The 113924-nt window shown below is 71.8% G+C and carries 104 protein-coding genes and 1 pseudogene (1 of these 105 cut by a window edge); 59 read left to right on the top strand and 46 right to left on the bottom strand.

The window, feature by feature from the left end; genetic code table 11:
* Positions 1-3: 3 nt before the first annotated feature.
* The 4 genes from biuH to CHC05_RS01595 all read right to left on the bottom strand — a co-directional run bounded on the left by biuH (position 4) and on the right by CHC05_RS01595 (position 3134).
* Positions 4-693: a biuret amidohydrolase gene (biuH, locus tag CHC05_RS01610; RefSeq protein WP_089243847.1), complete on the bottom strand. Its 690-nt coding sequence runs from the start codon at positions 691-693 to the stop codon at positions 4-6.
* Positions 694-709: 16 nt separating this feature from the next.
* Positions 710-2029 carry an allophanate hydrolase gene (gene atzF / locus CHC05_RS01605; RefSeq protein WP_089243845.1) on the bottom strand — a complete coding sequence of 440 codons (1320 nt, stop codon included), beginning with the start codon at positions 2027-2029 and terminating at the stop codon, positions 710-712.
* A gap of 66 nt (positions 2030-2095) precedes the next feature.
* Positions 2096-2737, bottom strand: a complete 642-nt coding sequence (locus tag CHC05_RS01600; protein WP_089243843.1) for a GntR family transcriptional regulator — start codon at positions 2735-2737, stop codon at positions 2096-2098.
* A gap of 28 nt (positions 2738-2765) precedes the next feature.
* Positions 2766-3134, bottom strand: coding sequence for a hypothetical protein (locus tag CHC05_RS01595; protein ID WP_218824383.1), 369 nt, complete (start codon positions 3132-3134; stop codon positions 2766-2768).
* Between the two features lie 107 nt (positions 3135-3241).
* Between CHC05_RS01595 and CHC05_RS01590 the strand changes: the two genes are divergently transcribed.
* Complete coding sequence (locus CHC05_RS01590) at positions 3242-4726, top strand: arylsulfotransferase family protein (RefSeq protein ID WP_089243841.1); 1485 nt, start codon at positions 3242-3244, stop codon at positions 4724-4726.
* 223 nt (positions 4727-4949) lie between these two features.
* Here CHC05_RS01590 and CHC05_RS01585 read toward each other — a convergent pair whose 3' ends face one another.
* The 7 genes from CHC05_RS01585 to CHC05_RS01555 all read right to left on the bottom strand — a co-directional run bounded on the left by CHC05_RS01585 (position 4950) and on the right by CHC05_RS01555 (position 13481).
* Complete coding sequence (locus CHC05_RS01585) at positions 4950-6794, bottom strand: GH39 family glycosyl hydrolase (protein WP_089243839.1); 1845 nt, start codon at positions 6792-6794, stop codon at positions 4950-4952.
* Entirely contained in the window at positions 6791-8329 is a 1539-nt protein-coding gene (locus CHC05_RS01580) for a glucoamylase family protein (protein WP_089243837.1), read from the bottom strand. Before CHC05_RS01580 ends, CHC05_RS01585 begins: the two co-directional genes overlap by 4 nt.
* An 8-nt stretch (positions 8330-8337) precedes the next feature.
* Positions 8338-9177, bottom strand: coding sequence for a carbohydrate ABC transporter permease (locus CHC05_RS01575; protein ID WP_089243835.1), 840 nt, complete (start codon positions 9175-9177; stop codon positions 8338-8340).
* Positions 9174-10133 (bottom strand): carbohydrate ABC transporter permease, encoded by a 960-nt coding sequence (locus tag CHC05_RS01570; protein ID WP_089243833.1) that lies wholly within the window; start codon positions 10131-10133, stop codon positions 9174-9176. Before CHC05_RS01570 ends, CHC05_RS01575 begins: the two co-directional genes overlap by 4 nt.
* Before the next feature lies 1 nt (position 10134).
* On the bottom strand, positions 10135-11400 hold the full coding sequence (locus tag CHC05_RS01565) for a sugar ABC transporter substrate-binding protein (RefSeq protein ID WP_089243831.1): 1266 nt from the start codon (positions 11398-11400) through the stop codon (positions 10135-10137).
* The gene (locus tag CHC05_RS01560) at positions 11397-12443 is read right to left on the bottom strand and encodes a LacI family DNA-binding transcriptional regulator (protein WP_089243829.1); all 1047 of its coding nucleotides are present in this window, start codon (positions 12441-12443) and stop codon (positions 11397-11399) included. The genes CHC05_RS01565 and CHC05_RS01560 overlap by 4 nt, the downstream gene beginning before the upstream one ends.
* Positions 12444-12560: 117 nt before the next feature.
* On the bottom strand, positions 12561-13481 hold the full coding sequence (locus CHC05_RS01555; RefSeq protein ID WP_245870610.1) for an endonuclease/exonuclease/phosphatase family protein: 921 nt from the start codon (positions 13479-13481) through the stop codon (positions 12561-12563).
* Between the two features lie 118 nt (positions 13482-13599).
* Here CHC05_RS01555 and CHC05_RS01550 point away from each other — a divergent pair, with 118 nt between their 5' ends.
* From CHC05_RS01550 to CHC05_RS01535, 4 genes are read left to right on the top strand one after another with little or no spacing between them, the layout of a single operon-like run.
* A complete protein-coding gene (locus tag CHC05_RS01550) occupies positions 13600-14424 on the top strand; it encodes an ABC transporter ATP-binding protein (protein WP_089243827.1) in 825 nt (274 codons plus the stop codon).
* On the top strand, positions 14421-15404 hold the full coding sequence (locus tag CHC05_RS01545; protein WP_179266008.1) for an ABC transporter substrate-binding protein: 984 nt from the start codon (positions 14421-14423) through the stop codon (positions 15402-15404). Before CHC05_RS01550 ends, CHC05_RS01545 begins: the two co-directional genes overlap by 4 nt.
* Positions 15404-17500, top strand: a complete 2097-nt coding sequence (locus CHC05_RS01540) for an iron ABC transporter permease (RefSeq protein ID WP_089243823.1) — start codon at positions 15404-15406, stop codon at positions 17498-17500. The genes CHC05_RS01545 and CHC05_RS01540 overlap by 1 nt, the downstream gene beginning before the upstream one ends.
* Positions 17497-18384: a siderophore-interacting protein gene (locus CHC05_RS01535; RefSeq protein ID WP_089244672.1), complete on the top strand. Its 888-nt coding sequence runs from the start codon at positions 17497-17499 to the stop codon at positions 18382-18384. The genes CHC05_RS01540 and CHC05_RS01535 overlap by 4 nt, the downstream gene beginning before the upstream one ends.
* A 50-nt stretch (positions 18385-18434) precedes the next feature.
* Here CHC05_RS01535 and CHC05_RS01530 read toward each other — a convergent pair whose 3' ends face one another.
* Together CHC05_RS01530 and CHC05_RS01525 are read right to left on the bottom strand one after the other, a co-directional pair.
* Complete coding sequence (locus CHC05_RS01530) at positions 18435-19565, bottom strand: epoxide hydrolase family protein (protein ID WP_089243821.1); 1131 nt, start codon at positions 19563-19565, stop codon at positions 18435-18437.
* A 65-nt stretch (positions 19566-19630) separates the two neighbouring features.
* On the bottom strand, positions 19631-20623 hold the full coding sequence (locus CHC05_RS01525; protein WP_179266007.1) for an ArsR/SmtB family transcription factor: 993 nt from the start codon (positions 20621-20623) through the stop codon (positions 19631-19633).
* A 143-nt stretch (positions 20624-20766) separates the two neighbouring features.
* Between CHC05_RS01525 and CHC05_RS01520 the strand changes: the two genes are divergently transcribed.
* From CHC05_RS01520 to CHC05_RS01510, 3 genes are all read left to right on the top strand, one after another.
* Positions 20767-21318 (top strand): hypothetical protein, encoded by a 552-nt coding sequence (locus CHC05_RS01520; RefSeq protein ID WP_144022443.1) that lies wholly within the window; start codon positions 20767-20769, stop codon positions 21316-21318.
* Between the two features lie 55 nt (positions 21319-21373).
* A complete protein-coding gene (locus CHC05_RS01515; protein WP_245870609.1) occupies positions 21374-22213 on the top strand; it encodes an AraC family transcriptional regulator in 840 nt (279 codons plus the stop codon).
* A 66-nt stretch (positions 22214-22279) separates the two neighbouring features.
* Entirely contained in the window at positions 22280-22861 is a 582-nt protein-coding gene (locus CHC05_RS01510) for a dihydrofolate reductase family protein (RefSeq protein WP_089243813.1), read from the top strand.
* A 7-nt stretch (positions 22862-22868) separates the two neighbouring features.
* Here the strand turns inward: CHC05_RS01510 and CHC05_RS01505 are convergent, their stop codons facing one another.
* From CHC05_RS01505 to CHC05_RS01490, 4 genes are all read right to left on the bottom strand, one after another.
* Complete coding sequence (locus CHC05_RS01505) at positions 22869-23195, bottom strand: MTH938/NDUFAF3 family protein (RefSeq protein WP_245870608.1); 327 nt, start codon at positions 23193-23195, stop codon at positions 22869-22871.
* Positions 23196-23474: 279 nt separating this feature from the next.
* On the bottom strand, positions 23475-24980 hold the full coding sequence (locus CHC05_RS01500) for a tripartite tricarboxylate transporter permease (protein ID WP_089243810.1): 1506 nt from the start codon (positions 24978-24980) through the stop codon (positions 23475-23477).
* Positions 24981-25000: 20 nt separating this feature from the next.
* Positions 25001-25462 (bottom strand): tripartite tricarboxylate transporter TctB family protein, encoded by a 462-nt coding sequence (locus CHC05_RS01495; protein ID WP_089243808.1) that lies wholly within the window; start codon positions 25460-25462, stop codon positions 25001-25003.
* Positions 25463-25464: 2 nt separating this feature from the next.
* Complete coding sequence (locus CHC05_RS01490; protein WP_089243806.1) at positions 25465-26490, bottom strand: tripartite tricarboxylate transporter substrate-binding protein; 1026 nt, start codon at positions 26488-26490, stop codon at positions 25465-25467.
* Positions 26491-26629: 139 nt separating this feature from the next.
* On the opposite strand from CHC05_RS01490, the gene CHC05_RS01485 reads away from it, so the two are divergent.
* Both CHC05_RS01485 and CHC05_RS01480 read left to right on the top strand, forming a co-directional pair.
* Entirely contained in the window at positions 26630-27313 is a 684-nt protein-coding gene (locus tag CHC05_RS01485; protein ID WP_089243804.1) for a response regulator transcription factor, read from the top strand.
* A gap of 6 nt (positions 27314-27319) precedes the next feature.
* Positions 27320-28714, top strand: a complete 1395-nt coding sequence (locus CHC05_RS01480; protein WP_089243802.1) for a sensor histidine kinase — start codon at positions 27320-27322, stop codon at positions 28712-28714.
* Between the two features lie 41 nt (positions 28715-28755).
* Here CHC05_RS01480 and CHC05_RS01475 read toward each other — a convergent pair whose 3' ends face one another.
* Positions 28756-29703 carry a TAXI family TRAP transporter solute-binding subunit gene (locus CHC05_RS01475; protein WP_089243800.1) on the bottom strand — a complete coding sequence of 316 codons (948 nt, stop codon included), beginning with the start codon at positions 29701-29703 and terminating at the stop codon, positions 28756-28758.
* A gap of 141 nt (positions 29704-29844) precedes the next feature.
* On the opposite strand from CHC05_RS01475, the gene CHC05_RS01470 reads away from it, so the two are divergent.
* The 3 genes from CHC05_RS01470 to CHC05_RS01460 are packed head-to-tail and all read left to right on the top strand — an operon-like array spanning position 29845 to position 31647.
* Positions 29845-30777, top strand: a complete 933-nt coding sequence (locus CHC05_RS01470; protein WP_089244668.1) for an NAD-dependent epimerase/dehydratase family protein — start codon at positions 29845-29847, stop codon at positions 30775-30777.
* A 37-nt stretch (positions 30778-30814) separates the two neighbouring features.
* Positions 30815-31132 carry an ArsR/SmtB family transcription factor gene (locus CHC05_RS01465; RefSeq protein ID WP_089243798.1) on the top strand — a complete coding sequence of 106 codons (318 nt, stop codon included), beginning with the start codon at positions 30815-30817 and terminating at the stop codon, positions 31130-31132.
* Complete coding sequence (locus tag CHC05_RS01460; RefSeq protein ID WP_144022442.1) at positions 31129-31647, top strand: SRPBCC family protein; 519 nt, start codon at positions 31129-31131, stop codon at positions 31645-31647. The genes CHC05_RS01465 and CHC05_RS01460 overlap by 4 nt, the downstream gene beginning before the upstream one ends.
* On the opposite strand, the gene CHC05_RS01455 is transcribed toward CHC05_RS01460, so the two are convergent.
* Positions 31638-32267: an HAD family hydrolase gene (locus CHC05_RS01455; RefSeq protein ID WP_281257630.1), complete on the bottom strand. Its 630-nt coding sequence runs from the start codon at positions 32265-32267 to the stop codon at positions 31638-31640. The two genes, CHC05_RS01460 and CHC05_RS01455, sit on opposite strands and share 10 nt — an antisense overlap.
* A gap of 65 nt (positions 32268-32332) precedes the next feature.
* On the opposite strand from CHC05_RS01455, the gene CHC05_RS01450 reads away from it, so the two are divergent.
* The 3 genes from CHC05_RS01450 (at position 32333) to CHC05_RS01440 (ending at position 34400) form a co-directional block, all read left to right on the top strand.
* Positions 32333-32698 (top strand): Mth938-like domain-containing protein, encoded by a 366-nt coding sequence (locus CHC05_RS01450; protein ID WP_089243794.1) that lies wholly within the window; start codon positions 32333-32335, stop codon positions 32696-32698.
* Between the two features lie 977 nt (positions 32699-33675).
* Positions 33676-34194 (top strand): DUF6883 domain-containing protein, encoded by a 519-nt coding sequence (locus CHC05_RS01445; RefSeq protein ID WP_144022441.1) that lies wholly within the window; start codon positions 33676-33678, stop codon positions 34192-34194.
* Positions 34191-34400, top strand: a complete 210-nt coding sequence (locus CHC05_RS01440) for a DUF4926 domain-containing protein (RefSeq protein WP_089243790.1) — start codon at positions 34191-34193, stop codon at positions 34398-34400. The genes CHC05_RS01445 and CHC05_RS01440 overlap by 4 nt, the downstream gene beginning before the upstream one ends.
* A gap of 6 nt (positions 34401-34406) precedes the next feature.
* Here CHC05_RS01440 and CHC05_RS01435 read toward each other — a convergent pair whose 3' ends face one another.
* A complete protein-coding gene (locus CHC05_RS01435; protein ID WP_089243787.1) occupies positions 34407-34877 on the bottom strand; it encodes a macro domain-containing protein in 471 nt (156 codons plus the stop codon).
* A gap of 81 nt (positions 34878-34958) precedes the next feature.
* Here CHC05_RS01435 and CHC05_RS01430 point away from each other — a divergent pair, with 81 nt between their 5' ends.
* Positions 34959-35918, top strand: coding sequence for a DUF4034 domain-containing protein (locus tag CHC05_RS01430; RefSeq protein ID WP_089243785.1), 960 nt, complete (start codon positions 34959-34961; stop codon positions 35916-35918).
* A 3-nt stretch (positions 35919-35921) separates the two neighbouring features.
* Here the strand turns inward: CHC05_RS01430 and CHC05_RS01425 are convergent, their stop codons facing one another.
* Together CHC05_RS01425 and CHC05_RS01420 are read right to left on the bottom strand one after the other, a co-directional pair.
* Positions 35922-38015, bottom strand: a complete 2094-nt coding sequence (locus CHC05_RS01425; RefSeq protein ID WP_245870606.1) for a protein kinase domain-containing protein — start codon at positions 38013-38015, stop codon at positions 35922-35924.
* A gap of 72 nt (positions 38016-38087) precedes the next feature.
* The gene (locus tag CHC05_RS01420) at positions 38088-39089 is read right to left on the bottom strand and encodes a Gfo/Idh/MocA family protein (RefSeq protein WP_089243783.1); all 1002 of its coding nucleotides are present in this window, start codon (positions 39087-39089) and stop codon (positions 38088-38090) included.
* A 151-nt stretch (positions 39090-39240) separates the two neighbouring features.
* On the opposite strand from CHC05_RS01420, the gene CHC05_RS01415 reads away from it, so the two are divergent.
* On the top strand, positions 39241-40599 hold the full coding sequence (locus CHC05_RS01415; protein WP_089243781.1) for an FAD-binding oxidoreductase: 1359 nt from the start codon (positions 39241-39243) through the stop codon (positions 40597-40599).
* A gap of 6 nt (positions 40600-40605) precedes the next feature.
* On the opposite strand, the gene CHC05_RS01410 is transcribed toward CHC05_RS01415, so the two are convergent.
* Both CHC05_RS01410 and CHC05_RS01405 read right to left on the bottom strand, forming a co-directional pair.
* A complete protein-coding gene (locus tag CHC05_RS01410; RefSeq protein ID WP_089243779.1) occupies positions 40606-41256 on the bottom strand; it encodes an MSMEG_1061 family FMN-dependent PPOX-type flavoprotein in 651 nt (216 codons plus the stop codon).
* 82 nt (positions 41257-41338) lie between these two features.
* Positions 41339-41740, bottom strand: coding sequence for a YbaB/EbfC family nucleoid-associated protein (locus CHC05_RS01405; protein ID WP_179266006.1), 402 nt, complete (start codon positions 41738-41740; stop codon positions 41339-41341).
* Between the two features lie 130 nt (positions 41741-41870).
* Between CHC05_RS01405 and CHC05_RS01400 the strand changes: the two genes are divergently transcribed.
* From CHC05_RS01400 to CHC05_RS01380, 6 genes are read left to right on the top strand one after another with little or no spacing between them, the layout of a single operon-like run.
* Positions 41871-42185, top strand: a complete 315-nt coding sequence (locus CHC05_RS01400) for a WXG100 family type VII secretion target (RefSeq protein ID WP_089243775.1) — start codon at positions 41871-41873, stop codon at positions 42183-42185.
* A gap of 3 nt (positions 42186-42188) precedes the next feature.
* Positions 42189-42683, top strand: a complete 495-nt coding sequence (locus tag CHC05_RS01395; RefSeq protein WP_089243773.1) for a WXG100-like domain-containing protein — start codon at positions 42189-42191, stop codon at positions 42681-42683.
* Positions 42676-43299 (top strand): hypothetical protein, encoded by a 624-nt coding sequence (locus tag CHC05_RS41250; RefSeq protein WP_179266005.1) that lies wholly within the window; start codon positions 42676-42678, stop codon positions 43297-43299. The genes CHC05_RS01395 and CHC05_RS41250 overlap by 8 nt, the downstream gene beginning before the upstream one ends.
* Entirely contained in the window at positions 43299-43844 is a 546-nt protein-coding gene (locus CHC05_RS01390) for an SMI1/KNR4 family protein (RefSeq protein WP_179266004.1), read from the top strand. The genes CHC05_RS41250 and CHC05_RS01390 overlap by 1 nt, the downstream gene beginning before the upstream one ends.
* 53 nt (positions 43845-43897) lie before the next feature.
* Positions 43898-46876 carry an NACHT N-terminal helical domain 7-containing protein gene (locus CHC05_RS01385; protein WP_089243769.1) on the top strand — a complete coding sequence of 993 codons (2979 nt, stop codon included), beginning with the start codon at positions 43898-43900 and terminating at the stop codon, positions 46874-46876.
* Between the two features lie 5 nt (positions 46877-46881).
* On the top strand, positions 46882-50091 hold the full coding sequence (locus CHC05_RS01380; protein WP_089243767.1) for an NACHT domain-containing protein: 3210 nt from the start codon (positions 46882-46884) through the stop codon (positions 50089-50091).
* A 7-nt stretch (positions 50092-50098) separates the two neighbouring features.
* Here CHC05_RS01380 and CHC05_RS01375 read toward each other — a convergent pair whose 3' ends face one another.
* Positions 50099-50692, bottom strand: a complete 594-nt coding sequence (locus tag CHC05_RS01375; protein WP_245870605.1) for a TetR/AcrR family transcriptional regulator — start codon at positions 50690-50692, stop codon at positions 50099-50101.
* 165 nt (positions 50693-50857) lie between these two features.
* Between CHC05_RS01375 and CHC05_RS01370 the strand changes: the two genes are divergently transcribed.
* A complete protein-coding gene (locus CHC05_RS01370; protein ID WP_089243765.1) occupies positions 50858-51358 on the top strand; it encodes a universal stress protein in 501 nt (166 codons plus the stop codon).
* 4 nt (positions 51359-51362) lie between these two features.
* Here CHC05_RS01370 and CHC05_RS01365 read toward each other — a convergent pair whose 3' ends face one another.
* Complete coding sequence (locus CHC05_RS01365; protein WP_089243763.1) at positions 51363-51737, bottom strand: winged helix-turn-helix transcriptional regulator; 375 nt, start codon at positions 51735-51737, stop codon at positions 51363-51365.
* Positions 51738-51838: 101 nt separating this feature from the next.
* Here CHC05_RS01365 and CHC05_RS01360 point away from each other — a divergent pair, with 101 nt between their 5' ends.
* Entirely contained in the window at positions 51839-52696 is an 858-nt protein-coding gene (locus tag CHC05_RS01360) for an SDR family oxidoreductase (protein ID WP_089243761.1), read from the top strand.
* Between the two features lie 198 nt (positions 52697-52894).
* On the opposite strand, the gene CHC05_RS01355 is transcribed toward CHC05_RS01360, so the two are convergent.
* Positions 52895-55858, bottom strand: coding sequence for an alpha-mannosidase (locus CHC05_RS01355; protein ID WP_089243759.1), 2964 nt, complete (start codon positions 55856-55858; stop codon positions 52895-52897).
* Positions 55859-55932: 74 nt separating this feature from the next.
* Between CHC05_RS01355 and CHC05_RS01350 the strand changes: the two genes are divergently transcribed.
* The 3 genes from CHC05_RS01350 to CHC05_RS01340 all read left to right on the top strand — a co-directional run bounded on the left by CHC05_RS01350 (position 55933) and on the right by CHC05_RS01340 (position 58282).
* Entirely contained in the window at positions 55933-56133 is a 201-nt protein-coding gene (locus CHC05_RS01350; RefSeq protein WP_089243757.1) for a hypothetical protein, read from the top strand.
* Positions 56134-56235: 102 nt separating this feature from the next.
* Entirely contained in the window at positions 56236-57906 is a 1671-nt protein-coding gene (locus CHC05_RS01345; RefSeq protein ID WP_218824381.1) for an MDR family MFS transporter, read from the top strand.
* A gap of 85 nt (positions 57907-57991) precedes the next feature.
* Entirely contained in the window at positions 57992-58282 is a 291-nt protein-coding gene (locus tag CHC05_RS01340; protein WP_089243755.1) for a GlsB/YeaQ/YmgE family stress response membrane protein, read from the top strand.
* Positions 58283-58286: 4 nt separating this feature from the next.
* Here CHC05_RS01340 and CHC05_RS01335 read toward each other — a convergent pair whose 3' ends face one another.
* On the bottom strand, positions 58287-59633 hold the full coding sequence (locus tag CHC05_RS01335; protein ID WP_089243753.1) for an alpha/beta hydrolase family protein: 1347 nt from the start codon (positions 59631-59633) through the stop codon (positions 58287-58289).
* A 146-nt stretch (positions 59634-59779) separates the two neighbouring features.
* Between CHC05_RS01335 and CHC05_RS01330 the strand changes: the two genes are divergently transcribed.
* The 4 genes from CHC05_RS01330 (at position 59780) to CHC05_RS01315 (ending at position 64856) form a co-directional block, all read left to right on the top strand.
* The gene (locus tag CHC05_RS01330; protein WP_089243751.1) at positions 59780-62467 is read left to right on the top strand and encodes an AAA family ATPase; all 2688 of its coding nucleotides are present in this window, start codon (positions 59780-59782) and stop codon (positions 62465-62467) included.
* A 36-nt stretch (positions 62468-62503) separates the two neighbouring features.
* The gene (locus CHC05_RS42260; RefSeq protein ID WP_245870604.1) at positions 62504-62941 is read left to right on the top strand and encodes a hypothetical protein; all 438 of its coding nucleotides are present in this window, start codon (positions 62504-62506) and stop codon (positions 62939-62941) included.
* 71 nt (positions 62942-63012) lie between these two features.
* Positions 63013-63840 carry a class I SAM-dependent methyltransferase gene (locus tag CHC05_RS42255; RefSeq protein ID WP_089243747.1) on the top strand — a complete coding sequence of 276 codons (828 nt, stop codon included), beginning with the start codon at positions 63013-63015 and terminating at the stop codon, positions 63838-63840.
* Positions 63837-64856 (top strand): zinc-dependent alcohol dehydrogenase family protein, encoded by a 1020-nt coding sequence (locus CHC05_RS01315; RefSeq protein ID WP_218824379.1) that lies wholly within the window; start codon positions 63837-63839, stop codon positions 64854-64856. The genes CHC05_RS42255 and CHC05_RS01315 overlap by 4 nt, the downstream gene beginning before the upstream one ends.
* On the opposite strand, the gene glgA is transcribed toward CHC05_RS01315, so the two are convergent.
* Positions 64853-66046: a glycogen synthase gene (glgA, locus tag CHC05_RS01310; protein ID WP_089243745.1), complete on the bottom strand. Its 1194-nt coding sequence runs from the start codon at positions 66044-66046 to the stop codon at positions 64853-64855. The genes CHC05_RS01315 and glgA overlap by 4 nt on opposite strands.
* Before the next feature lie 80 nt (positions 66047-66126).
* Here glgA and glgC point away from each other — a divergent pair, with 80 nt between their 5' ends.
* The 3 genes from glgC to glgB all read left to right on the top strand — a co-directional run bounded on the left by glgC (position 66127) and on the right by glgB (position 72127).
* Positions 66127-67359, top strand: coding sequence for a glucose-1-phosphate adenylyltransferase (gene glgC / locus CHC05_RS01305; RefSeq protein WP_089243743.1), 1233 nt, complete (start codon positions 66127-66129; stop codon positions 67357-67359).
* Between the two features lie 664 nt (positions 67360-68023).
* Positions 68024-69973 (top strand): alpha-1,4-glucan--maltose-1-phosphate maltosyltransferase, encoded by a 1950-nt coding sequence (locus tag CHC05_RS01300; RefSeq protein WP_245870642.1) that lies wholly within the window; start codon positions 68024-68026, stop codon positions 69971-69973.
* 48 nt (positions 69974-70021) lie between these two features.
* Positions 70022-72127: a 1,4-alpha-glucan branching protein GlgB gene (gene glgB, locus CHC05_RS01295; protein ID WP_089243741.1), complete on the top strand. Its 2106-nt coding sequence runs from the start codon at positions 70022-70024 to the stop codon at positions 72125-72127.
* A 62-nt stretch (positions 72128-72189) separates the two neighbouring features.
* On the opposite strand, the gene CHC05_RS01290 is transcribed toward glgB, so the two are convergent.
* From CHC05_RS01290 to CHC05_RS01280, 3 genes are all read right to left on the bottom strand, one after another.
* Positions 72190-73038 carry an SGNH/GDSL hydrolase family protein gene (locus CHC05_RS01290; protein ID WP_245870603.1) on the bottom strand — a complete coding sequence of 283 codons (849 nt, stop codon included), beginning with the start codon at positions 73036-73038 and terminating at the stop codon, positions 72190-72192.
* Between the two features lie 432 nt (positions 73039-73470).
* Positions 73471-73914, bottom strand: a complete 444-nt coding sequence (locus CHC05_RS01285) for a hypothetical protein (RefSeq protein WP_144022439.1) — start codon at positions 73912-73914, stop codon at positions 73471-73473.
* Between the two features lie 840 nt (positions 73915-74754).
* Positions 74755-76824: a putative bifunctional diguanylate cyclase/phosphodiesterase gene (locus tag CHC05_RS01280; RefSeq protein ID WP_218824378.1), complete on the bottom strand. Its 2070-nt coding sequence runs from the start codon at positions 76822-76824 to the stop codon at positions 74755-74757.
* 278 nt (positions 76825-77102) lie between these two features.
* Here CHC05_RS01280 and CHC05_RS01275 point away from each other — a divergent pair, with 278 nt between their 5' ends.
* The 6 genes and pseudogenes from CHC05_RS01275 to CHC05_RS01250 all read left to right on the top strand — a co-directional run bounded on the left by CHC05_RS01275 (position 77103) and on the right by CHC05_RS01250 (position 87274).
* Positions 77103-78833 carry a glycoside hydrolase family 10 protein gene (locus CHC05_RS01275; protein WP_089243735.1) on the top strand — a complete coding sequence of 577 codons (1731 nt, stop codon included), beginning with the start codon at positions 77103-77105 and terminating at the stop codon, positions 78831-78833.
* Between the two features lie 847 nt (positions 78834-79680).
* Entirely contained in the window at positions 79681-81135 is a 1455-nt protein-coding gene (locus CHC05_RS01270) for a hypothetical protein (RefSeq protein WP_089243733.1), read from the top strand.
* Positions 81136-81164: 29 nt separating this feature from the next.
* Complete coding sequence (locus CHC05_RS01265) at positions 81165-81740, top strand: hypothetical protein (protein WP_089244656.1); 576 nt, start codon at positions 81165-81167, stop codon at positions 81738-81740.
* 565 nt (positions 81741-82305) lie between these two features.
* Positions 82306-82833: a 2'-5' RNA ligase family protein gene (locus CHC05_RS01260; protein WP_089244654.1), complete on the top strand. Its 528-nt coding sequence runs from the start codon at positions 82306-82308 to the stop codon at positions 82831-82833.
* Positions 82834-83138: 305 nt separating this feature from the next.
* Positions 83139-85667: pseudogene (locus CHC05_RS01255) on the top strand (sensor histidine kinase); the annotation flags it as partial.
* Positions 85668-86590: 923 nt separating this feature from the next.
* Positions 86591-87274 carry a response regulator gene (locus tag CHC05_RS01250; protein ID WP_089243731.1) on the top strand — a complete coding sequence of 228 codons (684 nt, stop codon included), beginning with the start codon at positions 86591-86593 and terminating at the stop codon, positions 87272-87274.
* On the opposite strand, the gene CHC05_RS01245 is transcribed toward CHC05_RS01250, so the two are convergent.
* Together CHC05_RS01245 and CHC05_RS01240 are read right to left on the bottom strand one after the other, a co-directional pair.
* On the bottom strand, positions 87237-87758 hold the full coding sequence (locus CHC05_RS01245; protein WP_089243729.1) for a GNAT family N-acetyltransferase: 522 nt from the start codon (positions 87756-87758) through the stop codon (positions 87237-87239). The genes CHC05_RS01250 and CHC05_RS01245 overlap by 38 nt on opposite strands.
* The gene (locus tag CHC05_RS01240; RefSeq protein ID WP_089243725.1) at positions 87759-88403 is read right to left on the bottom strand and encodes a DUF899 domain-containing protein; all 645 of its coding nucleotides are present in this window, start codon (positions 88401-88403) and stop codon (positions 87759-87761) included.
* A 33-nt stretch (positions 88404-88436) separates the two neighbouring features.
* Between CHC05_RS01240 and CHC05_RS01235 the strand changes: the two genes are divergently transcribed.
* From CHC05_RS01235 to CHC05_RS01225, 3 genes are read left to right on the top strand one after another with little or no spacing between them, the layout of a single operon-like run.
* Positions 88437-89438 carry a DUF4037 domain-containing protein gene (locus tag CHC05_RS01235; protein ID WP_089243723.1) on the top strand — a complete coding sequence of 334 codons (1002 nt, stop codon included), beginning with the start codon at positions 88437-88439 and terminating at the stop codon, positions 89436-89438.
* A gap of 9 nt (positions 89439-89447) precedes the next feature.
* Complete coding sequence (locus CHC05_RS01230; protein ID WP_089243721.1) at positions 89448-90551, top strand: M24 family metallopeptidase; 1104 nt, start codon at positions 89448-89450, stop codon at positions 90549-90551.
* Positions 90548-91690: an acyl-CoA dehydrogenase family protein gene (locus tag CHC05_RS01225; RefSeq protein ID WP_089243719.1), complete on the top strand. Its 1143-nt coding sequence runs from the start codon at positions 90548-90550 to the stop codon at positions 91688-91690. Before CHC05_RS01230 ends, CHC05_RS01225 begins: the two co-directional genes overlap by 4 nt.
* Here the strand turns inward: CHC05_RS01225 and CHC05_RS01220 are convergent.
* The gene (locus CHC05_RS01220; protein ID WP_089243717.1) at positions 91673-92791 is read right to left on the bottom strand and encodes an epoxide hydrolase family protein; all 1119 of its coding nucleotides are present in this window, start codon (positions 92789-92791) and stop codon (positions 91673-91675) included. The genes CHC05_RS01225 and CHC05_RS01220 overlap by 18 nt on opposite strands.
* Before the next feature lie 63 nt (positions 92792-92854).
* On the opposite strand from CHC05_RS01220, the gene CHC05_RS01215 reads away from it, so the two are divergent.
* Positions 92855-93799, top strand: a complete 945-nt coding sequence (locus CHC05_RS01215; protein WP_179266003.1) for a helix-turn-helix transcriptional regulator — start codon at positions 92855-92857, stop codon at positions 93797-93799.
* The gene (locus tag CHC05_RS01210; protein ID WP_425426694.1) at positions 93792-94970 is read left to right on the top strand and encodes an RNA polymerase sigma factor; all 1179 of its coding nucleotides are present in this window, start codon (positions 93792-93794) and stop codon (positions 94968-94970) included. The genes CHC05_RS01215 and CHC05_RS01210 overlap by 8 nt, the downstream gene beginning before the upstream one ends.
* Here CHC05_RS01210 and CHC05_RS01205 read toward each other — a convergent pair.
* The gene (locus CHC05_RS01205; RefSeq protein ID WP_089243715.1) at positions 94967-95317 is read right to left on the bottom strand and encodes a YciI family protein; all 351 of its coding nucleotides are present in this window, start codon (positions 95315-95317) and stop codon (positions 94967-94969) included. The two genes, CHC05_RS01210 and CHC05_RS01205, sit on opposite strands and share 4 nt — an antisense overlap.
* Before the next feature lie 105 nt (positions 95318-95422).
* Between CHC05_RS01205 and CHC05_RS01200 the strand changes: the two genes are divergently transcribed.
* Complete coding sequence (locus CHC05_RS01200) at positions 95423-95893, top strand: Lrp/AsnC family transcriptional regulator (RefSeq protein ID WP_089243713.1); 471 nt, start codon at positions 95423-95425, stop codon at positions 95891-95893.
* Here CHC05_RS01200 and CHC05_RS01195 read toward each other — a convergent pair.
* The gene (locus CHC05_RS01195; protein WP_089244646.1) at positions 95865-96437 is read right to left on the bottom strand and encodes a histidine phosphatase family protein; all 573 of its coding nucleotides are present in this window, start codon (positions 96435-96437) and stop codon (positions 95865-95867) included. The two genes, CHC05_RS01200 and CHC05_RS01195, sit on opposite strands and share 29 nt — an antisense overlap.
* Positions 96438-96559: 122 nt before the next feature.
* Between CHC05_RS01195 and def the strand changes: the two genes are divergently transcribed.
* The 4 genes from def (at position 96560) to CHC05_RS01175 (ending at position 100462) form a co-directional block, all read left to right on the top strand.
* Positions 96560-97063 carry a peptide deformylase gene (gene def / locus CHC05_RS01190; RefSeq protein WP_089243711.1) on the top strand — a complete coding sequence of 168 codons (504 nt, stop codon included), beginning with the start codon at positions 96560-96562 and terminating at the stop codon, positions 97061-97063.
* 11 nt (positions 97064-97074) lie between these two features.
* Positions 97075-97365 (top strand): hypothetical protein, encoded by a 291-nt coding sequence (locus CHC05_RS01185; protein ID WP_089243709.1) that lies wholly within the window; start codon positions 97075-97077, stop codon positions 97363-97365.
* 10 nt (positions 97366-97375) lie between these two features.
* Positions 97376-98224, top strand: coding sequence for an arginase family protein (locus CHC05_RS01180; protein WP_089243707.1), 849 nt, complete (start codon positions 97376-97378; stop codon positions 98222-98224).
* A gap of 159 nt (positions 98225-98383) precedes the next feature.
* Positions 98384-100462 carry a sigma-70 family RNA polymerase sigma factor gene (locus CHC05_RS01175; protein WP_089243705.1) on the top strand — a complete coding sequence of 693 codons (2079 nt, stop codon included), beginning with the start codon at positions 98384-98386 and terminating at the stop codon, positions 100460-100462.
* Between the two features lie 16 nt (positions 100463-100478).
* Here the strand turns inward: CHC05_RS01175 and CHC05_RS01170 are convergent, their stop codons facing one another.
* Genes CHC05_RS01170 through CHC05_RS01155 form a run of 4 tightly spaced genes read right to left on the bottom strand, consistent with a single transcriptional unit; the run spans position 100479 to position 105425 of the window.
* Complete coding sequence (locus tag CHC05_RS01170; protein ID WP_089243703.1) at positions 100479-101276, bottom strand: hypothetical protein; 798 nt, start codon at positions 101274-101276, stop codon at positions 100479-100481.
* Between the two features lie 9 nt (positions 101277-101285).
* Positions 101286-102422 carry an alanine racemase gene (locus CHC05_RS01165; protein WP_089243701.1) on the bottom strand — a complete coding sequence of 379 codons (1137 nt, stop codon included), beginning with the start codon at positions 102420-102422 and terminating at the stop codon, positions 101286-101288.
* Positions 102412-104004, bottom strand: a complete 1593-nt coding sequence (locus tag CHC05_RS01160) for an IucA/IucC family protein (protein ID WP_089243699.1) — start codon at positions 104002-104004, stop codon at positions 102412-102414. The genes CHC05_RS01165 and CHC05_RS01160 overlap by 11 nt, the downstream gene beginning before the upstream one ends.
* Positions 104001-105425: an IucA/IucC family protein gene (locus tag CHC05_RS01155; protein WP_245870602.1), complete on the bottom strand. Its 1425-nt coding sequence runs from the start codon at positions 105423-105425 to the stop codon at positions 104001-104003. The genes CHC05_RS01160 and CHC05_RS01155 overlap by 4 nt, the downstream gene beginning before the upstream one ends.
* A 197-nt stretch (positions 105426-105622) precedes the next feature.
* On the opposite strand from CHC05_RS01155, the gene CHC05_RS01150 reads away from it, so the two are divergent.
* The gene (locus CHC05_RS01150) at positions 105623-106420 is read left to right on the top strand and encodes an endonuclease/exonuclease/phosphatase family protein (RefSeq protein ID WP_089243697.1); all 798 of its coding nucleotides are present in this window, start codon (positions 105623-105625) and stop codon (positions 106418-106420) included.
* Here CHC05_RS01150 and CHC05_RS01145 read toward each other — a convergent pair.
* Complete coding sequence (locus CHC05_RS01145) at positions 106415-106987, bottom strand: DUF4240 domain-containing protein (RefSeq protein ID WP_089243695.1); 573 nt, start codon at positions 106985-106987, stop codon at positions 106415-106417. The genes CHC05_RS01150 and CHC05_RS01145 overlap by 6 nt on opposite strands.
* A 98-nt stretch (positions 106988-107085) precedes the next feature.
* On the opposite strand from CHC05_RS01145, the gene CHC05_RS01140 reads away from it, so the two are divergent.
* On the top strand, positions 107086-107529 hold the full coding sequence (locus CHC05_RS01140; RefSeq protein WP_089243693.1) for a GNAT family N-acetyltransferase: 444 nt from the start codon (positions 107086-107088) through the stop codon (positions 107527-107529).
* Here CHC05_RS01140 and CHC05_RS01135 read toward each other — a convergent pair.
* On the bottom strand, positions 107510-107992 hold the full coding sequence (locus CHC05_RS01135) for a glycosyltransferase family protein (RefSeq protein ID WP_089243691.1): 483 nt from the start codon (positions 107990-107992) through the stop codon (positions 107510-107512). The two genes, CHC05_RS01140 and CHC05_RS01135, sit on opposite strands and share 20 nt — an antisense overlap.
* Positions 107993-108049: 57 nt before the next feature.
* On the opposite strand from CHC05_RS01135, the gene CHC05_RS01130 reads away from it, so the two are divergent.
* From CHC05_RS01130 to CHC05_RS01110, 5 genes are all read left to right on the top strand, one after another.
* A complete protein-coding gene (locus CHC05_RS01130; RefSeq protein WP_089243689.1) occupies positions 108050-108709 on the top strand; it encodes a maleylpyruvate isomerase N-terminal domain-containing protein in 660 nt (219 codons plus the stop codon).
* A gap of 239 nt (positions 108710-108948) precedes the next feature.
* Positions 108949-109788: a patatin-like phospholipase family protein gene (locus tag CHC05_RS01125; protein ID WP_089243687.1), complete on the top strand. Its 840-nt coding sequence runs from the start codon at positions 108949-108951 to the stop codon at positions 109786-109788.
* Positions 109789-109878: 90 nt separating this feature from the next.
* The gene (locus CHC05_RS01120; RefSeq protein ID WP_089243685.1) at positions 109879-110619 is read left to right on the top strand and encodes a hypothetical protein; all 741 of its coding nucleotides are present in this window, start codon (positions 109879-109881) and stop codon (positions 110617-110619) included.
* Between the two features lies 1 nt (position 110620).
* Positions 110621-111097, top strand: a complete 477-nt coding sequence (locus CHC05_RS01115) for a pyridoxamine 5'-phosphate oxidase family protein (protein ID WP_089243683.1) — start codon at positions 110621-110623, stop codon at positions 111095-111097.
* Positions 111098-111133: 36 nt separating this feature from the next.
* Positions 111134-111931: a lysophospholipid acyltransferase family protein gene (locus CHC05_RS01110; RefSeq protein ID WP_089243681.1), complete on the top strand. Its 798-nt coding sequence runs from the start codon at positions 111134-111136 to the stop codon at positions 111929-111931.
* A gap of 203 nt (positions 111932-112134) precedes the next feature.
* Here the strand turns inward: CHC05_RS01110 and CHC05_RS01105 are convergent, their stop codons facing one another.
* The 3 genes from CHC05_RS01105 to CHC05_RS01095 form a co-directional block, all read right to left on the bottom strand.
* A complete protein-coding gene (locus tag CHC05_RS01105) occupies positions 112135-112659 on the bottom strand; it encodes a hypothetical protein (RefSeq protein ID WP_089243679.1) in 525 nt (174 codons plus the stop codon).
* Positions 112660-112988: 329 nt separating this feature from the next.
* The gene (locus CHC05_RS01100) at positions 112989-113516 is read right to left on the bottom strand and encodes a LuxR family transcriptional regulator (RefSeq protein WP_089243677.1); all 528 of its coding nucleotides are present in this window, start codon (positions 113514-113516) and stop codon (positions 112989-112991) included.
* Between the two features lie 13 nt (positions 113517-113529).
* A protein-coding gene (locus CHC05_RS01095; protein ID WP_245870601.1) for a helix-turn-helix transcriptional regulator crosses the window boundary here: on the bottom strand, positions 113530-113924 show its end. 2758 nt of this gene lie beyond the right edge of the window; only the last 395 of its 3153 coding nucleotides appear in the window; its start codon lies beyond the right edge, outside the window; the stop codon is at positions 113530-113532.

The raw sequence follows: 113924 nt of genomic DNA, 5'->3' as shown, positions 1-113924 counted from the left end.
TCCTTAGTGGATGGTCGCGGCGATGACGTCGGTGCTGGCGGCCACGCACCCGAACACGCCGCCCTGCATGGTGACCATGTGCAGCGCCGCGGCGTGGTTGCCGGCGTCGGTGGCGCCCGTGCAGTCCGACAGGATCAGGCACTCGTAACCACGGTCGTTGGCCTCGCGCATGGTGGTGTGCACGCACACGTCGGTGGTGATGCCGGTCAGGATCAAATGCGTGATGCCGTGCGTACGCAGGACGAGGTCGAGGTTGGTGGCATAGAACGCGCCCTTGCCAGGCTTGTCGACCACGACCTCGCCGGCGACCGGCGCGACCTCGGGCACGATCTCCCAACCGGGCTCGCCGCGCACGAGGATCCGGCCGCACGGCCCAGCGGCACCGATCTCGGCGCCGATCTGCCGCGACCGCCAGCGTTTGTTGGCGGGCAGGTCGGTCAGGGCGGGGTCGTGCCCCTCCCGGGTGTGCACCACGAGCATGCCGAGCGCGCGCACGTGGGCGAGCAGCGCGGCGGTGGCCGGCAGCCCGGCGCGGGTGAGCGAGATGTCGTAGCCCATGCTGTCGACGTAGCCGCCCGGCCCGCAGAAGTCGGTCTGCCAGTCGATGCAGAGCAGGGCCGTGCGGTCGACGGGCACGTCACCGTCGTACGGCCAGGGGTAGGGCTCGGCCTTGACCGGCCCGATGCGTGCCATGGGTCCTCCCGGTGGATCAGGCGAGCGCGGCGGCGAACCGCAGCAGGGTGACGTCACTGCCGGCCGGGCCGATCAGCGACAGGCTGGCCGGGCGGCCGTCGGGGGTGAACCCGTTGGGCACCGCCACGACCGCGAGGTCCAGCAGGTTGGCGAAATGGGTGTAGCGGCCGAGCGCGGCGTTGCGCCCGATCGGGTCGGCGGCGACCTCGGCGTGCGTGACGGTGGTGCCGACGGTCGGCAGGACGAGCAGGTCGATCTCGCGCCAGCCCTGCTCCACGACGGCGGCGAGCTCCCGCAGCCGGTGCTGCGCGCGGAACGCGTCGACGGCCGAGTGCCTCCGCCCGGTCTCCAGCACGGTGCGGGTGACCGGCAGCACGCTGTCGGGCTTGGCATCCAGGAAGTCGCCGACCGCGGTCAGCCGCTCCGCGACCCAGGGACCCTCGTAGAGCAGGTCACCGGCGGCGAGGAACGGGCGCACGTCGACCGGCCGCGTCCGCGCGGCCAGCGCGGTCGCCCGCTGGCGGCCGCGGGCGAACGCCTCGGCCTGTCCCGGGTCGGCGTCGTCGAGCGGCGCGGCCGGCACACCCAGCCGCAGCGTCCCGGGCGCGCGGCGGGGCAGCGCCACCGACCTGCTCCACGGGTCGGTGAGCGACCGCGCGAGCGCCACCTCGAACACGGCGGCGGCACCGGCGACGTCGCCCGCGAAGACGGAGACGCAGTCGAGCGACCGGCACGCCGGCACGACGCCGGCCGCGCTGAGCAGCCCCCGCGTCGGCTTGAGGCCGACGATCCCGTTGAGCGCGGCCGGCACCCGGCCGGAGCCCGCCGTGTCCGTGCCCAGCGCGAACGAGACCGTGCGGGTCGCCACCGCGAGGGCCGACCCGGAGCTCGACCCGCCCGAGACCAGGCCGCCGCCGAAGACGCTCGAGCAGGCACCGTACGGGGATCGGGTCCCGGTCAGGCCGGTCGCGAACTGGTCCAGGTTGGTCTTGCCGACCAGCATCGCACCGGCGTCGAGCAGCCGGGTGACCACCTCGGCCGTCCGGTCGGGCCGGTAGGCGAAGTCCGGACAGCCGGCGGTGGTCGGCAGCCCGGCCACGTCGATGTTGTCCTTGACCGCGAACGGGACACCGTAGAGCTTTGGCCGGTCGCTCTTGGCTTCGAGCTCGGCCGCCCGTGCGCGGAAGTCGTCGGCCGGCACCAGGGTGATCCAACTGTGGTCGTCGGCGATCCGGCCGAGCACCTCGTCGACGACGTCCGCCGGCCGCAGCCCGCCGCTGTCGTACGCGGCGCGCAGCGCGGTGACGCGGAGATCGGGGACGGGCCGCCGAGGCATGCTGTCTATTGTCGACAGAATGATTTTCAGGTACTTCGCCGTGCCGTAACAGCGATGTTTCGGCGGCTACCCGAGGTAGGACCGGGCGCCGTGGCCGTCGAGGACCGCGAGCACCTCCGCCGGGTCGCCGCCGGCCACCGCGTCGAGCAGGCGGGCGTGCCGATCGACCCCGTCGGGCGCGTGCGCGGTCTCGGCCTCCCGCCGCAGGTTGACCGCCATGTAGAGCTGGATTTTCTCCAGCGTCGCCGCGTACGCCGCGGTCAGTTGCCGGTTGCCGCCCAGCGCGACGACCGCGACGTGGAACGCCCGGTGTGCCTCGGCGACCGACAGCCGGTCACCGGCGGTCGCGGCCTCCGCCATCGCGCGCAGCGCCTCGCGCAGGTCGGCGAGCCCGCCCGGAGTGGCCGGCAGCGCGGTGCGCACGACGTGCCGCTCCAGCACGTCCCGCAGGTCGTAGAGCTCACGGACGTCGCGCTCGGACAGCGTCGCCACCCGCACGCCCCGGCGTGGCACGTGCTCGACCAGCCCGCGCTGGGCCAGCAGCCGCAGCGCCTCCCGCAACGGCGCACGGCTGATCCCGTATCGCCGGGTGATCTGCTCCTCGACCAGCTTCTCGCCCGGCCCGGGCCGCCCGCTGAGGATCTCCCGGCTCAGCCGGGCGACAGTGAGGTCGACCAGGCTGGGCGCGGCGAGCGCGTCCGGTTCCACCGCGCTCCCTACCGTGGTCCCCGCTCGATCAACTCGCGTCCGCCGCGATCGCCGCCAGCAGTTCCGCACCGGACCGCATCCGGCCCGCGGCGTCGACCTGGCCGAGGCGCTCGTACTGGGCCGCGGCGGCCATCCGGTCGGCCACCTCGGCCCGGACGATCCGCAGGATCTCGTCGTCGTCCAGGTGGCGGCGGGTGGCCTCGGCAGCGCCCACGCCCACCACACCGAGCGGCTTCAGTGACGCCCGTGCCGACTCGGCCGGCACCGCCTCCGCGTTGTCGATCGCGGAGATCGCCGCCCGCAGCGCGCCCGCCGCTACCGCGTCTCGGGCCCGCAGGGCGTCACGGAGGGTACGGCGGAGCCGCTCGCGCAGCGCGGACGGTTCGGTGGTGGGCACGGCGGTAACGCTAAGCCACGGCGGCGCGGTGTGCCAGACGCGCTCTTCAGCGAACGGCCAGCTTCCGCCCACGTTTCGGTCAGCCTTTCCCGGCAGGCTGATTCCCGATGAGCGACAACGCCCGCCCGCGGCTGACCCGACGCCGGCTCCTCGCGGGCGGCGCCGGGCTGGCGGCGGTCGGTGCTGGCGGCTTCGCGGTCGGCCGGTCCGGCGTCGGCACGCCCGCCGACCCGCCGGCCGAGCCCGCACCCCTGCGCCAGTTCGTGAGCCGCCCCGACCTGGCCGTGCCGGTCGTCGAGGTGACCGCGACCGGCCCGACCGCGCCCGGCCTGGTCTTCCTCACCCCTGCGGCCGGGGTCGGCGGGCGCGGCCCGCTGCTGGTCGACGGCACCGGCCAGCCGGTCTGGTTCCACCAGGTCAGCGGGCCCGGCGTGATCGCGATCGACGCGCGGGTCCAACGCCTCGCCGGCCAACCGGTGATCACCTGGTGGGAGGGCACGATCGACCCCCGGTACGGGATCGGCGCGGGGGAGTTCGTGATCGTCGACCGGTCGTACCGGGAGCTTCGGCGCCTGCGCGCCCCCGGGCCGGTGCCCGCCGACCAGCACGACCTGATCCTCACCCCCGAGGGCACCGCGATCTTCTTCGCGTACGAGCCGGTCGCCGCCGACCTGTCCGCCCACGGCGGCCCGGCCGACGGGGCGCTGGTCGACGGGGTGCTCTACGAGGTCGACGTCGCCACGGGGGCGATCGTCTTCCAGTGGCGGGCGCGGGACCACGTCAGCCTGGACGAGTCCTACGCGACGCCCACGGGCCGCGTCCCGTACGACTACCTGCACGCCAACTCGGTCGAGGTGGACCGGGACGGCACGCTGCTCGTCTCGGCCCGGCACACCTGGACGATCTACAAGATCGACCGTCGCTCGGGCGCCGTCCGGTGGCGGCTCGGCGGCAAGCGGAGTGACATCCGGATGGGCCCGGACGCGGCCTTCGCGTGGCAGCACGACGCCCGCCGCCGGTCCGACGGCACCCTGGGCCTGTTCGACAACGAGGCCGGCATCACCAACCGCTCGAACGCCTCCCGCGGCCTGGTCCTCGACGTCGACGAGACCGCCCGCACGGCCCGGCTGGTCCGCGCCCTCCAACACCCGGACGCGCTGCTCGCCCCGAGCCAGGGTTCGGTGCAGGAGCTGCCGGGCCGGGGCTCGTTGGTCGGCTGGGGACAGCAACCCGCTTTCACCGAGTACGCCGCCGACGGCACCTTGGTCGCCCGCGGCAGCCTGCCGGCGGACAACGGCTCGTACCGGGCGTACAAGTTCGACTGGACCGGCACGCCCACCGACCGGCCGGCGGTGACCGCGGTCCACGGCGCGGCGCACGTGAGCTGGAACGGCGCCACCGCGGTGACCCGCTGGCAGGCCCGCGCGGGCCTTCAACCGGACCGTCTGACCAGCATTACCACGGCCACCCGCACCGGCTTCGAAACGACGGTCGCACTCCCGCCGACGGCGGTCTTCGTGGTGGTCGACGCCTTGGACCGCGCCGGCACGGTCGTCGGATCGTCCCCGCTGACCATCGTCCCGCAGGCCTAAACCCGCTCGCGCGGTGTCGGCAGGCGGGGGATGCTGTGCGGCGATGGGAGCGGCGAAGGTCGAGGTCGGCGACATCGTTCTGGCGCGGGTCGCGGGCACGACCTACCTGCACCTGGTCTCCGCCGTCAACGCGGCCGCAGGCCGCGTCCACGCTGAGGGCGCGGGCTCGACCGAGCCCGCGCCCTGGAGCGTTAACAAGGGGTCCCTTCATATCCGGAAAACGTTAAGAAGGGTCCCTTCCTTCGGGTGTTAGTTCTACGAAGGCGATCGACGGGTTCGGTAGGTCCACCGTCAGCTCGACCACGCCGCCCTCGGCCTCCACGATGGACACCGTCTCTGGCAGTGTGTCCTCCGCGGCCAGTGCGGCCCATTGCTCGTCGGACGGCCAGTCGCCGCCGTCCATCGACTGCCAGCGGGCCGCCACGTTGCCGTGGTCGGCGTCGATCCGCCACTGGCGCAGCTCGTAGCGGGTGCCGGTCAGGCCCTCGAAGCGGATCGTCACCGCGCGGTCCAGGGCCTTGTCGCCGTCGCGCTTCGCGTGGTCCAGCGTGCCGTTCCAGACCAGGGCGCCCACCCCGCCGGAAGCGTCGCGGGCGGTCCAGGTCTCGACCAGGCTGTCGGCACCGTCGCCCGACAGCCGAGCCGGGACCGCAGTGTCGCCGAGGCGTTGGGCCAGCCACAGCGCCCAGAACTTCGGTTTGGCCAGGTTGCCGACGGTCAGCAGCCCGAAACCACCGTGCAGGAAGCGGGGCGGGCGGCCCAGCTCCTCGAAGTGGTCCGAGGCCACCCACGGCGCCAGCGACTCGATCCGGCCCGCCGCCGAGCGCATGCCGCGCAGCAGGAACGTGGCCGCGAAGACCGTGTCGTTGATCTCGTTGCCGTGGGTCGCGGTGACGCCCCACTCGGTCCACCACAGCGGCCGGTCCGCGGTGATGGCCCGCAGGTCCAGCGGCGGGCTGCCGTAGATGTGCGTGGACACGAAGTCTACCGGCGCGTCGACCTCGAGCTGCCGGTCGACCCAACCGACCGCGGCCGTCGCCGGCCCGCCGACCCGCAGGCCCGGGTCGACGGACTTGACCGCGCGGGCGGCCAGCTCGTAGAGCCGCCAGTACTCGGCCGGCGTGCCCGACCAGAACACCGACAGGTTGGCCTCGTTCCACACCTCGAACGCCCAGTTGTCGCGCACCTCGTCGAGGCCGTAGCGGTCGACGAGGTGCCGCACCAGGGAAGCGACCAGGTCCGCCCAGCGGTCCCAGTCCTTCGGCGGCGAAATGATCCCGCGGTACGTGAAGACCGTGCGCGCCGGGTCGCTCGCCAGGTCCCGGGGCATGAAGCCCAGCTCGACGATCGGCCGCATCCCCAACGCCAGCACGGTGTCGTAGACCTGGTCGATCCCGGAGAAGTCGTACACCGGCGCACCATCGACCTCGCGGTAGACGCCGAGGTCGTCGTCCAGGATGCCGTGCGCCCGCACCGTCTCCACGCCGAGCTCGGAGTGCACCCGGGCCAGCGCGTCGCGCAGCTCGGCCCCGATCTCCCGGCCGCCGGTGCGGTCGGTGGACAGCAGATGGGACAGGTGCTCGGAGCCGACCATGAACCGCCACGGCCGTTCCAGCGGGCCGGCGTCGGAGGAGGCCTCGACCCGCAGCGCCAACGGCGCGACCTCCGAGTCCGGCCCGAGCGCCGCACCCCGCACCGGCGTGCACAAAGGACCCATCGCGGTCACGGTGGCCAGCGGCGCCACCGCATACCAGTACTCGCGCTCCGGCTCCACGGTCGTGTCCGCATACGGCCCGTGCGGCACGGCGAGGACGTCACCGCCGCCGTGGTCCACGACCGTGAACGGACCCGTGGACGCGGAGGCGCGATGCACGGCGTACCCGATGGCGCCCTCGACCGGTTCCCAGCTCAAGGTGACCTGGCCGCGGCCGGTGACCGCGGTGAGCCCCGCCGGCGCGGGCAGGTCGGCCGCGTCGGGCTCGCCGGGAGCGCGATCCTGCGCCCCGCCGCTGCCCATCATCGCGACCCACTGTGCCCGCGCCTGCGCGGCGATGTCGCCGACCGTCATGCGCCCGCACCACGCAGCTGCGGCAGGGCCTGGTCGGCCGGGATGTTGAACGTCTCCTGCCCGATCAGCGGCCGGATCCGCTGCTCGAACCGCTTGTCGACGAACGAGCGCCGGATCAGGTCGTTGGACAGCTCGTTGCCGAGCGCACCCATGATCATCGCCTGGTCCAGCGACAGGTAGCGCTTGGCGACCTTCCCACTGCCGACCGCGATCGCGTCGTAGAACCCGCCCGGACCGTACGCGTCGAAGTTGCGCTTGAGACCAGCCAGGTTCGAGACCACCGGACCCTTGGCGTACGGCAGGGCCAGGAACGCCGCGTGCGGTGTCACCACGCCGTCGCCGTAGTCGGGCGCCGGACCGGCCGGGCGGCAGTCACCGAAGCCGGCGTCGTACTTCGACTTCTCCACGTCCGACGGATAGCCGTCGGTGTCCATGCCCATCGCGTCCACGCCCCAGACCGCGTAGCCGCCGCTCGGGTCGCTGGCGGGGGAGAAGCCCCAGTAGCCGTACCCGGCGTCGTTCATGCCGTGCTCGATCTGGCCGGCCACCGTCGCGCGGTGGTTGCGGCCCCAGCTGTTCGGCGCCCAGCGCTCCTCGGGGACGAACAGGTCCGGCATCAGCGCCTCGAACATGTCGCCGCCCCAGCTCGGCACGAACCGGATGCCGCGATACTCGTACGCGCCCTCGTACACGGGCACGCCCTGGTAGGTGGTGTTGAAGCCGACCGGCTGCATCTCGTGCCAGTTCCAGTCGCAGGTGGCCGGCAGCGTGCGCATGGTGTTGTAGTACGCCTCGGCCGGGATCTGGCCCGCGCCGATGCCGAGGTACGTGGCGATCCGCGGCTCGGTCACCGTGATGTCGTAGTGGTTGCAGGTGAACCAGACACCGTCCCGCTGCTGTGAACAACCGGGCGGCGCCTCGTCCCAGCAGCCACCCGCGATCAGCCCGCTCGCACCGAACGGCGTCGTGGCGGCCGGGTTGTAGTAGAACCCGAAGTCCATCTTGGACAAAATCGAGTCCGCCTTGCCGCGAAGCTCCGGCACCGCACCCTTGGCCACGCGTAGCGACGCCGCGAGCCAGCCGTTGTCCACGCTGGACATGAACGGGTAGACCGTGTTGCCGTCCTCGGGCCACACCCGCACGACGGAGCCGTCCTTGGGGTCGTACCAGTTGTAGTACATGCCCGACGGCTCGTGGTGGTCGAGCCGAGCGAGGGTGTCCAACGTCTTCGAGATCCGGTCCCGGGCTTCCTTGCGCGAGATGAAGCCCAGCTCGCGGGCCACCACCGCCGACCACATGTAACCGCCGATGTTGGTCGGCGAGGTATAGGCCGACGGCGTCTTCAGGTCACCGTTGATGTTGTCGGCGACCAGCCCGGTGCGGGGGTCGGTCATGGCGACCAACGACCGCCAGGTGTCCTTCGCATAGGCGGTCAGCGTGCGGTCAGCGCCGCGAGCGTCAGGTGCGGCAATAGCGGCTGAGCCGCTCACCAACACCAGCGCCAGCGCGACGATCGGGGCGAGGATGCGTCGCATGAGTCTCCTTACTTGAGTCCGGTGGTCGCGATACCGCGCATGAAGTGCCGCTGGAGGAGCAGGAACACGATGAGCACCGGCACGACGACCACCACGGCGCCGGCCAGCAGCAGGCCGAAGTCGGTGCGGTTCTGCCCGATGCTGTAGAGCGCCAGGGCGACCGGCAGCGTGTACTTGTCCTCCGTGCTGGCGACCACGAGGGGCCAGAGGAAGTTGTTCCAGGACGCGAGGAACGTGAGGATCCCGAGCGTGGCGAGCGCCGGCCGGCACAGCGGCAGCACGACCCGGAAGAAGATCCGGAACTCGCCGGCGCCGTCGACCCGGGCGGCCTCGATCAGGTCGTCGGGGATCGACTGGAGGAACTGGCGCATCAGGAACACGCCGAACGGGCCGACCAGGAACGGCAGGATCAGGCCGGCGTACGAGTTGGTCAGGCCCATGTTGCTGACCAGCACGAACTGCGGCACGAAGGTCACCATGCCGGGCACCATCAGCATGCCGAGCACGGCCAGGAACAGCACCTTCTTGCCGGGGTAGCGCAGCTTGGCCAGCGCGTAGCCGACCAGCGAGCAGAACAGCAGGTTGCCCAGCGTCACCGCGACGGCGACGAAGGCCGAGTTGAAGAAGAACAGCGGGAAGTCGAGCCGGGAGAACAGGTCGCGGAAGTTGTCCAGCGTCCAGTGCTCCGGCAGCCAGGTCGGCGGCACGGAGCGGATCTCGCCCTCGGGCTTGAGCGACGAGAGCGCCATCCACACGAACGGTCCGACGACCACGACCAGCCCGACGGTCAGGATCGCGTAGAGCACCGCCTTGGCGACCCGGTCCCGCTGCCGCACCTGGGCGCTCATTTGCGGTCTCCCAGGAAGCGGAACTGGATGACCGACAGCGCGACGATCGCCACGAAGAGCACGTACGACGCCGCGGCCGCGTAGCCGTAGTTGCCGAAGCCGAACTGGTTGTAGATGTGGTACGACACCGACAGCGTCGACGAGAGCGGGCCGCCCTGCGTCATCACGAACGGCTCCTCGAAGAACTGGAGATAGCCGATGCCGGTGACCACGCCACCGAACAGCAGGGTCGGGCGCAGCAGGGGCAGCGTGACGTTGCGGAACTGCTGCCACCGGGTCGCGCCGTCGAGGGTCGCCGCCTCGTAGAGGTCGCCCGGGATGGCCTGCAGGCCGGCCAGGAAGATCACCATGAGGAAGCCGAAGTTGCGCCAGGCGGCCATCAGGATCAGCGAGGGCAGCGCCAGCTTGGTGTCGAACAGCCAGGCCGGACCGTCGATGCCGACCACCCGCAGCAGGTTGTTGACCAGGCCGACCTCGGGGTCGAGCAGGAACCGCCAGACCACCGCGACGGCCACGATGCTGGTCACCACCGGCAGGTAGAAGCCGACCCGGAACAGCGCCCGGAAGCGCAGCAGGCCCGAGTTGAGCGCCGTCGCGGCGGCCAGCGCGAGCACGATGGTCAGCGGCACGCCGATCACCACGAACACCAGCGTGTTGACCGAGGACCGCAGGAACAGGTCGTCGGAGAACAGCCGCGTGTAGTTGTCGAGGCCCACGAAGTTGACCGCGAACGGGTTGCGCAGGTCGGTCGAGCGCAGGTCGGTGAAGCTCATGACCAGCGAGACGACCACCGGCACGGCCATGAAGACCAGGAACAGCACGGTGTACGGCGCGGAGAAGGCCCAGCCGGTCAGCGCCCGCCGCAGGCGCTGGCGCCGCCGGATCGACCCGGTCGGCCGGTCGGGAGTGGTCCCGACCGACCCTGCCGGCGCCGTCGCCGCGGGGGCGCTGGTCATCTCAGGCCCCGGTTCCGATGGCGGAGGCCTTCTGCTGGATCGCCTTGGCCGTCGTGGCCGCGTCAGCCTGGTTCTTGCACAGCTTCTCGACCTCGAGGTCGAACGCGGCCGCGACCTGCTCCCAGGTGGAGATGGCCGGCGGCGCCTTGGCGTCCTCGAGCTGCTTGCCGAACACCGCCAGGTACGGGTCGCCGGACAGCGTGCTGTCGTCCCACGCGGACTGCACCGACGGCAGGTCCTTCACCGTCTGGTACCACTTGACCTGCACCTCGGGCTTGCTCAGCCACTGCACGAACTTCCAGCCCGCGTCCCGGTTCTTGGCGTCCTTGAACACCGCCAGGTTGCTGCCGCCGATGAACGAGGTGGCCGACTTCTTCATCGGCATCTGCGCGATCCCGAACTTGTCGCTGAAGGCCGCGCCGCCCTTCTCCTCCAGGATCCCGATGTGCCACGGGCCGGAGATGAACGCGCCGATCTTGCCGCTGACGAAGTCCGGCTCCAGCGCGCCCTCGGGCAGGTCCGCGTTGGACAGGCCCTCCTTGAAGAAGGACTGGTAGTACTCGAGCGCCTCGGTCATCTCCGGGGTGTCGAAGGAGAAGTTGTCGCCGTTGCTCACCTCGGCGCCGTTGGACCAGCCGAACGGCATGATCGACTGCCAGGTGCCGGTCTTCGCGCCCTGCAGGTGGAAGCCCTCGCGGACGCCGGCCGCCTTCATCTTGGTGGCCATGGCCTTGAGGTCGTCCCAGGTCTTGGGGCCGTCCGGGAAGCCGGCCGCCGCGGCCAGGTCCTTGCGGTAGTAGATGCCGCGGGTCTCGACGTACCACGGCACGCCGTACGAGGTGTCGTCGACGACCGTGGTGTCCCAGGCGCCGGGGAAGAAGTCGTCCTTCTTGATCAGATCCGGCGGGGTCGGGTCGAGCGCGCTGGTCTTGGCGAACTCGCCCTGCCAGGTCGTGCCGATCATCGACACGTCCGGTGTCTGCTTCGCCGCGATCGCGCTGGCGATCTTCTGGTGCGCCGCGTCCCACGGCACCGCGGTGACGGTCACCTTCGCGTCCGGGTTCTCGGTCGTGAACGCCTTGGCGAACTCGCCGAGCTTCTCGCCCTCGGTGCCCATCGCCCAGACGGTGATCTCGCCACTGGCCTTGCCGTCGGCGACGGACTTGGCCTCGTCCTGCCCGCCGCCCGAGTCGCGACCGCAACCGGTCAGCGCCATCGAGGCAGCCAACGCGACCGCCGCCACGGCCGCGAACCTGCTCCTTCTCATGCCGTACCTCCGAGGGGATTCGGTGTTTCCACGGGGTGTGACCCGCAGCTGCGTCGCACGACGAGCTGCGTGGGAAGGACCCGGCGCCGGGGTGTGGCGCGTTCCGGGCCCGCTGTACGTTCGGCGATGCGCCCGTCGAGCCAGCGCGCCGCGGTGGCGCCCAGCTCCCGCATCGGTTGCGAGACGGTGGTGAGGCCGGCGAACCGGGCGGCGAGCACGTCGTCCCATCCGGTCACGGCCAGGTCGTGGGGCACGGAGCGGCCGGCGGCCTCGGCGGCCAGGTGCACACCGAGGGCGACCTCGTCGTTGGCGCAGACCACGGCGTCCGGCGGGTCGGCCATCAGCTCGGCGCCGATCCGTTCGCCGGCCTCGACGTCGTAGGAGCACGGCCGGCAGTCCGGCCGGGGCAGGCCGTGCGCGCGCATGGTCTTCGCGAGGCCTGCGTACCGGCCGGCCATGTCGGGCGCGGCCTCGGGGTCGCCGACGAAGACGATCCGCCGGTGCCCGTGTGCCAGCAGGTGGGCGGCGAGCTCGGCGGCCGTGCGCTCGTTGCGGGTGCGGATCGTGTCGACGCCGTCGACCGGCGGGCGGGCCAGCAGCACCAGCGGGACGCCGGTGGCGGCGATCGACCGCACGGTGTCGTCGCCGACGGTGTTGCCCATGACGGCCAGGCCGTCGACCCGGCCCGCCAGGTCGAGCACCGCGGCCTCCGCGTCGCGCCGGCCGTGCGTGGCCAGGATCAGCACGCTGCGCCCGAGCTCGGAGGCGGCCTCCTCGTAGCCGAGCACGACCTCGGCGTAGTAGGGGCCGGTCAGGTCGGGGAAGACGATCCCGTTGGCGGCGTGCCGCCCTTCGGCCAGCGACCGGCCGAGCTGGTTGGGGGTGTAGCTGAGCGCTTCGACCGCGGCGCGGACCCGGGCGCGGGTCGACTCGGTGACGAGATCCGAGTCCCGCAGGGCGCGCGAGACGGTGGCGATCGACACGCCGGCGTGCCGGGCCACTTCGTAGATCGTCGCCGTCTTCGGCTTTGAAAGCGCTTTCATTTCCACGGCGCCGAAGCTACCCGTCCTTAACGAGCTTGAAACTTCGCGTTCGCCATTTGCAGCTATCGACAAATCGGACTAGCCACAGTGGATCTAGAATCCATCGTGGATGGTGGATCAGCCGAAGTGGAAGCCTGCCACCACAGCCCGATGGTCCGTCGCGGGCGTATGCACCACTGTGGACATCGTCGCCACGAGTCCGCGGTAGAAGATCTGGTCCGGCCGGATCACCGGCAGCGAGGCCGGCCAGGTGGCGCCCGGGCCGCGCCCGGCGTCGGCCTGCGCGTCGCGCACGTGGTCGCGCAGCGGTGCCATCACGCGGTCGGTGATGGCGGTGTTCAGGTCGCCGGCGACCACCAGCCGCTCGGCCGGGTCGGCGGCCACCGTGTCGGCCAGCGCGCGCAGGGAGCGGTCGCGGGTGGCGGTGACACCGGGCCGGGCCGAGCCGAGGTGCACGGCGTACACGGCGACCTCGCCCTCGGGCGTGTCGACGACGGCGCGCAGGGCGCGCTCCCAGCCCAGCGCGGTGTCGACGGGCGCGTAGTCGACGATCGGGTAGCGGCTCCACAGCTCCACGGTGGACACCCGCACGTGGTGCGTGTAGTGCGCGGCCATCGTCTCCGCCGTCGAGTCGCGCAGGCCCTCGGCCACCTCGACCAGCGCGACCACGTCGGCGTCGGTGGCCACCACCGCGCCCGCGGTGGCGGCCGGGTCGGGGTTGGCGGCGTTGACGTTCTGGCTGGCCACCCGGAGCTGGGTGGCGCCGGGGTCACCCTTGGGCAACCAGGCCCGGCCGAACAGCAGGCCCCAGACCAGCAGTGGCACCAGCACCGCGACGACGGCCAGCTTGGTGCGGGCCACCACCGCGCCGAGGATCAGCACCGGCACGGCCAGCAGCAACAGCGGCGCGGCGGTGTCGAGCACGCTGCCGAAGCCGGCGACGTTGGGCACCGACCGGTGGAAGGCGAGGCCGGCCGTCACGACGATCGCGAGCAGCACCATGAGCGCGGTGACGAGGCGTCGTGGCAGCGAGAGCACCGCATGACGTTAGCGGGTGTTGTCACGGCGCGTCAGCGCTATCGCGCCCGTGTCGTCACAGCGAGTGCGCGCTCGGAGGTTAGGTTGACCTGGTCAGAAGATAGGCTAACCTAACCTCGTGTCCAAGGGGGAACTTCGCGGCGCCGGTCTCGACCTCGCCTACCACGGCGCTCCGGTCGTGCACGGCGCGTCGATCACGCTGCGTCCAGGTCAGGTCACCGCACTCGTGGGGCCGAACGGCAGCGGCAAGTCGACGGTGCTGCGCGCGCTGGCTCGACTGCACAAACCGGTCAACGGCGACGTGCTGCTCGGTGACGCGTCCGCGCTGGCGCTGTCCCCGCGCGACTTCGCCCGGCAGGTCACGCTGCTCGCGCAGAGCCGACCGGTGCCGGCCGGCGTCAGCGTCCACGACGTGGTCGGCTACGGCCGCCACCCGTACCGGGGCCGCTGGAAGGCCGACGACCCGGACGGTCCCCGGGCGGTCGCCTGGGCGATGGAGGTCACCGGCGTGACCGCGATGGCCGACCGCGCGGTGGACGAGCTCTCCGGCGGCGAGCGCCAGCGGGTCTGGCTGGCCACCTGCCTGGCCCAGGACACCGGTGTGCTGCTGCTCGACGAGCCGACCACGTTCCTCGACCTGCGCTACCAGGTGGAGATCCTCGACCTGACCCGCGACCTCGCCGACGAGCACGGCGTCGCGGTCGGCGTGGTGCTGCACGACCTCGACCAGGCGGCGGCCGTCGCCGACCAGGTCGTGCTGCTCTCCCAGGGCCGCGTGGTCGCCGCCGGCGAGCCCCGCGACGTGTTCACCGAGGCGGCCCTGACCGACACCTACGGCATCCCGGTCGAGGTCCTCGTCGACCCCGAGACCGGCCACCTCTCCACCCGACCCGTCGGCCGGCACCATCGCCGGTCGCGTACCCCTGAAAGAGAATCCGTATGAAGCGAATCCCCCTGCTCGCCGTCGCCGCGGTCGCGGCCCTGGCGATCGGCGCCTGCGGCACCACGGAGGAGGCCGGTGCGCCCACGCCCGCCGCGTCGTCCGACGCCGCCACCGGACCGGTGACCGTCAAGGACGGCCGGGGCAAGGAGATCACTCTGCCGAAGCCGGCGACCCGGGTGGTCAGCCTCGAGTGGGGCGAGACCGAGATCCTGGCCAGCCTCGGCGTGATGCCGGTCGGCAGCGCCGACAACAAGGGGTACGCCACCTGGGTCACCTCGGCGCCGCTGGACGCCTCGGTCAAGGACGTCGGCACCCGCGGCGAGCCCAGCGTCGACTCGGTCGTCGCGCTGCAGCCCGACCTGGTGGTCATGGAGGCCGAGCGGGGCGCGCCGATCGTGGCGCAGCTCGAGAAGTACGTGCCGGTGCTGGTGACCGTCGGCAGTGACGCGAAGCGCAACCTCGACCGGCTGCGCGAGGACGTCACGATGATCGCGACCGCGGTCGGCAAGAAGACCGAGGGCGAGAAGCTGATGTCCGACCTCGACGCCCGCATCGCGTCGGCGAAGACCGAGCTCGCCGCGGCCGCCGGTGGCAAGCAGTTCGCGATGGCCGACGGCTGGAAGGAAGGCAGCACCGTCTCCATCCGGATGTTCGGCAAGGGCGCGCTGGTCTCCGACCTGGGCACCGCGATCGGCCTGGAGAACGCCTGGACCGCCGCGGGCGACCCGCAGTGGGGCCTCGGCCAGACCGACGTCGAGGGCGTCAAGGCGCTCGACGGCAAGGACGTGCGCTTCTTCTACAACGCCTCGGACGGCGTCGACGTCTTCGCCGACGGCCTCAAGGGCAACGCGATCTGGGACAACCTCTCGTTCGTCAAGGCCGACAAGGTGACCAAGCTGCCCAACGGCATCTGGACCTTCGGCGGCCCGAAGTCCTGCACGCAGTGGATCGACGCGGTCGTCGCGGCGTACAAGGGCTGATGAGCGTATCCACAGTGGAGTCGGCGGCCCCACCGGCCGCCGGCCTCCCCGTTCCGCGGCGCGGCCGGGTGGCGGTGGCGTTCGCCGTCGCCGGCGCCCTGGCCGTGCTGTTCGCGGCCGTCCACCTCACCCAGGGGACCTCGTCGGTCGGCGCGACGGACCTGTTGCGCCTGCTGTTCGGCGGCGACGACGCGGCCACGACCCAGGTGCTGGTCGCCTCCCGGCTGCCCCGGCTGCTGGCCGCGCTCGTGGTCGGCATCGCCCTCGGCGTGGGCGGCGCGGGCCTCCAGTCGCTGGCCCGCAACGCCCTCGCCTCGCCGGACACCCTCGCGGTCAACGCCGGCGCCTACCTCGCGGTGGTCGCCGTGTCCGCGTTCGGCGTCAGCCTCGGCGTGCTGCCCTCGGGCGGTCTCGCGTTCCTCGGCGGCCTGCTCGCGTCGGGCCTCGTGCTCGCGCTCTCCTCCGGCGGCCGGGCCGGCCCGACCCGGCTGATCCTCGCCGGCACGGCGGTCGCGCTCGCGCTGGGCTCGCTGACCACGGTGCTCCTGCTGCTCTTCGAGCAGAACACCATCGGCCTGTACGCGTGGGGCAACGGCTCCCTGGTGCAGAGCGACCTGACCGCGGTCACCCGGCTCAGCCCGGTCATCGCCCTGGCGGTGGTCGGCCTGCTGCTCGCCGCCCGCCGGCTCGACATCCTGGCCCTCGGCGACGACCCGGCCACCTCGCTCGGCGTCGACGTGCGGCGCACCCGGCTCGTCGTCGTGCTGCTGACCGTGCTGCTCTCGGCGGCCGCGGTCACCATGGTCGGCCCGGTCGGCTTCGTCGGCCTGTGCGCGCCGGTGATCGTGCGGCTGCTCGCCCGCACCGTGCCGGGCGTGCTGCGGCACAAGGTGCTGCTGCCGCTGTCCGGCATCGTCGGCATGCTCGTCGTGGTCGGCTCGGACGTGCTGCTGCGGGCCATCGTCGGCGCGCAGGCCGGCGTCGAGGTGCCGACCGGCGTGGTCACCTCGCTGTTCGGCGCCGCGCTGCTGATCTGGCTCGCGCGCCGCCACCGGGACGCCGGCAACACGCCACAGGGGACCTCCGGGCGCCTGCGTACCGGGGGCGCGTTCCTCGTGGTGCTCGCGGTCTCCGCTCTGCTGGTTCTCGGCGCCCTGGTGGCCGGCATGCTCTTCGGCGACACCTGGGTGCTGCTCGGCGACGTGGTCAACTGGCTCTCCGACAAGACCGGGCCGGCGTACACGTTCGTGCTCGACCAGCGGTATCCGCGGGTGTTCGCGGCGCTGCTGGCCGGTGCGGCCCTCGCCGTGGCCGGCACGGTGGTCCAGGCCGTCTGCCGCAACCCCCTGGCCGAGCCGGGCCTGCTCGGCATCTCCGCCGGCGCCGGCGTCGGCGCGGTCACGCTGATCTCGTTCGCCCCGCTCGCCGGCGTCTGGGTGATGTCGAGCGTGGCCGGCCTGGGCGCGCTGCTGGCGTTCGCGATCGTCTACGGGCTGTCGTGGCGCGGCGGGCTCAGCTCCGATCGCCTCGTCCTGGTCGGGATCGGCATGCAGACCGGGCTGTTCGCGGTGATCACGATGATCATCATCGCCACCGACCCGTGGAACACCGGCAAGGCGCTGACCTGGCTGTCCGGGTCCACCTACGGCCGCACCGCCGGCCAGGTGGTGCCGGTGCTGGTGGCGCTGCTGATCGCGGTGCCGCTGCTCGCGTACGCCCGGCGCGACCTGGACCTGCTCGCCCTCGACGAGGACACGCCGCGGGTGCTCGGGGTGCGGCTGGAACGCACCCGGATGATCGCCCTGGTCGCCGCCGCCCTGCTGACCTCGACCGCCGTGTCGGCCGTCGGCGTGGTCGGCTTCGTCGGCCTGGTCGCACCGCACGCCGCCCGGGCGCTGGTCGGCGGCCGGCACGCCCGGGTGCTCCCGGTGGCCGCCCTCCTCGGCGCCCTGATGGTCAGCGCCGCCGACACCATCGGCCGGACCGTCATCGCGCCGGCGCAGATCCCGGCCGGTCTGATCACCGCCCTGATCGGCACCCCGTACTTCATCTGGCTGTTGTGGCGGTCCCGTACCGCGTCTGGAGGCGCTTCATGACCCCCTCGTGGCGGTTCTTCCCGGTGACGGTCGGCGCGGTGCGGCGGCTGAGCCCGTCGTTCATCCGGGTCACCTTCGTCGGCGACTGTCTGAAATCGTTCGCCGACAACGGTTACGACCAGCGGATCAAGCTGTGCCTGCCGGTCCCCGCGCACGGCTTCGCGCACCTGCCGATGCACGAGGACTGGTGGTCTTCGTGGCGGGCCCTGCCTGACGATCGGCGGAACCCGATCCGGACCTACACGGCGGCTGCGGTCCGACCCGACCTGGCCGAGGTCGACGTGGACATGGTGCTGCACGGCGACGGCGGCCCGGCCTCCCAGTGGGCGCTGCTGGCCACGGTCGGCGACGAGCTGGTCCTGCTCGGCCCGAACGCCGAACACTCCGGCGACCACGGCGGCCTGGAGTTCCGCCCGCCGATCGGCGCCCGGCTGCTGATCGCCGGCGACGAGACCGCCGTGCCGGCCGTGGCGGCGATCCTGTCGCGCCTGCCCGCCGACGCCCGCGGTGACGTGGTGCTGGAGGTGCCCGCTCTCGGGGACGCGCTGGACCTGCCGGCGCCGACCGGCCTGCGGGTGCAGTGGGTGTGCCGGGACGGCGCGCACGACTACGGCGCCCGCCTGGTGGCGGCGGTGCAGCACGTGGTGGCCGGCAACCGCACGCCGGTGCCGGCCGGCGTGCGGGCGGTCGTCGACGAGCTCGACCCGGACGGCGACATCTGGGAGGTCCCGGAGGAGGGCGCGGTCGGCGACCGCTACGCGTGGCTGGCGGGGGAGTCGGCCGCCATCACCACCCTGCGCCGCCACCTGGTCAAGGAGCAGGGCTGGGACCGGAAGTCGGTGGCCTTCATGGGCTACTGGAAGAACGGCCGAGCCGAGTCCTGAAGGCGCCCCGCCGGCGCGGTCCCCCGTTCTCCCGCGCCGGCGGGCGTCTTCTAGGCGAGCGGTCCGAAGAACGTCCGCAGGTCCGCGGCCAGCTCCGCCGGAGCCTCCATCGCCGGGAAGTGCTTGCCGCGGGGGAACTCCGACCAGTGCGTCCCGGCCGGGGTCGGGATGATCCGCCGGACGGTCTCGTCGGTGCCGAAGACCGCGAAGCCCTGTGGCACCGACGCCGGGGGACCCCAGTCCATGGAGTGCGCCTGCTCGTAGAGCGTGTGCGCGGTTGTCATGCCGCTGCGGGTGAACCAGTAGAGCGACACGTTCGTCAGCAGCAGGTCGTCGTCGACGGGCAGGTCGGTCCACTCGTGGACCTTCTCGGCGATCCACGCGAGCAGCAGCAGGGGCGAGTCGACCAGGCCGTACCCGATCGTCTGTGGACGGCTGTTCTGGATCGCGAGGTAGCCCGAGCCTTCCCGGCGGAACGCGTCCATCCGCTCCAGGATGGTCTTGTCGACCGGGTCGGCGGCGTCGAGGCAGTCGGCCATGCCCGGCAGGAAGGTCGCGACGTTCGCGGCGGTCAGCGGGTCGGTCACCACGTGCGCGCCGATCACGCGGTCGCCGTCGAGCCCGGCGACCGTGCCCGAGACGCCGGCGCCGACGTCGCCGCCGTGCACCCCGTAGCGGTCGTAGCCCAGGCGGCGCATCAGCTCGACCCAGGCGGCGGCCGCGCGACCCATCGCCCAACCTGGGCCGGACAGCGGTGTCGAGTACGCGTAGCCCGGCAGGGACGGCGCGATCACGTGGAACGCCTGCGCGTCCGGCTGCTCCGGTGCGGTCAGCAGGTCGATCAGGTGCAGGAACTCCGCCACGGAGCTCGGGTAGCCGTGCGTGATCAGCAGCGGTATCGCGTCCGGCCGCGGCGAGCGCACCCGCAGGAAATGGATCCTTTGGCCGTCGATCTCGGTCGTGAACTGGGGGTACGCGTTGAGCCGGGCCTCCTGGGCGCGCCAGTCGAAGCCCGACTGCCAGTGCTCCGCCAGCGCGCGCAGGCGGGCGAGCGGCACGCCACGGCTCCAGCCCTCGCCCGGGGTCTCGTCGGGCCAGCGGGCGTGCCGGAGCCGGGCGTGCAGGTCGTCGAGCTCGTCCTGCGGGACCTCGATGCGGAACGGCTCGATGCGGTCAGCCATCGGCCCACTCTCCCCGGGCCTGGCCTCCTGGGGGAGGGGTTTCCATCCTGGTGGAAATACGCTGGTCAGAGCGATCCAGGTCCGTTTCCGCTTCGGTGCCGGCGCACCAGGGCGTCTCCGAGCCGGCTGCGGGTGTGGTGGACCGTGGTGCCCGAACGGCTGCTGGCGACGAGCCCGGCCTCCCGCAGCACGCCGATGTGGTGGCTCGTCGCGGGTGCCGAGATGCCCACCCGCTCCGCGAGCTGACCCGTGCCGCAGCCCTTGTGGATCGAGATCAGCACCGCGGCGCGGGTCTCACCCAGCAGCCGGGCCAACGCCTGATTGTCGCCCGCCTCGGCGGTGTGCCGCACGGGGTAGACGACGACCTGCGGGAGCGACCCGTCGTACACGGTGAGTGGGTGGGTCCGGCAGAAGTACGACGGGATCAGCCGCAGCCCGCGACCCTGAAGATGCACGTCGCGTGCCGACGGATGCGACGGCAGCTCCAGCACCGGGTAGCGCCACCGCATCAGCGGCTCATAGCTCGACAGCATCCCCTCGACGCCGCCGGTGTGGATCGCGGTCCGCCGGACGGCGAGGTCCCGGTCGACGGCCGCGGTGATCGTCTCGTGGATGCGGTCGACGGCGGCCTTGTAGTAGGCGCGGATCAGGTCGCCGCAGGCGGCCAGGTCGCTCGCCCGGCCGTCGCGGAACCGCTCGAGTTGGGCGCGCCCCGCGCGGTCGGGCTTCAGCTGGTCGATCTCCGCGGCGATGCGGCTGCGCGGCGTCGACAGCATGGCGTCGATGCCGGCCTCGAGCCCGAGCGCGCCCTCCAGGGGCGTGACGAGATCCGGAAAGTACGCCGCGTGGGGCACCAGCGGAAAGAGCTGGTGCCGGACGGCGGTGGCGAGCCCGCTGCCGCGTAGCTCGTGCGCGGTCTCCGACCGCCAGTGTGCAAGGTCGGCCTGCCCGTACCGGCCCTGCAGGGCCTGCAAGCTGTTGACCGTCTCCCACATGGGATCCGGCCCGTCGGCGAGCTGTGTCCGTGCCAGGTCGAGCCGCGTGAAATGGATGCGCATGATGGCCCCCCGTGAGTCGTCGCGCACCGTCCAGCCGTGTCCATCCTCCAAACCCGGACGACGGCTGTCCATATGCAAGGTGACGACCTGTCCCGGCCGGGAGTTGCACGGTGTCGGCCAACTGACTCCTATGCTGTCGCGCCATGGGGTTCGACATCGTGGCCGGTTTGGGCGCGCTCGAGCTCCCGGAGGTGGTCCGGCAGGCATACCAGCTCATCGGCAACAACCCGGACCTGACGAGCCGACAAGGCGCGTTGTACGAGCTGGAGGAGCTCTCGTACGACGACGGGATGTTGACCTTCAGGTGCACCCACCAGGCGACCGCGTTCTTCTCGGTGCCACTACGACCGTGGCGCGACGACCCGCCGGTCTACGTCAACTTCCCGCACCGGCCGCAGCCGTACACCGATCGCTTCTCTCTCAGCTTGGTCGAGCTGGTTCTTTGGGAGGCGGTGGAGGCCGGAGACCGTCACGACTGCCGGAAGCTGACGGACTACGACGGGGAGCTGTTCGACGCCTTCACGCCGCTGTCCACGATCCTGCCGGCCATGGAGTGGAACGCACCGTGGCACGTGAGCCCCGACGTGATCCTCCGGCGATCACAGGACCTCATCATGATCGCGGCCCGCACGGACGAGGCCCTGGCCGACTTCCGCGTCACCCACCCGGGGGACTGGATGAGCCGGTGGCATTGAGAGCACCTCTGCGGGCGGGGTTGATCGGGGACAGGGTCGCCGTGATGCTGTGTCTGTGGAGTACGTGTCCAGAGTGCCGCGGCCGCCGCTGGACCGGCTGATCGACGACCTCTACTACCTGGAGGGTGTGCCGCCGTACGCCCGGCTGATGTTGCCGCCGGCGCCGGGGGCGTTGCTCATCGTCAACCTCGGCGCGCCGTTCCGGATTCGCGCCGGCGGCGACCTCGAGTCGGCCGACTACGCCGACGGCTGCGTGGTCACCATGCCCACTCGCGCGTACGAGTTCGGCTACCCGATCCCGACCCGGTCCGTCGGTGCGCACGTCAAGCCGTGGGGGCTGGCGCCGTTCCTGCCGATGCCCGCGGCCGAGTTGTGCGACCGGCCCGTGACGATCGAGCAGGTGTGGGGCCGTCCCGCCGTCGCCGGGCTGCGCGACCGGTTGGCCGCCGCGGACGGGCCGCACGAGATGCTGACGCTGCTCGAGCAGGAGCTGATGCGCCGGCTGGGCGAGACCGCCGGCCTGGGGCTGGTCCGTCACACGGGCAGCGTCATCGCCGCGACGGGCGGGGCGGTGGCGATCGGCGACCTGCGTACGGCGGCCGGTGTCAGCAGCACGCATCTGGCGCAGCGGTTCAAGTCGCTCGTGGGCGTCACTCCGAAGCGGCTGGCCCGCTCTTACCGCTTCACCACGACCATGTTGACGATCGACCCGGCCGGACCGATCGACTGGGGCGAGCTCGCCGCTCGCGCCGGCTACTTCGACCAGGCGCACTTCGGCCACGAGTTCCGGGCGTTCACCGGGCTCACGCCCACGCGGTACGTCGAGGTCCGGCAGCGGTTCCTGCGCGAACATCCCGGCCACGTGCTGGAGGGCTGGCCGCTGCCGGCCGATTGATTTCTTACAAGAGCGACCCCCCATCGGCGCGCTAGCTTGGGGCAACCCAAACCAAAGGAGAGCGCTGTGGGCAAGGTGGTCATGTACAGCTCGGTGTCCGTGGACGGCTTCATCGCGGACGAGAAGGACCAGCCAGGCCCGTTGTTCGACTGGTTGACCAGCGGTGACGTCCCGTTGGACGAGAGCGGCTACGTCAAGGTGTCGCAGACGTCGTACGACTACACCCGGCCGTACTGGGACCAGATCGGCGTGACGATCGCCGGCCGCCACGTCTTCGACCTGACGGACGGCTGGGACGGTAAGCCGCCGAGCGGGATCGACCACGTGGTCGTCGTGACGCACCGGCCGGCACCCGAGGGCTGGGACCCCGAGGCGCCGTTCCACTTCGTCGACGGCGTCGAGGCGGCGGTGGCCAAGGCACAGGAACTCGCGGGCGACCGCATCGTCGAGGTCGCCGCCGGCGACGTCGGCGGCCAGGCGCTCGCCGCGGGCCTGGTCGACGAGGTGCGCATGGACGTCGTACCCGTGGTGTTCGGATCCGGCAAGCGCTTCTTCGGGTCGGTCCAGGCACAACACCTGTTAGCGGACCCGGACGTGGTGCTCCAGAGCAACCGGGTGCTCCACCTGAGCTATCAGGTGCGCCGTTGAGGGTGGGTCAGCAGGTGGAGTGGAAGAGGCCACCGACGGCGGTGGTCGCGATCAGGGCGTTGTAGGTCGCTACGGCGGCTCGGGTTTGGGCCACGTGCACGGTCACGCCGCGTTTTTCCAGCCAGGTCAATGCCTCGGGGGTTACTTCCAGGACCTGGTCCATGCCGCGGGAGAGCACGACTGTCGTAGCGCCGGCTGTGACTAGTTCCTCGACGTCGGCGGTTTGGATGCCCGGGCGATGGCGGGTGCCCATCTCGTTCCAGTCCCGGCCGCCGCCGGGGTACAGCTTCGCGTCCTTGACAGTGCCCAGGCCTTCGTTTTGCGGCGGCCCCACTTTAGGGCCTCCACGAGGGCGCGCCCTTACCGTCGGGTGCTTAAGGCCATGGTCTTCAATCGCCGCCGCCGCGAAATCGGGTTTGTGTCCGCGGAGCGACACGACTTCACACGTCCAGCCTGGCTTCGAGCGAAGGCGCGATCCCACTGTCGTTGCGGCTCATGCTGACGATGCCCCTCGCCCGCTGCGCGTTGCCGACCTCGACGACTGGGTTTGGCGCTGTCTTTGAGGGTCACTACCCCTTCGAGACCGCGATCTCGCCCGAGTTCAGTGGGCGTCCTACTCCTCCTCGGTGAAGACCTCCTCGCGTCGTTTGCGGATTGTTGGGAGCACTGCGACGACCAAGGCCGCCACCGCCACCACCAGCAGGACCGCGGAGATCGGACGGGTCAGGAAGACCGTCGCGTCGCCGCGGGAGATGATCAGGGCTCGGCGGAGGTGTTCTTCCAAGAGCGGCCCAAGGACGAAGCCCAGCAACATCGGCGCGGGTTCGCAGCCGCATTTGATCAGGATGTAGCCCAGTAGGCCGAAGAAGACGATCGCGTACACGTCCCAGGAGTTGAAGTTCAGGGAGTACGTGCCGATCGCGGCGAGCAGGATGATCATTGGGAACAGGACCGCGTATGGGATGCGGAGCATTTGGACCCACATGCCGATCAGGGGCAGGTTCAGCAGGACCAGTAGGACGTTGCCGATCCACATTGAGGCGATCAGGCCCCAGAACAGGGCCGGCTCGTCGTTGATGACGTTCGGGCCCGGGGTGATGCCGTGCACGATGAACGCGCCCACCATCAGCGCCATCACCGGGTGGGCGGGCAGACCCAGCGTCAGCAGCGGGATGAACGACGTCTGGGCCGCCGCGTTGTTCGCCGACTCGGGGCCCGCCACCCCCTCGATCGCGCCGCGGCCGAACTCCTGCGGGCGTTTCGAGACCCGCTTCTCCACCGCGTACGACGTGAACGACGCCAGCACGTGCCCGCCGCCGGGCAGCACGCCCAAAGCCGATCCGAGGCCCGTGCCCCGCAGGATCGGCCCGACCAGCCGGCGCCGGTCCTCCCGCGTCGGCCACAGGTTGCGGACCTTCGAGATCACCGCCGACCGCGTCGACTCGTTCTCCAGGTTCCGCAGGATCTCCGCGACGCCGAAAAGGCCTACCGCGACCGACACGAAGTCGATCCCGCCGTACAACGAACGCTCGTCGAACGTGAACCGCGGCGTACCCGTGTAGATGTCCTGCCCGACCGTCCCGAACAGGATCCCCAGCGCGATCATCGCGAGCGCCTTCAGGGCGGAACCCCGGGCGAGAGCAATAGACACGATCAGGCCGAGGAGTACGAGCGAGAAGTACTCCGCCGGCCCGAACTTCAGCGCGACGTCAGCCAACGGCGGCGCCGCGACGGCCAGGATGACCGTGGCGACGGTCCCCGCGAAGAACGACCCGATCGCCGCCGCCGCCAACGCGGGCCCGGCCCGCCCCTGCCGGGCCATCTCGTGACCGTCCAGAGCGGTGACCGCCGCCGATGACTCACCCGGCAGGTTGATCAGGATCGCCGTCGTGGACCCGCCGTACTGCGCACCGTAATAAATCCCGGCCAGCATGATCAGGGCCGTAACCGGCTCGAAGTTGAACGTGATCGGCAGCAGCATCGCCACCGTCGCCGTCGGGCCGATGCCGGGCAGCACACCGACGGCCGTGCCGAGCAGCACGCCCACGAAGCACCACAGGACGTTCTGGACCAGGAACGCGGTCGAGAAGCCCAGCGCGAGGTTGTCGAGAAGTTCCATGCCTCAATCCGGGTTGCGCGTCAGAACTGGAGCCACGGGCCGAACAGCGGGATCCGCAGCTGGAGCCCGACGACGAAGATGAGCGTCGCGCCAAGGGTCAGGCCGGCCGCCACGGCGAGCGCCCACCACGGGCGTGCGCGGGAGCTGGCCAGCGTCGTGAGCAGGGCGGTCACGAACGACGTCGGCACGAAGCCGAGGCGCCGCACGGTGAAGCCGAAGAAGACCACGGCGACGACGATGGCCGCGATCGCCCGCCAGGGCACCGCGGTCAGCGTGACCACGTCGCCGGCGACCAGTCCTTTCACGACGATCGCCAGGCCCAGCGCGGTCATGACGCCGCCGACCAGCACCGGGAAGTAGCCGGGGCCCATCCGCAGTGGGGTGCCCAGCGAGTAGCTGAGCGCCCCCACCACGAACGCGCCACCGATCAGGACGAAGATTCCCCCAGCGATCACGTCCGCCAGTGACTTTCGACGTTCCATCGTCAGGAGGCCTTGACCCCGGCGTCGGCGATGATCTTCGCCCAGGTCTTGAGCTGCTCGTCCAGGTGCGCGCGGTGCGCCTCCGGGGTCGCGTCCGTCGCGGGGACGGGCGCGGTGCCGAGCTTGGCCATCTGGTCGATGACCGCCTGGTCGGCCAGCGCGACCTTGAGCGCCTCCGACAGCTTCTGCACGACCTCCTGCGGCGTGCCCTTCGGCACGTAGAGGCCGTGCCACACGCTGACCTGCAGGTTGGGCATGCCGGACTCGGCCGTGGTCGGCACGTCGGGCAGGCTCTTCACCCGCTCCGGCGTGGTCACCGCGTACGCCTTCACCTTGCCCGCGGTGATCTGACCGCTGGTGTTGGTCGTCTGGTCGCACATGAAGTCGACCTGGCCGCCGACGAGGTCGGTCAGCGCCGGGCCGGTGCCCTGGTACGGGACCTCCTGGAGCTTGACGCCCGCGGCGGACTGGAACAGCAGGCCGCACAGGTGCGACGCCGCGCCGATGCCGGCGTTGGCCAGCGTCACCTTGTCGGAGTTGGCCTTCACGTACGCCACCAGGTCCTGGAACGTCGCCGGCGCGAAGTCCTTGCGCGCGACGACCGTCATCGGCACCTCGGTGACCAGCCCGACCATCTCGAAGTCCTCGAGCGGCTTGTAGTCGAGGTTCGCGTACAGCGCCGGCGCCGTGGACATGCCGATGTGGTGCATCAGCACGGTGTAGCCGTCCGGGTCCGCCCGCGCGACCTCGCCCGCGCCGACCGTGCCGCCCGCGCCCTCGACGTTCTGGACGACGATCTGCGCGCCGAGCTTCTTGCCCATCGGCTCGGCGATCATCCGGGTGACGGTGTCGGTCGGTCCGCCCGCGCTGAACGGCACGACGAACGTGATGTTCTGGTTCGGGTAGTTCGAAGCGTTGCCCCCGCTGCCGTTGCCCGAGCCGCCCCCGTTGTCGGAACAGGCGGCGACAAGCGCCAGGACGCCGACCGCGGCGATGAACCCCGCGGCGGCGCGGCTTGTCCGTCTCATATGCGCCCTCCTCGTCAGAGCGTTCAACTTCGTCGATGCGCGGCACCAGTTTCGGCTGGCGCGGCGGCTCATGGTGTCAGAGGAATCCCAAGAACTCGATGGCTGACCGGATGGTTGTCGGGCCGTACAATCCGCCGGTATGCGGATTACGGTCATCGAGGACGACGACCGCGTGGCGCGGGGCCTGGTGACCGTCCTGGTCCAGGCGGGCTTCGAGGTGCACCGCATCGCGACCGCGGCCGAGGCGGCCCGCGCCGAGCCCGCCGACGTGGTCCTGGTCGACCTGGGGTTGCCCGACGGTGACGGCATCGAGGTGATCCGCCGCCTGCGCGACCGACCCGAGACCGCCGTCATCGCGGTCACGGCCAGGTCCGAAGAGCATGAGCGGGTACGCGGCCTGCGCGCGGGAGCCGACGACTACATCGTCAAGCCGTTCGGCGTCCCCGAGCTGCTGGCCCGGATCGACGCCGTGCTGCGCCGCACCCGGGCGGCCCGCGCCGCGACCCATCCCGACGGGCCGCTCGTCGTCGGTCCGATGCGGATCGGTGTCGGCACCCGCGAGGTCAGCGTCGCCGCCACGCCGATCACGCTGACCCGCAAGGAGTTCGAGCTGCTCCTGCTGCTGGCCCGCCGGGCGCCCAACGTGGTCAGCCGCGACGTCATCCTCGACCTGATCTGGGGCGCCACCTGGGAGTCGTCGAGCCGCACCCTGGACACCCACATCGCGGCGCTGCGCCACAAGCTCGGCCCGGACGTGCTGATCCGCACGATCCACGGCGTCGGCTACCGGCTCCTCGCCGAGGCGCCGGAGCTGATCGGCTGAGCCGGGGTGCATCGTCGGCTGCTGGTCGTCCTGGTGCCGCTCGCGGTGCTGCTCGTCGCCGCGCTCGGGGTGCCGCTGGGCGTCACCGTCGCCGAGCGGGAGATGCAGGAGACGTATGTCGACCGTCTCAACGACGTGGGCCGGTTCGCCTCCCTCGCCGAGACCGCGCTGACGACCGGGCGCACCGAGGCCTTACGCCAGGAGCTGTCCCGCTACCACGACCTGTACGGCGTCCCGGTCGTGGTCATCGACGTCTCGGGGGCGGTGCTGCTCGGTCCGGCCGGCGCGTACGAGGAGGCGGCCCGCTCCGAGCCGGCCCTGGACCGGATCGTCACCGCCGCGCTGGCCGGCACCAGGTCCGAGCCGTCCGGCGAGTGGGCGCCGTGGGACGACTCGGCGCTCGTGGTCGCGGAGCCGGTCGGCCGCGACAGCGAGGTGGTCGGCGCGGTCGTCACCATCTCGGACCTGTCTTCGACCCGGGACCGGATTCTGCTCCGCTGGGGGCGGCTGGCCGGGCTCGGGTTGCTGCCGCTGGTGGCGTTGGCCGCGGTCGCCTGGCCGGTGTCCGCCTGGGTGCTGCGGCCCGTGCGCAAGCTCGACGCGGCGACCGCACGGATCTCCGAGGGTGACCTGACGATCCGCGCCGACTCCGAGGCCGGGCCGGTCGAGCTGCGCCGGCTGGCGCAGTCGTTCAACACCATGATGGACGCGGTCGAGAACGCCGTGCAGCGCCAGCGGGCCTTCGTCTCGGACGCGTCGCACCAGTTGCGCAACCCGCTGACCTCGTTGCGGCTGGCGGTGGAGAGCCTGTCGCCGCACCTGACCGACCCGGGCCGACCGGTGTTCGACGTCGCCGTCGACGAGCTCAAGGCGATGCAGCGGATGCTCAACGCGCTGCAGGCCAGTGCCCGGATGGAGAGCATGCGTACGGCGTCTCCCGTCGACCTGGACGCGGTGCTGGCCACGCGGGTCGACCGGTGGCGGGCACTGACGCTGTCCGCGGGGCAGGCCTTGTTGGTGTCGGCGCCGCCTGGACTGCGGTTGTTGGAGCCGCCGGGTGGGCTCGGCAGCGTGCTGGACGAGCTGATCAGCAACGCGCTGCGGCTCTCGGACGCGTCGGTCGTCTCGGTGACCGCGTCGTCGGACGGTTCTGTCGTGACCATCGTCGTCGCCGATGACGGCCTCGGCATCGAGGTGGCCGACCGGGCCAAGGTACTCGGGCGCTTCTGGCGGTCGCCGCGCCACCAGAACGTACCCGGGACCGGTCTCGGGTTGGCGATCTGCGCGGACCTGGTGGGTGCGGCGGGCGGTTCGGTGCGGTTGGACGATGGCCTGCCCCGGCCGGACGGCTCGGGTTTCGGCTTCGCGGCGGTCGTGGCGCTGCCGTTGGTCGAGGCTTAGCGCTCGCGGTCCGTCAGCGCTCGCGGTCCGTCACCGGCCCCTCAGCGCTTGCGGTCCCGGAACCACTGCGCCGCGCCCGGGTGCAGCGGGATCGTGCCGGTGGAGATGCCCGTGCGCACGTTGATCTGCCACGCCTCCGGGATGGCCTCGGCGTCGCCACGGCTCGCGGCGGTGATCGTCTGCGTGAAGATCGTGTCGGTGACGGCGTAGACCAGGTCGGACGACAGGTCGTTGCGGGCCAGGAGGACGTTCGGGACCGCGACGGTACGGGTGGCGGGGACCCCGGCGTACGCGGTGCCCGGGATCGTCGCCGGCGCGTACGGGCCGGGATAGGCGGTGACCAGCGCGTCGGCCTGGCGGTCCAACGGGATCAGCCGGATCGCCCGCTGCTGTGCGAGCTCCGTGATCGCCGGCGTGGGCACCCCGGTCAGCGAGAACATCGCGTCGATCTCGCCGGCGCGCAGGGCCGCGGCCGACTCGGCCTGGCTGAGGTTGCGCCCGTCGGCGTCCACGGGCCCGAGCGCGAGCGCCCGCGACGAGGTGAACTCGGTGCCGGAGTCGTGCGCGCCGAGCGACACCCGCTTGCCGGCCAGGTCCCGGAACTCGTCGATCGCCGAGCCGGCCATGACGACCAGGTGCAGGTGGCTGTCGTAGAGCCGGCACACGGCTGAGATGCCGTCCGGCGCCGTACCGCCGGTGGTGATGACGGCATCCAGACTGGACAGTCCGAGCTGGACGGTGTTGGCGCGCAGCATCCGGATGTTGTCGGTGGAGGCCCCGCTGGGCACGGTGGTCACCACGGCACCCGGCACCCGCTCGGTGATGTGCGCGGCCAGCGCCCCGCCGATGCGGCGGTAGACGGCACCGGCGGGCCCGGTGGCGAGGCGCAGCTGGACCGTGCCCGGCTCTGGATCCGGCGAACAGCCAACCAGCAACGCGCCGGCGGAGACCAGCACCGACCGTCGGGTGAACCTCGACCGCGCCTCCATGGCGGTGATGTTAATGTCCTGTTGCGGTTGCCGCCTCCGTCGATGGAGTCGGCCGGTGAGATATCGGGGTGAGGCTATGTCTGCGCACGGCCTCCTCATCCATGCCCTGATTTCCTCACCTGTGAAGGATTGCTCACCACCATGCATGTCCTGGTTCTTGGCGGCACCCGCTTCGTCGGTCGTGCCGTAGTCGACCGGGCGCTCGCACTCGGCGCCTCGGTCACTCTCTTCAACCGCGGCCAGACGGCCCCGGAGCTCTATCCGCACCTGGAGACCGTGGTCGGCGACCGCACCGTCTCCCTGGCCGCTCTTGAAGGGCGGCGCTTCGACCTCGTCGTCGACTGTGCCGGCTATCTCCCGTCGGTGGTGGCGCTCTCGGCCGCTGCGCTGCGGGACGCCGTCGACCGCTACGTGTTCGTCTCGTCGGTCTCCGTGTACGCCGACCAGAGTGTGCCGCCGGTCGAAGGCTCTCCGGTCCTCTCCGACGATTCGTACGGCGGTCGTAAGGCCGCGTGCGAACGGGTTGTGTCGTCTGTCTTCGGGGATCGCGCGTTGATCGCCCGGCCCGGGCTCATCGTCGGGCCGCACGATCCGACGGAGCGGTTCCCGTACTGGCCGCGGCGGTTCCAACGGCCCGGGCCGATCCTGGCGCCGGGCGACCCGTCGGACCCGGTCCAGTTCGTCGACGTACGCGACCTCGCGGCGTTCCTCCTCGGCGCCGCCGCCGGCGGCGTCTTCAACGTGGTCGGGCCGGTCATGCCGATGGGCTCGCTGTTGGATGCGTGTCGGGTGGTGACGGGCTCGGCGGAGTCACCGGTCTGGGTGCCGACGGAACGGCTGCTGGCGGCGGGTGCCGATCCGTGGATGGGCGTACCCCTCTGGATCGCCGATCCCGAATGGGCCGCGGCGAACCTGGTCTCCCGCTCCCGTGCGGTGTCGGCGGGCCTGACGAGCCGTCCGGTCGCGGAGATCGTGGCTGACGTGCTGGCGTGGGACAACGCCCGCGGTGGCCCACGGGACGGCGTCGAGCCGTTGTCGGCGGAAGAGGAGCAGCGCCTGCTCTCAGCTATATGAGCTTGTGCTTATATGACTGTTGAGTGATACTAGCGCGGTGGACGTCTTCACCGCGTTGGCCGACCCGACCCGGCGCGCGCTGCTCGACCTGCTGACGAGCGGCGCGCGCCCGGCGGGCGACCTCGTGGCGGCCTTCCCGGCCCTGACCCAACCGGCGATCTCCCGACACCTGCGCGTCCTGCGCGACGTCGGCCTGGTCGACGTGCGGGCGGAGGCCCAGCGCCGCATCTACACGCTGCGACCCGAGGCGCTGTCGGAGGTCGACGCGTGGCTCGGGCGCTACCGCGAGTACTGGGCGAGCCACCTGGACGCGATCGAAGCGCATCTGGCCTCACCACCTGGAGAGAAACCATGACTGTTGACGACCGGCTCGGCCACCTCGACGTACACGGCGAGTCCGTGACCATGACGTTCCGGCGCCGCCTGCCGTACCCCATCGAGGCTGTCTGGAACGCGATCACCGATCCGGACGCACGCGAGACCTGGTTCGGCACGACGACCATCGAGCCGCTCGCGGGTGGCGCGATCGCGATGCTGCCCCACGACCCGCCCGTGCCACCGGACGCCAAGCGCATGACGGGCACGATCCTGACGTGGCAGCCGCCGTCGGGTGCGGGCAACCGGACCGCGGTGCTCGAACACGAATGGCACCAACGCATCGTGGAGGCCGGGGTGGTCCGCTACGAGCTCACGGAGGACGGCGACGCGACGGTGCTGGTCTTCACGCACCACGGGTTGGGGTTGCGCAACGCCCAGGGCTTCCTGCCGGGCACGCACGCGTTCCTGGACCGGCTGACCGCTCACCTGGCCGCGGAGGACATCCCGAACTGGAACAGGTTGTACGAGCTGCTGGCGCCCGCCTACCGGTGACGGGCGGCCCACGCGGTGAGGGCCTTGTCCTCCAGCGTCGGGTAGGTGGCGTCGGTTTCCAGGACGACGCCGGGCAGTGATGGCACGCCGACGACGTACATGCCGGCTTTGCGGGCTGCCGTGACGCCGGTCGCGGAGTCCTCGAACGCGACGCTGCGGGCCGGGTCGGCGTCGAGGGCGGCGCAGGCCGCGAGGTAGAGGTCGGGTGCCGGCTTCGCGTCGGTCACGTCCTCGGCGGCGAGGACGTGGTCGAACAGATTGTCGAGCCCGGCCGAGGCCAGCGCGGCGACGACGAAGGCCCGCGGGCTGTTGCTGGCCACGGCGATCGGCACCCGCCCCCGCAGCGCCGCGACGAGAGCGCGGGCGCCGGGCAGCGGGTCGGCACCGGCCGCGAGCTCGACCGTGACAAGGTCGTGGAGCTGCTTGGCCAGCGCCGGCCCGTCACCGGTCCGTCCGAAGTAGACGGCCATCGCCTCACCGGCGGCCTCGAGCGTGCGACCGATGACAACCTGCTTCTGCTCGACCCCGAACGGGAACCCGTTCTCCGCGAACAGCACGGTCTCGGCCCGGGTCCAACCGGGCTCGGTGTCGACCAGCAACCCATCACAATCGAAAACCACGGCATCGACGTACGCCGGCAGACTCGTGCATTCGATCTTCGCAGACGACTCGTAAACTGACCGGTGTGGAGAACGCGCCGCGGATCCTGCACGTCGAGTGGGGCCGCCTCGAGATCGAGGGCCTGGGCACCGTCAAGGACGCGAAGCTCTACCCCGGCGGCGGCCGGGCCTGGGACTGGAACGAGACAGGCACCCGCCACCGCCCAGGCATCCAGACCGCCGACGTCGAGGAACTAGTAACAGCCGGCGCGACGACAGTCGTGCTCTCCCGCGGCATGGACCAGGTCCTGGAAGTGACCCCCGAGGCACTGTCCTGGCTGGAAGAGCGCGGCGTGACCGTGCACGTCGCCGAAACCCGAGCCGCCGTAGCGATCTACAACAACCTCATCACGACCACCGCCGTCGGCGGCCTCTTCCACTCCACCTGCTAGCACCATCGGATCGACGGACGCCGGTGGAACTGTCGGCGGTGCCAGTCTCGACGGATGCTCGCCGGTGTTGCTGGGCGTCTCGGTGGTTCGTCCTCGGCTTGGTCGTGTCGCTGCTGGTCAACTGGCTGAAGCCACCGGCTCAGTGGCGATCGAAGCCCTGGGGAAACAAGCAACCTCTGGTCGCGCTCGCTGTGGTGTTGCCGATTTCGTGTGTGGCGGCCTGGATCACCGCAGCGGTCGACGACGACGGTGAAGGTCCCGCGGATCAACCGACAAGGAGCGCGACCGCGCGTTCCAGCCCATCGGGTTCCACCTTCCCGTCCACGCCTCCCTGCTCCGCGCCCGAGCTAACGACCGCGACCGGGCGGCCGGCCGAGAGCCCACGAGACGCGACGACACCATGACGCTGTCGCCCGGCTACGGCGGCGACCTGGACTCGCTGTGTGCGGACTGGACCATGCGCCAGCAGCCTCGGCATCCACGACGTCGTCAACGAGGGGTTCGGACTCGCAACGCGCAACGTCTCGGTCGACTTGGCCCTGTGTCTGGCGGGCAGGAAGCTTCGTACGCGTACTGCGCCGCCGCCCACAACTACCGTCCGGGAACCATCCTTTACGCCGACCTTCGGGCTGGCGACCGCTACTGCGCCTTGACCAGCGACCGACGTTGCAGCGCGTTGACCGTCGTTTTCCTCGAACGGTCGGGATCAGCCCGAGCGATCAGGCTGCGGGTACACACCTGGTCGCCCGTCGAGGCCGACGCGGCGAAGGTCGACTATTCCTGGTTGCTTCCCGTGCTCCTGCTCGTATTGGTGGCCGGAGGAGGCGGTGCTGCCGCCTCCAAGGCGAAGAGACGGACCGCGGCCGAGAGCAACGGTCCGGAGAGCCTCAGCGGAGACACGAAAGCCGGCCGAGTCCACGAGCGTCGACGCAAACCCGGCACCAAATCTTCATAGCCGGTCACCAAACGCACCGTGCGTGCGTTTGCGCCCGGCACTGACCCGCGACCATGCGTCCGTCGATGGCTCGCGGTGCGGCGGGGGAGTGGTGGCTGGTAGGTCGGGCGGTGGGCGGCTGATCCGCGCCGCGTTGCGCTTCCTGCGCAAGGCCAGGAAACGCCCGGGGCGTGCGGCGGAGCCGCGTCGGTCTCCGGCGACGTTGCCCCCGTCGCCTGCGACGGTCCGGAAGTTCAGCGACTACATCTTCAAACCGGGTGCGACGCACGGCAAGGACAAGGTGTTCCGGTCCTATGGGTACGACCGTACGCACAGCGAGCAGTTGGCCGCCGAGTACACCCGCCAAGGCACCGTTCGCTATCAGGCCGGGGACTACACGCTCGGTCGCGAGGACCACCACGGTCAGCGTGTCACCATTCCGATCGACATTGTCGGTCAGGGGCCGGCCGTTGGGCGCTCGACGACCGTCAAGTCTGGTTGGATGGTTCGACCGGATGGCGCTCTTACGCTCAACACACCATTCACGGGATTTGTGCGATGACCGAGATTCAGTTGTACGACCGCGTGCGGGTTGTTACCTCGCGGTTCGCCGGCGAGGGTGTTGTCGCGGGCATGGTGGGTTATGTCGTCGAGGTTTATCCCGACGGTGAGTTCGAGGTCGAGGTGTCGGAGCCGTCCACGGGCGAGACGGTCGCGCAGTTTGCGGCGTCGCCGGCCGACGTGGAGCGTGACGAGCACCGGGGCTGACGCCGCTCAGTCGTAGTCGTACACTGTCATGTCGATGTTCTTGGCGCACAGCGTGCCCAGGATCAGCGGCTCGATCTGGTCCCAGCGGCCCCCGGCCAGCCCGCAACCGATGCGGGGCATGTGCACGGACGCGCCGAGCCGTTCCGCGTGTTCCGCGAGGGTGGTCAGGCAGCGCTCCACTGCTCCGTAGCGGATTGGCGGGCCGTTGCTGCCCGTGCGCATGCCGTGTTGGGCGACCATATTCGCTACCCACAGGTCCCGTTGGACCTGGACCAGTTGCGTCTCTCCTAGGGCGAAACCGGAACGTTCGCGGTGCCATTGGCGGTAGGCGCGTTCCGGTTCCGGCCAGCGCCGAGAGATCGCCACTACGAAGCCCTTGCCCCAGCCGCCCAGGTCGTTGCAGACGTGCGCGATGACCTTTGGGCCCTTCGCCTGGGGACTGGTCGCGTCGCCTTTGATGAAACGCAGCGGTGCCACGCTGCGATGCTAGACAGGGTCTGCGGATTCGCGTCGGCCGACCGTAGAATCACCGCGCTCACTACGGGGAGGGTGATTCGGATGTGGCCGTTCAAGAAGCGTCAGCAGGCCGTTGGGCTTGTCATCGACTCGGCGCAGGGTGATCCGCGGGCGCGGGCTCTTATCGACGCCCTCGACGGCCGCGATTGGCAGACGACCCGCGACCTGTTCGCCGCCGCGGAGGAGCCGGACGCCCGGGCCTACCTGATGGAGATCGCCGCCAAGGTCGACGGTGTTCAAGACTGGATCGGGCAATGGGTCGACGCCGAGCCCGAGTCGACGCTTCCCCTGCTCGTCCAGGGCTGCCACGCCGTCAACTGGGCGTGGGAGGCGCGGGGTGCCCAGCGGGCCAAGTACACGAAGGACGAGCAGTTCCGCGAGTTCTTCCGTCGGCTCGTGGTCGCCGAGAATCTGCTCGACGAGGTCATCGACCGCGACCCCGACGACGTGACCGCCCGCACCTGGCTGGTCATGGCGTCGCGTGGCCGGCAGGTGCCACCGGACGAGGCCCAGGCCCGCTTCGACGCCGTGGTGAAGCGGCACCCCGGCCACGTGGTCGCGCACGAGCATCGGCTGCAGTACCTGTGCGCCAAGTGGTTCGGCAGCGACGACGAGATGTTCGCGTTCGCCCGGGAGGCTACCGCGCAGGCGCCCGACGGCAGCTTGTTGCCCGAGCTTGTCGCGATCGCGCACATCGAGAAGTGGATGTCGTTGCCGGGTGGCGAGGACGACGCGTACATGGCGGGCCCGGAGGTCGGGAAGGAGATCGTGGCCGCGGCGGACAGGTCCGTCCTGCATCCGGCCTTCACGCCCAGCTTCGGGTGGGTTCCGCGCGCGAACGCGCTCGCGATGGGGCTGCGGATGTCCGGCGAGCTCGAGACCGCCGCCCGAGTGTTCGACCTGATCGGCGACCAGGTCGGTGGCTGGACCTGGACCTACTTCGGCGACCCGGTCAAGGCCTTCATCGAGGCCAGGACGGCGGCGTACGCCAGCCGCGCGTAACGGTCAGCCGAGGCTCCATTTCTGGTTGTCGGTGCCGCCGCACTGCCAGATCTGCAGCGGCGCACCGCTCCTGGTGCTCATGTCGATCACGTCGACGCACCTGTCGGCGGGCAGGCTGACCAGGTCGTGCGCCGCGTTCAGGTTGAACCGCTGCGACGACCGGCCGTCGCAGGTGGCCAGCCGCAACCGCGCGCCGTCCGCCGTCGAGCCGCCGGCGACGTCCAGGCACATGCCGAGGGACCGGACCGTACGGTCGCTGCCCAGGGTCCACCGTTGGCCCGGGAGGTCGCGGCAGTCGGCGACCTGGATCTGTTGCCCGGCGGTCGCGGTCCCGGACGGGATGGTGATGCACCGGTTGCTGCCGTGCCCGACGATCGGCCGTCCGCTGACGGGTGTCCCGGCCGTCTTCGTCGGTGACGGTGGTGCCGGCGGAGGCGGCGCACCGCGCGTCACCGTGGCCTGACCAGGTGTCCCGCTGGCCGGCGAGCCGGGTGTGCGACCGGGTGTGCCGCTGGGCCGGGCCGACGGTGCCGCGGCCGGGCGGAAACCGTCGACGACCAACGTGAGCGAGTCGCGGCGCGCCGCCCACGTCGATTCCTTTGTGGACCAGCTGATCGCGTACGCCTGGTCGGGGCCTGTCCGGAACGACCGGCGCAGCATGTGCCGGCGCTCCCCGCCCGGACCGTCGTACGTCCACTCCCAGTCCGCCGCCCGCACCTGATACCGGGCCGTGCCGAGTGAGATCCGGTGGTAGCCGGCATAAGAGTTGGCCCGCTCCTGCGCGGTCAGTTCCGCGAGCGGGTCAGGCGCGGCCGGCGCGAGCCGCTCGATGGTCAGCACCTCGGCACCGTCCGGTGGACCGAACTCGACCCGCGGGCCTGAAGGCCGGGGCGACCAGCCGTCCGGGACCGGCACCGCATAGCCGCTCGGATCCTGGTAGTAGCGCCAGCCGGCCGCGACCGGGGGCAACGTACCGGCGGCCGGCGACGAGTCCAGACCGGGGCCCGAATCACCGACCAGACTCCGGACGATCAGCGGCAGACCGGCCAGGATTCCGATCACCACGACCGCCGCCACCGACGCGACCAGCCGTCGTCGCCGCGGCCGGCGCGGGCCGCTCGCGGTCGACGACCCCGTCGCGGGATCGGGCGTGACCGGCCGAGGCGGCATCCGGCCCGCGACCGGAACGTCCGGACCGGCCGCGGCGTCCGTCGGAAGCGGAGGGGACGCGTCCGAGACCACGACGTGCCGGACCTCGATCGGACCGTACGGCGTGACCGGCAGCGCCGCCCGGCGCAACAGTCGCTCCGCAGTCTCCGCGTCGATGCGTTGCGACGGATCCTTGCGGAGCAGGCCTTCCAGCACCTCCGTGAGCGGTCCCGCCTGCCGCGGCGGCGGGGGCGGCTCGGTGGCCAGCGCCGCCAGCGTCGCGATGGACGACGACCGCGCGTACGGCGACCGCCCCTCGACGGCCGCGTACAGCGTGGCGCCGAGCGACCACAGGTCGGCCGCGGGTCCGGTGTGCCCGTCGGTCGCCCGTTCCGGGGCGAGATACGCGGGGGAGCCGAGCACCATTCCGGTGCGGGTGACGTTCGGGTCGCCCGGCACCGTGGCCAGGCCGAAGTCGGTGAGCACGATCCGGCCGTCGGCGGCTAGGAGCACGTTCGACGGTTTGACGTCCCGGTGCAGCACTCCGGCGTCGTGCGCCGCGCGGAGGGCGGCGAGCACCGCCAGCCCGATGGCAGCGACCCGGGTCGGCGGCAACGGCCCCTCGGCCGCCAGCACGCTGTGCAACGAACGGGAGTCGACGAGCTCCATCACGATCCACGGATCGTCGCCGGTGTGCAGCACGTCGAAGACGCGTACCACGTTGATCTGGTTGAGGCGCGCGATGGCGCGGGCCTCGCGCATCGAGCGCTCGCGCATCTCGCGCCGCTCGTCGTCGGTCAGCCCGGGCGGCGGGACGAGCTCCTTGAGGGCCACGTCCCGCCGGAGCAGCTCGTCGTACGCGAGCCAGACCCGCCCCATTCCGCCCTGTCCGAGCGGTTCGACGAGCCGGTAACGGCCAGCGATCAATCGTGGGGACGCGTCGGACACGGCTGGACCGTACCGGCGGCAGTTGAACGCTCCGTGTTTACTCGACAGTAAATAGTCGCCCCGTCGGGAAGATCACAGAGTGATTGTCCGGCCCGTCGCGGCGCTTTCCCGGGCCGCGTCCAGCACCTCGATGTTGCGGACGACGTCCCACGGGTCGACGGGCAGCGGAGCCTCGCCGCGCACCGCCGCGGCGAACGCCGGATAGTAGGTGTCCCAACGGCCGCGCTCGGTCGGCACCACCTCGCCCGCGCCGCCGCGGTAGACGTGACCCCAGCGCTCCGCCGGCTCGGCGCCCCAGCGGTCGCCCTCGGTCGCGGGCGTGCGGCCGGCGATCAGCTGCTCCTCCTGGCCGTCCACCCCGCCGACGATGTACGTGCCCGTCGTGCCGGTGACGCGGAAGCGCGGGCCGGGTGCGCCCTGGACCCAGCTGCCCCAGAGCTGCGCGTCGACACCGCCGGTGTGCTGGATGCTGACGAAGAAGTCGTCGTCGCGGGCACTCATCCGCGCGTACACGTGCTCCGCCGGCCCGAACAGCAACAGGGCCTGGTCGACCAGGTGCGCGCCGAAGTCGCGCAGGTTGCCGCCGCCGGCAGCCGGCGGGCCCGGGTCGGGCGCGAAACGCTCGAACCGCGACTCGAAGCGGGTCACGTCGCCCAGCGCGCCGGTGTCGATCAGCCGCCGCACGGTCAGCAGGTCGGAGTCCCAGCGCCGGTTCTGGTAGACGCTGATCGGCACGCCGGCCTGCGAGGCGGCTTCGAGGGCAGTGCGGGCCTCGGCGGCGTCGAGGGCGAACGGCTTGTCGACCACGACCGCCAGACCGAGGCGGATCGCCTCGAGCGCGAGCGGGATGTGGGTGTCGGCCGGTGTGGAGATCGCGACGGCCTGGGCGCCGTCCGCGGCCAGCGCGCTCAGCGAGTCGTACGCCGCGGCGCCCGGGTGCTCCTTGGCGAGCTCGGCCCGGCGGTCCGGCGACCGGGTCACCACGCCGGCGAAGTCGATCTCCGGAGCCGCCGCGAGCAGCGGCGCGTGGAAGTAGCGACCCCCGAACCCGTAGCCGACCAGTCCGAATCGCATGGGGAGCTCCTTCTCGCGCGAGGGAGCTTCAGATTAGAAGGACCCCCGCCGGTTCGGGCAACCGCGAGATCCGCATCACGACCGCGTGACCCGCCCGCCAAAATGGTTACTCTCACTGTGAGAAAGACATTGCGCAACGGGGGAAACAGACATGAGCATCGAAAAGGGACTGGCCAGCGGCGGCGTTTTCCTGCCGGGCGACGAGGGGTACGACCAGGCGCGCACGACCTGGGCCCTCGCCGTCGACCTGCGGCCGGCCGCCGTGGTCTTTCCGCGCACCGTCGAGGAGGTCGCGACCGTGGTCCGCGCCGCCGCGCAGGCCGGCCTGCGGGTCGCGCCCCTCGGCACCGGGCACAACGCGCACCCGCTCGAAGGCCTTGACCTGTCGCGCACCGTGCTGATGCGGATGTCCGAGCTCAAGTGCATCGAGATCCGCGGCCACACCGCCCGCGTGCACGCCGGAGACGTCTGGCTGCCGGTCGTGGAGAAGGCCGCCGAGCACGGCCTGGCCACGCTGCACGGCTCGAGCCCCGACACCGGCGTCGTCGGCTATCTGCTCGGCGGTGGCCTGAGCTGGTACGCCCGTAAGCACGGCCTCGCGGCCAACACCGTGACCGCCGTGGAGCTGGTCACGTCCGACGGAATGATCGTCCGTGCCGACGCCGACCACCGCCCCGACCTCTTCTGGGCCCTCCGCGGCGGCAACGGCGCCAACTTCGGCGTCGTCACCGCGATCGAGTTCCAGCTCTTCCCGATCGAGACGGCGTACGCGGGGATGTTGGTCTGGGACATGTCGGAGGCCCACCGGGTGCTGAGCGCGTGGGCGCCGTGGTCGGTCACCGCGCCCGAGGCCGCGACCACGTGTTTCCGGCTGATGCGGTTCCCGCCGATCCCCGAGGTGCCCGAGGTGTTCCGCGGTCGCAACCTGGTGTTCGTCGACGGAGCCGTGCTCGGTGACGACGAACAGGCGCAGGCGATCCTGGCCCCGCTGCGCGCGCTCGGCCCGGAGATCGACACCTTCACGCGGGTTCCCGTGTCGACCCTGCCGCGGCTGCACATGGATCCGGAGCAGCCCGTTCCGGGCGGCGGCCGGTCGGTGATGCTGGACGACCTGCCGCCAGCGGCCATCGACCGGCTCATGGAAGCGGCCGGACCCGGCTCCGGCAACACCCTCAACGTGATCGACATCCGCCAGCTCGGCGGCGCCCTGGCCCGGATCGAACCGGACGCCGGCGCCGCGGCCCGCTTCGACGGCCAGTTCCTCATGCTGGCCGCCGGCATCCTGGTCGGCGACCTGGCGAAACAGACGATCGCCGACTGCGAGCGTACGGTCGACGCGGTCGCGGAGTGGTCGCGCGGGCGCATGTACCTCAACTACGACGAGGTCCGCGGCGACCCGAGCCGCGGCTTCGACTGGGACGACTTCACCAGGCTGTGCCACATCCGCGACGCCGTCGACCCGACGCGGCTCTTCCAGGCCAACCACGAGCTCCCGGCCACACCGCGCTGACGCCCGTCACTCGTAGCGGTACTTCAGTGCGTCCGCCTCCGCGCGCTCGACGTCGGCGATCGTGAGGTCGGGCCTGCGGAGCTGGGCCAGTGTCACCTCGGCCGAGGTCGGTTGGGCGTCGGCCGGCAGCCACTGGTCCGGCTTCCAGACCGCGCCGCGGAGCAGCGACTTGGGGCAGTGCGGGTAGACCTCCTCGATCCCGAGCACCAGCGCACTGGCCGGCGGCTTGCCCACGGCGGTCAGCTGCGACAGGAGCTCGGGGCGGGTGGAGACGCAGGCCCGGCCGTTCAGCCGCAGCGTCGTGGTGCGTCCCGGGATGACGAACAGCAGCCCGGCGCGCCCGGTCGCGATGACGTTCTCCAGGGTGTCGAGCCGTTTGTTGCCGGTCGCGTCCGGTATCGCCACCGTTCGCGCGTCCAGGACGGCCACGAACCCGGGAGGGCCGCCGCGCGGGGAGACGTCACAGTTGCCCTCGGCGTCGACGCTGGCGACGAGGGCCAGCGACGCGCAGGCGATCAACTGCCGGGTCTGGTCGGTGAGCTCGGTCAGCTGTTTGCGCACGGCGCCGTCGCCGGGCATCTCGTAGACCCGGCGCAACGCCTCGTGGTCACGCACCGCGTCGAGCAGCAGCGAGTCGAACGCGAGGACCGTTTCCATCCACCGACTCTAATAGATCTACGATCGTCACCCGCGCGAGATTTCGCACAGACGGCGGCGCCGGCCCGGTGCGCCTGAGCCCCTATCCGTTCGCGTTGCGGCGGGTGGCTTCGGTGAACGCCGCCGTGATCTGTCGCATCTGGCGGAGGCTTTCGTCCTGCAGCCGTTCGATCGTGTGGCTCATGGCGTCGAGGTCGGGTGCCGGCTGGCCGCCGCCCGTCGTCGCGGCCCGGGTGTCGAGGGCCTCGTTGACGGCCGCCATGAGCGCCTCCGCGAGGGACTCCGTGCCGTGGCGCAGGATCGTCGGCCGGATGTCGATGGCGGTGAGGCGGCCGGACGCGTCGAGGGTCACCCGCACCTGACCGTCGGCGGCCTCCGCGGTGATCTCCTCGGGTGCGGGCGCGTCGCCGGTTTCAGTGCGCGCCTGGCGCAGGGCCGTTCGAGCCTCTCTGAGCTGCTGCTCCAGGCCTTGCTCGTCGTACACGATGGACACCTCCGGTCGGTTCTGGCTCCGCCGTGATCCTACGCAAACGCGGGCAGCGACCTCCGCCGATGACTGCACGGGTGGTGGAGCTTTAGGCTGTCAAGCGCGTACACGATGGAGCGGGGGGCTGATGGCGGAGGGCTTTCGTGTCAATCCGGAGGCGTTGCGTGCCGGTGGCGTGACGCTGGCGTCGGTGGGTGTCCGGCTCGGCGAGGGGTTGGAGCAGTTCGACGCCGCGATCGCGTCGTTCGGGCAGCCGTGGGGCGGCGACTACATCGGCATGCTGATCGGTGAGGCCTACCAGGCCGCCGTCGACTATGCGATGGGCAACTTCTTCGCCGCCGCAGACGAGATCATCAGCGCCGGTGACGACGTCGTCGGCATGGCGGACTCCTATGTGAGCACCGACGAGTCGGCGAACACGACGTTCACCGGGTTGATGTGAGTCATGGGCCTGGAACTTCCCAGCGAGCTCGTGCCGATTCTCGGCCTGATCGGCGTCGACTGGCCAGAATCCGACGAGACCGCACTGTACGAGCTCGGTCAGACCTGGATCCGCTTCGGCGAGACCCTCGGCGGCGCGGTCGGCAGCAGCCAGCAGGCCGTCCAGACGATCACGGCCGAGAGCCAGGGTCAGGCGATCGAGGCGTTCAGCCGGTGGTGGGGGGCTGAAGGTAGTCCCGCCTCGGTGTTGCAACCCGGTCAGCCGGCCGCGACGACGCTGGGTGCCGCGCTGATCGCGTGTGCTGGGTTGGTGCTGGCGCTGAAGATCCAGGTGATCGTCCAGCTGATCCTGCTGGCGGTGCAGATCGCGCAGGCCATCGCGACCGCGGCGGTCACGTTCGGGGCCTCGCTCGCGCAGATCCCGATCTTCCGGATGATCACGAAGATCATCGTCGACCAGCTGATCGACATGGTGATCCAGGAGCTGATCGGTGGCTAGGCGGCGGAACACGGGCGGGGACGACGGGCCGGCGCCCGAAGGCGGGTCGGGCGGGTCCGGGGCCGAGGGTGGCTCCGGTGGCTGGGGTGGACGGCGCCGCCGTGGCACCGGGAGCGGTCCACCACAGGGGAACTTCGTCGCCCGCAGCGTCAGCGGCGTGCCGCCGTCGACACCGCGGAAGAAGCGGCCGGTCACCTTCGGCACCGAGCAACGCCGGGCCGGTACGCAGTCGGGTCCGGTGAAGTTCCGGCTGCCCAAGGACGCGACCGAGGCCGAGAAGGCGCAGGCCCAGGAGTACGTCGACGCCGCCAACAAGGCCAAACGGGACGGCGAGCTCTCGCCGACCGGCCGCGTCAGCGTCAAGGGACAGCTCGCCCAGGACAAGGACGAGGCCGCGGCGGCTGAGCGCACCCGGGCGGCGAACGACCCCAACGACACCGCGTACGGCGACGACGTCGCGGCGCACCTGCCGGACACCACGTGGACCGGAAAGGCCGACCCGCCAGGCGGTTGGGGTCGTCACACGAACCGCATCAACAGCGTTCTAGGATCGCAATCGGGCCGATATCCCGAGGGTTACCAACCGACGGAATTCAGTTACGAGGTCGAGACGTAGTGACAGCACCGCAGAACTGGCCGGCCCTGATCGGCCGCCTGATCGAGGTCCGCGCGGACGTCGACGCCGCCGACCCGCAGCACCTGCAACCGCACACGCTGCCCCGCGTCAAGGCCACCGAGAGCGACGTCGCCGACTTCGAGACGGAGATCGGCGAACGGATCCCGACCGAATACCGCGATTTCCTGCTGCACGCCGACGGCTGGCCGAAACTCCATTTCGACGTGGACCTGTTCGGCCTGCCAGAACTGCGCGGCGGCGGCTCGTGGCCCATCGGCGAACAGATTCTGGAAACGTACGAGAACGAAGGCGTCCTCGACGACAGCGGCGTGGGCCTGACCGACATCGTCCCGATCGGCGCGGGCCCGGGAATGCCGACGGTGTTCGCGATCATCCGCAACGGGCTTCCCCAGGCGGGCGCGGTCATCTGGTTCTCCGACGGCCAGGAGGTCGAGCGCTACCAGGGCTTCGCGGACTTCCTCGCCTCCCGCGTCGCCTACACGGAACGCCGCCTCACCAAACTCCGCAGCCAGCCGACCGGCTGATCAGGGCAGATCCGCCCTAGCCGTGTTGGGCGTGCAGACTCCATCATGGACCGGTGCCCCGATCGCTCAGCTTCGCCGACGCCGTGCGGTTGCTCGGTGGGCAGGACAGCAAGGTCGTCGGCATGTTGGAGACGGCCGCGGGCTGGTTGATGGCCGGATTTGCCCCGTTTGTGGGTGATGTGCTCGGCTGGTTCGACTACAAGGCCGAGTTGGGCCGGCTCAGCCAGAAGGCCGTCCGCGACTTCTACGAACGGAGCAGCGGGCTCGCCGACCACGGCCGGCTCGCAAGGATCGAAGCGGCCCACACCGTCATCGTGATCGGCGCCTTCTTCGAGGGCCTGCGGGGAACACCACTGCCGGTCAAGATCACGAAGCGTGAGCAGATCGCCCTCGGCACCAACACCGCCGCGATGCCGGACGCGTTCGTCACGCAGATCATGGCGGCCGGGCGGCTCATACCCGCTGAGGGACAGTCGACGGAGGACTTCCGGAGTGGCCTGCGCGCCTACTACGCGAACATGGTCGAGGTGGTCGACCGGTTCCTCGACGGGTTGGCGGCCGTCGAACAGCTGTCCAACGCCCAACGTGAGCAGCTGTCCGAGACGCTGCGCGCCGCGGCCGACCGGGCGCTCGTCCACTACCAGGACTCGCTCCTCGAGCTCGTCGCGGTCTTCCGCGATGTCGCCTTCTGGGCCGAGGGGCTGGAGCACCGGGCGATGCAGTCGACGTTGGACGCCGTGCACGCCGGGCGCGCGCCCGACCAGCGCCGCGCCGGGCTCGCCGCCGCGCACGCCGACGGCCTGCGGGCGCGGGCCACCGACCTGGGCACCCTCCCGGCCGGGATCAAGGCGCCGTCGCTGAAAGAGCTCTACGTGCCGCCGATGTTCCGGGTGATGGCCGTGACCGGGCCCGACCTGGTCAGCGACGAGGAAGCCTGGGAAGCGTGCCCGAGCCGCGAGGATCCGGTCGCCTTCCTCAAGGAACACCTGGCGACGGACAAGGCGACCCGAGCCCCCTTGTACGTCGTCGGCGACCTCGGCACGGGCAAGACGGCGTTCACCCGGGTGTTCGCCGCCCAGCTCTCTGCCGAGAACTACCTGGTGGTACGCGTCGTTCTGCGCGACAGGCCGGATCTCGACGACATCCAGAAGCGCATCGAGCAGGCGATCACCGACGCCACCGGTTCCGACGTGGGCTGGCAGGGGCTGGTGGAATCGGCCAAGGACGCCGTCACGGTCGTGGCGTTCGACGCGTTCGACGAGTTGCTGCAGGCCACCGACCTGAACCAGGCCGACTTCCTGGAGAAGGTCGCGGCCTTCCAGAGCCGGGAGGCCGGACAGCACCGGCCGGTCGCCGCCGTGGTCACGAGCCGCACCGACGTGGCCGACCAGGCGCGCATCCCGGACGAGACGGTCGCCATCCGCCTGGAACCGTTCGGGCCCGAGCAGGTCGACGCCTGGATCGCGGGCTGGAACGCCGTCAACGCGGCAGCGCCGCTGGCACCGGAGCCGATCCTGGCGCAGCGGGACCTCGTCGAGCTGCCGCTGGCGCTGGGCCTGCTCGCCGCGTACACCGCGGGCGAACAACGGTCGGCGGCCCCGCACGAACACCTGATCAAACTCGTGAGCGCCCGGGAGGTGGCCAAGTACCGACCCGGGCGGAGCCCGCGCGACCTCGACTCGGCTGTCGAGAAGGAGGTCGCCCTGCTCGCCGGGGTGGCCCTCAGCACCTTCCAGCGCGCCGACCGCTGGATCACCGAGATCGACCTGGACCGGCACCTCGTCAACGCCGGCGCGGTGCCGGAGGGACCAGGGTCGGACACCCGCATGCCGCTCCGCCGGGCCGAGCGCGTCTTCGGGCGGTTCCCGTTCCGCCGCCGCCGGCACGCGTACGCGTTCACGTACAGCTCCTTCGCCGACGTGCTCGTCGCGCGGCTCGTCTGGAACGCGTTGCTCGCCGTGGCGACCGACCAGAAGCCCACCGAGCCGGTGCCGTCCGACCGTGGGCCGCGCGAACTGCTCTCCGTGCGGCTGTTGACCCATCGGCGGGCGGTGCTCGACTTCCTCACCGAGATGGCGACGGAGCTGACGCCCAGCGCCCTGGTCGCCGTCCGGCGCGCGTTGGTGCGGATGTTCCGCGCGGTACCCGACCTGCCGGCGGCGCGGTACGCCACCTATCGCGCGAACCTGGTGCTGCTGCTCGTGTGGATCTGCGGGTCCGTCCGGGCGAGCGAGCTGTTCGACGGCACCCCGGACGTGATCGGCGGATGGCGAGCCCAGGCGCGGCTGTGGGAGTCGCAGCTGCCCGCCGCGAGCCTGCGGAGCCTGTTGGACGAGCTGACGGTGGACCGCGACTGGGAGGGTGGGGTCCGGGACCTTCGCATCGGGCCGGCCCGCGCCGACTGGGTGCCCGGTCCCGTCGACCCGGGCTGGTCCTTCGCCGGACCGGGCGGGGCCCTCGCCATGGCAGACGACGTCCGGGTGCTGATCAACTTTCGGTGCGACCCCGTCGATGATCTGGTGTTGTTCGCGGCCGGGTCCTCGATCGAGGCCATTCACGGCGGCGTACGGGCGGCGGCCTCAGACGGGTTGGCCCTGGACGCTCGGCTGCGGCTCGTGGACCTGCTGCTCAACCAGATCGGCGTGCCGGGCCACCTCGCGCCGGACGAGGCCGCGGAGGTCATCGAGAGCCTGCACGGGTCGGTGTGGGCCCACCTGCCGACGGAACTGAGATCCAAGATGGTCCTGTGCGCTCTCGCCCATCTCGACCACGGCGCGAGCGACGACCGCATCGCCGGCGTGCTCCAGGCGATGCTGCTGCCCGATCTCGCCGATGTCGATGCGGCGTCGGCCGCGCTGGTGCTGGTCCGGCTGGTCGAACGCGGTCTGCCTCCGCCGTCCGTCGCGCAGCTCGCGTCCCGGGAGCTGTTCGACGCCTTCGTCTTCGCGGTCGAGGAGCGCCGGCCCGACCTGGCGCGGCGCCTGGCCCCACTGGCGCCTGCGGCGCCGCCGCACCACGGAGAGGCAGGATGAGGGCCATGGCGCAAGGGTCAGTCGGTTTCGCGGACGCCGTCCAGTTGGTCGGTGGCACCGGCTACCGGATCGGCCGCCTCGTCGTGCCGTCCGGCGCGACCTCGGTCTCCGATGTGCTGGCCTGGTTCGACGCCGACGACGCGCGGCCCAGTGAGGGTCCTCTGGAGGGCTTCGCCAGCGGCCTACGTGGCCTTCCGCGGTACGACCGTACGCGGCGCATCGAGGCCGCGCACGCCGTGCTCGTGGTGACGGCGTTCTTCGACAGCTTGCGGGACGTACGCCTGCCCGATCTCCTGAGCGACCGCGCGTCGACCGTCGAGGCGAGCGAGCTCCCCGGCTACGACGGCCTCGTCAAGCTGGTCGACGTGGCCGTCCGGTTCGTGCCGAACCCGTTGCAGCCCGCGGAGTCCCGGGAAGCCGACCTGCACCGCTACTACCTCGACCTCGCCGACCGGATGCACGAGTTCGTCAGCGGGCTGGCGGCGTGGGATCCGCTTCCCGCGCCGGAACGCAATCGCATCACCCGGGAGCTGACCGAGGCCGCGGACCGGGCTATCGACCGCTATCGGGACTCCTTGGCGCGCCTCGCCGCGGAGGTCCCCGAGGTCGGTTTCTGGATCATGTCCGCCGAGCATTCTGAGATCCGGTCCGCACTTGCCAGCCTGCGGGAAAGCCTCGGAAAGGTCTCCTTCGGCGCGGCGCCTAACGACCGCCGGCGCGAGTACCTGGCCCGGGCCTATCAAACGGTCCTGGAACGACCCGTCGTCAACACCGGAGTCGCCGACGGGATCGTGTTTCCGACCCTGGAAAGGGGATACGTCTCACCCCTGTTCCGGGCCGCCGCGGCGCCCCCGGCCGCTCCTGTGAGCGATGAACGCTGGTGGGCTGAACAGCCTGTCCGCGAAGACCTCGACAACTTCGTTCGGGACTACCTCACCTCTTCGCGAGCGGTCCAGACACCGCTGCTGGTGCTGGGCCAGCCCGGCTCGGGCAAGTCGGTGCTCACGCTGATCCTGGCCGCTCGACTGGCGGCCACCGATTTCATGCCGATCCGCGTCGCGCTGCGGCAAACCCAGGCCGACGCCGACATCTGGGAACAGGTCGAAGAGGCGATCCGAGAGACTACCGGCGAGCGCATCACCTGGCCTGAATGGGCTCTCTCCGCAGGCGACGCGCTGTCCGTCATCCTGCTGGACGGGCTGGACGAGCTCATCCAGGCGACCGGCGTGAGCCAGACCGACTATCTGCTGAAGGTCGCCCGGTTCCAGCAGCGTGAGCTGGTGCAGGGTCGTCCGGTGGCGGTGATCGTAACCAGCCGCACCGTCGTCGCCGACCGGGCCCGCCGGCCCGAGGAGACCATGGCACTGCACCTGGAGCCCTTCGACGAACGACGGGTGACCGAGTGGCTGGCCGTCTGGAACGAATCCAACGCCGGCGCGTTCGCGGACCGTGGCCTGACCCCCCTCGAGCCCGCCACCCTGCGCGCCTACCCTGAGCTCGCGGAACAGCCGCTGCTGCTGCTAATGCTCGCCATCTACGACGCCGGCGATAACGACCTTCAACGCCGTGCCACCGACCTGCGGCACCACGAGCTCTACGAACGGCTGCTGTGGGGATTCGCGAGACGGGAGGTCGAGAAGCGCGTCCCGAACCTGTCCGAGCACGACGTGCGGTCGGCGGTCGAGGACGAGATCAACAAGCTGTCGGTCGTGGCGATGGCGATGTTCAATCGCGGGGCTCAGTGGGTCACCGACACCGGACTCGATGAGGATCTCGCGGCGCTCGGCATCACCAGTCCGGAGCGCCAGCCGATGAACCTCGACCTGCGGATGCCCGCCACCGCGGCCCGGCTGGTTCTCGGCAGGTTCTTCTTCGTCCACCGCGCGCAGGCCACGCGCGACGACTACCGCCTCGAGACGTACGAGTTCCTCCATGCCACCTTCGGCGAGTATCTCGTCTCCCGCCTAACCTGGTGGGCGTTGCGGGATGTTGCGAGTCGTGCGGCCTCCGCGACCCGGCTGTCGTCGTTCGCGAGCATTCCCATCGACGACGACCTGCTGCGGGCATTGCTGTCGTTCCAGCCGCTCAGCGACCGGCGGGACATCGTCTCCTTCCTGGCCGCCTTTGCCGCCGCAGAGGAGAGCACCGGCCGGGAAGATGTCCGGAATGTGCTGCTGACGTTGTTCCAGCGGCTTGACCACACACCACCTTCGTCCCGCTATACCGGCTATCAACCGACGCGGTCGGGCGAGCCGACCAGATACGCGACGTACGCGGTGAACCTGCTGCTGCTCGGGCTCTGCATGGGGCCGGTCCTGGCCGGCGAGCTGTACCCGAGAGCGCTTGACCCGGTGCGTCCCTGGCACGCGCAGACCCTGTTCTGGCGCTCTCAGCTCAGCACCCACGCATGGCGGGGCCTGGTCGACGCGGTCGCGCTCGAGCGCAGCAGGGACACCCATCGACGGGAGGTCCGGCTAACGCTCGGTCAGGGACTGGACCGCCCGGTCATCGATCCAGCGTGGACGCTCGCCCTGGACTCAGACCATCCCTACGTTTACGGCCTTCTCACCGGCGACCGCCGCGAGGCCTATTTCCAGTGCGGCAGGCCCGAGGACGTGGTCCGCTACGCGCTGGAGCCGATCGCCGACCGGCTGCCGCTGTCCCTGAACACCTTCGTCGCCGTCGAGGAGGGCGAGCTCCAATCGGCGGCGCACGCGCTCGTCAAGGTCTGGGCCGACCCGTCCGGCGCCGCCTATCGCGCGGCCACGGCCGTCGTCGTCGCGCACCTACCACACTGGACGGACGACGACCGCATCAGCTTCGGCGAGCTGTTGCTGAGCCGCCTCAGCACCGACGGCGGCGCGAGCCCGGCCACCGCCGCGGACGTCCTCGAGACGATGACCGAGGGTGCCAGCCGCACCGTGATCGCGAGCATGGCCGACGGGGTCTTGCGCTGCGTCCTGGCGTTCCTGGGCCGGAGCCGGGAGGTCGACCACCGCCTGGCGACGCTGGTCACCGTCGCGCTCGCCGGGGGCCTGGACCGCGTCGACCCGATCCTCGCCGTCGACGCGCTCGTGCGGCTCCACGAGCAGGGCCAACCGGTGCCGCTTCCGCCGGCGTTGCAGGACGCCCAGGTGCGGCGGCGTGTCCAGGAGCAGATCACACCGGTGCGGCCGGACCTGGTGGCCCGGTGGCGGGCGCTCCCGACGAGCTGAGGGCTCGTCAGTCGAAGCGTTCGCCCATCGTGGCGAGCATGCGGTCGAGCTCGTCGCTCAGCGTGCCCTCGCCGCGGCGCTCCAGCCAGACGTCCGTGCCCACGCGGAGGCTGGCCGTGAAGGCCGCCGCCATCAGGCGGGCGCGCAGCGGGTCGCCCACGCGGCGGGCCAGGTCGGCGGCCACGTCCTCCTCGAACGCCGCGTGGCGGGCGAGCTGCTGGCCGGTCAGGGACGGGTGGCGGCGGACCAGGCGGCTCTGGGCGACCCATTCCGGGTCCGGCTCGCCTTCCGCGTCGAAGAGGGCCCTGGTGCTCAGCCGGATGGCCTGCCAGGCCGACTCCGTCAGCGGGCGGTTGTGCAGGGCCAGCAGGAAGCGGTTGAGGCGCTCGCGTTCGCCGTGGAGGAGGGCGTCCTCCTTGTTCGCGAAGTAGTTCGAGAACGTGCGCCGGGACACCTCGGCCGCGTCCACGATCGCTTCCACCGTGACCTCGGTCAGGCCCCGCTCGATCGCCAGCTCCATCGCCGCGCGATGGAGGGCGTCGGCGGTGGCCGCCTTCTTGCGCTCGCGCAGGGTCTGAGCCTCCGCCGTCGCTGTCTCCACGCCTTGCACGATATCGCGCGATGATGAGTATTGCTCAATGAGCAACTTTGCGCATCGAGAAATCTGATGGCAAGCTGAACGCGAACGTCGCTCGTGAGCGGGGTGTGGCGGCTCACGTCGATGGCGACAAGGATGGGGACCAGGCCCCGGAAAGATCGGAGCGGCATGGGCACCTCGGTGGCGCGGCACCCGGACGAGGAACACTACGGTCCGGCCGTACGCCCGATGAAGTTCGAACGCGGCACCGACGGCCCGCGCGTCGTCATGGTCGGCGTCGACGGCACCGAGACCTCGCTGCGCGCGGCCGCGTCCGCCTTCGGGGTCGCCCGCCGCCAAGGCTGCGGGCTGACGATGGTCTTCGTCGCGGCGCCGGGGCTGCTGGCCTCGCTGGCGCCGCAGGTCGGCTACGCGCAGCAGGAGGCCTTCGAGGAGATCGCCGCCGACCTGCGAGCGGAGGCGCACCGAGCGGCCGAGGAATACGGCGTGCCGATCACCCTGGTCACCCGCCGCGGCGACGCGTTCTCCGAACTAGCAGCGGTGGCCGACTCCATCAAGGCCGACTTCGTCTTCGTAGGCGCCTCAGCCCAGGCCGGCCACCGCTTCGTCGGCTCGATCGCCACGCGCCTGGTCCGCCTGGCCCACTGGCCGGTGGTGGTCGTCCCCTGAAGCGCTAGCGGCGGCTGTCGTAGGACTCTCGTGCCCCGAAGACGTCGTCCATCTTGGCCTCGACCCAGCGGGTGAGGGTCCAGACCTGGTCGGCCACCTCGCGGCCCAGTGGGGTCAGGGAGTAGTCGACCCGCGGCGGGATCACCGGCTTGGCGTCTCGGTGGACGAAGCCGTCGCGCTCCAGGGTCTGCAGGGTCTGGGCGAGCATCTTCTCGCTCACCCCGCCCACGGCCCGGCGCAGCTCGCTGAACCGGTGCGAGCCCGACCGCAGCTCGGCCAGCACCAGCACGCCCCAGCGGCTGGTGACGTGCTCCAGCACCGCCCGGGACGGGCAGTCGGCAAGGTAGACGTTCGGCGTCTGGACTTCACTTACGGCCATGTCAGTACCTTACTTCAAGGTGGGTACTTACGGCAGGGCATGTACCGCACGTAGCGTTACCGGAGGCCCAACCGACCAGACAACAAGGGACGAACACCACCATGAGCATCGTCATCACCGGCGCCAACGGGCACCTCGGTCGCCTCGTCATCGCGGACCTGCTGGCCCGCGGCGTGCCGGCCGAGGAGATCACCGCCGTCGTGCGCAGCGCGGAGAAGGGCGCCGACCTGGGTGTGCGGCTGCACGTCGCCGACTACGACCAGCCCGACACCTTCGCGGGCGCCTTCGCGGCGGGTGACCGCGTGCTGCTGATCTCGGGCAGCGAGCCGGGGCGGCGCATCCCGCAGCACCGGGCGGTGGTCGACGCCGCGAAGGCGGCCGGCGTGGCGCAGCTCGCCTACACCGGCGTCTTCGGTGGGCCGGACGCCTGGTTCGCCCTCGCCGCCGACCACCGCGGGACAGAGCAGCTGATCGTCGAGAGCGGCGTGCCCTACACGTTCCTGCGCAACAACTGGTACGCGGAGATGTACACCGGCGATGTCGCCGGCATCATCGCCCGCGGCGCGGTGGCCAACGCCGTCGACTCCGAGGGCCGCATCGCCACGGCGCCGCGCAAGGACTTCGCGGCGGCGGCCGCGGCCGTGCTCACCAGCGACGGTCACCTCAACGCCGCGTACGAGCTCAGCGGCGACACCGCCTGGACGTTCGGCGAGTTCGCGGCCGAGGTCAGCCGGCAGAGCGGCAAGCCGGTGGCGCACGCCACCCTGACCCCGACGGAGCTCACGGGGATCCTGCGCGGGGCAGGCCTGCCCGACGGACTCGTCGACATCCTGGTCGAGGTCGACGGTGCCATCAACAAGGGCGCCCTCGCGGGTACGCCGGGCGACCTGGCCCGGTTGATCGGTCGCCCGACCACCCCGATCGCCGACACCATCGCCGAGGAGCTGGCGAAGAGCTAGGTGTTCTGCGGCCGGGCTGCGGCGGGTCCCGGCGCCGCCTGGCCGCACGACACCCTCGACCGGAGACCACCCGGCATCCGGGCAAAGCCGCCGCAATACCTCCGCGGACACCCGGACACGCGGACACGCGGAGACGCCCTCGAGCACCCGGACACCGCTGGACTCCGCCCGGCCTCGACCCCAGACCGGCAACACGGCCTAGCGGCGCAGCCGGATCGTCGCGATCTGGAACGGGCGCAGCCGAAGCGAGAGCCCCTCGCCCAGGGCGTCCCTTTCCAGGTCGCGCTCCAGCAGGTCGGTCTCGGTCACGCCGGCCACGGCGAACGACGGCGTCAGCGTCGCCGTGGCCCGCCCGCCCAGCGCCTCGTAGACCCGCACCACCACGTCGCCCGAGCCGTCGTCGGCCAGCTTCACCGCCTCGACCACCACCGACGAGGGCGGCGACGAGACGACGTGCACCAGCGGTTCGACGGCCGCGCCGCGGACCGTACGCAGCGGCAGGTTGAGCTCGTAGCCAGCCCGCACGGCGTCGGCCACGGACGCGCCCGGCACCAGCGCGTAGGAGAACACGTGCCGGCCCTGGTCCGTCGCCGGGTCCGGGAACCGCGGCGCCCGCAGCAGCGACAGCCGCACCACGCTGGCCGTGCCGCCGCCGGGACGCGGAACCCGCCGCAGGTCGTGCCCGTAGGTCGAGTCGTTGGCCAGCGCCACCCCGTAGCCCGGCTCGGCGACCCGCACCCACCGGTGCGCGCACACCTCGAAGCGCGCCGCGTCCCACGACGTGTTCTCGTGCGTCGCCCGCGTCAGGTGCCCGTACTGCGTCTCGAACTCGGCCTTGTCGGTGTGCACGTCGACCGGGAACGCGACCTTGAGGAACTTCTCCTGCTCGTGCCAGTCCACCTCCACCCTGAAGTCGACCCGCCGCGCACCGGCGGCGAGGGTGATCTCCTGGAGCACCGTCGAGGAACCGAACGCCCGCGAGACCCGCACTGTATCGCCGGCCACCGACAGTTCCGTGACGCCGTCCACATCGGACACCAGCGAGCGGTAGAACGGATCGACGTCCCAGGCGTCCCACCGGTTGGGCTCGTCCCGGTGGAGCTGGAGCAGGTTCGCCGGCCCGGCCAGCACCTCGCGCCCGGCCACCAGGTCGAGCACCGACACGACCAGCCCGCGCGCGTCGATCTCCACCCGCAGCAGGCCGTTGTCGAGCTGATACCGGTCGGACACCCGCACGACGCCCGAGACCGGCGGCGGGGGAGCGGCACCCATCGCCGGCACACCGTCCCGGGCGAAGGGCGAGGCGTTGAACGACACCTCGTGCCCGCCCTCGGCACCGGCCAGAGCGGCGAGCGCGGAAGAGATCAACGACGACAGCGACGAGGTCACCGAAGCGTACGTAGCACGGGCCTCGCGGTGCACCCACGCGATCGACGACCCCGGCAGGATGTCGTGGAACTGGTGCAGCAGCACGGTCTTCCAGAGCCGGTCCAGCTCCGCGTGCGGATAGGGCACGCCGAGCCGCACCGACGCCGTCGTGCACCACAGCTCCGCCTCGCGCAGCAGGTGCTCGGCCCGCCGGTTGCCCTGCTTGGTCGCGGCCTGCGAGGTGTACGTGCCGCGGTGCAGCTCCAGGTAGAGCTCGCCCACCCAGACCGGGGCGCGCGACCCGTACTCCTCCTCGGCCGAAGCGAAGAAGGCGGCCGGCGGCTCGATGGCCACACGCGGCGAGCCTTCCAGGTCGGCCACCCGAGAAGCGCGGGCGAGCATCTCGCGGGTCGGACCGCCGCCACCGTCGCCGTAGCCGAAGGGCAGCAGCGACCGCGTGGCGTCGCCCTTGTCGCGGAAGTTGCGGACCGCGTGGGCGAGCTCCGCGCCGGTCAGCTCGCCGTTGTACGTGTCGGCCGGCGGGAAGTGCGTGAACACCCGGGTGCCGTCGATGCCCTCCCACCAGAACGTGTGGTGCGGGAAGCGGTTGGTCTGGTTCCAGGAGATCTTCTGCGTCAGGAACCAGCGCGTCCCGGTCAGCGCCACGATCTGCGGCAGCGCGGCCGAGTAGCCGAACGAGTCGGGCAGCCACGCCTCCCGGGTCTCGATGCCGAACTTCTCGAGGAAATACCGCTTCCCGTGTACGAACTGGCGGGCCATCGCCTCCGAGCCCGGCATATTGGTGTCCGACTCGACCCACATCCCACCCACCGGCACGAAGCGTCCCGCGCGGACGTGCTCGGCGACCCGCGCGAACACCTCTGGGCGGTGCTCCTCCAGCCAGGCGAACTGCTGTGCGGAGGACATCGCGTACACGAGGTCGGGGTGGGTGTCGAGCAGGTCCACGACGTTGGACGCAGTACGCGCGACCTTGCGCACGGTCTCCCGCAGCGGCCAGAGCCAGGCCGAGTCGATGTGCGCGTGCCCGACGGCGCTGATCCGGTGCGCGCTGGGGTGCGCGGGCCGGCCGAGCACCTCAGCCAGCGCGAAGCGAGCGGCGCCGGCGGTCGCGGACAGGTCGGCCGGGTCGAGGGCGTCCATCGCGCGGGACAGCGCTCGCAGGATCTCGTGCCCGCGCGGCTCCCCGGGCGGCAGCTGCGTCCGGAGCTCGGCCAGCACCTCGAAGTCGTGGACGAGCGCGGCCAGCTCCGGGTCGCGGACGGTGACGTCGGCGCGGGCGAGCCGGTACAGCGGCGCGTCGCCGGCGGTGGCCAGGTCGCCGAGCCGGGTGGGGCGGAAGCCGTCCAGGATGGTCGGGTTGGCGGCCGCCTCGACGTAGAGGTCGACGGTGGGCCCGGAGACCGGCACCCAGTCGTTGCGCGGGTGCAGTCCCTTGTGGACCGAGCCGTCCGGCCGGTAGACCAGGCCCTCGGCCTGGAAGCCGGGGGAGGCCGCGTTCCAGCCCAGGTCGACGACCAGCTCGACGTGCGGCAGCTCCGGCACGGCGCCGGTCAGCCGGAACCAGGTCGTGCCCCACGGCGGGCCCCAGGCTCCGCCGACCGGGAACGGCTGGAAGTCGCCGTCGGCCAGGGCGACCGCGGGCGGCACGGGCTCGCCCGGCACGTGCCAGGCGGCCACGTCCAGGCCGCCGACCACGCGGTGCACCGCGGGCCGGAGCCGTTCGGTCAGCAGGCGGGTCAGCCGATCCTCGACAACGGTCCGGTCGTCATGCACGCCGGTAGCTTATCGATCTCGTACGCCGGCTGATTTGCCTTTTTTGTCGGGAAAGTCGGCCTAGCGTCGGTGGGGTGCAGGTGTGGAACACGCCGCGCGACCGGCTCGGGCTGGAGTGGCGGATCGAGGTGCGCGACGCCGGCCACGTCAGCGTCTACCGCCGCACCGGCCGCCGGGTCGGCAACGCGCCCCTGCGCCACCCCCGCGACCTCTACGAGCTCGGTGGCTGGCTGGTCGACCGGGGCATCGACCCGGAGCATCTCAAAGCCGCCTGAGCCGATCGACGTGACTCGTTTCTCAGTGGGAAAACTTGCCCAACGCGCAAGATCGGGAGCATGCTGGGGGAGATCGACCAGTCTCGGAGGGATCCCCCTGCCATGAGCACCACCACGACAACCGCCGGGCCCGTCACCGAGCCGGGCGCCATGAGCCATCGGCAGACCCTGGAGGCCCTCAGCGGGCTGCTCCTCGTGCTGTTCGTCGCCCTGGTCAGCAGCACGGTCGTCTCGACCGCCCTGCCGCGCATCATCGGCGAGCTCAACGGATCGCAGACCCAGTACACGTGGGTGGTCACGGCCACCCTGCTGACCGCGACGGCGACGACCCCGATCTGGGGCAAGCTCGCCGACCTGTTCAACAAGAAACAGCTCATCCAGATCTCGATCGTGATCTTCGTGGTCGGCTCCGCGATCGCCGGGATCAGCCAGAACGCCGGCCAGCTCATCGCGGCCCGGGCGTTCCAGGGCATCGGCGTCGGCGGCCTCCAGGCGCTGGTCCAGGTCGCGATCGCGGCCATGATCCCGCCGCGCGAGCGCGGGCGCTACAACGGCTACCTCGGCGGCGTGATGGCCCTGGCCACCGTCGGCGGACCGCTGCTCGGCGGCCTCATCGTCGACACCTCGTGGCTCGGCTGGCGTTGGTGCTTCTTCGTCGGCGTGCCGATCGCCATCATCGCGCTGGTGCTGCTGCAGGCCACCCTGCGCCTGCCGACGATCCGCCGTGACAACGTGAAGATCGACTACCTGGGCGCGACGCTGATCGCCGCCGGAGTCAGCGTGCTGCTGATCTGGATCTCGTTCGTCGACGGCACGTTCGCCTGGCTGTCCTGGCAGACCTTCGCGCTCGTCGGCGTGTCGGTGGTGCTGCTGGCGCTGGCCGTGCTGGTCGAGTCGAGGGCCGCGGAGCCGGTCGTGCCGCTGCACATCGTCAAGCAGCGGACCACCGCCCTGTCGATCCTCGGCAGCCTCGCGGTCGGCATGGCGATGTTCGGCGGCGCCGTCTTCCTCGGCCAGTACTTCCAGATCGGCCGCGGCTACTCGCCGACCGAGGCGGGCCTGCTGACCATCCCGATGATGGCCGGCGTGCTGCTGTCCTCGATCATCGCCGGCCGGATGATCTCGAAGTCCGGCAAGCTGAAGCCGTACATCGTGACCGGTGCGGTCGTCCTGGTCGCCGGCTTCGCGATGCTCGGCACCATCGACCATTCCACGTCGCTGGTCTTCGTCGGCGCGGGCATGCTGCTCGTCGGCATCGGCGTCGGCATGACCATGCAGAACCTGGTGCTCGCCGTGCAGAACACCGTGCACCTGCGGGACATCGGCGCGGCGAGCTCGTCGGTCGCGTTCTTCCGCTCGCTCGGCGGCACGATCGGCGTCTCCGTCCTGGGCGCGGTGCTGGCCCACCGGGTGACCGACCAGATCACCCACGACCTGAGCGCCGCCGGCGTCCCGGCCGGCGGTTCGTCGTCGGGCACCAGCGCGCTCAACCTCAACGCGCTGCCGGACACGGTGCAACACATCGTGCGGGCCGCGTACGGGGACGCCACCGGGCACATCTTCCTGATCTCGGCCGCCATCGCCGTGGTCGGCGTGGTCGCGGCGCTCTTGCTGCGCCCGGTCACCCTGCGCACGAGCCTCGACCTGGCGGACACGGAGCGCTCGATCTCCACGGCCGCGGGCGCGATCGACGCCGTCGCGGACGCCGAGGAGCCGGCGCCGACGGCCGGCGAGCCGGCGGCGTCGAACGGCGCCCGGCCGGGCGCTCGCTGACGTCGGGGCCGGTGCTTGCGACCGTGCGGACAATGGGACGTGCGGGAGCGGCACCGGCCGCGGCGGAACCACGAAGGAGCACGCTGTGCAGATCGACGGGGTCATCAGCGCGATCGTCATCGGACTCGTCATCGGCGCGCTGGGCCGCCTCGTGCTGCCCGGCAAGCAGTACATCCCGATCTGGCTGATGCTGCTGATCGGGATCGTCGCGGCCCTCGTCGGCACCGGCATCGCGTCGGTCTTCGGCGTGGCCGACACCGACGGCATCGACTGGATCGAGCTGGCCCTGCAGGTCGCCCTGGCGGCCGGCGGCGTGTCCCTGGTGAGCCGCCGGCGGCACGGGCAGCGGAGCCTGCCCCGCTACCCGTCCCGCTAGGCGGCTAGGCGCAGGCGGCGTAAAGCCGTCGGGTTCCTGTCGTGTAGGCCGCGCGGTCGCTGAACCGGCAGCCGTAGTCGGGGGCCGCCACGGACTTCGGGTCCAGGCGGTCGCCGGCCGGCTTGCGGTCGTGGCGTACCCAGGTGACCAGGTCGTCCCAGGCGGTCCCGACCTCGGTGGGGCTGAACTCGCAGTGCTCGGTGCTGCGGATCGCCCGCTGCACCACCAGCCGGCCGCGGCCGTTGCGGTCGACGTCGGCCTTGTACTGGAGCTCGTTGCCGAACGGCACGAACAGGTCGCCGAGGCCGTGCAAGGACAGCACCGGCACGCGCGGCCGGCCCTCGATCTTCGGGACCTGGGTGAGCCGGCGGGACAGCCGCTGGTACGGCTCCTCGGGCGCGACCCGCCGCACCGACCGGTTGACGTCGACCGGCGTGTTGGGCTTGTAACGGGTGAAGAGGTTGGTCGAGATCAGCCCCGGGTCCTGCGCCGGTGTCTCCGACGAGGCCGCGGGTGCGCTGAGCGAGAACAGGAAGTTCTTCCAGTACGCGAACGCCGCCGCCGCGCCCGGCCGCGGGCCGCCGCTCTGGTTGACGGTGATGTCGCGGAACTGCTGGCCCAGCGGGTTGGCCGGCTCGGGTGCGACCGGCGTGATCGTCGCGATGCCGAGCTTCTGCTGCACGGCCGGCACGACGGCGGTCAGGTAGTCGGCGCCCGCCGGGTACGTGGTGATGCCGCTGAGCGCCTCGGACGTGAGCTGGTAGTCGAGGAAGTAGTCGATCAGCCGCTGGTCACCCATGACGCCGCACATCGGCAGGCCGCCGTCGTAGAGCCTTGGGTACTCCTCCAGCGAGCGGCCGATGACGTAGCCGCCCATCGAGACGCCCGCGATGTACGTGCGGTGCGGCCGGCGGACCACTGTGCCGAAGTGCTCGGTCAGCTCCTTGGTGCTGACCACGCCGGCGCGGATGTCGAACCCGTTGCCGGAGTACGACGACGCCGCCCACGCGTAGCCCCGGTCGAGCAGCTTCTGGCGCAGGCCGTACGCGGGTGGGTCGACGGTCAGCACGGTGCCCTGACCGCGATAGCCGTGCGCCCACATCACCAGGTCGCCGTTCCATTTCGCGGGGACCTCGATGACGTACGCGGCGTGCCGGTGCGTGCCCTGGCGCACCGTCGTCGGGCGACCGTCCACGGTGGCCGGGGTCAGCGGCGGGTTGACGATCGTGTAGCCGGGCAGAGGTTGGTTGCCGGGGGTGCCACCGGCCGCCGCCGCCGTCGGGATGGCGGTCACGGCGGTGGCGGCCGCCACCGTGCAGGCCAGGACGCGGAACAGGAGGGTACGGCGCATCGACGCGCTCCTCCGGGAGGTGGATAGGGGAAATCGACGGTAGGCACTCCGGATCACGGGTGTCAATACTGCACTGCCAGTGCGAAAACCCCGTCCGCCCACGGGCCGGCGCCCGGCGGCCTACCGTGGCTTCAGGGGGAGCCGCCATGTTGCTAGGGAGGCGCCCCGAACGGGCCGTCCTGGACGGGCTGCTGGACACGGTCCGAGCGGGGGAGAGTCGGGCGCTCGTGGTGCGCGGCGACCCGGGCATCGGCAAGTCCGCGCTGCTCGACTACCTGGCCATGGGCGCGACGGACTGCAAGGTGATCTACGCGGCCGCCGTCCAGTCGGAGATGGAGCTCGCCTTCGCCTACCTGCACCAGTCCTGCACGCCGTCGGCCGACCGGTTCGACGCGTTGCCGGAGCCCCAGCGCGACGCCCTGACGATCGCGCTCGGGATGCGCTCGGGCCCGACGCCCGACCGGTTCCGGGTCGGCCTCGCCGTGCTCAACCTGCTCTCCGAGGTGGCGACCGAGCGGCCGGTCATCTGGATCGTCGACGACGCGCCCTGGGTGGACCGCGCCTCGCTCCAGGCGATCGCGTTCGCCGCCCGCCGGCTGCGGCGCGAGTCCGTCGCGATCGTGTTCGGCACCCGGCCGCCGGGTCCGGCCGAGCTGGCGGGCCTGCCGGAGCTGGACGTCACCGGCCTGCCCGACGACGACGCGCGCGAACTGCTGCGGACCGTGCTGCCCGGGCCGGTGGACGAACCGGTGCGCGACCGCATGGTCGCCGAGGCCCGCGGCAACCCGCTCGCCCTGCTGGAGCTGCGACCCGCGCCCGGCGACCTCGGTGAGACGCCGCTGCCGGCCCGGATCGAGCAGCACTACCGTCGCCAGCTCGCCACGCTGGGCGTCTCGACGCGGTTGCTCGTGCTGGTCGCGGCCGCCGATCCGACCGGCGACCCCGTGCTGCTCTGGCGGGCCGCGGAGGCCCTGGGCATCCCCGCCAACGCGGTCGCGCCCGCGGCCGCCGCCGGCCTGATCGAGATCGGCTCCCAGGTGCGCTTCTGGCACCCGCTGGTCCGCTCGGCGATCTACCGCACCGCACCGGACGACGACCGGCGGCGGGCCCACGCCGCGCTGGCCATGGCCACCGACGCGGAGGCGGACCCGGCGCGACAGGTCTGGCACGCCGCCCAGGCCGTGGACCGCCCGGACGACGAGATCGCCGACCGGTTGGAGCAGAGCGCCGGCCAGGCCCAGGCCCGTGGGGGACTGGTGGCCGCGGCGAGCTTCCTGCGCCGCTCGGCCGAGCTGACCGGAGATCCGGCCCGCCGGGCCGAGCGGAACCTCTCCGCGGCCAAGCGCAGCCTCGAAGCGGGCGCCGCGGACGCCGCGCTGGCCCTCGTCGCCGAGGCGGAGGCCGGCCGGCTGGACGACGCGCACCGGGCCGCCGCACACCTGATCCGGGCGCGGGTGGCGTTCACCGTCAATCGCGACGCGACGGCGTCCCCGCTGCTGCGCGCGGCGGCGGCGGAGCTGGAGCCGTTCCAGCGGAAGCTGGCCCGGACCACCTACCTGGACGCGGTCTCGGCGGCGATGTTCGCCGGGACGCTGGCCCCCGAGCAACTGGGTGAGGCGGCCCGGGCCGCCCGCGCCGCCCCGCCCGCGGCGGCGCCGGGCGACGCCGAGGATCTCCTGCTGGACGGCCTCGCGCTGCGCTTCAACGCCGGCTACGCGGCCGGCCTGCCGATGCTGCGCCAGGCCGTTAGGGCGTTCCGGCAGTCCCCGCTCGCAGGCCCGGACTCCCTGCGCTGGCTGTGGCTGGCCTGCACCGCGGCGACGCACGTGTGGGACTACGAGTCCTGGGCCGCGCTCGGCGACCGGTTCGTGGGGCTGGCCCGCGACAGCGGCGCGCTGGCGACGCTCCCGCAGGCGCTCAACGTGCGGAGCTCGTCGCTGGTGCTGGCCGGCGACCTGTCCGGCGCGGCGGCACTCGGTGACGAGCTGCGGGCCGCGACCGAGGCGACCACCGCACGCCCCTTCCTGCCGCTCGGCGAGCTGCTGCTGACGGCCTGGCGCGGCGACACGGCGGCGGCGACCGCACTCGCGGAGGCCACCGTCGCCGAGGCGGTGCGCCGGCGCGAGGGCGCCGGGCTCGTCTCGCCGGCGTGGACGCAGGCCATCCTGCACAACGGGCGCGGCGAGCACCTCGAAGCCATCTCCGCGGCCGAGGCGGGCGACCAGGAGCCGGCGGTGCTCGGCTTCCCGCCCTGGGGCATTCTCGAGGAGCTGGTCGAGGCGGCGACCCGGGCCGGCCAACCCGATCGCGCGGCGGCGGCGCTGAGCCGGCTCACCGTGGCCACCTCGGCGGCCGGCACCGCGTGGGCGCGGGGCATCGAGGCGCGCAGCCGGGCGCTGACGCTGGCCGGGCCGGCCGCGGAGGAGTCGTACCGCGAGGCGATCGACCAGCTGTCGCGCACACCGCTGGCCGGGGAGCTGGCGCGGGCGTGGCTGATCTACGGGGAGTGGCTGCGTGGTGCGGGCCGCCGGGCCGACGCCCGCGTCGAGTTGCGCCGCGCGCACGACGCGTTCGCCGAGCGGGGGATGGACGGCTTCGCCGAACGGGCCGCCCGCGAGCTGCGGGCCGCCGGTGAGGCCGCGCCGCGCCGGGCCGTCGTGCCCAACGGCCAGCTCACCCCGCAGGAGGCCCAGATCGCCCAGCTGACCCGCGACGGGCTGTCCAACCCGGAGATCGGCGAACGGCTGTTCCTGAGCCCCCGTACCGTCGAATGGCACCTCCGCAAGATCTTCGCCAAGCTGGGCATCAGCTCCCGCCGCGAGCTGCGCCACTGACGGGTTACCGCACACCACCCGGCACCGGCCGCGTCGTTGACCAGCGCGATGGGCGTGCGCGCGTGGCTGTCCCGGTACGCCCCCGCCGAGGCCGCCGGGATCACCGGCGCGCTCCTGGCCACCGCCCCGCTCGACGAGCCGGGCGCGGCCGCCGTCGCCGGCACCGTGGGCGAGACCATCGGCTTCTACGCGATGATCTTCGCCCGGGACGTGCGCGCCGGTGGCCGCCCCGCCGCCGTTGTCCGCGACATGGTGCTGGAGTTCGGCCCGGCCGAGCTGCTCGACACCCTGCTCGTGCGTCCGGGCGCGATGTACCTGGCCAGCCGCGCGCTGGGCACCACCGCCACGGGAGTCGTCGTGGGCAAGCTGGCCGCGGACGTGGTCTTCTACGCGGTCGCCATCATCGGGTACGAACTGCGCCGCGTGCGTGTCGCCGCATCGAAGGACCTGACCGCGTCGCCGCCACCCGACTAGCGGCGGCGCCGCCGGCACCGAGCTGTATTTCGGTTACGTCTGGTAGGGCTCCGCTGATAGCTTTCGCGGTCGTGACCGCTGACTATCGCACCGTCAACCGCGCCAACTGGGACGAGCGTGCGCCCGCGCACGCCGCGTCGCCGGACTACGGGCTCGACCTGTTCGCCGCCGACCCGGCGCACCTGCATCCGGTGGTCCGGTTCGACCTGCCCCGGCTCGGCGACGTGACCGGGCTGCGCGGCGTGCACCTGCAGTGCCACATCGGCACCGACACGATCTCGCTGTCGCGCCTCGGCGCGCGGATGACCGGCCTCGACTTCTCGCCGGCCGCCGTCGCCGAGGCGCGCCGGCTCGCCGAGCGGCTCGGCGATCGGACCGAGTTCGTCGAGTCCGACGTGTACGCGGCCGGGGACGTGCTCGAGGCCGGCGCGTACGACCTGGTCTTCACCGGCATCGGCGCGCTGTGCTGGCTGCCGTCCGTCGACCGCTGGGCGGCGGTGGTGGCCCGGCTGCTCAAGCCCGGCGGCCGGCTGTTCATCCGCGAAGGCCACCCGATGCTGTGGTCGCTCGACGACGCCGCTGAAGGGTTGGTCGTGCGTTACCCCTACTTCGAGACCGCCGAGCCGCTGGTCTGGACCGAGGGCGGCACCTATGTCAGCACCGACGCCGTGTTCACCCAGAACCTCACGCACGAGTGGAACCACGGGCTCGGCGAGATCGTCACCGCGCTGCTCGACCACGGGCTGCGGCTGACCATGCTGGTCGAGCACGACAGCGTGCCCTGGGAAGCGCTGCCCGGCCGGATGGTGTGCGGCGACGACGGGGAGTGGCGGTTGACCGAGGGCCGCGAGCGCGTTCCGCTCTCGTACACCCTGCGAGCGGTCAAGATGGGTGAGTGACCGATCTCCCGGAGACGATGACGGCGTGGCAGGTGGTCGCGCCGGGTCCGCTGGCCGACCACCCGCTGCGCCGCGCCGAGCTGCCCGTGCCCGCGCCCGGCGCCGACGAGGTGCTGGTCAAGGTCGAGGCGTGCGCGGTCTGCCGGACCGACCTGCACGTCGCCGAGGGTGACCTGCCGCCGCACCGCAGCCCGGTGGTGCCCGGCCACGAGATCGTCGGCCGGGTGGTCGCCCGCGGTTCCCAGGCGACGGCGTACGCGTCCGGCGACCGGGTCGGCGTGGCCTGGCTGCGGCACACCGACGGCACCTGCGTGTACTGCCGGCGGGACAGCGAGAACCTGTGTCCCGAGTCCCGCTACACCGGGTGGGACGCCGACGGCGGCTACGCGGAGTACGCGGCCGCGCCGGAGGCGTACGTCTATCCGCTGCCCGCCGACCGGGACGCGCGCGAGCTGGCCCCGCTGCTCTGCGCGGGGATCATCGGCTACCGGGCGCTGCTCCGCGCCGACCTGCCGCCGGGCGGGACCCTCGGCATCTACGGGTTCGGCGGCTCGGCTCACCTGACCGCGCAGATCGCCATCGCGCAGGGTGCGACCGTACACGTGATGACCCGGTCCATGGCCGCGCAGCGGCTGGCGCTCGAGCTCGGCGCGGCCTCCGCCGGCGGCGACCGCGACCTACCGCCGGGCAAGCTCGACGCGGCGATCCTGTTCGCTCCGGTCGGCACGCTGGTGCCGGTCGCCCTCGCGGCCCTCGACCGCGGCGGGACCCTGGCAGTCGCCGGGATCCACCTGACCGACATCCCGGCGCTGAACTACGCGAAGCACCTCTTCGAGGAGCGCACGCTGCGCAGCGTCACCGCCAACACCCGCGCCGACGGCCGGGCGTTCCTGGCCGCCGCCGAGGCCCACCCGCCGGTCGTACACCTCCAGGAATATCCCCTGACCGCCGCGAACCAGGCGCTCGCCGACCTGGCCGGCGACCGCGTCGACGGCGTCGCGGTGCTCGTGCCCTAGCCCAGCACGTCCTGGTAGACCGCCATCGTGCGGTCGGCGATCGACGCCCACGAGAAGTGGGTGACGGCGCGCTCGCGGCCGGCGGCGCCCATCCGCGTCGACCGGGCCGAGTCGGCGAGCAGCGTGTTGATGGCGGCGGCCAGGTCGGCGACGAACCGGTCCGGGTCCAGCGGCGTGCCGGTGCCGTCGGTCGCCTGCTCGATCGGCACCAGCAGCCCGGTCACGCCGTCGTCGACGACCTCCGGGATGCCGCCGGTCGCGGTCGCCACGACGGCGGTCTCGCAGGCCATCGCCTCCAGGTTGACGATGCCCATCGGCTCGTAGATCGAGGGGCAGACGAACACCGTGCTGCGGGTGAGGAGCTGGATGACGTCGGGCTTGGGCAGCATCTCGGGGACCCAGAAGATCCGGTCGTGGCGCCGGCGCAGCTCGTCGACCAGCTCGCGGACCTCGGCGGCGATCTCGGGCGTGTCGGGTGCGCCGGCCAGCAGCACGAGCTGGGCCTCGGCGGGCAGCTCGCGGGCCGCCCGCAGCAGGTAGGGCAGGCCCTTCTGGCGGGTGATCCGGCCGACGAAGATCGCGGTCGGGCGGGCCGGGTCGGCGCCGGTCCGGTCCCAGACGTCGGTGCCGGGGTCCGGCTGGTACTGGACGGTGTCGATGCCGTTGTGCACCACGCGTACGCGGTCGGGGTTGACGCCCGGATAGGCGGTCAGCACGTCGCGGCGCATGCCCGCGGAGACCGCGATGACCGCGTCGGCGGCCTCGATCGCGGTGCGCTCCGCCCACGACGAGAGCCGGTAGCCGCCGCCGAGCTGCTCGGCCTTCCACGGGCGCAGCGGCTCCAGGCTGTGGGTGGTCACCACGTGCGGCACGCCGTGCAGGAGCTTGGCGGTGTGGCCGGCCAGGTTCGCGTACCACGTGTGGCTGTGCACGACGTCGGTGCCTTCGGTGCCGGCGGCCATCTCGAGGTCGATGCCCAGCGTGCGCAGCGCTGGGTTGGCGGTTTTCAGACCAGTTGGCTCCGGGTACGCGGTGACGCCCGGCTCGGATCGTGGCGCGCCGAAGCAGTGGACCCGGACGTCGGCGAGCCGCCGCAGGTCACGGGCCAGATACTCGAGGTGTACGCCGGCGCCGCCGTACACCTCCGGCGGGTACTCGCGCGTGAGGAGATCGACTCGAATCCTGTCCACAGCGGAAACCTTAGACGGCTCTTCACGAACAGCGGCCCCCTCCGCTGGTGCGCGGCGCGCTCGGTGGCTAGCGTCTGCTCATGGCACCCAAAGTCCTCGCGATGGTTCTCGCCGGTGGTGAGGGCAAGCGCCTGATGCCGCTGACCGCCGACCGCGCCAAGCCAGGCGTCCCGTTCGGCGGCATCTACCGGATGATCGACTTCGTCCTGTCGAACCTGGCGAACGCCGGCTATCTCAAGATGGTCGTGCTGACCCAGTACAAGTCGCATTCGCTGGACCGCCACATCACCAAGACCTGGCGGATGTCGAACCTGCTGGGCAACTACGTGACGCCGGTGCCGGCGCAACAGCGGCTCGGGCCCCGCTGGTTCGCCGGGTCGGCCGACGCGATCTACCAGAGCCTGAACCTGGTGCACGACGAGAAGCCCGACTACGTGATCGTGTTCGGTGCCGACCACATCTACCGCATGGACCCGGCGCAGATGGTCAAGCAGCACATCGACTCCGGTGCTGACGTGACCGTGGCCGGCATCCGCCAGCCGATCGCGATGGCCGACCAGTTCGGCGTGATCGAGGTCGCCGGCGACGGCAAGCGCATCCAGGCGTTCCGCGAGAAGCCCACCGACGCCCGCGGGCTGCCGGACTCACCCGACGAGATCTTCGCCTCCATGGGCAACTATGTTTTTACCGCCGAGGCCCTGATCGACGCGGTCACCCGCGACGCGCAGAACCCGTCGAGCAAGCACGACATGGGCGGCAACATCATCCCGATGCTGGTCGAGCGCCAGGCCGCCAGCGTGTACGACTTCGCCGACAACGTGGTGCCGGGCTCGACCGAGCGCGACCGGGGCTACTGGCGCGACGTCGGGACGTTGGACTCGTTCTACGAGGCCCACATGGATCTCATCTCGATCCATCCGGTGTTCAACCTCTACAACTTCGAGTGGCCGATCTACACCGACTACAACCCGTGGCCGCCGGCCAAGTTCGTGCACGGCTGGCAGGAACGGGTCGGCCGGGCGGTGGGGTCGATGGTCTCCCCGGGCGCGGTGATCTCGGGGTCGCTGGTCGAGAACTCGGTGGTCTCGCCGAACGTCAAGGTCCACTCGTGGGCGCACGTGGCCGGGTCCGTGCTGATGGAGGGTGTCGACATCGGCCGCCACGCGGTGGTCCGCAACGCGATCCTCGACAAGAACGTCGTGATCCCCGAGGGGGCGGAGATCGGCGTCGACCTGGAGCGCGACCGCCGCCGCTTCACGGTGTCCGACAACGGCATCGTGGTGATCGGAAAGGGTCAACGGGTCGAAGCCTGAACCGGACACCGACCCTCCGAACGGCCGCAGACGAACAATCCTCGTCCTCGACGCGACGAGGGCCGGTGACCCGACTACGGTGGAGATCATGGCTGAGGTCGATCCCGTGCCGCCGAAGACCGCCCCTTCCGGGGCCGCTGGGCCGCCGCCCGAGAGCGCCCGCCCGGCGCCACCCAAGCCAGGCCCACCACCGTCGAAGCCAGGCGCCCCGAAGCCCGGCCCGGTCAACGGCAAGCCGGCGGCCCCGAAGCCAGGACCGCCCCCGGCGAAGCCGGCGGTCCCGCCGGCAGCGGAGACACCGAAGCCCACACCCTTGACGGCGGATGGTTCCGCCGCCGGGGCAGAGAAGCCCGCTCCTTCGGCGGCGGAGGCCCCAAAGCCCACACCGCCCCCTGCGGCGGGTGGATCGACGCCGACGCCACTCGCGGCTGCGGAGGCTTCCGAGCCGGTGCCGCAGGTTGCCGCTGAGGCGGCGAAACCCTCGTCGACCCCGTCCCCGGAGTCCGCGCGGCCCGTGGGCAGCGCTGCGCCCGCGCCGGCGCCGGTTCACGCGCCGCAGGTGACCGCCGCGCCTAAGCCCGACCAGCCCGCCGCCGCCGACGCGGCGCGGGCGCCCAAGGCAAGGCGGCAGGTTCCGGTCGAGCCGGACCCCGCCGCTGGGCGGATCCCTATCGACGCGGTCGGTCCTGTGGTGAGTGGTGGCAAGTACCCGGCCAAGGCCGTCGTCGGCGAGATCATCCCCGTCTCCGCCACCGTCTTCCGCGAGGGCCATGACGCCGTGGGCGCCAACGTCGTTTGGCGCGATCCCGACGGCACCGAAGGGCCGTTCACTCGGATGACCCCCGGCGACCCCGGCACCGACCGGTGGCATGCCGCCTTCGAGCCCCAGGCCGTCGGTGCGGGCAGCTTCGTTGTCGAGGCGTTCAGTGACCCCTATCTGAGCTGGCGCGACGCCGTCGAGAAGAAGATCGCTGCCGGTCAGGACGTGACCGACCTGGCCAACGACCTCGTCGAGGGCGCGGCGCTGCTCGATCGGGCCGCGACCGGCGTACCCGATGATCAACGGTCCAGGGTGACCAAGGCGGCCGAGGCCTTGCGCGCCGAGGACCTCGCGCTCGGGATTCGGGTCTCGCCCGCGCTCGGCCTCGCCGACCTGCTCTGGCGCTACCCGGTGCGCGAGCTCGTGACGCGCTCCGACGCGTACCCCGTCTGGGTCGATCGTAAGAAAGCCCTGTTCTCGGCCTGGTACGAGTTCTTCCCGCGCTCCGAAGGCGCCGTCGTCGGTGACGGCCACAGCCAGCAGGGGACCTTCGCGACCGCGCAGAACCGGCTGCCGGGCGTCGCGAAGATGGGCTTCGACGTGCTCTACCTGCCGCCGATCCACCCGATCGGCCGGGTCAACCGCAAGGGGAAGAACAACGCGCTGGTCGCCGAGGAGAGCGACGTCGGCTCGCCGTGGGCGATCGGGGCCGAGGAGGGTGGGCACGACGCGATCCACCCGCGGCTCGGCACGCTCGAGGACTTCCGGGCGTTCGTCGCCGCGGCGGCCGAGCATGGGCTCGAGGTCGCGATGGACCTCGCGCTGCAGTGCGCTCCCGACCACCCGTGGGTCAAGGAGCACCCCGAGTGGTTCACGACCAGGGCCGACGGCACCATCGCGTACGCGGAGAACCCGCCGAAGAAGTACCAGGACATCTACCCCCTGAACTTCGACAACGACCCGGAAGGGATCCGCCAGGAGATTCGGCGGGTCGTTCTGCACTGGGTCGCGCAAGGCGTCAAGATCTTCCGCGTGGACAATCCGCACACCAAGCCGGTCAACTTCTGGCATTGGTTGATCGCGGAGGTCAAGGACGTCGATCCCGACGTGTTGTTCCTCGCCGAGGCGTTCACCCGGCCGGCGATGATGAACGGCCTGGGCAAGATCGGGTTCAGCCAGTCCTACACCTATTTCACGTGGCGGACGAGCGCCTGGGAGATGCGGGAGTACTGCGAGCAGCTCGTCGCCTCGGCCGACCACATGCGGCCGAACTTCTGGCCGAACACGCCCGACATCCTGCACGAGACCCTCCAGCACGGCGGCCCGCCGATGTTCAAGATCCGCGCGGTGCTGGCCAGCATGCTGATGCCCTCGTGGGGTGTCTACGCGGGCTACGAGCTGTTCGAGCACGTCGCCCGCCCCGGGGCCGAGGAATATCTCGACAACGAGAAGTTCGAGCTGCGCCCCCGGGACTGGGCCGGCGCCGAGGCCGCGGGCCGCTCGCTGGCCGGTTTCCTGGGCCGGCTCAACGCGATCCGGCGCGACAACCCGGCCCTGCACTGGCTGCGCAACCTGCGTTTCCACGAGATCGACAACCCGGCGCTGCTGTGCTGGTCGAAACGCGACCCGCGTACGGACAACACCGTTCTGGTCATCTGCTCGTTCGATTCGAGCGGGGACCAGTGGGGAAACACCACACTGGACATGCCGGCCCTCGGGCTGGACTGGCACGAACGGTTCGTGGTGACCGACCAGCTCACCGGGGGCACGTACGACTGGGGCCAGCGCAACGCGGTCCGGCTCGACCCGTTCCTCGAGCCGGCGCACATCCTCTCGGTGCGACCGCGTCGGTGAGGGCGAGAACCGCGCCGGGAGGCGTGGGGTGAGGTAGGGACTGACCAGATGACCGACCAGCTGATCTCGGGCGCGGAGCACGACCCGCACGCCTACCTGGGCGCGCACCCGCACGCCGGGAGCACCACCATCCGGACGCTGCGCCGGGGTGCCGACACGGTCGCGATCGTCGTCGGCGACGAACGCCACCCCGCGACGCGCGTACACCCGGAAGGGATCTTCGAAGCGGTCGTGCCCGGCGAGGTCCTCGACTACCGGGTCGACGCCGACGGGCGGGTCTTCGACGATCCCTACCGCTACGGGCCGACGATCGGCGAGCTCGACCTGCACCTGATCAACGAGGGCCGGCACGAGAAGCTCTGGGAGGCGCTCGGCGCGCACGCCCGCGACGGCGGCGTCGCGTTCACGGTCTGGGCACCGAGCGCGCAGGGCGTACGCGTGATCGGCGAGTTCGCCGGTTGGGGCCCGCACGACGGCTACCCGATGCGCTCGATGGGCAGCAGCGGCGTCTGGGAGATCTTCGTGCCGGACGCCGCGGTCGGCCACCACTACAAGTACCGCATCCTCGGCCGCGACGGCGTCTGGCGCGAGAAGGCCGACCCGATGGCCCGCCGCACCGAGGTCCCGCCGCGCACCGCGTCGGTCGTCGACGAGTCGTCGTACGACTGGAAGGACGCCGAGTGGATGACCCGCCGGGCGTCGGCCAAGCCGCACCAGGAGGCGATGAGCGTCTACGAGGTGCACCTCGGCTCGTGGCGGCCCGGGCTCGGCTACCGGGAGCTCGCCGACCAGCTCACCGAGTACGTGGTCGAGATGGGCTTCACCCACGTCGAGTTTCTGCCCGTCATGGAGCACCCGTTCGGTGGGTCGTGGGGATATCAGGTCACCGGGTACTTCGCGCCTACCGCGCGGTTCGGCTCGCCCGACGACTTCCGTTATCTCGTCGACCGGCTGCACCAGTCGGGGATCGGGGTGCTGCTCGACTGGGTGCCGGCGCACTTCCCGCGCGACGAGTGGGCGCTCGCTCGTTTTGATGGCACGCCTTTGTACGAGCACGGCGACTGGCGGCGGGGGGAGCACCCCGACTGGGGTACGTACATCTTCGACTACGGGCGGCGCGAGGTGCGCAACTTCCTTGTCGCCAACGCGCTCTACTGGTGTGCCGAGTTCCACGTCGACGGGCTGCGGGTCGACGCGGTGGCGTCGATGCTCTACCTCGACTACTCGCGCGAGGACGGGCAGTGGGAGCCCAACCAGTACGGCGGGCGCGAGAACCTCGACGCGATCGGCTTCCTGCAGGAGACGAACGCGACCGTCTACAAGCACCACCCGGGCGTGGTGATGATCGCGGAGGAGTCGACGGCCTATCCCGGCGTCACCTGGCCGACGTCGGGCGGTGGGCTCGGCTTCGGGTTCAAGTGGAACATGGGGTGGATGCACGACACGCTGCTGTACGCGTCGAAGGAGCCGATCCACCGCCAGTACCACCACAACCAGGTGACGTTCTCGATGGTGTACGCGTGGTCCGAGAACTACGTGCTGCCCATCTCGCACGACGAGGTCGTACACGGGAAGCGGTCCTTGCTGTCCAAGATGCCTGGTGATCTGTGGCAGCGGCTGGCGAATGTGCGTGCTCTGCTCGCGTTCATGTGGGCGCATCCGGGGAAGCAGTTGCTCTTCATGGGGTGTGAGCTCGGGGACGACGAGGAGTGGAACGAGGAGCGGGGGCTGAACTGGGGGCTGGCTGGTGATCCGCAGCGGTCGGGGTTGCAGCGGTTGGTCCGGGACATCAATCGCATTTATCGGTCATCGCCGGAATTGTGGTCGCAGGACACGACGCCGGCCGGGTTCCGGTGGATCGTGTCCGACGACGCGGCCAACAACACGCTCGCGTTCATCCGGCTGGCGCCGGACGGGTCGCCGCTGGTGTGTGTCGTGAACTTCGCGGCCGTGCCGCACGAGGACTATCGCGTCGGGTTGCCGCGGGCCGGGTCGTGGACCGAGGTGCTCAACACGGACGCGGCCGACTACGGGGGTTCCGGGGTGGGGAACCTGGGTGCGGTGACGACGGAGGACGTGCACTGGCACGGGATGCCGGCGTCGGCGCGGCTGCGGGTGCCGCCGCTGGGTGCGCTGTGGCTGCGGCCGGCCTGATCTCGTTTTTGGTGAAGCCCCTTGTCACCGCTTCCCCGCGGTGACAAGGGGCGGCTGTTCGTCTACCAGTTGAAGCCCGCGGCGTAGCTCACCTGGGCGAGGGCCGTCTGGCCGGCGGCGTTGGGGTGGAAGTAGTCCCAGCCGGAGACCTGGCTGAAGGCGAACGGGTAGTTGAAGACGGCGTTGTCGTCGAAGTCGCAGTTCGGGCCGTAGGCGGCGCAGGCCTGGGCGAGCTGCGTGTTGAAGTCGACGACGCGCTGGCGTACCCGATCGCGTCGTTGGGTGTCGGCTGCTGCCGTTGACGTGGGGTTGGCCAGCATCGACTTGCAGATGCCGAACAGCGACCACGCCGTGCGGGCGGTGCCGCTCGTCCGGCCGACCTCCCAGAGGCGCTTGATGTCGGGGATGCTGATCACGGCGATGCGGGCGTTGGGCAGGCCGCTCTTGAGGGTGGCGAGGGCGGTGTCGATGTGCCCCCTGAACGTGCTGACGGCCGTCATCGAGCTCTCGGAGCTGGTGCAGGCGTCGTTGGCGCCGATGAGGATCGTGACGTACTGGGGGTTGCGGCCGACGGTCGCGGTGGCCTGGCCGGGCATGTCGTCGGCCTTGGCGCCGGACGCGGCCTGGTTGTAGTTCTTCCCGTTGATCGCGCTGTTCCTCGCGCGGATCCGCAGGTAGTGGCTGTTGATCCCCGACTCGCTCCCGGTGCTGAACGACCGTGAGGTGCAGTCGAAGTAGAAGCCACAGGCGTTGAAGCCCCGGGTGATCGAGTCACCCATGCTGGCCATGGAGCTCGGTGGGGGTCCGGGGTCGGCCTGGGCGGGGCCGCCCGCTACGAGGGTGCCAACGCCGAGCGCGGCGGCGGCGAGGACGGTGACGAGCCGGCGACGGGGGGATGTGGAAGTACTCACGCGACCTCCCAAAGGTGCACGAGTTACCGCCGAGTAACGGCAAGTGAACGCACGTTAACTCGGAGTGAGATCGATATCAATGGCTGCGTAGGAGGTTTCGCCCCAGTCGCGATGTCCAGCCTTCCTGGCCATTGGGTCGCGACGTCCGTGCCACGCCGAAGAATCCCCGCAGGTCAGCGTTGTTCGGGGTGGGTTCTGCGGGCAGGTCGTTGGCGGCCGGACCCGTCAACAGCCGTGGCGCACGCGCCGGATCGGGGCCGTGACGGCGGCTTCGGATGTGCTGGTGGCCGAGATCCGCACGGCGTTGGGCGGCGACTCTTGGATCAAGGCGGTGGCGTCCCCGGATCCGGTCGGTCGTGGCCGAATCCCGGCGGCGAGGCCGCGGCCGGCGGGCGCCGCCGCTTGGAGAGAGGACCCGGTTGATCGGCAGCCCTAGTCCGGTGGGTCGAAGGCCTCCAGCTCGGCCACGCCGGTGCCGATCCGGCCGAGGAGCTCGAGTGGGGACTCGCCCTCGTATTTCGCCACCCGCTCCGCGAGCCGGCCGGCCAGCGCGCCCAGCCCGACGATGACGTCGCTGGCGTCGACCGTGGCGGACCGCACGGGGTCGGAGTTGATGACGCCGATCGCGAACTCCGCCATGCTCTTGACCAGGTCGGACCGGCCGTCGGCGGCGGCGGTGATCGCCTCGGTCGGGGTGAGCTGTTCGCGGTCGCCGACGATGCGCGCGAGCGTCCCGACCAGATCGACCATCCCACCGGCAACGTCGACCGCGTCGTCGGGAGTCATGTTCAGCAGAACAGCGAGCGCCTCGCGATCCTTACGAAGCCCAGCAGCGACGGCAGCAACCGCAAGACCCATGGCGTCGGCGGGCGTCATTGACCGACCATACGCGGCGAAGGTCAACAGGGGGTGCTCGGGCGTTTGTTAGACGTCGCGATGAGGGTGGTCGAGGGTTGCCGCTCAGCCTGCGGCCACGCTGGTCGCCACCGAAGAGCGGAGTTCGATCAGTTTCGCCAAGGTCGCCGTCAGGACGATCCGCACCGTCGGCTCGTGGGGCGTTGGTTCGGGTCGTGCCTCGGTCGGTGTTACGGCGATCCGCGCCGTCCCGTTCGTTGGGCTTCCGCACCTCGGGTCTTCCACCGCGTCTGGCCTTACTCGGGTTCGCGGTGGTCCGGGCCGTTCCTCCCGCGAGGGACCGCTTCGCTGCCGGGTCCGCGCTGGCCCTGCCTTAGACAGCAAACCCGGGCCGTCCGGGCCGTCCGGGCCGTCCGGGCCGTCCGGGCCGTCCGGGCCGTCCGGGCCGTCCGGGCCGCCCGGACCGCCCGACCCGGCCACGTCGGGTGTCGCCGGACTGGGCGACGTCGGGTGTCGCCGGACCGGGCGACGTCGGGTGCTGCCGGACTGGGCGACGTCGGGTGTCGCCGGACCGGGCGAGGTCGAGTGCAGCCGGACTGGGCGACGTCGGGTGTCGCCGGACCGGGCGACGTCGAGTGTCGCCGGACTGGGCGACGTCGGGTGTCGCCGGACCGGGCGACGTCGGGTGTCGCCGGACCGGGCGACGTCGGGTGCCGCCCAACCCGGCCACGCCAGGTGGCCGCCCGGGCCGGCACGTGCGGGGCGTGGAGGGCGCGGGCAGTTTCTCCGCACTTAACGCGGCCCGGACCTACGCCCCCGCCGCGGAGGAACACGGCGTCGTGTGCGGTGTCCGTGGGTTGGTTAGGCGTGGGTTGGGTGGCGGTCCAGCCACGCGACGACGGAGTCGCCCGGCATGGCTGGCGCGTAGAGATAGCCCTGGGCCAGGTCGCAGCCGGCCTCGGTGAGGAGGCGGGCCGTGTAGCGGTTCTCGACGCCTTCGGCGACGACCCGCAGGCCGAGCGCGCGGGCCAGGTCGACGGTCGACCGCACGATGACCGCGTCGTCGGCGTTGTGTGCGATGCCCCCGACGAACGACCGGTCGATCTTGATCTCGCGTAGCGGCAGGCGCCGGAGGTGTTGCAGGGACGAGTAGCCCGTACCGAAGTCGTCCAGGGAGATGGCGACCCCTGCGGCGGCGAGCTTGTCGATGGTGTCCCGCAGTTGGGCCAGGTCCGCGGTCAGCGCGCTCTCGGTGATCTCCACCTGGATCAGCTCCGGCGGCACCTTGTGCTCCGCGAGCCGCTGCGTGAGCTGGGTGATGATCTCGTCGCCGTGCAGGTCGCGGATGCTGACGTTGAGGGACGTACGCAACGAGACGCCGGCGGCCAGCCAGCGGGCCTGCTGCGCGACGACCTCGTCGATCACCCGCTGCGTGATCATGCGCATGACCGGGGTGTGCTCGGCGATCCGGAGCAGGTCGGCGGGCGGGATCGCGCCCTGGCTCGGATGCTTCCAGCGCAGCAGCGCCTCGAAGCCCACGACGTTGCCGGTGGCCAGGTCGATCTGCGGCTGGTAGTGCAGGGCGACCGCGTCCTCGCCGCTGTCGAGTGCCCGCCGGAAATCGGTGAGCAGGGCGAGGCGCTCGGGGGAGTTGTGGTCGTCCTCGGCCCGGTAGGCCTGGATGGGCCACCCGCGCTGCTTGGCCAGGTACATGGCGACGTCGGCGTGCCGCATCACGGTCGCGAAGTCGGTGCCGTCGCGGGGCGAGAGCGCGATGCCGATCGAGCCGGTGATGTCGACCTGGAGGCCGTCGAGCACGACCGGCGTCGCCATGGCCTCGGTGACCGCCTCGGCGAGGCGGCGGGCCTCGGTCTCGGTGCTCACCGGTGCGACGACGGCGAACTCGTCACCGCCGAGCCGGGCCGCGACGGCGCCCGGCGGCAGGGCGGCCCGCAGCCGGCTGCCGACCGCGATCAGCAGGCGGTCGCCGACCTCGTGGCCGAGCGCGTCGTTGACGTACTTGAAGCGGTTGAGGTCCAGCAGCAGCATCGCGAGCGGCGGCTCCTGCGCCGGGTCGCGGCCGTCCCGCCGGAGCCGGCCGAACGCGGCCCGCAGCCCGGTGCGGTTCGCCAGGTCGGTCAGCGGGTCGCGGCGGGCGGTCAGGTCGCGCTCTGCGGACAGCCGGGCCATCCGTTCGAAGGCGTAGAGCGGCACGAACACGAGCGGCACGAAGGCGGCGCTCACGTGCGCGGCGACGGCCAGCAGCGGGCTCAGCAGCAACAACGCGGCGATGGACAACAGCTCGTACGCCGGTGCCGGGCGGAGCATCTGCACGCCGGTGCGGCCCCGGGAGGCGAGCCCCGCGGCGGTCCGCAGCAGTTGGTAGGCGATCAGCCAGACCGCGGCGGCGGCGATGACGGAGACGGCGTCGCGCACCGCGTCGACGGTGCCGATCGAGTTGAACGGGTCCGGGCGTCCCACGACGAGGACCCCGAACGCGGCGGCCGTCGCGACCGCGAACTGCCCGGCCATGACCGCAGCCCGACCGGCCGGATAGCGCATCCGCCAGGCGACCACGCCCGCGGCCGCTGCTTGCACGAGGATCGCGGGTCCCAGCCCCCAACAGAGCAGGATGGCGAAGGTGAAGCACAGCGAGGGGCAGATCATCACCGGCTTGCCGTGGCGGCCGAGGGCGATGAACGCCCGTGCGTCGGCCAACAGCGCCAACCCGGCCATCAACCAGAACTCGGGATGGCCGAACCCGTCGCTGAGTTCGCCGACGGTCGCGGACAGGGCGAGCCCGAGCAGGCCGAGCAGCACGACACCGACGGCGTAGGCGGCCAGGGCGCGGGGCCAGCGGCGCGCGAACCCCTGTGCGGCTGCGCCGACACGTGGGGTCAGGAGTGCCGGGGGTGCCTCGACCCTGAACATCCCGTAAACCGTAGCTGGTCATTTTGTCATAAGTCACCCCGAGCATGGACTTTTATCGGTTAATCAGGATCACAGCAGAATATCGAAAGGTATTGACGGGGCTGGTCTCAGCGACTCAGTATGGGAGCGCTTCCATTTACGTTGCTCCATCTACGTTGCTCCACGGATGGGCGTCCGTGGCGGGTTCGTGTCCTCCGGGCGGGCACGGCGCGAACGGGACCCGACGGTCGTCCGTGGCGCGCTGTCGCCCATACCTCTCGTGAGGAGGAACCATCCCCATGATCATTTCTGCCCGGGGCGCCCGCCCGGCGCGGACGGCCGTGCTCGCCGCCGTCGCGGCGCTCGCGGTCCCGCTGGTCGTCGCGCCGATCGCGGCCGCGCCGCCCGCCGCGGCCGACGCGCCGCTGCGCGTGCACGCCGCCGCGCGCGGCAAGTTCATCGGCTACGCGGCGAGCACCAGCCCGCTCGCCAACGAGGCCGCGTACCGGTCCGTCGCCGCGTCGGAGTTCAACCAGGTCACCGCCGAGAACGCGATGAAGTGGGACTCGACCGAACCGTCCGACGGTAACTACACGTTCGCCGGCGCCGACCAGGTGATGGCGTTCGCGACCGCCAACAACCAGCAGGTACACGGGCACACGCTGGTCTGGCACAGCCAGACGCCCGGCTGGGTGCAGGGCCTGTCGGCCAGCGCGATGCGAACCGCGATGCAGGACCACATCGCGACCGTGGTCGGCCGCTACGCCAACAACGCCGCCCTCGTCTCGTGGGACGTCGTCAACGAGGTGTTCGACGACAACGGCAACATGCGCACCAGCTTCTGGTACAACACCCTCGGCTCGTCGTACATCGCCGACGCGTTCCGCTACGCCCGCGCCGCCGACAGCAACGCGCGGTTGTGCATCAACGACTACAACGTCGAGGGCATCAACGCGAAGAGCACGGCCATGTACAACCTGGTGCGCCAACTACGCGCCGACGGCGTGCCGGTGGACTGTGTGGGATTCCAGGGTCACCTCGCCATCCAGTACGGGTTCCCGTCGCAGTTCCGCGAGAACTTGGACCGGTTCGCCGCGCTCGGTGTGCAGGTCCGGATCACCGAGCTCGACGTGCGTATGCAGCTGCCTCGGGACAGCACCAAGGACGCCACCCAGGCCACGTACTACCGCAACGTGGTGCAGGGCTGCCTGGCCGTGACCGCGTGCGCGGGCGTCACGATCTGGGGCTTCACCGACAAGTACTCGTGGGTGCCGGACACCTTCTCCGGTCAGGGCGCGGCCCTGCCCTGGGACGCGAACTACTCGACGAAGCCGGCCTACACCGCGATCCACGACGCGCTCGACGACGGCACCAGCCCGAATCCGGACACCACGCCACCGACGACGCCCGGGACACCGGTCGCCTCGGGGGTGACCTCGTCCGGTCTCTCGTTGTCATGGACTGCCTCCTCGGATGCGGTCGGTGTCACGGGCTATGACGTGCTGCGGGCTCCGGGCGCGAGCGGCGGCTCGTTCGCCGTCGTCGGGACGCCGTCGTCCGCGTCCTTCGTGGACAGTGGTCTGGCCGCCTCGACCACGTACCGCTATCAGGTGCGCGCCCGGGACGCGGCCGGCAACGTGTCGTCGCTGTCGTCGGTCGCCTCGGTGACGACAACGGCCGGCGGTGGCGGGCCGGGGCCGTCGTCGTCGTGCCGGGTCGCGTACACGATCAGCCCCTGGGGTGGGTCCCCCGGCTTCACGGCGGGTGTCGTGCTGACGAATACGGGTACCTCCTCGCTCTCGGGTTGGACACTGGCGTTCACGCTGCCCAGCGGTCAGGCGATCACGCCTCCGGGCTGGTCGGCGACGTGGTCGCAGTCGGGCCAGGCGGTGACCGCGACCCCGCTGTCGTGGAACTCGACGCTCGCGCCGGGCGGCTCCACGACGATCGGCTTCAACGGCACACACACCGGCGGAACCAGCGAGCCCACCACCTTCACGGTCGGTGGCTCGTCCTGCACGGTGGTCTGACGCGACTCTCGCGTGGTGGGCGGTCCGCTCAGGTGGCGGACCGCCCACCACACCCCACCTCCTTTCCTCACGGGCCGGCTCGCCCAACTCGACACGGCATTCGCGGGCGGCATGTCGCACGTGTCGTCGGAGGTATTGGGCGAGCGGCGCCTGTCTCAACCTGGTCAGCACGGCTTGCTGACGGCAGAGGGCGCGATCTTGTCCATGGCTGCGGGCTTGACGACGCACGGGTTGAGCGGGGTTTGTCCTGGGCGACCTCCATGAAGGTGTAGCGGTCGTGGCTGGGCTCGCGGGGCCAGAAGGCTGGTCCAGCGGAATGCGTGGTCGACAGGAACGTCTGCGGAGCCCGATCCGGGCGACGCACCGTTGAGCCGGTCCGAGTCACGCGAGCAAAATCGGCGTTGTGACTGCGTTGGGGCGTGCCTTCATCGGTTGGTGCGATGGAATGCTTCGTTGAGACGAAGTCCGTTGAGCGCGATCCGGAGGACACACCGTTGGGTCGGTCCGGGTCGCGCGATGTCGTTGCGAGCAACCTCAAAGCCGTGGCCTGATTGGGGCGTGACTCTCAAGGCTGGTCCAGAGGAATCGTCCCGGGTGACGGGGACGTCTGCAGAACGCCACCAGTCGGAATGTTGGCTCGCGAACCCCGCTGCTGCCCGTTGTTGTTGCGATTGCGCCGCCGGATCGAACGTACCGATGGCGCTCGGGTCTCGGTAGCGGTGTTTTTCGAGCCGGGCAACGGTTTCCCGGCAAACTGCGGGTTGCTATATCGATTCGTGATGTCGCGTCGGCGTTGGGGGCGGGATCTGTCGGTGCGAGTGTCGGTGGGTCGCGCGATGATGTGCCCGTGACTGAACCGAGCGGCGTGATCTTCCCGCCCACCGCCAGCGGCACCGGCCTGACCTCGTCGTTGGGGCGGGCGGTGGTCGGTGACGCGCTGCGCGGCGTCGACCCGATCGGCGCGGCGGCGGCGCAGCGCGAGACCGACTGGCGACGTGGCTACCTGGTGCATTTCCGCAGGCTGGTCGAGGCGGGTCTCGGCAGCGGAGACGCCGCGAGGCAGATCGCCGCCGGTGGGCTCGCGTCGGTTCACGAGCGCATGCGGTTCCGCACGGCCGAGGGCGCGGTGGAGCCGTTGGCGGCGGCGTTCGCGGGGCCGGTCGAGCCGCTGTCGACCGCGACGGTCGGCGGGCAGGGTCGGGTCGACAAGGAGCTGACGCTGCCCTACCGGGGGGAGCGGCTGCGCGGCGACGGCATCAAACGCCGGCTCGACGCGTGGCTGGCGGCGGGCGTCATCGAGCCGTCGTGCGCCGAGGCGGTCCGCGCGGTGCAGGCCAACCCCGACTGGCTCGACCTCGGCGGCACGACGGTCGTCGCGCTCGGTGCCGGCGCTGAGATGGGCCCGGTGCCGTCGCTGCTGCGGTGGGGCAACCCGGTGGTCGCCGTCGATCTGGCGCGGCCCGCGCTGTGGTCGCGGCTGGTCGACACCGCGGGTCGTTATGCGGGTCGCCTGCACGTCCCGGCGGTCAAAGGTGACGGCGAGCTCGCCGAGCGGGCCGGCGCCGACCTGCTGCACGGCATCGGGTCGGTCGCGGGTTGGCTCGACAGCTTCGACGGCCGGTTGGTGCTGGGCAACTACGTCTACGCCGACGGTGCGATCAACGTGCGGCTGAGCGCCGCGGTCGACGCGCTGACCGGCCACCTGCGCCAGGCACGCCCAGACACGGCGCTGGCGTTCCTGGCCACGCCTACCGACGTGTTCGCCGTGCCGGGCGAGGCGGTGGCACACAGCGAACGCGCGTACGGGTCACCGGCCGGCGTCGCCCGACTACGCCGGCCGCTGCGGCTGGTGTCGGGCGGTCGGATGCTGCGGCGCAACTACGCGCCGGGCGACGACCCGGGCATCTGCGACTCGTTGGTGGCGCAGCAGGGCCCGAACTACGCGCTGGCGAAACGCATCCACCGCTGGCGGGCGACGGTGGCCCGCTCCGAGGGCGTGACGGTCAGCATGAACGTCGCCCCGCCGACCCGCACCCGGTCGGTGGTCAAGAACCGCGCGCTGGCGGCGGCCTACGCGGGCGCCCACCGCTTCGGCGTCGAGGTCTTCGAGCCGGCGACGAGCAACACGCTGATGGCGGCGCTGCTGGTCCACGACCTACGCAACCCGCCACGCCCGGCGGCGGAGGTCTGGCACGAGGAGGCGGAGTACGCGGCACACGGCGGGCTGTGGCGCTGCGCCTACGCGCCGCGGAGCGCGCTGGGCATCGCCGCGCTGCTCGGGTGGGGAGCCGCCCGTGGCTGACCTGGTTCGTGAGTAGCGGCTTGTCCGGCATGGACGTCCCGAAGCTGCTCGAGTCCGCTTCGCTGTTGGTTCCCGAGGAGCTCGCGACCGCGAACGACCCCACGGTGGCGGATGTCTGGGACTACCTTGTCCACGACGAGTGGGAAGTGGCTGTCGACCTGCTGCAGGAACTCGGCGACGTCGACTCTCTTCCGCTGTCGTTCTGGGAAGCGCTGGCGGGTGCGGCCGAACAGCTGCTGCTCCCGAGGAGTGCTGCTTGGTGTCAATGGCGTGCCTACGAGACCCGGCATGGCATCGTGCGTGCCGAGCTCACGCTCCGACCGGCGGACCAGGCACGGCGGAGAACGCCGATGAGCGGGGCCGGCGTGTCGCGACCCCCGTGGGACGTGGGAAATGTCGACCCGTCCGGCGAACCGATTCTCGACATCGCACGGATCTGGGTGGAGTTTAAGCCCTCCCTGGAGCCTGGCGGACGAGCGCCCGTGCGACTCGCGCCGCTGCGGCCCGAGCGATGGCGGCGCGTTCGGCCTGGCCAGGTGATCAACATGTACGACGGTGCCACCGTGGGCGGGACGGCTGTGGTACTGGAGGTACGGGCTCCCTGATTCCGGTGCGTTGCCCAGGCTCGGCTCCAGGTGGTCGCGAGCGGCGCGCTCAACGATGCGACTGCGGGTCCGTCGCGTCAGCGCCGGGCCGGCTGGCGGGTCGGAAGGGCCGAGCACCTCGGCGGGGCGATGGGCAGCACCAGCTCGCGGGCATCCAGCCCACGGGTCCCGCACGCGGTGGGAGCACCAGCCCATGGGCAACCAGCCCCACGGGCCCACGCGATGGGAGTGCCAGCCCACGGGCCCGCACGCGATGGGAGTGCCAGCCCACGGGCCCGCACGCGATGGGAGTGCCAGCCCACGGGCCCGCACGCGATGGGAGTGCCAGCCCACGGGCAATCAGCCCCACGGGCCCCCGCTCGCGATGGGAGTACCAGCCCCGCGGGCTAGTGCGGCGTCGAGCCGCAGCCGGTCAGGCCGGCATCCGCCGCCGAGCGCGGCCCTGTTCCCCGTTCGTCGACGACAGGGACAGGAATCGTCCTAGGATGCCCTAGTGGGTGTGCTCTGGCTGGGTCGTGGGACGGCGGTTCTTGATCTTCCGGTCGGTGGCATCGACACTGGCGGCGTGCAAGCGATCGAGACCGCGTTGATCGTTCCGGTGCCCGAGGCCGAGGACGTCGTAGGTGCGCACCGCGCCCGGTACGACCAGGCCGCGCGGTGGGGAGTGCCGGCGCACGTGACCGCGCTCTATCCGTTCGTGCCGCCCGAGGCGGTGACCGACGAACTGCTGGAGGCCGTCCGGGAGATCGTGGCCGGTACCTCGCGGTTCGAGGTCGAGTTCGCGCAGGTCCGGTGGTTCGGTGAGCAGGTCGCGTGGCTCGCGCCTACGCCCGACCAGCCGTTCCGGGCGCTGACCGACGCGCTGTGGGCGCGGTTTCCCGACTTCCCGCCCTACCGGGGTGAGTTCACCGAGGTCGTACCTCATCTGACGATCGGCCACGACGTGCCGGTCGCCGACCTGACCGCCGCGGCCGAGGCGGTCGCGGCCCGCCTGCCGCTGCGGGCGGAGCCGCGCGAGGTGCTGCTGATGGTTGGTGCGCCGGAACCGGACGCCTGGCGTACGGTCGCACGGTTCGCGCTAGGTGACGCATAGCCGAGCGGGCCGGGACTGGACGCCTGGCGCACCGTGGCACGGTTCGCGTAGGTGACGCGTAGCCAGCCGGGCCGGGAGTGTATGCCTGGCGCACGGTTCGCGTTGGGTCACGCGTAGCCGGCGGGCCGGAACCGGACGCCTGGCGCACGGTCGCGCGGTTCGCGCTGGGTGACGCGTAACCGGCCAGGCCCGAACCGGACGCCTGGCGCACCGTGGCACGGTGCGCGCTGAGTCGCGCATCAGGGCGTAGAAATCACGTCAAGATCGGCCCGGGTGACCCCGGCGACGCGCGAGTATTGAACGCGATGGCTCGTGGACAGTTGCGGATCTATCTCGGCGCCGCTCCCGGTGTCGGGAAGACCTTTGCCATGCTCGAAGAAGCCCAGCGGCGGGCCGGGCGGGGGACCGACCTGGTGATCGGGTTTCTCGAGACGCACGGGCGGCCGCACACCGCCGAGATGCTCGACGATCTCGAGGTCACGCCGCGGCGGGAGATGAGCTACCGCGGCGCGCGGTTCACCGAGATGGACGTCGACGCCATTCTGCGCCGCAACCCGCAGGTCGCCGTCGTCGACGAGCTCGCCCACACCAACGTCCCGGGCTCCCGCAACGAGAAGCGTTGGCAGGACATCCAGGAGCTGCTGGACGCCGGGATCACCGTGCTATCCACCGTCAACATCCAGCACCTGGAGTCGCTCAACGACGTCGTCGAGCAGATCACCGGGGTGGTGCAGCGAGAGACGGTTCCAGACAGCGTCGTACGCGGGGCCGACCAGGTCGAGCTCGTCGACATGACGCCCGAAGCGCTGCGGCGGCGGATGGTGCACGGGAACGTGTACCCGGCCGAGAAGATCGACGCGGCCCTGGGCAACTACTTCCGGGTCGGCAACCTGACCGCGCTGCGGGAGCTCGCGCTGCTCTGGCTCGCGGACAAGGTCGACGAGCAGCTCGACCGATACCGCGAGGAACACGGCATCGGCACCACCTGGGAGGCGCGCGAGCGCGTCGTCGTCGCGGTGACCGGTGGGCGCGAGGGTGACACGCTGATCCGCCGCGCCGCGCGGATCGCCGCCCGGAGCAAGGGTGCCGACCTGCTGGCCGTGCACGTGTCGCGCAGCGACGGCCTGGTCGACGCGGACCCCGCCCTGCTGGGACGGCAGCGGCTGCTGGTGGAGAGCCTCGGTGGCACGTACCACCAGGTGGTCGGCGTCGACGTCTCCCGCGCGTTGCTGGACTTCGCCCGTGGGGTCAACGCCACCCAGCTCGTGCTCGGCGCCAGCCGGCGCGGGCGTGTGCAGCAGATCTTCTCCGCCGGGGTCGGGGTGACGACGACCGCGCAGTCCGGGCCGATCGACGTGCACCTGGTGACCCACGAGGAGATCGGCCTCGGCCGGCGGCGGTTCCGGCGCGGTGGTGCGGCCCTGTCGCGGAGCCGGCGGATCGCCGGGTTTCTCGTCGCGCTGATCGGGTTGCCGGCGCTGACCGCGATCCTGGTGCCGTTCATCGACAACTTGTCACTGGCGAGTGACATGATGCTGTTCCTGCTGGCGGTTGTCGTGGTGGCGTTGGTGGGTGGCCGCTGGCCGGCGATCGCGGCGGCCGTGGCCGGCTTCCTGCTGCTCAACTACTTCTTCACGCCGCCGTTGCGGAAGTTCACGGTCAACGAGACGGAGAACCTGCTGGCGTTGGCGGTCTTCGTCGTCGTCGCGATAGCCGTCAGCGCCGTGGTCGACACCGCCGCCACGCGTACCCGGGAGGCGGCGGGAGCCAGTGCCGACGCACAGACCCTGGCAACCGTGGCAGGCAGCGTACTGCGTGGCGCCCGGCCGCTGGAGGCGTTGCTGCGCCAGCTCCGCGAGATGTTCGGGCTCGACTCGGTAACGTTGCTGGAGCGCGCGCCCGGCGCGGTCGACGTGCCGGAGCGCCGGCGGGACCCGACCGCCTGGCGGGTGGCCGCCACCGATGGGGCAGGACCGAGCCACACCCCGGCCGAGGGTACGAGCGACGTGCCCATCGGTGACGACCTCGCGCTCGTCTTGCGGGGCAGCACCCTGGAGGCCAGCGACCGGCGGGTCATCGAGGCGTTCGCCGCCCAGGCCGCCGTCGCGCTGCGCCAGGAGCGGCTGGCCGAGCAGGCGGCCGAGGCGCTGCCGCTGGCCGAGGCCGACCGGATGCGCACCGCGTTGCTGGCGGCGGTCAGCCACGACCTGCGTACGCCGCTGGCGTCCGCGAAGGCCGCCGTGACCAGCCTGCGCAGCGACGAGGTGGAGTTCTCCCCGGACGACCGCGACGAGCTGCTGGCCACCGCGGACGAGTCGCTCGACAAGCTGAGCCGGCTGGTGGCGAACCTGCTGGACATGAGCCGCCTGCAGGCCGGCGCGCTGGGCGTGGTGACCGCGTCGCTGGGCCTCGAGGAGGCGGTACCGCACGCGTTGGACGAGCTCGGCGCCCCGGCGCGGCCGGTGGTCCTGCGGATGCCGGACGATCTGCCCCTGGTGCACGCGGACCCGGGGCTGCTGGAGCGGATCCTGGTGAACGTGATCGGGAACGCGATCCGCTACAGCCCCTCCGACCGGCCGCCGACGGTCACGGCCAGCGAGCACGCGGGGCAGGTCGAGCTGCGGGTGATCGACCGCGGGCCCGGCATCCCCGACGAGGCCAGGGACCGGGTGTTCCAGCCCTTCCAGCGGCTGGGTGACCGCACCAACCACGAAGGCGTCGGTCTCGGTCTGGCGCTGTCGCGGGGCCTCGCGGAGGCGATGGGCGGCTCGCTGGTGCCGGAGACGACGCCCGGCGGTGGGCTGACGATGGTGTTGGCCCTCCCGTCGGCGGAGGCCGACGTCGAGCCGACCGAGACCCGCGCGACCGAGCTCGCCGACCAGGCGATCCGCGAGCGGCTGCGGCGCTGGCCCCGGGACGCGCAGCTGTCGGCGCGGCTCGGCGAGGCGGCCACGCCGGACCTCGCGGTGGGTGAGCCCGCCCGGCCGGACCGCGGGCTGGTGCCCGAGCCGGTGCATCCGTCGCGGTTGGCCGAGCGGGATGCCGCCGGAAACGGGGGCGGTCATGGAACCCGAGGCGGCGGTACGGACTCTGCCGGCGACGGCGACCGTCACGCGGCAAGTGACGGCAGCGCTGGTTCGCGGGCCGGCGATGGAAGTCCTGACGGCGGTACGGCGGCCGCAGGCGCGGACGGCGATTCGGGCGCTGAGCGTCGCTCGTGGCTGGGTCGCGCTGTCCGCCGTGCGGCCGCCGCAGGCGGAGGCGGAGCCGAGCGCAGCAGCGGCCGAGGTGGGGAAGCGGAAACCCAGGGGAACCTCGGCGGTGAAGCTGACGCTGACGGCGACGCGGTTGCTGGGCGCCTGGTCCATGTCGACAGGGCAGTAGGCGACGGCGGTGGTGATGCTGGCGTTCACGGTGACGCGGGTGCCGCGAGCGGCGCCGTTGACGCGAGCGCGGGAACCCCCGGAGACCGCGACGGCGACGCGGGCCGGGCACGCTTTGACGAGGGGGCAGGGACCGTGCGGGACCACGACGGTGCTGAGGCCGGCGGAGAGAAGGACCCGGTGGACAGCCACGTGAGTGGGCGTGACCGGCCGCGCCGGAACCGCGGTATGCGTCACGGTGAAGGCGCCGCCCGAACGAGCGACGATAGAACGAGCAAAGAGCCCGGAACGGGCGCCGACGAAGGTGGTAGGGGACAGGTGCGGGCGAACGAGCCGGACGGTGACGACACGCCGCCGTCGCGGGGTGGTGGGCGGTGACCAGGATTCTGGTTGTCGATGACGAGCCGCAGATTCTGCGGGCGATGCGGATCAACCTGCGGGCCCGCGGCTACGACGTGGATGTCGCGGCCGACGGCGGCACCGCGTTGAAGTCGGCGGCCGCGCGGCCGCCGGACCTGGTGGTGCTCGACCTGGGCCTGCCGGACATCGAGGGTACGGAGGTCATCCGCGGCCTGCGGGGCTGGACCACCGTCCCGATCATCGTGCTGTCGGGGCGCGCCGACAGTGCCGACAAGGTGGCGGCGCTCGACGCGGGTGCGGACGACTACGTGACCAAGCCCTTCGGCGTCGACGAGTTGCTGGCCCGCATCCGGGCGGTCACCCGGCGGATGGGCGCGACCTCGGACGCCACCCCGGTCGTCAAGGTGGGCGGCTTCAACGTGGACCTGTCGGCCCACACGGTCGAGCCACCGGACGGCGCCACCGAGGTGCGCCTGACGCCGACCGAGTGGCACCTGTTGGAGATCCTGCTGCGCAACCCGGGCAAGCTGGTCAGCCAGCGGCAACTGCTGCAGGACGTGTGGGGCCCGCAGTACCAGACGGAGACCAACTATCTCCGCCAGTACATGGCTCAACTACGCCGCAAGCTGGAGGCCGACCCGGGTCACCCGCGGCACCTGCTCACGGAACCGGGGATGGGTTACCGCTTTCAGCCGTGAGGGCCTTGACCAGCATCGTGATCGTTTCCGGGTGCCACCGGCGCACGCCGTCGTCGCCCGTCGCGTGGTAGCCCGTGTCGATCTGACCGTGCGGCCATTCCGCGTACCCGAGCCGCTCGTAAAGGCGCCGCGCGCCGGGATTGTCGATGCCGACGCCCAGCACGACACGCGCATACCCCCGAGAGCGGACCAGGTCCTCCGCCGCACCGACGAGAGCCGTGCCGTAGCCGCGACCCCGCAGCACCGACACGACCTCGAGGTGGACCAGCATCGGCACACCGGGCAGGTACCGGTTGACCTCGGCCTCCGGCGCCCGGGAGAAGGACACCCACACGTCACCGACCGGCTGGCCGTCCAAGACGCCGACCAGGAGCACACCATCCGCCGGCGGACGGGCCAGGGTCTCGGTGAAGAACGCCCGCTGGCCGAGGAGCGCGACGAGGCCGTCCACATCCGAGACAGCGGCGGGGCGGACGGTGAACACTCAGTACTCGTCGTGCAGGCGCCACCAGCTGTACGGCTCCGTCTGCGGCCAGCCGAGCGGCGAGTCCTCCCAGGTCTCCTGCCGCCCGTACGCGGTCAGGTCCAGGATGTTGAAGTCGAACCTGAGCCGGTCGACGCCGCGCCCGCTGGTCACGTAGGTCTGGAACACGTCGACGCCGTCGCTGACGAACGCGGCCAGCGCGAAACCGCCACCGGCGCCGATGTCGGTGCTGAAGGTGGTGCCGCGTGACGAGTACACCGGCACCGTCCACTCCATCCGGCCCCGCACGGAAAGCAACTGCCGCAACGGCATGTTCGAGACCACCGCGTACGAGACGCCGCGCGCGTGCAGGTGTTCGAGGCGGCCGACGTTGTCGGTGAAGCTGGCGCAGCCGGAGCAGACGTCGTCGGTCCCGTTGTCCATGAACTGGTAGACGACCAGCTGTGAGCGGCCTTCGAACAGGTCCCGCAGGTCGACCTCGCCGCCCGGGCCTGAGAACGCGTACGAAGGCATCCGCACCATCGGCAGCCGCCGCCGTTGGGCCGCGAGGGCGTCCAGTGCCCGGGTAGCCTCTTTCTCCTTGACCAGCAGGGCATCGCGGGCGGTCTGCCACTGCTCGCGGGACACGATCTCGGGTTGGGCCACCCGACAACCCTATCCCCGCGACGGGAGGCGGCCGTGGAGTTCACGCCGGGCCTGGCGGTCAGTCGCCGGCTGTACGACGAGGTGGTCGCGCCCGCCCTGAAAAGCGTCCCGCACGCGGCCGGCCGCGTCGACAGCGGCTCCGACGTGCTCGGCTTCGACACCGAACGGTCCATGGACCACGACTGGGGGCCGCGCCTCCAGGTCTTCGTGGCGGACCGCGAGTCAGCAGCGGAAGCACACAAGCGAATCGTGCTCCCCGAGACCTTCCACGGCATACCCACGAGCGACCACGGCGAGCGGATCGGCGTCACCGTCGACGCGCTCGACGACTACCTCGCCGCGAGCCTGGCCATGAAGGACCCCGCGAACCCCACGACCGACGACTGGCTCGCGGCCCCGACGCAGCGCCTGGCCGAGTTCACCGGCGGCGCCGTCTTCCGCGACGACCTCGGCGGCCTCACGGCAGCCCGCGACGCCCTCCGCTGGTACCCGGACGACGTCTGGCGCTACGTCGTGGCCGCCCAGTGGACGAGGATCGACCAGGAGGAGCCGTTCGTCGGCCGCTGCGGCGAGCTCGGCGACGACCTGGGCAGCCGGATCGTCGCCGCCCGCCTGGCCCGCGACCTGATGCGGCTGTTCCTGCTGCTGGAGCGCCGCTACCCGCCGTACAGCAAATGGCTCGGCACCGCGTTCGACAAGCTCCCCACGGCACCGCGTGCGGCCCTCCAAGCAGCCCTTGGTGCCGACGACTGGCACCAACGCGAGCGCCACCTCCTCGAAGCCGCGACCAGGGCGGGGGAGCGCACCAACGAGATCTTCGGCACCGCCGAGGACCCCACCCCGAGGCCGTTCCACGACCGGCCGATCATGGTCCTGGGCGCGGCGAGGTTCGCCGACGCGCTCACGCCGTGGCAACCCAGGACCGGTGCCGTCGACCAGTGGGTGGACAGCACGGACGTGCTGTCACATGTCGGACGCGCCCGGGCCGCGGCGCGCGGGCTGAACGGTGCGGGGCTCGGCCCGAACGACCGTTAAGCTTGAGGCGTGCTCAACGCGGAGCTGTACCCACCCGAGCGGCTCGTGGCCGCCCAGCGTGCGACCGCGGCCGTCGGCCTCGACGCGCTGCTCGTCACGCCCGGCTCCGACCTGCGCTACCTGACCGGCTACGACGCGCACGCCCAGGAGCGCCTGACCTGCCTGGTGCTGCCGGCCCGGGGCGAGCCGACCCTGGTGGTGCCGACGTTGGAGCGGCCCGCGGCCGAGGTGGCGACCCAACACCTCAAGATCGTCGACCACCAGGACGGCGACAGCCCGTACCCCCTCGTGGTCGAGGCCCTCGACGGGCCGCTGAGTGTCCTAGCACTCAGCGACCGCATGTGGGCCGCCCACGTCCTCGGCCTCCGCGCCGCCCTCCCGACCGCCGAGCAGCGCCTGGCCGGCGAGATCCTCGACGAGCTGCGGATGCGCAAGTCGCCCGCCGAGGTCGAGGCACTGCGCGCCGCCGGAGCGGCGATCGACACCGTGCACGCCCGGATGGCCGAGTGGCTGCTGCCGGGCCGCACCGAGCGCCAGGTCGGCGCCGACATCGCCGAGGCGATCATCGAGTCCGGGCACGCCACCGTCGACTTCGTGATCGTCGCGTCCGGGCCCAACGGCGCGAGCCCCCACCACGCCCTCTCCGACCGGGTGATCCGGGCCGGCGAGCCCGTGGTGGTCGACATCGGCGGCACGATGCCGTCCGGCTACTGCTCCGACTCGACCCGCACCTATGTGGTCGGTGCACCGCCGGCCGACGTGGCCGCCTGGTACGCGGTGCTGCACACCGCCCAGCGCGCGGCGGTCGCCGCCGTGCGTCCCGGTGTCACCTGTGCCCAGGTCGACGCGGCGGCCCGCGACGTGATCGCCGACGCCGGCTACGGGCCCGCGTTCCTGCACCGCACCGGGCACGGCATCGGCCTCGACGGGCACGAGGAGCCGTACATCGTGGCCGGCAACGACCGGCCCCTGGAGCCCGGCATGGCGTTCTCGATCGAGCCGGGCATCTACCTCGCGGGCCGGCACGGCGCCCGCATCGAAGACATCGTCGTCTGCACCGACGGGGGCGTAGACGTCCTTAACACCACACCCACGGAGTTGGCCGAACTATGACCATCGACCGCATCCTGCCCACCGAGGAAGCCGGAGATCTCCTGGACCTCGCCACCGAGCTGGCCGACCGCGAGCTCGCGCCCCGGGCGGCGGAATACGAGGCGCGCAAGGAGTTCCCGCGCGAGCTGGTCCGCACCCTGGGCCGCGCCGGGCTGCTCGGCCTGCCGTACCCCGAGGAGGTCGGTGGCGGCGGGCAGCCGTACGAGGTGTATCTCCAGGTCCTGGAGATCCTCGCGTCGCGCTGGCTGGTCGCCGCCGAGGCCGTCAGCGTGCACACCCTGGCCTGCTATCCGGTGGCCAGCTCCGGCAGCGAGCAGCAGCGCAAGCTGTTGCCCGACATGCTCGGCGGCGAGCTGCTGGGCGCCTACTGCCTCTCCGAGCCGCAGGGTGGCTCCGACGCGGCGTCGCTGAGCACGAAGGCGGTCCGCGACGGCGACGCGTACGTGGTCGACGGCACCAAGGCGTGGATCACCCACGCGCACGACGCCGACTTCTTCAACGTGTTCGCCCGCACGGGTGGCCCCGGCGCCGGCGGCATCTCCTGCCTGCTGGTCGACGCCAACACGCCGGGGATCGTGCCGCAGGCGCCGGAGCGCACGATGGGCCTGCACGCCTCGCCGATCTCACAGATCGCGTTCGACGGCGTCCGCGTGCCCGCCGACCGGCTCGTCGGCGACGAAGGCACCGGGTTCGGCATCGCGTTGCGGGCCCTCGACTCCGGCCGGCTCGGCATCGCCGCCTGCGCCGTCGGGCTGGCCCAGGCGGCTCTCGACTACGCGACGGAGTACGCCCGCGAGCGCGAGCAGTTCGGCTCGCCGATCATCGAGTTCCAGGGCCTCGGCTTCATGCTCGCCGACATGGCCACCCAGGTGTCCGCGGCCCGCGCGCTGACCCTGTCGGCGGCCCGGCTGCGCGACCACGGCCGGCCCTACTCCGTCGAGGCCGCCAAGGCCAAGCTGTTCGCCACCGACGTCGCGATGAAGGTGACCACCGACGCGGTCCAGGTCCTCGGCGGGTACGGCTACGTCGCGGACCACCCGGTCGAGCGCTACATGCGCGAGGCGAAGGTGCTCCAGATCGTCGAGGGTACGAACCAGATCCAGCGGATGGTCGTGGCCCGGTCACTCGCGAAAGGCTGAGAAGAACGCCCGGATGTCGGCCGCGTGTGCGCGCGGCTGCTCCATCGCCACGAAGTGGTTGCCCGGGTTCCCCTCCGGCCAGTGCACGATCGTGTTGTCCCGCTCGGCGAGGCGACGCATCAGCGGCGAGCCGCCGCCGTACACGCCGGAGGGGACCTTCTTCTGGCCCTTGGGCCAGGCGAAACCGCCGTCGGGGGCCAGCGTGACGCGCTCGTACATCGGCCACGACGACGACCCCGCCGTGCCGGTGAACCACCACAGGCTCGCGTTGGTCAGCATCAGATCCCGGTCGATGACCTGGTCGGGGGTCTCGGCCAGGAACGCGAACTCCTTGAACTTGTGGGTCAGCCAGGCCAGCAGGCCGACCGGGGAGTCGTTCCACGCGTACGCCATGGTCTGCGGGGCGGTGCGCAGCAGCGCGTGATGGTCGTTGCCGCCGCCCATCCACTGCTGCATCTGGTCCCACTCGGCCCGTTCGGCCTCGTCCATGCCCGGCACGTCGGCCGCCGTCGGGAAGCCGAAGCCGCCGTCGATGTGCACGCCGACCACGTGCTCGGGTGCGACCTTGGCGACCTCGGGCGCGACGTAGGCGCCGAGGTCGCCGCCCTGGGTGCCATAGCGGGTGTAGCCGAGCCGGTCCATCAGGGTCGCCCACATCCGGGCGACGCGCTCGACCGTCATCTCTGGCGCCGCCTCCGAGAACCCGAAGCCGGGCACCGACGGCACGACGACGTGGAAGGGCATGTCGGCGGCCGGGTCGGTCAGCAGCCCGATCAGGTCGGTGAACTCCACGAACGAGTTCGGCCAGCCGTGCGTAAGCAGCAGGGGCAGTTCGTCCTCTGCGCGGGAGCGCACGTGCAGGAAGTGCACCGCCAGCCCGTCGAGCTCCGTGACGAACTGCGGGAACTCGTTGAGGCGGGCCTCGTGCGCCCGCCAGTCGTACGTCGTGGCCCAGTGGCCGGCCAGGTCACGCAAATAGTCGACGGGGACGCCGCGGCTCCAGCCGTCACCCGGAAGCTGGCGGGGCCAGCGGGCGCGGACCAGGCGGTCGCGCAGGTCGTCGAGGTCGGCGTCGGGGATGTCGATCCGGAAAGGCGTCATGCGGACCACGCTAGAAGCCATGTAGGTCAGCTGATGTCACACATGGCTGGCATTCTGGGGGCCATGTCGAACACCCCCGCGCGGCTGCTGAGCCTGCTGTCGCTGCTGCAGACCCCGCGCGAGTGGCCGGGCAGCGAGCTCGCCGGCCGGCTCGGGGTCAGCCTGCGCACCATCCGCCGCGACGTCGACAAGCTCCGCGACCTGGGCTACCCGGTGCACGCGACGATGGGCGCGGTCGGCGGCTACCGGCTCGTGGCGGGCAAGGCCATGCCGCCGCTGCTGCTCGACGACGAGGAGGCGGTGGCGATCGCGGTCGGGCTGCGCGCGCACGCGGCCGCCGGCGTCGAGGAGGCCTCCGTGCGGGCCCTGGCCAAGCTCGAGCAGGTGCTGCCGGCCCGGCTGCGCCAGCGGGTCGGCGCCCTCGGCCGGGCCACGGAACCGCTGCTCACCTGGGGGCAGCCGGCGGCCGACCCGTCCGTGCTGGCGTCGCTGGCCACCGCGATCACCGGGCGGGAGCGGCTGCGGTTCGCGTACACCCGGCATGACGGCACCTCTCTTGAGCGGCACGCGGACCCGCACAAGCTCGTGTCGGCGGGCCGCCGCTGGTACCTGGTCGCCTACGACCTCGACCGCGCCGACTGGCGGGTCTTCCGGGTCGACCGGCTCGCGCCGCCGCAGCCGACCGGGGTGCGGTTCGCGCCGCGCGACCTCCCTTCCCGGGACGCCGCGGCCTTCGTGACCGCGTCCCTGACCGAGTTTGCCCCCGTGTACGAGGCGGTGGCGACCCTGCACGCGCCGGCGTCCCGGCTCGCGGGCCGCATCGGCGACCTGACCCCGCTCGGTCCGGACCGCTGCCTGCTGCGCGGGCACGCCGACACCCTGGAATACCTGGCGTGGCGGCTGCTCACCCTGGGCTGCGAGTTCGAGGTCCACGAGCCGCCTGAGCTGATCGCGCACCTGGCCGAGCTCGGCGGGCGGGCCTCCCGGGCGGCGGCGGCTCGTGGCTGACGCGGTCGCCGCTCTGGACGCGGTCTGGCGGACCGACGCTCCCGGCATGCGGGCCGTCCTCGCGCGGCGGCTCGGCGGCGACCTCGACCGGGCCGAGGAGGCCTTGCAGGACGCCGTCGGGGAGGCGTTGCGGCGCTGGCCGGTCGATGGTGTGCCGGACAACCTCGCCGGCTGGCTCGTCACCACCGCCTGGCGCAAGGCCCTCGACGTGCTGCGCCGCGAGGCCACCGGCCGAGCCAAGGCCCTGGACCTCGACCCGCCGGCCGCACCGACCGGCGACGACCGGCTCGCCATGATCTTCGCCTGCTGCCACCCGACCCTGAGCGAGCCGTCCCAGGTGGCGCTGACCTTGTCCGCGGTCAGCGGGCTGGCCACCGACGAGATCGCGGCCGCGTACCTCGTGCCGACCGCCACGATGGCCCAGCGGCTCGTGCGGGCCAAGCGGGCCCTGCGCGGCGCCTCCTTCACGGTGCCGGGGCCCGACGAGCGGCCTGACCGGTTGCCGGCCGTGCTGGCCACCGTGTACCTGGTGTTCAACCAGGGCTACGACGCCGTCCGGCGGGACCTGGCCCGCGAGGGCCTCGAGCTGGCCGGCCAGCTCGCCGACCTGATGCCCGGCGAGCCCGAGGCGGCCGGCCTCGCCGCCCTGCTCACCCTGCACGAGGCCCGGGCCGCGACCCGGGTCGACGCCGCCGGCCGCCTGGTGCTGCTCGCCGACCAGGACCGGTCGCGATGGGACCGGTCCATGATCCTCGCGGGGGTACGCCGGCTCGGGCAGGCGGTGGCCCTCGGCGCTCCCGGGCCGTACCAGCTCCAGGCGGCGATCGCGGTCCAGCACGCGCTGGCGCCGTCCTACGCGGACACCGACTGGGCGGCGGTGCGCGGCCACTACGACCGGCTGCTCGCGCTGCGTCCGTCGCCGGTCGCGGCGTTGGGCCGGGCGGTGGCGACCGGGTTCGTCGACGGGCCGTCCGTGGCCCTCGCCGAGGTCGACGCCCTCTCAGGACGCCTCTCCGGCTATCGGATGTGGCACGCGACCCGGGCCGACCTGCTGGTCAAGCTGGGCCGCACCGGCGAGGCGGCGGAGGCCAGCCGGCGCGCGCTGGCGTTGGCCACCAACGACGCCGAACGGGACCTGCTGCGCCGCCGCCTCGCCGCGCTGGAGGGCTAGCGGCCGGTGGTCGGGCGGACCTCGACCTGGTCGCCGACCGCCTCGATGCCGGGCCAGGTCGCGGCCACGGCGACCGCGTCCTCGATCGTGTCGGCCTCCAGCAGGACGAACCCGCCGACCACGTCCTTGAGCTCGATGTACGGGCCGTCGGTGACCACGGCCTTCCCGTCAGCGCCCCGCCGCACCGTCTTGGCGGTGCTGACCGGCTGGAGCTCGGCGCCGCCCTGCACGACCACGCCCTCGGCGTGCCACTTCTCCCACCAGCTCTCGACGGTCGCCATCAGCTCGTCGATCCCTGGCCCGGTCCAGTTGGACTCGGGTCCGCAAATCATCATCACGTAGCGCATCTGCTCGCCTTTCCGGCTTCGTACGGACTGTGTCGGAGGATGACGAACGGCACCATGGCGGGATCGACATCGCCGTCGCGCTCGCCGGCCGGTATTTTCTCTGCCGTGGAGGACATTGACCGCGCCATCGTCGCAGCCCTGACCGCCGACGGCCGGCTGTCCTACACCGACCTCGCGGAACGGGTGGGGCTGTCGGTGTCGGCGGTGCACCAGCGCGTCCGCCGGCTGGAGCAGCGCGGCGTGATCAAGGGCTACACCGCCAAGGTGGCGTACGACGCGATCGACCTGCCCCTGGCGGCGTTCGTGGCGATCCGGCCGTTCGACCCGTCGCAGCCCGACGACGCCCCGGAGCGGCTCGCGCACATCCCGGAGATCGAGTCGTGCTACTCGGTCGCCGGCGACGACTTCTACCTGCTGCTGGTGCGGGTGGCGGGCCCGGCCGACCTGGAGCGGGTGCTGCAGGAGATCCGGACGGCGGCCAACGTCACGCACCGCACGACCGTCGTGCTGTCGACGCCGTACGAGGGCCGGGTCCCGAAGGTGTCCCTCAGCGACCCGAGTTCCACTGCTGGATGACGCGCTGTCCGTGCTCGAACCCGAGCTCGGACAGGGTCGCGGTGTCCAGCTTGAGCAGGCCGCCGCCGTCGGGGCCGAGCCCGATCCACCGGGCGCCGACGACCCGCAGCAGGTGGCCGTGTGCGACCAGTGCCACGTCACCCTGGTCGAGCAGCTTGGCCGCCTTGGCGATCACCCGGTCGACCCGGGCGCCGACCTGCTCGGGTTGCTCACCGCCGGGTGCGCCGTCGGTCCACAGCGACCACTTCGGGTCGTGGTTCTCGTGGATCTCGGCCGAGGTGATCCCCTCGTACCGGCCGTAGTTCCACTCGGCCAGGTCGTCGTCGAGCTCGGTGACGTCGAGTCCGGCGAGCTCCGCGGTGCGTACCGCCCGCAGCCGCGGACTGCTGATCACCGCGGCGAAGGAGCGGCCGGCGAGTCGCTCGCCGATCTCGCGGGCCTGTCGCTCACCGTCGGGGGTCAGCTCGACGTCGGTGTACGAGGTGTGTTTCCCGGTCAGGCTCCACTCGGTCTGCCCGTGCCGGACCAGGACGATCTCCGCCATGCCGTCCATCCAACCGTTTCCCGGCTTGGCGCGGCGACCGAATCATCATCCTAGGATGCCTTAGAGGGTGTGCCCTGGTACAGAGATCAACCGGCGGCGGGGGAGGGGATAGGGTTCGGCGCATGACCATCCGGCCGATCCGGCTCATCGGGGACGCGGTGCTGCGCGCCGAGTGTGATCCGGTCCGTTCCTTCGACGCGGAGCTGCGTTCCCTGGTCACCGACCTGATGGACACGCTGCTGGGCGAGCCCGGCCGGGCCGGCGTCGCCGCCAACCAGATCGGCGTCAGCGCGCGCGTGTTCGTCTACGACGCCGACGGCCAGCGCGGGCATGTGGTCAATCCGACCCTCACGGTGTCGGAGGAGCTCCAGGACGGCGACGAGGGCTGCCTGTCCATTCCGGAGCTGTTCTTCCCGACCCCGCGGGCCCTGCACGCGACGGTGACGGGCTTCGACCAGCACGGCGAGCCGCTGACGGTGTCGGGCACGGGGTTCCTGGCCCGGGCGTTGCAGCACGAGACGGACCACCTCGACGGTCGCCTGTACGTGGACGGCCTCAAGGGTCAGACCCGCCGCGAGGCGCTTCGCGAGATCCGCGCGACCCCCTGGGCCCGCCGCATTACGTAAAGTCTGGTCCTGTGGACATCGACGAGCATCCGCTGGCGTTGGAAGCGCGGGCTCTCGTCGCCGAGGACGGGCTGGCGTTTCTCGTGAGTCGCGACGGTGACGCGCACCGCGTCGACTTTGTCGGGCCGGCCGGCGCTGTGGTGTGGCCGCGGTTCATGCACGGGCCGGATCCGCTGTTGGCCCTCCTCGGCGCCGAGCAGCGGTACCTCGCCGAGGAACGCGGCAGAGGAACAGTCCGCGGTCATGGCTACCTCGACAAGGCCCGCGAGCGCGTGCGCCGCTGGGAAGTGAGTCGTGGGTAGGCCGCACCGCGTGCCGACCCTCCACGTTCCCTTCCACCAGGACGAGCGGCTCGCCGACGGGCATCTCCCGGTCCCGGAGGGCGCGCAGACCCTTGAGCCGGTCCTGCCCGACGGCACCGTCTGGAACCGGCTCACCGCGTTGCACAGCGCCGTGGCGGACAGGGTGGCAGCCGAGGTCAGCGCGGGCGCGATCCCGACTGTGGTCTCCGGCGACTGCCTGGTCGCCCTCGGCACCGTCGCCGGCGTGCAGCGGGCCGGGATCGACGCCGGCGTCGTCTGGTTCGACGCCCACGGCGACGTGCACACTTTGGAGACCACGACCTCCGGCTACCTCGGCGGCCTGTCGCTGCGGCTGCTCCTGGGGGCGCACGCCGACCTGGTCGCCGTCCCGCTCGGCCTGCGGCCGCTCACAACGGACCAGGCGCTCCTCGTGGACGCCCGCGACCTCGACCCGGCCGAGGCCACCTACCTGGCCACCGACGGTCCCGCCCGGGTCGTCGTCGACGCCGTGGCTCGCCCGCGCATGCCGGACACAGCCTTGCCGCTGGCCGGTCCGCGGACGCTGGCGGCCGGAGCCGCCCCGGCCCGTCCGTGGAGGCCGGGTGCCGACGCGGCTGACCTGCCGGACGGGCCGTTGGTGTTGCACGTCGATGTGGACGTGATCGACGCCGCTGAGCTGCCCGGGCTGCTCTTCCCGGCGCCGCACGGCCCTTCTACGGAGGCCGTGCTCGCGGCCGTCCGGCGGGTCATGGCGACCGGTCGGGTCGTGGCGCTCGACGTGGCCTGCCCCTGGCATCCGGCGGCCTCCGACCAGGACGCCGCCATCCGGGCCGACCTGATCGCCAACCTCGCATCCTAGGACGCCTTACAGGGTGTGCGGCCAGTCGCGATGACAAGCCAGCGCCGATGGCGCTACGCACGGTCGCGGAAGTCCTAGGGATCCCTTAATTGTGTTATCCCGCCGTCGCCCCGGTCGTCTCCTGTGCGCCACGATGGGGCGGCTTCAAGGAGAGGTGCGATGCGCGAAGGGTACGAGCGGGCGTTGGTGCTCGCCGCTCAGGACGGTGATCCGCGGGCGGTCGAACGGCTCGTGGCGGAATACCTACCGCTGGTCTACAACGTCGTCGGACGCGCGCTCGACGGGCACGCCGACGTCGACGACGTGGTGCAGGAGACGATGCTGCGCTGTGTCACGGGGCTGCGGGGGCTGCGCGACCCGGCGAGCTTCCGCGCGTGGCTGGTCGCGATCGCGGTGCGGCAGGTGCGGGACCGGCAGGCGGACCCCTATCGCGCGCGGCAGGCCGGTCAGTTCGGCTACCCCGGCACCGACGACGTGACGGACCCGGCGGCGGACTTCGCGAACCTGACGATTCTTCGGCTGGAGCTGTCCGGTCAGCGGCGTGAGGTCGTCGAGGCGACCAGGTGGCTCGACCAGGACGACCAGGAGCTGCTGTCGCTGTGGTGGCTGGAGACCTCCGGCGAGCTGACCCGGGACGAGCTGGCGCAGTCGTTGGGGGTGACGAACCAGCACGCGGCGGTACGTGTCCAGCGGATGAAGGCGACCCTCGACACGGCCCGGACGGTGGTGCGGGCGTTGTCGAGTCGTCCGCGCTGCCCGGAGCTCGTCGGGGTTCTGGTGGGCTGGTCCGGGCATCCGGACGCGTTGTGGCGCAAGCGGCTGGCCCGGCACATCCGGGAGTGCGCGTACTGCGGGCCGGCGTCGGAGCAGCTTGTGGCGGCGGAGCGGTTGCTGGCGGGCATCGGCCTGGTCGCGCCGGCCGCGGGCCTGGTGGCGGCTTCGATCAGTGCCGCCGGTGGTGCGGTGGGCGGTGCGATCGGTGGCGCGGGCTGGACGGCCGCGACCGGCGGTGCGGCCGCCTGGACCGGTGCCGGGACAGCCGGAGCGGGAGGCACCGCCGCGGGCGCCGGGAGCACCGCCGCGGGTGCTTGGGGTGCCGAGGCGGCCGCGACGGCGGCGATGCCGGGCCTGGGCGGCGGCGCCGCCTCGACGGGTGTGGGGGCCGCTGCCACGGGGGCAGGCGGCTCCGGTGCCGTGGGGGCCGCGAGCACTGCCGCCAAGAGTGCGGGCTGGTTGGTGAAGGGGTTCCTGATCAGCAAGCCGGTGGCGGCCGCGGTCGCGACGGTCGCGGTGGCGACGGCGGCGGTGGTCACGTTCGGCGTGGTCCGGAACAACGGGGACGCGGTGCCCGCCGCGGCGGTGTTGCCTCCGGTGAGCGTCAGCGCGTCGCCGCTCGTATCCCCTGATGCGACGCCGAGTCCGACGGCCGTGCCGTCGGCGACGGTCTCGCCCACCGCGAAGCCGCCCGTGAAGAAGCCGGCGAAGGCGCCGTTGCCGCCGACCGGGACGACGAAGAAGAAGGGTGCGGCGGTCTGGGACTTCCCGAAGGTGAGCGCGGGCCTGAAAGCTGTCGGAGCCTCGTGGTACTACAACTGGGGCGCCAACAACGACCGGATGCCGGCGTCGGGTGTCGAGTTCGTGCCGATGATCTGGGGCACGGCGAACGCGACGGACTCGACTCTCGCGCAGGCGAAGCGGGAGGGTGACACGCTGCTGGGGTTCAACGAGCCGGATATGGCCGAGCAGGCCAACATGACGCCGGCGAAGGCGTTGGAGCTGTGGCCGAAGCTGCAGGCGACGGGGATGCGGTTGGGCAGCCCGTCGGTGGCGTTCGGCGCGGCTGACTCGGGCAAGTGGCTGGACACGTTCATGAAGGGGGCGAAGGACAAGGGCTACCGGGTCGACTTCATCACCCTGCACTGGTACGGGGGTGACTTCTCGTCGGCGGCCGTGGGGCAGCTGAAGGGCTACATCCAGCAGGTGCACGCGAAGTACGGGCTGCCGATCTGGTTGACGGAGTTCGCCCTGATCCGGTTCGACGGGTCGGGTGCGCACTATCCGACGGACGCGCAGCAGGTGGCGTTCATCAACGGTGCGACGGACATGCTCGAGGGCCTGTCGTACGTGGAGCGCTACTCGTGGTTCGGCCTGCCGTCGACGGGTGACAGCCACACGGGCCTCTACAAGGAGAGCGGCCAGTTGACACCGATGGGCACGGCCTATCGGGCGGCGGGCTGAGCCGACGGGCGCCGTTCTACCGGGCGGCGGGCTGGTCGGCGAGCAGGTGTTCGTAGGGGAAGCCGTCGACGAGGTCGTCGCGGCGTGCGGACAGCTCCCGGAGCCGGGCCTCGATGGTCGCGAGGTCGACGAGGTCCGGCTGGGCGCTGTGGCGCAGTTTGAGGCGTTGGCCGATGGCGGCGCCGGCGAGGTCTTCGGCGAGCCGGTCGGCGGGCACGCCGCAGGTGGTGCGGTGCTCTTCGAGCTGGACGCGTTCGAAGACGTAGCCGCCTTCGTGGAGTTGGAGCCAGGCCCAGCCTTCGGCGGGTCCGCCGGTCCAGTGGACGCGGATGCCGCGGATGATGGGGTCGAAGAGCTGGCGGGCGGCGTACGCGTCGACGGCGGTGGCGCGGGCGACGGACGAGAGGTCGTTGACGTAGCCGGTGCGGCCGTCGGGGAGGCGGCCGACGATGTCGCGGTAGCCGCCGAAGTCGGCGTCGGCGCCGTAGGCCCGGGCGTCGAGGATGTAGCCGATGATCTGGGTGCCGTTCTCGGCGGCGCTGAGGGTCGGTGAGGTGATCCGCAGCAGGGGCAGGCCGACGGCGTCGCAGACGGCGGTGGTCATGCGGGCGACCTTGGTGTCCGCGGCGGGGGTGAAGAGCAGGGCGAACTCGGGCCGGTCGGTGTCGGGGTCGGTGACGAGGTAGTGGACGACGACGTTGGCGGCGGTGTTCCACTGGCCGGCGGTGACGCCGGTGGGTTTGCGGCCGATCACCTGGCCGAGGCGGCGTCCGGTGTGGACGTGGCGGCCGGAGCGCAGGATGGTTGGCGTCACGGGGCGACGCTAACCCACGGGGCTCAGGACCGTCACCTCCGGGTACGGGTGGGTGAGGAAGTCGTGGTGGGAGATGTCCCACCCGTAGGCGCCGGTGCGGGCGAAGACGAGCACGTCGCCGACGCGCAGGTGGTCGACGTGTTGGCCGCGGGTGAGGACGTCGCGGGGGGTGCAGAGCTCTCCGGTGGCGTCGATGTCCACGTTCGATACCTCCGGGCGGGGGTACGGGTGGGGCCAGTCGTCGACGGGCAGCACGGTGAAGGGGTGGCTGTAGCCCCAGGCGGCGGGTAGCCGGAAGTGGTGGGTGCCGCCGCGGAGGACGGCGAACCAGCGGCCGTGGTTGCGTTTGAGGTCGATGACTTCGGCGGCGTACCAGCCGGTGTCGGCGGCGATCCAGCGGCCCGGCTCCACCGCGAGGGTGACCCCTTCCGGTGGGTTTCTGACGCGGAGGCGGCTCAGGTCGAAGGTGGTGTCGCCGGTGTAGTCGATGCCGAAGCCGCCGCCGGCGTTGACGTAGGTCAGGTCGATGCCGAGGCGGCGCGCGGTCGCGACGGACCAGGTGACGGCGTCGTCGATGAACGCGGCGTGGGCGGCGGCGTCGAGGTTGTTGGAGACGGCGTGGAGGTGGAAGCCGCTGATCGGCAGGTCGCGGGGCAGTGTGTCGAGGTCTTCTTCGGCGATCCCGAACGGGGTGGGTGTGCCGGTCATGCGGTGGGTGCCGCTGGGGGTGTCGGCGGCCCGGTTGACCCGCAGGGCGACCCGGGTGGGTCGTCCGCCCGCGATGTGGGCGAGGCGGCGCAGCTCGTGGGCGCTCTCGACGTGGATCATCGCGTGGGCGTCGACGGCGGCGGCGAGCTCGGCGTCGGTCTTGGCGGGTCCGGCGAACGCGATCTCCTTGGCGTGGGTGTCGCGGGCCAGGGCCAGCTCTCCGCCGGAGGCGACGTCGAGGCCGTCGGCGTGTCGGGCGATCTCGCGTACGAGGTCGGGGTTGCTGTTGGCTTTGACGGCGTAGAGGACGCGGGTGCCTGCCGGGAGGGCTTCGCGCAGGGCGGTGATCCGGTCGGTGGCGACGGCCGGGTCGTAGACGTAGGCGCAGACGGGCCGCTGGGCTTCGCGCAGGGCCGCCGCGACCCGGTCAGGGATCATGTAGCGGATTGTGCACCGGGACGTAGCGGTCGCCGTGGCCGGCGAGCCGCATCCGGACGAGTGCTTTGTGCGCGGCGGTGGGTGCGGTCAGGGCGGCGTGGTCGGCGCGGGCCGCGGCGGCGCTGGCCGGGTCGGACAGCAGCGGCTCGTACGCCTCGTCGAGGGCGTCGCGGATGGCCCGCCAGGCGCGGTCCTCGTCGAGGTCGTGGGATTCGGTGAGGCGCACGACGAGCTCGCCGAGGTGGGCTTGCAGGGCGGTGTAGCCGAGCTTGGCGCGCATGACGTCGACGTCGTCGGTGGCGATGACGGAGCCGGGCCACAGGGGTGGCGGGTCGGCGAGGCGCGGCAGGTACATGCGCAGGCCGGCGAAGTCGCGGAAGACGATCCGGTGCGGGCGGCCGTCGACGAAGGTCGGCAGGCAGTTCTGGAGGTGGGCTTCGAGGGCGATGCCGTGGCGGGCGGCGAGGGTGACCACGGGTGGCAGGAGCAGGCGGGCGTAGTCGCCGACGAAGCGGAGGGCGTTGCCCGCTCCGGGTTCGACGAGCCTTTCGAGGGTGTCCCCGGCGGTGAGGCCGCCTCCCGGGATGGCGGTCTCGTTGTCCGCCAGGTGGCCGTCGAGGCCGTCACGGAGGATGGCCGAGCCGTCCCGTCCGGTGCCGGGGCTGATCGCGGTGCCGGCGGTCTCGGCGAGCAGCAGGACGGTCGGGTCCTCTGCCAGCAGCTTGTGCAGGAGCGCGGAGATCGCCGGGCCGTTGCGGGTGCTGGCGGTGGAGATGCTGCGGCGGGTCGAGGTGACCTGGATGTCGAGGGACAGCTTCAGGTAGCGGCGGTGCCCGTCGCGGGCCGGTGGGAGCAGCAGGGTGCGGACGGCGGCGGTGGGCGCGGCGGCCAGAGTGCCGTCGACGTCGCGGAGCAGGCCCTCTTCGTAGAGCTCCCGGTAGCGGTGGCGCAGGACGGTGTCGCGCTGCCACTGGTGCACGGGTATGACGTGGTGGCCGCGCGGTGCGTCGTCGTACAGGTCGGCGAGGGTGGCGCCGAGGTCGTCTCCGACGTGCAGGTCCGGGTGTACGGCGACGAACGCGACCGTGGTCGTGCCGGCTTCGACGTCGTGGCGGAGGGTGTCGGCGGTGTCCCAGCCCAGGCGGGTGCGGCCGCACGGGTGCAGGTTGTGTCCGTCGATCGCGAGGCGCTCGTAGGCCAGGGCGCGGGCGTCGGGGTCGGCGCCGGGGTCGGGCGGCCGCACCCGGGCGTACGCGAGGGCGAGGTTGACGGTGGCGTCGGTGAGCTCCTCGGCGAGGTTCCCGGCGCCGGGCAGGCCCGGTGGGAGCAGGGCGGCGGGCCCGGCGGGCAGGTCGTCGAGCTTGTCGACCTCGAGGCGGTCGAAGCCGTGGCGGCGGCCGAGGCCGGCGAACCGGTCGCGGGCGTCGCCGATGTCCTCCCGGTAGAGGGCGCCCGCGAGGCGCCGGCCGACAACGGCGGCGGCGTGCGGGAGGGCGTCGCGGAACGGCCCGACGAGCGCGGGCGCGACCCGGTTCAGGCGTTGCGCGGTGTGCCTGGCGGCGTGGTCGAGATCGCTGTTCACCGGTGCTCCAGGAGCGGGTTCGGCACGTACGCCCAGCGGGGCTCCAGGGGGTCCGCGGCCAGGCGCATGGTGGTGGTGGCTTTGATCGGCAGGGTGTCGCGGTGGGTGAGCAGGTCGCCGGCCGTGCGGGCGACGGCGGCCCACAGGTGGGCGGGGTCGGTGTCGGTGGCGCCGGCGAGGGTGCCGACGAGCTGTCCGAAGACGACGGTGAGGGCGGCCAGGACGGTCGTCTCGGGCTCGTCGGGGTCGGTGGCGGTCAGGTCGCCGTGCAGGGGCGGCGGGGTGACGCCGGTGTGCTCGAGGCGTTTCGGGTCGACGCGGATGCCGCCGACGTCGCGGTAGTAGAGGGTGGCCGGGCGTCCGTGGTGGAGGGTGACGAGGGTGTTCTGGCCGTGCGCTTCGAGGCCGATACCGCGGTCGAGGAGCTCCAGGGGGCCTCGTACGAGCAGGCGGGTCAGGTCGGCCAGGAACGTTCTTGGGTCGCCGTTGTAGGCGAGGCGGACGGCTTCGCGGGCGAGGGGCGCACCGTCGGCCGGTGACGGCGCGGACAGGGCTCCGACGGGGATGGCCTCCGGTGGTGGTGCCTGGCGGTGGAGGACGGAGAGGCGGCGGTCGGGGCGGCCGTCGGTGAGGACGGCGCCGGCGGCGTACTCGCGCAGGATCGTGAGGTTTTGGGTCAGGTCCTGCAGTAATGCGGTCAGGTTCGGTCCGTTTTCGACGGCGGCCGGGGAGACGGTGCGCACGGCGCTGGTGAGCTGGGCGTCGATCGCGGTCTTGAGGTGCACGGTCGGGTCGTCGAGCGGGGCCAGGGTGCGCAGCGACATCAGCGGCCGTGCTCGGCGGGTGCCGACGCGGCGCAGGTCCGCGTCGTCGATCCGGGCGGCCTGCCAGGGGTGCAGGTGCAGCAGCGGCGGCAGGCCCGCGCCGGTGGTGTGCCAGCGGTGCTCGGGCACGGCGACCTGGACGAGGTCGACGACGGTGCGGTGCTCGGGCGCGTACGCGAGGACGTCCGCGGTGGTCATGCCGGTGCGGGTGCGGCAGCCGGGGTGCAGCGGGTGGCCGTCGACGACGAGCTGCTCCCAGTGCGGTGGGGTCGGCCTCGTGAGGGCCGGGGGGCCGCCGTCGGGGCGCGGCTGGGTGGCCTGGGCTAGGGCGAGGTTGGCGACGCTGTTGTCGACCTCGGCGGCGAAGCTTTCGTGGCCTGCCGCGCGCAGGATCTCGGCTGGATCTTGACTGGTTTGGGACGGCGTCCGCAGGTGCTCGCGGGCGATCGCGGTGACCAGGCGGTGCCGGATCGCGGCACGGGCCGCGGGCAGCTCGCGCAGGTAGGCGGGGTGCAGGTCGGGGCGGTGGCTTTCCAGCCATCGCGCGGTGGTCGACGGGTCGGGCCCGCCGAGGGGCTCCGCCGTCGTGCCACTCACCCCCACAGCCTACTAAGGGCAGCCTTACCTTTTATCCCAGGGCGCACGCGTGTCGCAGGTGTCGCACGTGTCAGCGGTCACGGGAACGACGCAGGTAGATGCCCGCCATGCCGATCAGGATGAACACGAGCGCGGCGCAGACCAGGAGCTTGAAGATCACGCGGCAACCCTGTCACACGACCCCGTAGGGTGCATAGGTGCGCCTGGCGACCTTCAACGTGCTCCATGGCAGGTCCATCGACGACGGAATCGTCGACCGGACCCGGTTCGCGGAAGCGGTGGCGACGATCGACGCCGACGTGCTCGCCCTGCAGGAGGTCGACCGCCTCCAGCCACGCTCGGGCTCGCTCGACCTGACGGCGGTCGCGGCCGAGGCGTCCGGGGCGGTCGCCCACCGGTTCGTGGCGGCGGTGGTGGGGACGCCGGGGGAGACGTACCGTCCACTGTCCTTCGACGACGACGGGGCCGACGAGCCCAACTACGGCATCGGCCTGGTGAGCCGGTATCCGGTGCGGTCGTGGCGGACGCTGCGGCTCTCGCCGTCGCCGGTGCCGGGGCCGATCTACGCACTGGGGCCGGGCGGCCGGGGCCGGCCGATGCTGCTGCGCGACGAGCCGCGCGCGCTGGTGGTCGCGGTCCTGGACACACCGTGGGGTGACGTGACGGTGGGTGCGACGCACCTGTCGTTCGTACCCGGCTGGAACCTGTGGCAGCTTCGCCAGGTGGTCCGGCTGCTCCGCACGTACCCGGCGCCGCGGGTTCTGCTCGGTGACCTGAACCTGCCGGCGGGGCCGGCTTCGGTCGCGTCGGGGTGGCGTCCGCTGGGCCGGCTGCCGACGTTCCCGTCGTCGGGCCCGCGGGTCCAGCTCGATCACGTGCTCGCGGACCCACGCGGGTGGGGCAGATGGCCGCACACGGTGTCAGCGGCGACTCCGCAGGTCGCTGTCTCGGACCACCGGCCCCTGGTCGTGGACCTGTCCCTTAATGGATCATGAGTGGGGCAGGGGACCGCACAACGCCGTCATGCGCGGGTAGGCGCGCGCCATGTCCGGTTGGCGCCACTCGACGTCGACGGGGTGCGGGTCGAACCGCAGGTGGATACCGCGTTCCTCGGTGAGCACATCACGAACGTCGCCGTCGACGTCAGGCCGTTCGTTGCCGACATTGACCGCGACGTACTCCAGCGTTTCCCACTCCGGGTAGTCGTCGTCGGCCCAGGGCTGCGGCAGGGCGGCGAGTCGTTGCACCGCGGGGTGCGCGGCGAGGCTGTCGGGGTCGGCGACCGCGGCGTCGTAGGCGTCGCGGCCGAGACCGACGAGCCACATCTGGAAGTAGTGGAAGCTGTCACCGCTGCAGTAGCCCTCGTAGAAGAAGTCGGCGGCGTGCCACAGGCGGTAGGTGTTGGCCGGCTCGCGGGTCGCGGAGAGGTGCGCGACGAAGTCGAGGAGGTCGGCGCGGTCAGCCCGGAGCAGGTGCTCGCGCAAGAAGGCCTCTCGCGCGTCGCGGCCGCGCGCGCCGGTGGCGGACTCGGCGAGCAGTGCCCAGAAGCGGTCGACGTCCATGGGTGAGGATCCTAGATCGAGAGGACACCTCGCGTTTCCGGTGCAGGTTTACATAATGTGCATTATCGAACAACTCATAATTGGTGGGGTGTCCTGGCATGTTCCGTGTGGCACGGGAGGGCGACCTCCCGGCGATCCTGGGTCTCTATCAGCAGCTGCACCCCGCGGACCCGCCGCCGGTTGACGCCGCGGAGACGTTCCGGCGGATCCTGGCGACGCCCGGGCTCGACCTGTTCGTGCTCGAAGTCTCCGGCGTCGTCGTCGCGACGACCTACCTGAACGTGATCCCGAACCTGACCCGCGGCGGCGCCCCGTACGCGGTCGTCGAGAACGTCGTCGTCGACGCCTCCCTGCGCGGCACCGGGCTCGGCCGCCAGATCATGGCCGGGACCCTCCAGGCGGCGTGGGACGCCGGCTGCTACAAGGCGATGCTGATGACCGGATCCCGCACCCCCGCCACACACGCCTTCTACCGAGCGTGCGGCTTCGACCCGGACGCGAAGACGGCATACCTGGCCCGACCTAGCGGCGATATCCGATGATTTCGGACACAGTGGACTTGATGGTGGCGACCGTGTCCGGCCGGTCGGCGGGATGGTCCTCCCAGATCACGGACAGGACGTGCAGGTGCCACGCGAAGTCCTCGGTCCGCCCGTCGGGATCATCGAGGGTACGCAGCAGCTCGGCGATCTCCCCGGCCGCGTTGGGTGGGGCGGTGCGTTTCTCCAGCAGGCTCGTGGCCGCCTCCCGGATCCGCGCCCACCGGATCGCGTCCCCCTCCCGCAGCGGGTGACCGAGCTCCGTCATCGCCCGCTCGAACAGGTCCGCGGCGTCCCGCACGTCATCGCGCCCGAGTCCGGCCAGCTCCCGCAACGCCGGTAAGTCGACACCGCGTGCCAGAGCCTGCGCGGCCACCATCGGAAAGTCCTCGGTGCGCCCCCGCCCGAGGACCCCGTCGTCGGCCACCCGAATCAACGCGTCCATCTCCTCCGGCCCCCTCCTCATGCGGGGAAACCATAGCCCTCTCCCCTGCCCTAGCCATGATCAATTAACCTGCGTGGGATGGACTCCCCCGCGTTGACCGCTTTCCACGACGAGGCCCACGCGTTCGCCGCGGCGCTGTCCGAGGTGGACTGGGACCGGCCGACCCGGTGCACGCCGTGGTGCGTCCGCGACGTCGTCGGCCACGTCGTCACCGTGCTGGGCCGCGTGCCGGACATGGTGGCCGCGCCCGCGCCGGACCGGGCCGACACGACCACGACCGGCTACTACCGCGCCGACGAGCGGTTCAGCGCGGCCGCGAACGCGGACCGGGTCCGGACCGCCCACGACCGGGGTGGCGTCTCCGACCCGGCCGGCGACCTGCGCCGCGCCGCGGACGAGGTGGTCGAGGTTTGCCGTCGGGAACCGGCGGACCGGGTCGTGCTGACCCGACACGGCGACGCCATGCTCCTGTCCGACTTCCTCCTCACCCGCCTGTTCGAGACGGCCGTGCACGGCCTGGACGTCGCCGACGCCCTGGAACGCCCACCGTGGCTCACCGCAGGGGCCACCGAGCACCTCCTGCCGACGCTGTTCGGTCAGGGCTGGGCGGACGCGGTCGCCACACTCGGCGGCGACGACGCGGCAGTGTTGCGCATGGCGACCGGCCGCCATCCCGTCTCGGACGACGACGGGGCCAGGCTCGCCGCTCTGGGACTGCGCCCGCTGACCGTCGGCTAAGATCCCCGGCGGCGTCCGGCCGTGGCCCCTCTCGAGCGGGGCCACGTACCTGCCGGAGGAGTACCGCCGCAGGCATCGACGGCGGTAAACGCCCGGGGTGGGTCGTTCGCCGCAACCTATTGGCGTTCTCAATCGTTGGCATTGGCGTGCGCGAATGTGCGTTCGACAGTGGGGATCATCCATTGTCGACTCGCCGGGTCCGGGCCGTACGCTGGGTGCACTTTCTCCCGGAGGTGCGCATGGGTGGCAGGGCCTTGGTGTGCGGCGGTGGCGGCGTCACCGGGATCGCGTGGGAGTTCGGCATGCTGGCCGGGCTCGCCGACGCCGGGATCGACCTGGCGGCCGCGGACCTGGTGATCGGCACGTCGGCCGGGTCGTTCGTCGGCACGAGCATCGCCTCGGGTGTGCCCGTGCCGGACCTGTACGCCTCTCAGCTGGCTCCGCCGGAGACCGGGACGCCGGCCAAGCTCGGCTTCGGTCCGCTGGCGTCGTGGGTCTGGGCGGCGGCGACGTCCCGAACCGCCGAGCGGGCCGCCGCGCGGGTCGGCGCGATGGCGTTGCGGGCCCCGACGATGCCGGAGGACCGGCGCCGGGCGGCGATCGCGGCGCGCCTTCCCGCGGCCACGTGGCCGGAGCGGGACCTGCGGATCGTGGCCGTGGACGCCGGCAGCGGCCAGACCGCCGTGTTCACCCGCGAGTCCGGGGTCGACATCGTCGACGCGGTCGGTGCGAGCTGCGCCGTGCCGGGCGTCTGGCCACCGGTGACGATCGACGGACGGCGGTACGTCGACGGCGGCGTGCGGTCGGCGACCAACGTCGACCTGGCCGCCGGCTGTGACCGGGTGGTGCTGCTGGCGCCGATCGCTCGCGCGCTGGGCCGGCACCACCGGCTCGACCGGCAGCTCGCGACGCTGCGCCGCGCCGGAGCCTCGGTGGTGGTGGTCACCCCGGACGCGGCGGCGCGGCGGGCGATCGGGCGCAACGTGCTGGATCCGGCGGCGCGGGCGCCGTCCGCCCGGGCCGGTCGGGAGCAGGCGGCGACGGAGGCGGCCAGGGTCACGGCGGTCTGGTCGGCGTGAGCGGCGTGCCGCGTTCGGTTTTGTCGGAGCCTCCTGATATGAAGAGCCTGCACACAATCAAACAGGTGTACGGATGAGAGGGGTTCCCTGATGGCCGCCGCGCGCACCGCTGTCCGCGGTCTTTCCACCGACGAGCTGTCGTCGATCCGCGACGGCCTGGCCGCCGGCCGCAAGCCCAAGGTGGTGTTCACGGCGTCGGCGGGCCAGATCGAGGGCCAGACCGGCCAGGTGATCGAGCTGACCGACCCGGACGTGTCCGACGAGTTCGTGGTGGTCCGCTTCGGCCGCGACGAGCTGCCGTTCTCCCCCACCGACCTGGCCGTCGCCCCCCGGCGTGCGGCCGCCCGGTCGACGGCCGCGGCGGCCAAGGCTGCCGCCGCCAAGCCGGTGGCGCCGGTCGACGAGGCCCCGCCCGGGCCTGGGCTGCTGCCGCCTGTTTCCAAAGCCCCTGTTCCGGCACCACGTGAGGAGAGCACAGTGACGACGTCCACGGTGGAGGAGCCGACCGCCGAGGCGCCGCGCCCGGCCAAGCGGGCCGCGAAGGTGGCCAAGCCGAAGGGTCCGGCGGGGCTGACGGTGACGCTGGCCTACGCCGACGGCGAGTGGACGGTCGCGGCCGCGCAGGGCACCAAGAGCCTGGCCAAGCCCTACACGATCCGCCCGGCCGAGGCGCTCAAGATGGTCGCGCTGGTCGACGTCCCCGGCGTGCACGAGGCCGTCGAGCAGATCATGGCCTCCGAGCGGGCCGAGGCCGAGACGCAGGCCGAGAAGCTACGCGCCGAGCTCGCCGAGATCGAGGCGCGGCTGGCCGAGCTACGCGACGTCGGCTGAGATGACCACGTGGGCGCGCTTCGCGGCGGAGGCCCCGGAGCTGGCGGTGCGGGTGAAGGCGGCGTTCGACGCCAACACCCACAAGACCCTGGCCACCCTCCGCCGCGACGGCGCGCCCCGGATCAGCGGCACCGAGACCATCTTCGCCGGCGACGACGTCTGGCTCGGCAGCATGTGGCAGGCCCGCAAGGCCCAGGACCTGCTGCGCGACCCGCGCTTCGCGCTGCACTCCGCACCCGTCGACCCGGGCGGCGACCCGGCGTCGTGGCCCGGCGAGGCCAAGCTGAGCGGCGTCGCCGAGGAGGTCACCGACCTCGACCGCTTCTGGGCCGTGATCGCCGACGGATCACCCGACAGCATGCACCTGTTCCGCCTCGACCTGTCCGAGGCCGTCTACACGGGCCTGTCCCCGGCGGCCGACAAGCTCGTCATCGAGCTGTGGCGACCGGGCGAGGGCGTACGGAGCTTCGACCGCTGATCCCATGATCGCCAGGTGTGGCACGATCAACTGTTGATGGAAGCGGAGACCGTGTCGAGCACGCCGCCGGCCGCCACCTGGCAGGCGCCGCGCTTCTGGCTGGCCCTGCAGCTGACCGCCCGGGCGGCGATCGCCCTGCTGGCCAAGCTCGAGGTCAGCGGAGACGTCCCCGACCCGCTGCGGCACGGCCCGCTGATCCTGGCGGCCAACCACATCAGCCCGTTCGACCCGATCGTGCTGACCGCCGCGACCCGCGTACGCCGCATCGCGCCGCGCATCATGGCCACGGGCGGCCTGTTCCGGGCGCCGATCGTCGGCTGGGCGATGCGCTCCAGCGGCCACATCCGCGTCGACCGCCGCGAGGCCAACGTCAGCGACGCGCTCGGGGTCGCCGTCGACGCGGTCCGCGAGTCGGTGGTGATGGTCTACCCCGAGGGCCGCATCGGCCTGGACCCGACGATGTGGCCCGAACGCGGCCGCACGGGCACAGCCCGGCTGGCCTTCGCCAGCGGCGCCCCGGTCGTCCCGGTAGCCCAGTGGGGCTCCCACGAGGTGATCCCGTACGCGGCGTCCCTCCGCAGCGTCCTGGCGGGCCTGGCCCGCTCAGCCTGGCGCCGCCCCACGATCAAAGTCCACTTCGGCACCCCGATCGACCTGTCCGACCTGGTCCCGGGCGTCCCAGGCGCGGCGCAGCGCGCCACCGAACGGATCATCGAAGGCCTGACGGACACCCTCGCGGAAATCCGCCAGGACGAAATGGGCGGCCCACGCTACGTGGACCCAACGAGACCCGCGGACCTGTCGCGCCGCTACCGCCGCCGCCCAACGACCTGAGCAAGCTCCGCCGAGCCGACCAGGTCCGCGGACCTGTCCCGCCGCCCAACGACCGGAGCGAGGTTCGTTGACCCGACCTGGCCGGCAGACCGGTCTGTTTCTCGACCACAAGAGCGCGTCTCGCCCGCCTGACGCTGTCTTGCCATCCGGGTCGAAGCCGTGGGCGCGGCGACAGGCGTGCCGGGCTGGCTCGGCGGCCTGGCTCAGGCGGTGATCAGGCGTTCGTACTCGTTGCCCTCCGGTGTGTAGACCAGGACGAAGTCGTCGCCCGCTTCCGTTGCGACTCGGTGTAGTCGGGTCAGGACCTCGGCCTCGGTCGGTAGCTCGATCCCGAGTGCCGCTGCTGCCCGGTCGCGGCGGTCGGTCAGGTCGGGCATGTCCTCCAGGTATTCGGCGGCCAGCTCCCGGCTCTCCTCCTCGGTGAACGCCTGGCAGTCCCGCCACCACGGCGCGACCAGCAGCAGCTGCAGCAATTGCTCGAGGCCGATCGCGACCAGGGCCGCGCCGCCTTCCGAGTCGGCGTAGAGGACCGGGCGTTCCTCGCCACCATCGCCGCAGAAGAAGAACGTGCCACCGGCCCCGTCGCCCGCGAAGCCTTCGAGGGTCGCCCCCGATGCCAGGTGGACCTCCTCGACATGGTCTTTCCGGTCGAGCTCGAAGTCACCGGGCCAGGCCAGGAAACCGGCGGCGTCGTCGTGGTCGGCAATGGCGGCAGTCAGCGATCGCATGCGCCGCACCTTAGCGTCCACCCCCGACACTTCCGCGCCGTCGTTGCGCCACGGAACAGGCCCAGCGGGTCGGCCACCGCCAGCGCTGGTGCACGCAACAAGCGCCCACCTGCACCAGCCACGAGTCCTGTCCCGGTCCGCCGGCCACCGAGCAGTCGGCGGTGACCGGCCAGCCCACGCGGTCGTACGACGGACCGGCTGCGTCAGCTTGGGCGCCACGCTGGCCGGCTCGCCGCGTCAAGCTCAGGCTCCGTGCTGGTCTGGCTGCCGCGTCAAGGTCAGGCTCCGTGCTGGTCTGGCTGCCGCGTCAGCTCGGGTGCCGTATTGGCTCAGCTGCCGCGTTGGTTCAGGTAGGCCAGGACGGCCTCGCGGGTGGTGCGGACGCCGAGGGCTTCGCGGGCCTGGGCGATGCGGCGGTTGGCCGTCCGCAGCGACAGGAACTCGGCCGCCGCCGCGGCCGCGATGGTCTCGCCGCCGGCCAGGCGGTCGAGCAGGGCGCGCTGCTCCGGCAGCAGGTCGCCGGACTCGGCCGGGCCCAGGTCGGCGCCGCCGGCGTCGCGGTGGACCGGGCCGAGCCTGGTCAGGTCGGCCAGCAGCGAGCGGCCGATGTCGCCGGTGGCGTCGGTGATCGCGACCACGCCGGCGCCGCGGGCCGCGGCGAGGACGACGAGGCGGACGGTCTCGCGGTCGGGTACGCGGCCGAACAGCAGCAGCCGGTTGCCGGTCAGGTCCCAGGACTGCTCGGTGAGGGCGAAGCCCTCCCGGGTCGTCCAGCCGGACCGGGCCAGGCGGCGCAACACGGTGGTCGCGTCGCCGGCGTTCGGCAGCACGTAGCGGGGCTGGTCAACGTCGGTCACGGCCCCACCCCGGTCATCGCAGTTGCTCCAACGCCATCGCGGCGGCCGCGGTGCGGGTGCGGGCGCCGAGCTTGCGCATCCCGGCTCGGATGTGGGTCTCCACCGTCTCGGCCGAGATGCCGAGCTGGCCGGCGACCCGGCGGCTCGGTTCGCCGCGGGCGACCAGGCGCAGCACGTCGCGTTCCCGGTCGGTCAGGTCGGAGCCGGCCCGCGGGCCACGGGTCTCCCGCCGCACCGCGTGGCGCCGCAACGCCCGCCGGGCCCGGCCGAGCAGCACCACCAGGCCCGCCGACTCCGCCAGCGACTCGGCGGCCAGCAGCGCGGCCACCGCACGCTCCGGGTCCGTCTCGTGCAGGCCGGCCGCCAGCAGGCAGCGCACCTCCTCGCGCACCACCAGGTCGTGCCACG

Source organism: Asanoa hainanensis, from assembly GCF_900188485.1.
GTDB lineage: Bacteria > Actinomycetota > Actinomycetes > Mycobacteriales > Micromonosporaceae > Asanoa > Asanoa hainanensis.
This window is presented reverse-complemented; position numbering and strand designations above follow the sequence as displayed.

Excerpts from the sequence above, each read along its gene's own strand:
- biuH (WP_089243847.1), bottom strand. The coding sequence starts at position 693 with ATGGCACGCATCGGGCCGGTCAAGGCCGAGCCCTACCCCTGGCCGTAC.
- atzF (WP_089243845.1), bottom strand. The coding sequence starts at position 2,029 with ATGCCTCGGCGGCCCGTCCCCGATCTCCGCGTCACCGCGCTGCGCGCC.
- CHC05_RS01590 (WP_089243841.1), top strand. The coding sequence starts at position 3,242 with ATGAGCGACAACGCCCGCCCGCGGCTGACCCGACGCCGGCTCCTCGCG.
- CHC05_RS01585 (WP_089243839.1), bottom strand. The coding sequence starts at position 6,794 with ATGACGGTCGGCGACATCGCCGCGCAGGCGCGGGCACAGTGGGTCGCG.
- CHC05_RS01580 (WP_089243837.1), bottom strand. The coding sequence starts at position 8,329 with ATGCGACGCATCCTCGCCCCGATCGTCGCGCTGGCGCTGGTGTTGGTG.
- CHC05_RS01575 (WP_089243835.1), bottom strand. The coding sequence starts at position 9,177 with ATGAGCGCCCAGGTGCGGCAGCGGGACCGGGTCGCCAAGGCGGTGCTC.
- CHC05_RS01570 (WP_089243833.1), bottom strand. The coding sequence starts at position 10,133 with ATGACCAGCGCCCCCGCGGCGACGGCGCCGGCAGGGTCGGTCGGGACC.
- CHC05_RS01565 (WP_089243831.1), bottom strand. The coding sequence starts at position 11,400 with ATGAGAAGGAGCAGGTTCGCGGCCGTGGCGGCGGTCGCGTTGGCTGCC.
- CHC05_RS01560 (WP_089243829.1), bottom strand. The coding sequence starts at position 12,443 with ATGAAAGCGCTTTCAAAGCCGAAGACGGCGACGATCTACGAAGTGGCC.
- CHC05_RS01545 (WP_179266008.1), top strand. The coding sequence starts at position 14,421 with ATGAAGCGAATCCCCCTGCTCGCCGTCGCCGCGGTCGCGGCCCTGGCG.
- CHC05_RS01540 (WP_089243823.1), top strand. The coding sequence starts at position 15,404 with ATGAGCGTATCCACAGTGGAGTCGGCGGCCCCACCGGCCGCCGGCCTC.
- CHC05_RS01535 (WP_089244672.1), top strand. The coding sequence starts at position 17,497 with ATGACCCCCTCGTGGCGGTTCTTCCCGGTGACGGTCGGCGCGGTGCGG.
- CHC05_RS01530 (WP_089243821.1), bottom strand. The coding sequence starts at position 19,565 with ATGGCTGACCGCATCGAGCCGTTCCGCATCGAGGTCCCGCAGGACGAG.
- CHC05_RS01525 (WP_179266007.1), bottom strand. The coding sequence starts at position 20,623 with ATGCGCATCCATTTCACGCGGCTCGACCTGGCACGGACACAGCTCGCC.
- CHC05_RS01520 (WP_144022443.1), top strand. The coding sequence starts at position 20,767 with ATGGGGTTCGACATCGTGGCCGGTTTGGGCGCGCTCGAGCTCCCGGAG.
- CHC05_RS01500 (WP_089243810.1), bottom strand. The coding sequence starts at position 24,980 with ATGGAACTTCTCGACAACCTCGCGCTGGGCTTCTCGACCGCGTTCCTG.
- CHC05_RS01495 (WP_089243808.1), bottom strand. The coding sequence starts at position 25,462 with ATGGAACGTCGAAAGTCACTGGCGGACGTGATCGCTGGGGGAATCTTC.
- CHC05_RS01490 (WP_089243806.1), bottom strand. The coding sequence starts at position 26,490 with ATGAGACGGACAAGCCGCGCCGCCGCGGGGTTCATCGCCGCGGTCGGC.
- CHC05_RS01485 (WP_089243804.1), top strand. The coding sequence starts at position 26,630 with ATGCGGATTACGGTCATCGAGGACGACGACCGCGTGGCGCGGGGCCTG.
- CHC05_RS01475 (WP_089243800.1), bottom strand. The coding sequence starts at position 29,703 with ATGGAGGCGCGGTCGAGGTTCACCCGACGGTCGGTGCTGGTCTCCGCC.
- CHC05_RS01470 (WP_089244668.1), top strand. The coding sequence starts at position 29,845 with ATGCATGTCCTGGTTCTTGGCGGCACCCGCTTCGTCGGTCGTGCCGTA.
- CHC05_RS01460 (WP_144022442.1), top strand. The coding sequence starts at position 31,129 with ATGACTGTTGACGACCGGCTCGGCCACCTCGACGTACACGGCGAGTCC.
- CHC05_RS01440 (WP_089243790.1), top strand. The coding sequence starts at position 34,191 with ATGACCGAGATTCAGTTGTACGACCGCGTGCGGGTTGTTACCTCGCGG.
- CHC05_RS01430 (WP_089243785.1), top strand. The coding sequence starts at position 34,959 with ATGTGGCCGTTCAAGAAGCGTCAGCAGGCCGTTGGGCTTGTCATCGAC.
- CHC05_RS01420 (WP_089243783.1), bottom strand. The coding sequence starts at position 39,089 with ATGCGATTCGGACTGGTCGGCTACGGGTTCGGGGGTCGCTACTTCCAC.
- CHC05_RS01415 (WP_089243781.1), top strand. The coding sequence starts at position 39,241 with ATGAGCATCGAAAAGGGACTGGCCAGCGGCGGCGTTTTCCTGCCGGGC.
- CHC05_RS01410 (WP_089243779.1), bottom strand. The coding sequence starts at position 41,256 with ATGGAAACGGTCCTCGCGTTCGACTCGCTGCTGCTCGACGCGGTGCGT.
- CHC05_RS01400 (WP_089243775.1), top strand. The coding sequence starts at position 41,871 with ATGGCGGAGGGCTTTCGTGTCAATCCGGAGGCGTTGCGTGCCGGTGGC.
- CHC05_RS01395 (WP_089243773.1), top strand. The coding sequence starts at position 42,189 with ATGGGCCTGGAACTTCCCAGCGAGCTCGTGCCGATTCTCGGCCTGATC.
- CHC05_RS01380 (WP_089243767.1), top strand. The coding sequence starts at position 46,882 with ATGGCGCAAGGGTCAGTCGGTTTCGCGGACGCCGTCCAGTTGGTCGGT.
- CHC05_RS01370 (WP_089243765.1), top strand. The coding sequence starts at position 50,858 with ATGGGCACCTCGGTGGCGCGGCACCCGGACGAGGAACACTACGGTCCG.
- CHC05_RS01365 (WP_089243763.1), bottom strand. The coding sequence starts at position 51,737 with ATGGCCGTAAGTGAAGTCCAGACGCCGAACGTCTACCTTGCCGACTGC.
- CHC05_RS01360 (WP_089243761.1), top strand. The coding sequence starts at position 51,839 with ATGAGCATCGTCATCACCGGCGCCAACGGGCACCTCGGTCGCCTCGTC.
- CHC05_RS01345 (WP_218824381.1), top strand. The coding sequence starts at position 56,236 with ATGAGCACCACCACGACAACCGCCGGGCCCGTCACCGAGCCGGGCGCC.
- CHC05_RS01335 (WP_089243753.1), bottom strand. The coding sequence starts at position 59,633 with ATGCGCCGTACCCTCCTGTTCCGCGTCCTGGCCTGCACGGTGGCGGCC.
- CHC05_RS01330 (WP_089243751.1), top strand. The coding sequence starts at position 59,780 with ATGTTGCTAGGGAGGCGCCCCGAACGGGCCGTCCTGGACGGGCTGCTG.
- glgC (WP_089243743.1), top strand. The coding sequence starts at position 66,127 with ATGGCACCCAAAGTCCTCGCGATGGTTCTCGCCGGTGGTGAGGGCAAG.
- glgB (WP_089243741.1), top strand. The coding sequence starts at position 70,022 with ATGACCGACCAGCTGATCTCGGGCGCGGAGCACGACCCGCACGCCTAC.
- CHC05_RS01285 (WP_144022439.1), bottom strand. The coding sequence starts at position 73,914 with ATGACGCCCGCCGACGCCATGGGTCTTGCGGTTGCTGCCGTCGCTGCT.
- CHC05_RS01280 (WP_218824378.1), bottom strand. The coding sequence starts at position 76,824 with ATGTTCAGGGTCGAGGCACCCCCGGCACTCCTGACCCCACGTGTCGGC.
- CHC05_RS01275 (WP_089243735.1), top strand. The coding sequence starts at position 77,103 with ATGATCATTTCTGCCCGGGGCGCCCGCCCGGCGCGGACGGCCGTGCTC.
- CHC05_RS01265 (WP_089244656.1), top strand. The coding sequence starts at position 81,165 with ATGGACGTCCCGAAGCTGCTCGAGTCCGCTTCGCTGTTGGTTCCCGAG.
- CHC05_RS01225 (WP_089243719.1), top strand. The coding sequence starts at position 90,548 with ATGACCATCGACCGCATCCTGCCCACCGAGGAAGCCGGAGATCTCCTG.
- CHC05_RS01220 (WP_089243717.1), bottom strand. The coding sequence starts at position 92,791 with ATGACGCCTTTCCGGATCGACATCCCCGACGCCGACCTCGACGACCTG.
- CHC05_RS01215 (WP_179266003.1), top strand. The coding sequence starts at position 92,855 with ATGTCGAACACCCCCGCGCGGCTGCTGAGCCTGCTGTCGCTGCTGCAG.
- CHC05_RS01205 (WP_089243715.1), bottom strand. The coding sequence starts at position 95,317 with ATGCGCTACGTGATGATGATTTGCGGACCCGAGTCCAACTGGACCGGG.
- CHC05_RS01195 (WP_089244646.1), bottom strand. The coding sequence starts at position 96,437 with ATGGCGGAGATCGTCCTGGTCCGGCACGGGCAGACCGAGTGGAGCCTG.
- def (WP_089243711.1), top strand. The coding sequence starts at position 96,560 with ATGACCATCCGGCCGATCCGGCTCATCGGGGACGCGGTGCTGCGCGCC.
- CHC05_RS01175 (WP_089243705.1), top strand. The coding sequence starts at position 98,384 with ATGCGCGAAGGGTACGAGCGGGCGTTGGTGCTCGCCGCTCAGGACGGT.
- CHC05_RS01165 (WP_089243701.1), bottom strand. The coding sequence starts at position 102,422 with ATGATCCCTGACCGGGTCGCGGCGGCCCTGCGCGAAGCCCAGCGGCCC.
- CHC05_RS01145 (WP_089243695.1), bottom strand. The coding sequence starts at position 106,987 with ATGGACGTCGACCGCTTCTGGGCACTGCTCGCCGAGTCCGCCACCGGC.
- CHC05_RS01140 (WP_089243693.1), top strand. The coding sequence starts at position 107,086 with ATGTTCCGTGTGGCACGGGAGGGCGACCTCCCGGCGATCCTGGGTCTC.
- CHC05_RS01135 (WP_089243691.1), bottom strand. The coding sequence starts at position 107,992 with ATGAGGAGGGGGCCGGAGGAGATGGACGCGTTGATTCGGGTGGCCGAC.
- CHC05_RS01130 (WP_089243689.1), top strand. The coding sequence starts at position 108,050 with ATGGACTCCCCCGCGTTGACCGCTTTCCACGACGAGGCCCACGCGTTC.
- CHC05_RS01125 (WP_089243687.1), top strand. The coding sequence starts at position 108,949 with ATGGGTGGCAGGGCCTTGGTGTGCGGCGGTGGCGGCGTCACCGGGATC.
- CHC05_RS01120 (WP_089243685.1), top strand. The coding sequence starts at position 109,879 with ATGGCCGCCGCGCGCACCGCTGTCCGCGGTCTTTCCACCGACGAGCTG.
- CHC05_RS01115 (WP_089243683.1), top strand. The coding sequence starts at position 110,621 with ATGACCACGTGGGCGCGCTTCGCGGCGGAGGCCCCGGAGCTGGCGGTG.
- CHC05_RS01110 (WP_089243681.1), top strand. The coding sequence starts at position 111,134 with ATGGAAGCGGAGACCGTGTCGAGCACGCCGCCGGCCGCCACCTGGCAG.
- CHC05_RS01105 (WP_089243679.1), bottom strand. The coding sequence starts at position 112,659 with ATGCGATCGCTGACTGCCGCCATTGCCGACCACGACGACGCCGCCGGT.